We start from the raw sequence: 87,525 nt of genomic DNA, 5'->3' as shown, positions 1-87,525 counted from the left end.
ACGGCTTCAGCCAGGAAGCCGGCCGCATCGCCGAGGGCATCATCGACGCCGCCGACTACTTCCAGGGACGCCTGCCGGAGGCGTTCGGCGGCTACCACCGCCAGTTGACCCGGCATCCCGTCCAGTACCCCACCGCGAACAGCCCGCAGGCTCTGGCCACCGGTGCGCCGCTGCTGCTCGTGCGCACCCTGCTCGGCCTCGAGCCGTACGGGGAGGATCTGGTGGTGGCGCCGATGCTGCCGGACCGGTTCGGCCGGATCGAGCTGCTCGACATCCCCGGACGGTGGGGCCGCGTCGACGCCATCGGTAGCGTGGCTGGGTAGGGCTGAGCGGCCGAAGCACCTCCGGTCCCGGCCCGCCGACGGTCGTGGCGAAGGCCTATCTCACCGTCGGGGCCGCACCAGCCCCGACTCGTACGCCAGCACCACCGCCTGCACCCGGTCGCGCAGACCGAGCTTGGTCAGCACGTGACCGACGTGCGTCTTCACGGTGGTCTCGCTTACCGACAACGCCCGCGCGATCTCCCCGTTCGACAGGCCGCGGGCGACGTGCACCAGCACCTCCCGCTCCCGGTCGGTCAGCGTGTCCAGCAGCCGTGGCGGCGCCGCCGCCGGGTCGGGCAGCAGGTCGGCGAAGCGGTCGAGCAGCCGGTTGAGGATCCGTGGGGTCACCACCGCGTCCCCGGCGGCGACCGTGCGGATCGCGGCCACCAGATCCTCGGCCGGCACGTCCTTGGCCAGGAAGCCCCGCGCCCCGGCCCGCAACGCGCCCACCACGTACTCGTCGAGGTCGAACGTGGTGAGGATCAGCACCCGCACCGGCAGCCGCGACTCGACGATGGCCCGGGTCGCGGCCACCCCGTCCAGCCGGGGCATCCGCACGTCCATGAGCACCACGTCGGGCAGGAGCCGGCGGGACAGTTCCACCGCCTCGACGCCGTCGCCGGCCTCGGCCACCACGTCGAAGTCCGCCTCCGCGCCCAGCACCATCCGGAAGCCGGTGCGCAGCAGCGGCTGGTCGTCGACGACGAGGATGCGCACGGGGCGCCGCGCGGCCACCACCGGGGCCTGCCGACCCGGGTCGGTGCCGCCGGGCCCCGCGTCGTGCGTGGTCACTCGTCCGCGCCCGGCGGCGCCGGGCGGGCACGCGCGTCGCGCAGCGGATCGGCGGCCGCCGGCTGGACCGGGAACGGCGGGGGAGTGCCGCCGAAGCTGGGGCACCGGGCCTGGTGGCTGCACCAGTCGCAGAGCCGGCTCGGCCGGGGACGGAAGTCCTGCGCGGCGGTGGCCGCCTCGATCGCCCGCCACAGGGCCACCACGGTGCGCTCGAAACGCACCAGCTCGTCGGCGTCCGGCGCGTAGTCGCAGACCTCCGCGTCCTTCAGGTAGAGCAGCCTCAGCATGCGCGGCACCACCCCCCGGGTGCGCCACAGCACCAACGCGTAGAACTTGAGCTGGAACAGCGCCCGCGCCTCGAACGCCTCCCGCGGCGCCCCGCCGGTCTTGTAGTCGACCACCCGCAGCGCGCCGTCGGGCGCCACGTCGAGCCGGTCGAGATAGCCCCGGATTAGCAGCTCATCGTCGACCACCGCGGAGATCAGCGCCTCCCGCTCGGCCGGCTCCAGCCGGCGCGGATCCTCCACCGCGAAGTAGCCCTCCAGCAGCCCCGCAGCCGAGCGCAGGAACGCCGACCGGGCGGCCTCGTCGCCGTCGGCGAACAGGTCGGCCAGCTCCGGCTGCTCGGCGACCAGCCGCTCCCACTGCGGCGCCACCAGGTCGCCGGCGGCCGACGGGGTGCGCACCGCCGCCGGCAGGTCGAACAACCGCTCCAGCACCGCGTGGACCAGGGTGCCGCGGGCCTGCTCCACGGTGGGTCGCTCGGGCAGCCGGTCGATGCTGCGGAACCGGTAGAGCAGCGGGCAGGTCTTGAAATCCGCCGCCCGCGACGGGGACAGCGAGGCCCGCACCGTGGCCGGAACCTCCGCCGCGAGCGGGGGCTGCTGGGTCGTCACCGGTTCCGCCGTCATGTCCGGAAAGGGTAGGGCACCGGTGTGACAGCCCCGCCGTCGCCGCTCCGGCGCATGATCCGCGCCGCGTAGCATCGTTGCGATGGAGCAGACGAGGCGAGCCCCGCGCCGGCCCGAGCGGCGCACCGCCCTGACCGTCGGCCGGGTGTTCGGGGTGCCGCTGCACCTCAACGGGTCGATGCTGCTGCTCGCCCTGATCGTCACCGTGATCTACGCCGAGTTCGCCCGCGCCCGGCTGGAGCTGTCGCAGCTGGGCGGCTACCTCATCGGTCTCGGCTTCGTCGTGTCCCTGCTCGGGTCGGTGCTGCTGCACGAGCTCGGCCACGCACTCACCGCCCGCCGGTACGGCATCGGCGTCCGCGGCATCACCCTGGAGCTGCTCGGCGGCTACACGGAGATGGAACGCGACGCCCCGACGCCCCGCGTCGACCTGCTGGTCTCCCTCGCCGGGCCGGCCGTGTCCGCCGTGCTCGGCGCCGCGGCCGTCGCCGCCACCCTGGCGCTGCCCGACCGCACCCTGGTCAATCAGCTCGCGTTCCAGCTCGCGGTGAGCAACGTGATCGTCGCGGTGTTCAACGTCCTGCCCGGGCTGCCGCTGGACGGCGGCCGGGCCCTGCGCGCCGCGGTGTGGGCGGTCACCGGCGACCGGCACCGGGCCACCGAGGTGGCCGGCTGGATCGGCCGCGCCGTCGCCGTCGGCACCGCCGCGCTGGTCACCCTGCTCACCCTCACCCGCCACCTGGCCCCGTTGGCCCTGCCGCTGATGCTGCTGGTCGCGTTCACGCTCTGGCGCGGCGCCGGGCAGTCCATCCGGGTGGCCCGGGTCACCCGCCGTTTCCCGCTCATCGACCTGTCCCGGCTGGCCCGGCCGGTCCTCCCGGTGCTCAGCGGCACCCCGCTGGCCGAGGCGCAGCGCTGCCGCGACGCCGGCGCGGACCCGCGCGCCGCGCTGCTGGTCACCGACACCGCCGGTCGCCCGCTCGCCCTGGTCGACCCGACCGCCGAGGCGGCCGTACCCGTGGAGCGGCGCCCCTGGCTCGCGGTCGACGCCGTGTCCCGGTCGCTGACCGGCCTGCCGGCCATGCCGGTCGGTCTCGACGGCGACGCCGTGATGGAGGCCGTCCAGCACCACCCGGGCGCACAGTACGTGGTGACGTCAGGCGAAGATGTCGTCGGCATCCTGCACATCGCGGATCTGGCTCAGCTACTCGAACCTCACCGGAAGATGAACACGTGACCGCACCTCCCGCCGCCGTACCCACCGATCAGCACGCCGCGGCGCCGCCGCCCCCCGTGCACCGCGGGCCGTTCCGGCCCGGCGACCGGGTGCAGCTGACCGACCCCAAGGGGCGGATGCACACGGTCACCCTGGAACCCGGCAAGGAGTTCCACACCCACCGCGGCATCCTCAAGCACGACGCCCTGATCGGCCAGCCGGACGGCAGCGTCGTCACCACCGCCGGCGGCGGCACCGCGTTCCTCGCCCTGCGGCCCCTGCTCGCGGACTACGTGCTGTCCATGCCGCGCGGCGCCCAGGTGATCTACCCGAAGGACGCCGCCCAGATCGTCGCCATGGGCGACATCTTCCCCGGCGCGAAGGTCCTCGAGGCCGGCGCCGGCTCCGGCGCGCTGAGCTGCTCGCTGCTGCGCGCCGTCGGCCCCACCGGCGAGCTGCACTCCTGGGAGCAGCGCGACGACTTCGCCCAGATCGCCCGGCGCAACGTCGAGGCGTTCTTCAACGGCCCGCACCCGGCCTGGCGACTGCGCGTCGGCGACGTCGCGGCGAACCCGGAGACCGGGTTCGACCGGGTCATCCTGGACATGCTCACCCCCTGGGAGACCCTCGACATGGTCGAGCGGGCCATCGTCCCCGGCGGCGTGTTCATCGGGTACGTCGCCACCACCCCGCAGCTGTCCGAGCTTGTGGAGGCGCTGCGCGAGCGGGGCGGCTGGACCGAGCCGCGGGCCTGGGAGTCGCTGGTGCGCGACTGGCACGCCGAAGGGCTGGCCGTCCGACCCGACCACCGCATGATCGCCCACACCGCGTTCCTGGTGTCCGCGCGTAAGCTCGCCCCCGGGGTCACCGCCCCGCCCCGGCGCCGCAAGCCCAGCAAGGGCACCGAGGCGTACGTGGCGCGCCGGGCCGCGCTGCGCGAGGCGGAGGCCACCCGGCAGGCCGCGGCCGCCGGGCCGGAGCCCCACCCGGCGGGGGAGGCGGAGCGGCCGTGACGGCACAGCGGGACGGCCGGGGATGACCGGACGGAGGACGGCCGGCGCGGGCCGGCGGCACGATCGCGGGGAGGCGGGATGAACCGCCCGGGCTTCGGCGGCGGCGAGCTGCCGGCGGTGTTCCCGGACTGGTCGCCGTACCAGGACCTCGAGTCGGCGGCGCGGGCGTACCTGCGCGACCCGGACGTGGCCCTCGACGCGCTGGGCGGGGTGCTGCGCGGGGCGTCCGTGCTCGCCTTCACCCTGGAACGCTTCGTGAACGAGGTCAACGGCGTCTGGCAGGAGGTCGTCGTCTGCGACGGCAGCCGCCTCATCCTCTGGCACGGTGAGGACGTCCCGCCGGGCGAGGGCCCGCCCGGGTCGATGACCTCGTCGCTGCGGGTGGTGCCGGTCTCCTCGGTCACCGAGGTGGGCTGCCGGCGGCGGCTCACCCGCGACGACGACGGCACCGTCCGGGTCGACAGCATCGACGTCTACCTGCTGCTCACGTCGCTCGACGAGGCACCGGCCGGCGAGGAGGCGACCGGCGCGCCCCGGCACGACGCGCTGCGCTTCGGCAAGACCCTCGACGACGGCGGGGCCGGGCAGATCACCCGGCTGGAGGAGTTCGCCCGGCTGGTCGCCTCGGTGGTCGGCCGCCCGACGCTCTGACCGCGTACCACCGGGGTGGCCACCGCCCGACGGGCCGGCGCGGCGCGCGGACGCCGCCGGCCCCGGCCGGGCTCAGTCCTCGGCCTGCGGGCCGGCGACCGCCACGCCGTCGCTGCCGCGGACCACGTGGATGCACTCGCCCGGGCACTCCTTCGCCGAGTCGATCACCTCGAGACGCAGGTGCTCCGGCACGTCGACCCGGCCCCCCGGGGACTGCACCAGCTCACCGTCGGGACCCTTGACGTAGGCAAGGCCGTCGATGTCGAACTCGAAGACCTCCGGCGCGTACTGGACACACAGTCCGTCGCCCGTACACAGGTCCTGGTCGACCCAGACCTGCAGCTGGTCCGTCGCGACCTCGGCCACCGGCGCACCCCCCATGTTCTCCCGTCCCACGCCCCGACGGTACCCGAACGTGGCGGACCGCTCCCCGGGCCCACCCTTGGCGATCAAGGTTCGGTGACGAGGGCGTTGCGTGGGACCGAATCGGCCTCATAGCGGCTAGTGTTAGGGCAGAACGTTCAAGCCCCCCGGGGAGGTGGGACGTGGCACGCAGCGACGACGCGGACTCGCGCGCCGCACGGTGGGAGAAGGAGGCCCACGATCTCTCCACGCAGGTCGCGTTCCTTCAAGAGGAACTCGCTCTGGTGCGGCGCAAGTTGACCGAAAGCCCCCGACACGTCCGGCAGCTCGAGGAGCGGCTGGCGGCCACCCAGGCGCAGTTGGCGCGGCTGACCGAGAACAACGACCGGCTCGTGAGCACCCTCAAGGAGGCTCGCGCGCAGATTGTGACGCTCAAGGAGGAGATCGACCGGCTCGCCCAGCCGCCGAGCGGCTACGGCGTCTTCCTGGCGCGGCACGACGACGGCACGGTGGACGTGTTCACCGGCGGCCGCAAGCTCCGGGTGGCCGTCTCGCCGTCGCTCGACGTGAACGAGCTGCGCCGGGGGCAGGAGGTCCTGCTCAACGACGCCCTGAACATCGTCGACGCGTTCGGTTACGAGCGGGTCGGCGAGGTCGTGATGCTCAAGGAGGTGCTCGCCGGCCCCGGCGACACCGCCGGCGACCGGGCCCTCGTGGTCTCCCACTCCGACGAGGAGCGCATCGTGCACCTCGCGGAGACCCTGATCGGCACCCCGATAAGGGCCGGCGACTCGCTCATGATCGAGCCCCGCTCGGCGTACGCGTACGAGCGGATCCCCAAGAGCGAGGTCGAGGAACTGGTCCTCGAGGAGGTGCCGGACGTCGGCTACACCGACATCGGCGGCCTGCACGCTCAGATCGAGCAGATCCGCGACGCGGTCGAGCTGCCGTTCCTGCACGCCGACCTGTTCCGCGAGCACCAGCTCCGGCCGCCGAAGGGCATCCTGCTCTACGGCCCGCCCGGCTGCGGCAAGACGCTCATCGCCAAGGCGGTGGCCAACTCGCTTGCCAAGAAGATCGCCGAGCGGCGCGGCGAGGAGAAGCACACAAGCTTCTTCCTCAACATCAAGGGCCCCGAGCTGCTCAACAAGTACGTCGGCGAGACCGAGCGGCACATCCGGCTGATCTTCCAGCGGGCCCGCGAGAAGGCCGGTGAGGGCACGCCGGTCATCGTGTTCTTCGACGAGATGGACTCGGTGTTCCGCACCCGTGGCTCCGGTGTCTCCTCCGACGTGGAGAACACGATCGTTCCGCAGCTGCTCAGTGAGATCGACGGTGTCGAGGGCCTGGAGAACGTCATCGTCATCGGCGCCTCCAACCGCGAGGACATGATCGACCCGGCGATCCTGCGCCCCGGCCGGCTCGACGTGAAGATCAAGATCGAGCGGCCGGACGCCGAGGCGGCGAAGGACATCTTCTCCAAGTACATCCTGCCCGGGCTGCCCCTGCACCCGGACGACCTGGCCGAGCACGGCGGCGACCCTCAGGCCACCGTGGCGGCGATGATCGACGCGGTCGTCCTGCGGATGTACTCGGAGACCGAGGAGAACCGCTTCCTCGAGGTCACCTACGCCAACGGCGACAAGGAAGTCCTCTACTTCAAGGACTTCAACTCCGGCGCGATGATCCAGAACATCGTCGACCGGGGCAAGAAGATGGCCATCAAGGAGTTCCTCACCTCCGGTCGCAAGGGCCTGCGCCTGCAGCACCTCCTCGACGCCTGCGTCGACGAGTTCCGCGAGAACGAGGACCTGCCCAACACCACAAACCCCGACGACTGGGCGCGCATCTCCGGCAAGAAGGGCGAGCGGATCGTCTACATCCGCACACTCGTCTCCGGCGGCAAGGGCGCCGAGGCCGGCCGGTCCATCGAGACCGCCAGCAACACAGGTCAGTACCTCTGACGACGGCACGACGGGGGCCCGGGCCGCGCCAGCGACCCGGGCCCCCGGCCGTCACCGGGCGCCGCGCACCGGACGGCCGCGTCACCATCGGTCGTGGCGCCGACTACGCTCGACAGCGGGACCGGTCGGGCAAGCGAAGCGGGTAGGTCGATGAGCGTTAGACGGATCATGGGCACCGAGGTCGAGTACGGCATCTCCGTGCCCGGCCAGGCCGGGGCCAACCCGATGGTCACCTCCTCACAGGTGGTGAACGCCTACGGGGCACGCCCGGAGCTCAACCGCGGCGGCCGGGCCCGCTGGGACTACGAGGAGGAGTCGCCACTGCGCGACGCCCGCGGCTTCACCTACTCCGGCGCCGCGTACGACCCCGCCGAGGCCCTCGCCGACGAGGACCTGGGGCTGGCCAACGTGATACTCACCAACGGGGCGCGGCTGTACGTCGACCACGCGCACCCCGAGTACTCCACCCCCGAGGTCACCAACCCCCGGGACCTGGTGCGTTGGGACAAGGCGGGGGAGCGGGTGATGGCCGAGGCCGCCCGGCGGGCCGCCACCATCCCCGGCACCCACCCCATCCACCTGTACAAGAACAACACCGACAACAAGGGCGCCAGCTACGGCGCCCACGAGAACTACCTGATGCGGCGGCAGACCCCGTTCGCCGACATCGTGGCGTACCTGACCCCGTTCTTCGTCACCCGGCAGATCATCGCCGGGGCCGGCCGGGTCGGCATCGGCCAGGACGGCGGGCAGAACGGCTTCCAGATCTCCCAGCGCGCCGACTTCTTCGAGGTCGAGGTGGGCCTGGAGACCACCCTGAAGCGGCCCATCATCAACACCCGCGACGAGCCGCACGCCGACGCCGACAAGTACCGGCGGCTGCACGTCATCATCGGCGACGCCAACCTGTCGGAGATCTCGACGTACCTCAAGGTCGGCACGACCGCGCTGATCCTGACCATGATCGAGGAGAAGGCGCTCGGCCCGGACCTGGGCATCGCCGACCCGGTCAGCGAGCTGCGCGCGGTAAGCCACGACCCGTCGCTCAACCACCTCATGCGGCTGCGTGACGGCCGGCGGCTCACCGCCCTCGACGTGCAGTGGGCCTACTACGAGCGGGTGCGCTCCTTCGTGGACGACCGGTACGGCGCCGACATCGACGTGCAGACCGCCGACGTGCTGGACCGCTGGGAGAGCGTGCTGGACCGGCTCGGCCGCGACGTCATGCTCTGCGCCGACGAACTCGACTGGGTGGCCAAGTTGCGGCTGCTGGAGGGTTACCGGGAGCGGGAGAACCTCGGCTGGGGCTCGCACAAGCTGCAACTGGTCGACCTCCAGTACTCCGACGTCCGTCCGGAGAAGGGGCTCTACCACCGGCTGGTGTCGCGCGGCGCGATGAAGACCCTGCTGCCGGAGGAGGAGACCCGGACCGCGATGACCGAGCCGCCGGAGGACACCCGGGCGTACTTCCGGGGCCGCTGCCTCGCCCAGTACGCCTCCGAGGTGGTCGCCGCGAGCTGGGACTCGGTCATCTTCGACGTCGGCCGCGAGTCGCTGGTGCGGGTGCCGATGATGGAGCCGGAGCGGGGCACCCGCAAGCACGTGGGCGAGCTCTTCGACCGCTGCGAGAGCGCCAAGGACCTGCTGGAGACGCTGACCGGCGGCTGAGCCGGCACGCCGTCGCGAAAATGCCCGTCGGGTGCCGGGAGCCGGCGTGCGACGGGCTTTTCGTCGCCTGCGCGAGGTAAGTTTCTCGCAGACGATCGTGGAGGAGGCACCCCATGGCCACTCGTGACAGCGGCGGGCAGTCGCAGACCGGGAAGTCCCGGCAGGGCGAGGAGATCGAGGACGTCAGCACCGAGGCGAACCCGGAGGTCGCCGAGCGGCACGCCGAGATCACCGAGGACGTCGACGACCTGCTCGACGAGATCGACTCCGTCCTGGAGGAGAACGCAGAGGAGTTCGTCAGGGGCTATGTACAGAAAGGGGGCCAGTAGGGCATAAAGGCATTAAACGGACATGCCCTTTCCGCTTGATGATCGGGACGGAAATCGTCGTTGTCGAGACTGTGGCGAGTGGAAGCCTCTTGAGGAGTTCTGCGCAAACAGCAAGCGGCCGGACGGCCGCGGCAGCTATTGCAAGCCGTGCTTCAACCTGAGGTCAAGGGCGAGCTACGCCAAGCGCCTGAAGGAGGAGCGCGGCCGGGAGGCCCGCCAGCTGCCGGCCGTGCCGGAAGGCCAACGCCGTTGCCCGGACTGTGGCGAGATCAAGCAGTTGGCCGAATTCCCACGTAACCGCTCCGGCCGCGCCGGTTACGGCCGATACTGCAAACCCTGCCACAACGCGAGGGGCAACGAGACGCGGCTGCGGCTCTACGGCGGCAGCCGGGAGTACCACCTGCGGCGGCGGTACGCGGTCGGGCAGAAGGAGTTCGACGAGCTGCTCGCTGAGCAGGGCGGGGTCTGCGCCATCTGTGGCGGGGAAGATCCGCAACACCTGGACCACGATCATCGCACCGGATGGGTGCGCGGGATACTCTGCTTCAACTGTAACGGTGGTCTTGGTCAGTTCCGGGACAGTCCGGACCGGCTGGCCAGGGCGATCACGTACCTGAGAGGAACCACGTGGCAGCGGGTTTTGATCCATCCGGGCGTCTTCCAGATGTGTTCACCAACGCGGGGACGTCCTCCTTCACAGCGTTCCTGAGCAAGGTGGCCCCCGAGATGCTGCCCGGACGACGGCCGCTGCCGCCGGGCATGGCCGCCGACCTGGCGCCGCACGCCACCACCATCGTGGCGATCTCCGCCGTCGGCGGCGTGGTGATGGCCGGCGACCGCCGGGCCACGATGGGGAACCTGATCGCTCAGCGGGACATCGAGAAGGTGCACCCGGCGGACGCGTACTCGCTCGTCGGCATCGCGGGCACCGCGGGCATCGGCATCGAGCTGATGCGACTGTTCCAGGTGGAGCTGGAGCACTACGAGAAGATCGAGGGCGCGATGCTCTCGCTCGACGGCAAGGCCAACCGGTTGGCCTCGATGATCCGGGGCAACCTCGGCGCGGCGATGCAGGGCCTCGCGGTGATCCCGCTGTTCGCCGGGTTCGACCTGGCGGCGAAGGACCCGGCACGGGCCGGCCGGATCTTCAGCTTCGACGTGACCGGTGGCCCGTACGGGGAGACCGGCTACGACGCCATCGGCTCCGGTTCGCTGTTCGCGAAGTCGGCCCTGAAGAAGCGGTACCGGGCGGGGCTGTCGATGGACGACGCCGTCCGCCTGGCGGTGGAGGCGCTGTACGACGCGGCCGACGACGACACGGCGACCGGCGGGCCGGACCTGACGCGGCGCATCTTCCCGGTGGTGATGACCGCGACGGCGGAGGGCACGCACCGGCTCACCGACGCGGAGGCGGCGGCGATCGCCGAGAGCGTGGTCGCCGGCCGGATGGAGAACCCGGGCGGCTGAGCCGCCCACCCGTAAGCCAGTCCCCAAGCAGACCGCCGTAAGGAGAACCGCCGCAGTGGCCATGCAGTTCTACGCCTCGCCCGAGCAGATCATGCGCGACCGCTCCGAGCTGGCCCGCAAGGGCATCGCCCGGGGGCGCAGCGCGGTGGTCCTGAGTTACGCCGGCGGGGTGCTCTTCGTTGCGGAGAACCTGTCCAGCGCCCTGCACAAGGTCAGCGAGATCTACGACCGGATCGGCTTCGCCGCGGTGGGCCGGTACAACGAGTTCGAGAACCTGCGGCGCGCCGGTGTGCGGATGGCCGACCTGAACGGTCTGAGCTACGACCGGCGGGACGTGACCGGCCGTGGGCTCGCCAACGCGTTCGCCCAGACCCTGGGGGCGATCTTCACCGAGCAGTCGAAGCCGTTCGAGGTGGAGATCTGCGTCGCGCAGGTCGGCGCGACGCCCGGGGACGACGAGCTGTACCGGCTGACGTACGACGGGTCGGTCAACGACGAGCCGGGCCGGATGGCGATGGGCGGCCAGGCCGAGGCGATCACCGGGGTGTTGAAGTCCGACCACCGGGCCGACATGTCGCTGGGAGACGCGGTGAAGGTGGCGGTCAAGGCGCTGAGCAGCGTCGGCGGCGAGGGCGGGGCGGCCCGCACGATCGCGGCGGACCAGCTCGAGGTGGCGATCCTGGACCGCACCCGGGTGGGGCGGACGTTCCGGCGGATCACCGGTGCGGCGCTGACGGCCCTGCTCGACGGTGGGAAGGCCGAGGACGCCACGGCCCGCCCGGAGACGCCGACGGTGCCGACGGAGGAGGCGCACAAGCCGACCACGTCGGCGGGTTCGGCGGATCTGGAGGGTCAGGAGCCGGAGCGCCCGGAGTCCTGAGGCCGGGGTGGTGGCGGTCAGGCCTCGACGAGCGGCCGCCACCACGAGCGGTTGTCGCGGTACCAGTCGATCGTGGCGGCGAGGCCCGCGTCGAAGTCGACGGTGGGCGCCCAGCCGAGGTCGCGCCGGGTGGTGGTGGTGTCGAGGGCGTACCGGCGGTCGTGGCCCTTGCGGTCGGCGACCGGCCGCACGCGGTCCCAGCCGGCGCCGAACGCGGTGAGCAGCCGCCCGGTCAGGTCCCGGTTGGTGAGTGCGGTGCCGCCGCCGAGATGGTAGACGGCGCCGGCACGGCCGACCTGGTGGGCGAGCGTGATGCCGTGGCAGTGGTCGTCGACGTGCAGCCAGTCGCGGACGTTGCCGCCGTCGCCGTACAGCGGGAGGGCGCGCCCGTCGAGGAGGTTGGTGACGAAGCGCGGGATGACCTTCTCCGGGTGCTGGTACGGGCCGTAGGTGTTGGCGCCACGGGTGATCACCACGTCCAGTCCGTGGGTGCGGTGGTAGGCGAGGGTGAGCAGGTCGGCGGCGGCCTTCGAGGCCGAGTACGGGGAGCTGGGGTCCAGCGGGGCGGACGGCGGCCAGGCGCCGTGGTCGATGGAGCCGTACACCTCGTCGGTGGAGACGTGCACGAAGCGGCCGGTGCCGTGCCGCAGCGCGGCGTCGAGCAGGGCCTGGGTGCCGACCACGTTTGTGGTGACGAACGGGGCGGCGCCGGCGATGGAGCGGTCCACGTGGGACTCGGCGGCGAGGTGGACGATGACGTCGTGCCCGGCGACGGTGGCGTCGACGAGGTCGGCGTCGCGCACGTCGCCGCGGACGACCCGCAGGCGGGGATCCTCGCGGACGGTCCCGAGGCTGTCCTCGGTGCCGGCGTAGGTGAACGAGTCGAGCACGGTGACCCGGTCCGGGCGCAGGGTGGTTTCGGCGCCGGTGAGCAGGCGCCGCACGTACGCCGAGCCGATGAAGCCGGCACCGCCGGTGACGAGGATTCGCACGGCTCGCACCGTACCCCCCGGGGCGGCCGGCGTGGACGGCGCCGGCGGCGACCGGTGGGACGGGGGTGGCGAGCGCTGCCCATCTGTCGTCCCGGGCGGCTAATGTCTCATCATGGAGCGGCGAATCTTCGGCCTCGAGACCGAGTACGGCGTCACCTGCACCTATCGCGGGCAGCGCCGACTGTCCCCCGACGAGGTCGCGCGGTACCTGTTCCGGCGGGTGGTGTCGTGGGGCCGGTCGAGCAACGTGTTCCTTCGCAACGGGGCCCGGCTGTACCTGGACGTCGGGTCGCACCCGGAGTACGCGACGCCGGAGTGCGACTCGGTGGTGGATCTGGTGGCGCACGACCGGGCCGGTGAGCGGATCCTGGAGGGGCTGCTCGTCGACGCGGAGAAGCGGTTGCACGACGAGGGCATCGCGGGCGAGATCTACCTGTTCAAGAACAACACCGACTCGGCCGGCAACTCGTACGGCTGCCACGAGAACTACCTGGTCTCCCGGCACGGTGAGTTCGGCCGGCTGGCGGACGTGCTGATCCCGTTCCTGGTCACCCGGCAGTTGATCTGCGGGGCGGGGAAGGTGCTGCAGACGCCGCGCGGGGCGGTCTACTGCCTGTCGCAGCGGGCGGAGCACATCTGGGAGGGGGTGTCCTCGGCGACCACCCGCAGCCGTCCGATCATCAACACGCGCGACGAGCCGCACGCGGACGCCGAGCGGTACCGCCGGCTGCACGTGATTGTGGGCGACTCGAACATGAACGAGGTCACCACGCTGTTGAAGGTCGGCTCGGCGGACATCGTGCTGCGGATGATCGAGGCCGGCGTGGTGATGCGGGACCTGACGCTGGAGAATCCGATCCGGGCGATCCGCGAGGTGTCCCACGACATCACCGGGCGGCGGAAGGTGCGGCTGGCCTCCGGCAAGGAGGTCAGCGCGCTGGAGATCCAGCAGGAGTATCTGGCCAAGGCGACGGAGTTCGTCGAGCGGCGCGGCGGTGACCAGACGGCGAAGCGGGTGGTGGAGCTGTGGGGCCGGGTGCTGCGGGCGGTGGAGACCGGTGACCTGGAGCCGGTGGCCCGGGAGATCGACTGGGTGACGAAGCTGCGGCTGATCGAGCGCTACCAGCGCAAGCACGACCTGCCGCTGTCGCATCCGCGGGTGGCGCAGATGGATCTCGCGTACCACGACCTGCGTCGGGGGCGGGGCCTGTACGGGCTGCTGGAGCGGCGGGGTGAGGTGGACCGGGTGGCGACTGACCCGGAGATCTTCGAGGCGAAGGAGACGCCCCCGCAGACCACGCGGGCGCGGCTGCGGGGGGAGTTCATCCGGCACGCCCAGGAGAAGCGGCGGGACTTCACCGTGGACTGGGTGCACCTGAAGCTGAACGACCAGGCGCAGCGCACGGTGCTGTGCAAGGACCCGTTCCGGGCGTACGACGAGCGGGTGGAGCGGCTGATCGCCAGCATGTGACAGGAGCGGCCGGTCGGGTGGGTGGTGCTGGTCGCCCGCCGGCCGGCCGCCCGGTACGCTGGCGGCGCCATGATGCCTACTGACCCGGCCGGTCCCGGCTCCGAGAAGCAGAACTGGGTGGAGCGGCGCCGCCAGAAGATCCGCGATGAGATCGAGCGCAACCGTCGCGGCGAGTACACGGTGCCCACATGGGTGCTGGCGCTCGCCCTGATCCTGATCGTGGGCGGTTGGGTGGCGTTGGTGATCTTCGCCTGATCCGTCCTGCGTCCCACGTCACGTCACACGATAGAAGTTTGCGGGCTGTGCGAGATCGCCGAGCCGCTGATCGGCGGCGGCGGTCAGCCGGCCAGCCGCGCGGCGTGCCGGCCCGCCGCCGCGGCGGCGAGGAAGTAGGCGCGGTCGGCGTCCAGGCCGCGGCCCATCGTCGACAGCGGCACCGGGCTGGCCCGCAGCGCGGCGTCGAGGCCGTCGACCGGGACCCGGACCACGTCGTGCCGGGCGGCGAGGGGCGCCAGTGCAGCGTCGACCGCGCCGGCCAGCGCCGGGTCGAGCCCGTCCGGCACCACCAGCTGCGCGCGGGCCAGGGCCACCCGGCCGTACGCGGTGAGGCTGTGGTGGGACACCCCGCGGTGCCGGGGGCGGGGGTCGGCGTCGGAGATCCGCAGCGACCCGACCGGCCGCCCGCCCAGCGCGGCGACCGCGTTGACCGCCTCGCCGACCGCCACCCCGGAGAAGCCCCAGCGGGTGCCGGTGCCCAGGTTGCCGGGGCCCTGGGCGATGACGGCCACGTCGGCGCGCAGCACGTGCCGGGCGGCCAGCAGGCCGGTGTGCAGGGTGCTCGCCTCCAGGTCACCGCCGAAGGCCTGGCCGACGCTGACCGTGCCGGCGAGGTGTTCCCGCAGCCCGGCCAGGGTGCGGGAGAACCAGGCGGGCAGGGCGCCGCCGTCGGTGAGCAGGTACGCGACCCGGGCGTGGGGCGCGTCGGCGCGGATTCCGGCGAGGATCGCCGGCAGGGCGGAGTGCAGGTCCGCGGTCACCACCGGCAGCCCGGCCAGGTCGTCGGCGTCGGCGAGGACCGCCCGGTGCGGCGAGGCCTCCTCGTCGACGCCGAGCAGGATCGGCTGCAACGGGGTGTAGCGGGCCTTGACCAGGTGACCGGCGTCGCGGTTGTCCGCCGGGGCGGGCGGGTCCGGCGGCAACCGGTCGGGCAGGGCCACCACCAGGGCGTACCCGCCGGTGCCGAGGCCCATCAGCAGGGCGCCGGCGTTGAGCAGCACCCGGTCGCCGACCCGCGGCCGGCCGACCAGCTCGGGGTACGCGAGGGACCGCATCGCGGTGCCGTCGGCGAGGGTGACGTCCAGCTCGACCGCGCCGGTCCACTCCCGCCGTACCGCCGTCACGGTTCCCGACCGCCATCGCACCATGCGGTGGACGCTAACGGTCGAGGTCGGTGCGGGGTGAACCCGGGTGGCGGTGCCGGCGATCGTGGCCGGCCGTAGGGTGACCGCGTGACGCGCGGCGTGGGTACACGTGTTCGGGCCGGCGGCTGCTAGCGTCGTACCGTGTCGCGGACCCGCACCGAACGCCTGGTCAACCTGGTGATCTGCCTGCTGTCCACGCGACGGTTCCTGACCGCCGCGCAGATCGCCGCGACCGTGCCCGGTTACGAGCACGATCCGCAGGACGCGCGTGACCACGAGGCGTTCCAGCGCAAGTTCGAGCGGGACAAGGCCGAGTTGCGCGAGCTCGGCGTCCCGCTGGAGACGGGGACGGCCAGCGCGTTCGACGTCGAGCCCGGTTACCGGATCGCCCGCCGGGAGTACGCGCTGCCCGAGATCCCCCTGGAACCGGACGAGGCGGCCGCCGTGGGCATCGCCGCCCGGCTGTGGCAGCACGCCGGCCTGGCCGCCGCCGCCTCCTCCGGGCTGGCCAAGCTGCGCGCCGCCGGCGTGGACGTGGACCCGCAGGCCACCCTCGGGCTGGAGCCCATGGTGACGGTCGATCCCGCCTTCGCGCCGCTGACCGCCGCCGCCCGGGACCGCCGCGAGGTGACCTTCGACTACCGGGTGCCGGACCGGGACGAGCCGTCCCGCCGCCGGCTGCAGCCGTGGGGCGTGGTCTGCTGGCGGGGCCGGTGGTACGTGGTCGGCCACGACCTGGAGCGGGCGGCGACGCGCTGCTTCCGGCTGTCCCGGGTGGTGGGTGCGGTCCGGGCGACGGGCCGGCCGGGGGCGTACGAGCCGCCCGTCGGGGTCGACCTGATCAGCCACGTCGCCCGTTGGTCGGGGCCGGTGGAGCGCACCGGGCGGGCGACGGTGCTCGCCGCGCCCGGCCGGGCGGCCGGGTTGCGCCGCTGGGCGGTGGAGACCGGCGGTGGCCCGGACGGCGACCGGCTCGTCCTGCCGTACGCCGACCCGGAGTCGCTCGCCGGGCAGCTCGTCGGGTACGGCCCGGACGTGCGGGTGCTCGACCCGCCGGAGGTGCGGGAGGCGGTCATCCAGCGGCTCAAGGAGATCGCCGCCCGCCACGACGACCTGGCCGTCGCCGGGGGTGCCCGGTGACCCGGCCGGCCGCCCGCGGCGGCTCGCGCACCTCCGCCGACCGGTTGGCCCGGCTGCTCAACCTCGTGCCGTACCTGCTGGCCCGCCCCGGAATCGAGATCGCCGAGGCGGCCGCCGACCTGGGTGTCACCGAGCGGCAGCTCCGGGAGGACCTGGAACTGCTGTGGGTGTGCGGGCTGCCCGGGTACGGGCCGGGTGACCTCATCGACATGGCGTTCGACGGGGACCGGGTGACGATCACCTACGACGCCGGCATCGACCGGCCGTTGCGGCTCACCCCGGACGAGGCCCTCGCCCTGGTCGTGGCGCTGCGGATGCTCGCCGAGACGCCGGGGGTGGCCAACCGGGAGGCCGTGGAGCGGGCCCTTGCCAAGATCGAGAACGCGGCCGGTGACCTGGTGGCCGCCCCGGTCGAGGTGCGACTGCCGGCGGACACCCGCCGGGTCGCCGAGCTGCGGGCGGCGGTGGAGAGCGGCCGGGCGCTGCGGATCACCTACTACACGGCGGCCCGGGACGAGACCACCGAGCGGGTCGTCGACCCGCTGCGGATGCTGATGGTCGGCGGCCGGGCGTACGTGGAGGCGTGGTGCCGGCGGGCCGAGGGGATGCGGCTGTTCCGGGCCGACCGGATCGACGCGGTGACGCCGCTTGACGAGCCGGCCCGGGTGCCGCCGCAGGCCGTCCCGCACGACCTCAGCGACGGCGTGTTCCGGCCCTCGCCGGACCTGCCGCTGGTCACCCTGCGGATCGGCCGGAGCGAGCGGTGGATCACCGAGTACTACCCGTGCGAGCGGGTCGAGGAGGGCGGCGGCGACCAGTGGCTGGTGTCGCTGCGGGTCACCGACCTGGGGTGGGCGCGCCGGTTCGTGCTGGGGCTGGGACCGGACGTGACCGTGGTCGCCCCGGCCGAGCTGGCCGCGCAGGTGCACGCGGCGGCGGTCGCGGCCCTCGACGCGTACGCGACGCCGCCGCCCCCGCGTCCGGCGGCCGACCCGCCGGCGGCCGACCGGGCGGTGGCGACGCAGGGCCAGTAGGCTGGCCGCCGTGGTGACGTGGATCGTGGTCGCGTTGGTGGTCGTCCCGCTCGTGGCGCTCGCGCTGGCCGTCCGGCCGGTGCTGGTGCGGTTGCCCCGGCTGCGTCGCGCCGCCGTGGCGCTGCAGCGGCGCGCCGGCGAGGCGGAGGCCCTCCAGGAGGCCGCGGAGGCTCTCCAGGCAAGGGCCGAAGGGCTGCAGGAGCGGCTGGAGACCGCCCAGCAGCGGGTCGCCGTCATCAAGGCCAAGCGCGGCCGCTGATCGATCGCCGTCGCGTCGTGCGCGATCGGAGCCCGATCCGCGCAGCCAAGAACACCGGCGGGTGGTTGACGGGACATCGGGGATTGGTCGAGACTTCACCCGCCGGGACGATCTCCCACCCTCCCGGCGGGTGGCAACGACCCGCATCGCACGTACGATGGGCTGCGGTACCACCCCTGCCCCGACACAGAGCGACTGGAGCTTCCCATGGGTGCCCTCAAGCCGTGGCACATCGCCGTACTCGTGGTCGTGCTGATCCTGCTCTTCGGCGCGAAGCGGCTCCCCGACGCGGCCCGCTCGCTGGGCCGGTCGCTGCGGATCATCAAGGCCGAGACCAAGAGCCTGGCCGACGACGACCGCGACCTGGCCGAGAAGGCCGACGCGCAGGCCGGTTACCAGCCGCTGCCGCCGCAGCAGCAGGCGCCGTACGCCCAGCAGGCGCCCTACCAGGCCCCGCCGCAGCAGCAGCCGGTCGTCGACCCGGTGCAGCGCTCCCGCGACAACTGACCGAAGGGCCCGAGCACCGTGGCCTTCGCCCTGCGTAAACGCGGCCCGAGCAAATTCGAGCGGGCCGCCGACGGCTCGATGACGCTCGTCGAGCACTTCCGCGAGCTGCGTACCCGGCTGTTCCGCGCCTCCCTGGCGATCCTGGTCGGGCTGATCGGCGGCTTCATGCTCGCCCAGCCGGCGTTCGACCTGCTCAGCCAGCCGTACTGCCAACTGCCCGGGATGACGGTCAACGGCGAGTGCCAGAACTTCCTGATGCTCGCGCCCACCGACGGCTTCGTCCTCAAGCTCAAGCTGGCGCTCTGGATCGGGCTGATCCTCGGCGGGCCGGTCTGGCTCTACCAGTTGTGGGCGTTCGTCGCGCCGGGTCTGCACCGGCACGAACGCAAGTGGGCGTACGTCTTCGTCACGATCGCGGCGCCGCTGTTCGCCGCCGGCGCGGTGCTCGCGTTCCTCGTCGTCGACAAGGGGCTGGCGTTCCTGCTGGAGGCCGGCGTCACCGGCACCGACTCGCAGCTGGAGGTGACCCGGTACATCTCCTTCGTCACCACGATGATCCTGCTCTTCGGGGTGGCGTTCGAGTTCCCCCTCACGCTGCTGATGCTCAACTTCACCGGCGTGGTGAGCGCCCGGCGGCTGCTGAGCTGGTGGCGGGTCGTCGTCTTCATCTGCTTCGCGTTCGCGGCGGTGGCCACGCCGGATCCGGGCCCGTTCGGCATGACGCTGCTGGCGCTCTGCCTGTCCCTGCTCTACTTCATCGCGGTCGGGGTGGCGTTCCTCAACGACCGGCGCAAGGGGCGCGGCAAGGAGGTCTACGCCGGCGTCGCGGACGACGAGGTGTCGCCACTGGTTTTCGACAACCAGCCGGTGGAGGCCGGCGCGCCGGTCGAGGCGCCGACGCCGGTCGGCGGCCCCGAGCCGGTGGCGGCGCCCGCCCCGATCGAGCGCCGCTACGACGAGATGACCTGACGGGTCAGGCCGAGCGGGCCCGTTCCTCCGCCAGCCGGTGCGGCACCCGGACCATGCGTAGCATCGCGACCAGCCCCACGCCGCCGACCACGTTCCCGAAGGCGGACCACGCCAGCGCGCCCAGCCAGTCGAGGTAGCCGAATGGTGCCCGACCGGTGGTCAACGCGGTGAACATGAAGATCGAGTCCAGCACGCTGTGGAAGAGCTGGCCGGCGGCGAGCAACGCGCCGAACAGCACCGCCGCCGCCAGCCGCACGCCGAGACTCTCGGTGGCGTGCTGCGTCCGGGTCATCAGGGTGATCACCATGCCGGCGAGGACCGCGAGGGTGAACGACCGCGCGTTGACCCCCAGGTCGGCGTAGTAGGCGCCGACGGCGGTGGCGGTGTCCCGCAGTTCCGGGTAGGCGCGGGTGATGAGCCAGGCCACGAGCCAGCCCCCGACCAGGTTCCCGGCGAGGGTGACGACCCACAGCCGGATCAGCGCCCGCAGCCCGGCCCGCCGGGCCGCGACCGCTGTCACCGGTACCAGGAAGTCCTCCGTGAACAGCTCGCTGCGGGCCAGCAGCAGCGCCACGAAGCCGATGCTGAAGGCGAGCCCGGCCAGCAGGGTCTGACCGGTGCTGTGCTCCACCAGCAGGTACGCCAGCACGCCGGTCCCGACGTCGATTCCACCGAGCGTCCCGGTGGCCGCCAGGGACGGCCACGAACGGGCCAGCCGGACGGTGCCCTCCTCGAGGATCCGGTCGAAGGCCTCCTCGATCTCCCGCTCCCGCCGGCGGGGTTGCGGGAAGTCGGGGCCGGCACGTGCGCGCATGCCGCGGTTTCCCCGCTGCGCCGGCCGCTATGCCCGGGGACGGCGTCGGCACGTACGGCCGGCCAGGCCGGGCCCGACGGAAGGGGGTGCCCGCCGCCCGGTACGCCGGGTACGGTGCACGCCGTGACCGCAGACGATCACTCCTTCGCGGCCGACGGTCCGGTCGCCGTCCTGGCCAACCCCACCGCCGGCCGGGGACGCCACCGCGGGCTGCTGCCGCGGGTGCTGGACCGGCTCGCGGAGGGCGGGCGCCCGGTGCGGGTGCTGGACGCGCGTACCCCGGTGCAGGCGCAGGCCGCCTGCCACGAGGCCGTGGCCGACGGCGCCGCCGCGCTCGTCACGGTCGGCGGCGACGGCACCGTGCACCTGGCGCTGCAGGCGGTGGCGGGGACGTCGGTGCCGTTCGGTGCGGTGCCGGCGGGCACCGGCAACGACTTCGCAATCGACACCGGCTTTCCGGGCGACCCGCTGACCGCCGTCGACGCGATGGTCGCGGCCCTACGGGACGGCCGCTCCCGCCCCGTCGACCTGGCGCGGATCACCGCGGCGGACGGCACGCACCGCTGGTACGGGGCGGTGCTCGCGGCCGGCTTCGACGCGATCGTCAACGAGCGGGCCAACCGGATGCGCTGGCCGCGTGGCCCGCGCCGCTACGACCTGGCGATCCTGGTGGAGCTTGCCCGGCTGCGTCCCCGCCGCTACACGCTGCGCCTCGACGGGGAGATCCACGAGACGGACGCCGTGCTGGTGGCCGTCGGCAACTGCCCGTCCTACGGCGGCGGCATGCGGATCTGCCCGGACGCCGACCCGACCGACGGGCTGCTGGACGTGGTGGTGGGCGGGCGGTTCGACCGGCGCACGCTGATGCGGGTCAAGCCCCGCATCTACCGGGGCACCCACGTCGCCCATCCGCTCGTGCGCAGCTACCGGGCCCGGACGGTGGAGGTCGAGGCGGCCGGCATCACGACCTACGCCGACGGCGAGCGGGCGGTCGACCTGCCGGTGACGATCACCGCGGTCCCGGGGGCGGTGCGGCTGCTGCGGTGACCCGGACCGCGCCGATGCTGGCGGCGATCACCAGCCCGGTCGCGAGCACCTCCACGGCGGTCAGGGCCTGGCGCAGGACCAGCCAGCCGGCGAGGGCGGCGATGGCCGGGCCGAGGCTCATCAACACGGCGAAGGTGCCGGTGGGCAGCCGGCGCAGGGCGAGCAGCTCCATCGTGTACGGGACCACCGAGGACAGCACGGCGACGGCGCCGCCCAGCGCCAGCACGGCCGGGTCCAGCAGCGCGGCGCCGCCCCGCGCCAGGCCGGCCGGCAGGGTGAGCAGCGCGGCGACGGCCAGTGCCAGGGCGAGACCGTCGGCTCCCGGGAAGCTGCGGCCGACCCGCGCGCTGGTCACGATGTACGCCGCCCACATCGCTCCCGCGCCGAGGGCGAGTGCGGCGCCGGCCGGGTCGAGCCGGTCGAAACCGCCCTGGCCGAGCAGTGCCACGCCGGCGAGCGCGAGCCCGGCCCAGCACCAGCTGGCCGCCCGGCGGGCGGCGAGCACCGACAGCGCCAGCGGGCCGAGCACCTCGAGAGTGACCGCCGGGCCGAGCGGGATGCGCTCGATGGCCTGGTAGAACAGCGAGTTCATCCCGGCCAGTGCGACGCCGAACGCGCCGGCCGCCGCCCAGTCGCGCCGGCCGTACCCGCGCAGCCGGGGCCGGCACACCGCCAGCAGCAGCACGGCGGCGACGGTCAGCCGCAGGGTGACCGCCCCGGCGACCCCCGACCGGGGGAAGAGCAGGGCGGCCACGGCCGACCCGAACTGCACCGACAGCGCCCCGCCGAGCACCAGCCCGACCGGGCCGAGGCGGCCGCGCGGACGGCGGGCCGGCGCGGGGTCGGGCACCGGCCGGTCGGGCAGCAGGGTGTCGGTCACACCTCCGACCCTAGGTGCCGGCCCAGCCGCGGCTCAGTCCGGGACGGCCAGGTCCAGTACCGCGCCCAGGCCGCTCGGGCGACCCGCGTCGGCGGCCGGGAGCACGAGCACCGCGCAGCCGGCGGCCACCGCCCCCGCGTCGGCCGGGGTGTCCCCGACCATCAGCGAGCGCTCCGGGTCGACGCCCAGCATGCCGCAGGCACGCAGGAAGATCCCCGGGTCGGGCTTGCAGCGGCCCACCTCGTACGACAGCGTGTACGTGTCGACCAGGTCGGCGAGCCCCCAGGCGGCGAAGAGCGGCCGGATGTCGAAGCCGATGTTGCTCACCACGCCCACCCGTACCCCGGCGGCGTGCAGCGCGGCGAGGGTGGGAGCGGTGTCCGGGTACGGCACCCAGCCCTCGGGCACCAGCAGCCGCTCGTAGAGCGCGTCGGCGAGGCCGTCGATGCCGGTGTCGACCGTCGCCGCCAGGCCCGTGTACGCGCCGCGGTGGGCGTGCGGGTAGAGGTCGCGGTCGGCCCACAGTTCGGCAAGCGCGGGCGGGACCCGGGCCGGTAGTGGTCCGCCGGCCCGGCCGGCGGTGAGCAGCCGGTCGGCGAGCGAGGTCGCCCGGATCCGGTCCAGCGTGACCCCGCAGGCGGCGGCCGCCGCGGTCACCCACGCGGTGGCCTCCTCCACCTGGGCGAGGGTGCCGTGGAAGTCGAAGAGCACCGCCTCGACGGGCCGGCGGGACGCCACCGGGCCGGCGGGCGCGTCGGCGCTGCCCGGGGCGGGTGTCTGGGCGGGTTCGGTACGGTCCGGCACGCCGTGCACCCTACCGATCGCCGCGGCGGGGCCCGGACGGGACGGCCTTGTGGGGTGTCCCGGGGCGGCACGCACTAATCTTGGTCACATGTCGAGCCCCGCCGAGCGGTACGCCGCGGCGCGCCGCCGGGCCGCGCAGGCCTCCCAGTTCCCGGCGCTGGACGAGTTCGCCTTCGACCTGGGGTTCGACCTCGACGACTTCCAGCGGGAGGCGTGCCAGGCGCTGGAGCGGGGCAGCGGCGTGCTGGTGTGCGCCCCCACCGGGGCCGGCAAGACGGTGGTCGGCGAGTTCGCCGTCCACCTGGCGCTGCGCGGCGGGGCGCCGGCCGGCGCGGAGGGCGCGCCCGGCGGGCGGCGCAAGTGCTTCTACACCACCCCGATCAAGGCACTGTCGAACCAGAAGTACCACGACCTGGTCGACCGCTACGGCGCCGAACAGGTTGGGCTGCTCACCGGCGACAACGCGATCAACGGGGACGCGCCGGTGGTGGTGATGACCACCGAGGTGCTGCGCAACATGCTCTACGCCGGCTCGGCCACGCTTGAGGGCCTGGCGTACGTGGTGATGGACGAGGTGCACTATCTCGCCGACCGGTTCCGTGGCGGCGTGTGGGAAGAGGTGATCATCCACCTGCCCGCCTCGGTCACGCTTGTCTCGCTGTCCGCGACCGTGTCCAACGCGGAGGAGTTCGCCGACTGGCTGGTCACCGTGCGCGGCGAGACCGCGGTGGTGGTCAGCGAGCACCGGCCGGTGCCGCTGTGGCAGCACATGCTGGTCGGCCGGCGGATGTTCGACCTGTTCCACGACGCCGACGCCGCGCGCAAGCACGACGTGCACCCGGAGTTGCTGCGCTACACCCGGGACACGGTGCGCCGCCTGGAGCTGGGGGAGGGGCGCAGCGCCGGGCCCGGCGGGGGCCGGCGCGGGCCGCGCTGGCGGGGGCCGATGCGCCCGGACATCGTCGACCGGCTCGACCGGGAGGGGCTGCTGCCGGCGATCCTGTTCATCTTCAGCCGGGCCGGCTGCGACGCGGCGGTGCAGCAGTGCCTCGCCGCCGGGCTGCGGCTGACCAGCCCGGAGGAGCGGGCGGAGATCCGCCGGGTGGTCGAGAGCCGGGTGACCGCGATTCCCGGCGAGGACCTGTCGGTGCTGGGCTACTGGGAGTGGCTCGACGGGCTGGAGCGGGGTCTCGCCGCGCATCACGCGGGCATGCTGCCGGCGTTCAAGGAGGTCGTCGAGGAGCTTTTCGTCCGCGGGCTGGTCAAGGCCGTGTTCGCCACCGAGACGCTCGCGCTGGGCATCAACATGCCGGCGCGGTGTGTGGTTCTGGAGCGCCTGGTGAAGTACAACGGCGAGGCGCACGTCGACCTGACGCCGGGGGAGTACACGCAGCTGACCGGGCGCGCCGGCCGCCGCGGCATCGACGTGGAGGGGCACGCCGTCGTGGTGTGGTCCCCGGAGACGGACCCGCGGCACGTGGCCGGTCTCGCGTCGACCCGCACGTACCCGTTGCGGTCCAGCTTCCGGCCGTCGTACAACATGGCCGTCAACCTGGTCGGCACGGTCGGCGCGGAGCCGGCCCGGGCGCTGCTGGAGTCCTCGTTCGCGCAGTTCCAGGCGGACCGGTCGGTGGTCGGGCTGGCGCGGCAGGTCCAGCGCAACACCGAGACCATCGAGGCGTACGGCGCGGAGGCGGCCTGCCACCACGGCGACTTCGACGAGTACTTCGGGTTGCGGGTGGCCATCGCCGACCGGGAGCGGGCCATCGCGCGGCAGGGGCAGAGCCAGCGCAAGGCGGCGGCGGTCGCCTCGCTCGAGCGGTTGCGGGTGGGTGACGTGATCCGGGTGCCGTCCGGGCGGCGGGCCGGCCTCGCGGTCGTGCTGGACCCGGCGACCGGCGGCTTCGGGGAGCCGCGCCCGCTGGTGCTCACGCAGGACCGGTGGGCGGGCCGGGTCAGTCCCGGCGACTTCACCACACCCGCCGAGGTGCTCGCCCGGATCCGGGTCCCCAAGCACTTCAACCACCGCTCGCCGGCCGCCCGACGGGACCTGGCCGCCGAGGTCAGCGGCACCGGCCTGGACCGGCACGGCGGCCGGCGGGGTGGCCGGTCCCGGCAGGCCGCCGGGGAGGACCACCGGCTCAGCCAGCTCCGCACCGAGCTGCGCCGGCACCCCTGCCACGCCTGCCCGGAGCGGGAGGAGCACGCCCGTTGGGCGGAGCGCCGCCGCCGGCTGGAGAAGGACACCGAGGAGCTGCGGCAGCGGGTGGCCGGGCGCACCGGTTCGCTGGCGCGGACGTTCGACCGGATCGTCGCCCTGCTGACGGCCCGCGGCTACCTGGCGGCGGACGGGGCGGTCACCGACGCCGGGCGGATGCTCGGCCGGATCTGGACCGAGGCGGATCTGCTGGTCGCGGAGTGCCTGCGCCGGGGTGTCTGGGACGGGCTCAGCCCGGCCGAGCTGGCGGCGGCGGTGTCGGTGGTGGTCTTCGAGGCCCGCCGTGACGTCGACGAGCGGGCGTCGCTGCCGCGCGGTCCGGTGGCCGATGCGGTCGACGAGACGTTGAAGCTGTGGAGCGAGATCGAGGCCGACGAGGCGGCCCGGGGCCTGGCGGTCACCCGCGAGCCGGATCTCGGCTTCGCCTGGCCGATCTACCGCTGGGCGCGGGGTGAGGCCCTCGCGAAGGTCCTCTCCAGCGGCCACGAGATCGACGGGGAGATGCCGGCGGGTGACTTCGTCCGCTGGGCGCGGCAGGTCGTCGACCTGCTCGGCCAGCTCGCCGACTCCGGCGGCGCCTCGACTGAGCTGCGCAGCACCGCCCGGCAGGCGATCGCCGCCGTCAACCGGGGTGTGCTCGCCTATCACGCGACCGCCTGAGGTGCACGCAGAGTAGTCGCAGGCGGTCAAATCGACGCATCCCTACGTCACTGTGGCGACACCCTCCGAAGTGTCAGCTATCCGCTGTTGCGGCAGGTGAGGCGCTCCCCGATCATTGCTGGGGCGCAATGTTACGCGCCAGTATCTTCTCTGGGGGGATCACCGCGGTGGCGGAGATAAATCACTTCGAGTACGGGTGGATCACACCCGCGCTGAGCTACGCGCTGTCCGTGCTCGGCTCGTTCCTCGGCCTCATCTGTGCCGGGCGCATCCGCACCGCCCAGACCGGGGGGCAGCGGGCGTGGTGGGGGACGCTCGCCGCGTTCGCGATCGGCGGCACGGCCATCTGGACCATGCACTTCATGGCGATGCTCGGCTTCGCCGTCGAGGGCACCCGCATCCGGTACGACGTGCCGATCACCGCGGTCAGCGCGGCCGTCGCCGTGGCGGCGGTCGGCATCGGCCTGGCTGTCGCCGGCACCGGGCGGCTCTCCGTGTCCCGGATCCTCGCCGCCGGCCTGCTCACCGGCGCGGGGGTGGCGGCGATGCACTACACCGGCATGGCGGCGATGCGGCTCGGCGGCGACCTCCGGTACGACCGGCCGCGGGTGATCGCCTCGATCGTCATCGCGGTGGTCGCGGCCACCGTCGCGCTGTGGCTGGCGGTCACCGTGCGCCGCGTCCTGGCCGTCGCCGCCTCGGCGCTGGTGATGGGCGTCGCGGTCAACGGCATGCACTTCACCGGGATGAGCGCCCTCTCGGTGCACCTGCACGACACGCAGCGGGAGATCACCGGCGCCGAGGTGGGCACCCTGCTGGTGCCGATCGTGCTGGGGGTGATCCTGGTCGTGGTCGGGCTCGTGTACGCGCTGCTCGCCGCCCCGACCGACGAGGACCGGGCGGCGGCGGCGTACCTGGACGCCCGTCAGGTGCCCGAGCCGGCGCCGGTGGTGGCGCCGACGGATCCGGTGGGCCTGCGGGCCCGTTCGACGCTGGCCCGCCCGGGCACCCCGTTCCCCTCCCGCCGCAGCGACACGCCGCGGTGACGGCCGCGGCGGCGCTCCGGGCCGGGTGCCCCGGAGCGCCGGCGGCCGGCCGGTCAGGCCGGGCTCAGCCGGCGCGGGCGGCCAGGGCGTCGACCAGGCGGCGGGCGGACCCGGCGAGGTTCCACCGCTGCGCGAGGTCGAGCAGCCGCTCCGGGTCGGCCGGCGCGGTCGGCAGGTCGGTGGGGACCGCCGGCAGCGGCACGTCCAGGGCGACCCGTACCACCTTCGGGGCGACCGCCAGGTAGTCCCGCGCCCCGGCCAGCTTGGTCCGCAGTCCGGGCGCGAAACCCGAGCCGGGGTCGTCCAGGGCGGCGAGGATGCCGGCGAGGTCGCCGTACCGGTCGACGAGGCGGGCGGCGGTCTTCTCACCGACGCCCGGCACGCCGGGCAGGCCGTCGCTGGGGTCGCCGCGCAGGGCGGCGAAGTCGGCGTACCGGGCGGCGGGCACGCCGTACCGGGAGCGGACCGCGGTGTCGTCGCAGTCCTCCAGCTTGGCGACGCCCCGACCGACGTAGAGCAGGCGTACGCCCCGGTCGTCGTCGACCAACTGGAACAGGTCCCGGTCGCCGGAGACCACCTCGACCGGCCCGGGCTGGGTGACCGACAGGGTGCCGAGCACGTCGTCGGCCTCGTACCCGGCGGCGCCGAGGGTGGTGATGCCGAGGGCGTCGAGCACGTCGAGGATGACCGGCACCTGCGGGGTGAGCGTGTCGGGCACCACCTCACCGCCCTCCGGCGCCACCCGGTGCGCCTTGTACGACGGCAGCAGCGCCACCCGCCAGTCGGGTCGCCAGTCGTGGTCCATCGCGCAGACCATCCGGCCCGGCCGCCGGGTGCGGATCAGCGTGGCCAGCATGTCGAGGAAGCCGCGCACCGCGTTCACCGGTTGACCGTCGGAGGTGGTGGCGGCGGACTCCGGGATGCCGAAGTAGGCACGGAAGTAGAGGCTGGGGGCGTCGACGAGCATGATCGGGGCTGTCACGACCGACAGCGTGGCACACCGCACCGACGTCCGGGTGGACGCGGGCGCCGGTGTCGGCTCAGGGCCTGTCGCGGTACAGCGACCCGCGGCGGGCGACGCGCTGGAGGCCGTAGCTGACGAGCAGCAGGGCGATGGCCACCACCACCTCGATCCACGCGGTGGCGCCGTCGGCGACGGTCAGCCCGAGGACCAGCAGGACCAGGCCGACCAGGGCGAGGATCCCGGCCACCAGCAGCCGGCTGTCCCGCCGGGCGGCCCGGTCCGGATCCCTCGTCGCCACGGTCGTCGTCCCTTTCGTCCCGGCACAGTCTGTCCCGAGGCTACCGATCCGGGGCGGCCGGTGCTGCGGATCCGGCCGCCGGCGGCCAGAATCGACCGGGTGAGCGGACGACGGCCATCCGTTCTGCCTGTGGCTGATGACGTGAGCCGGCCGTCCCGCGCCTCCCGAACGACCGTTAAGCTGAGCGGGTGGGAACCGAGGAGCTGTACCCGCCGCGGCGGCTGGCCGCCGCGCAGCGCGCCACCGCCGCGGCCGGCCTGGACGCGCTGCTGCTCAGCCCCGGGTCGGACCTGCGTTACCTGACCGGCTACGACGCGCACGCCGGCGAACGGCTCACCCTGCTGGTGCTGCCCGCCGAGGGCGAGCCGACCCTGATCGTGCCCACCCTGGAGCGCCCGGCCGCCGAGGCGTCCCCGGCACCGGCGACCGGCGTGCGGATCGTCGAACACGCCGACGGCACCGACCCGTACCCGCTGGTCACGGCCGCCCTCGGCGGACCGGTCGGCGCGGTCGGCCTGGCCGACCGGATGTGGGCCGAGCAGGTCCTCGCGCTGCGCGCCGCGCTGCCCGGCGCGACCCAGCGGCTCGCCTCCGACGTGCTGCGCGAGTTGCGCATCCGCAAGTCACCGGCCGAGGTCGCGGCGCTGGCGGAGGCCGGCGCGGCCATCGACGCGGTACACGCCCGGATGGGGGAGTGGCTGCGACTCGGCCGCACCGAGAACGAGGTGGCCGCCGACATCGCCGCGGCGATCCGCGCCGCCGGGCACGTCACGGTGGACTTCGTCATCGTCGCCGCCGGCCCGAACGGCGCGAGCCCGCACCACGGCACCTCCGACCGCCCGATCGGCGCGGGCGAGCCGGTGGTGGTCGACATCGGCGGCACCATGCCGTCCGGCTACCGCTCCGACTGCACCCGCACCTACGTCGCCGGTGGCCCCGCGCCGGCGGAGTTCACCGACTACTACGCGGTGCTGCACGCCGCGCAGCACGCCGCCGTCGCCGCGGTGCGGCCCGGTGTCCGCGCCGAGGCCGTCGACGCCGCCGCCCGCGACGTGATCGCCGGCGCCGGCTTCGGCGGGGCGTTCCTGCACCGCACCGGTCACGGCATCGGCCTGGACGGCCACGAGGAGCCGTACGTGGTGGCCGGCAACACCCGCGCCCTGGAGCCGGGCATGGCCTTCTCGATCGAACCCGGGATCTACCTCGCCGGGCGGCACGGCGCCCGGATCGAGGACATCGTCGTCTGCACGACGGACGGCGTACGACGGCTCAACACCACCCCCACGGAGCTCATCGCGCTATGACTGTCGACCGGATCCTCCCCACCGACGAGGCCCGCGACCTGCTGGACCTCGTCACCGAACTCGCCGACCGGGAACTCGCGCCGAAGGCCGCCGGCTTCGAGGAGCGTGCCGAGTTCCCCCGCGAGGTGCTGCGCACCCTGGGCCGGGCGGGCCTGCTCGGCCTGCCATACCCGGAGGAGTACGGCGGCGCCGCCCAGCCGTACGAGGTGTACGTGCAGGTGCTGGAGATCCTGGCCAGCCGGTGGCTGGCGGTCGCCGAGGCGGTCAGCGTGCACACGCTGTCCTGCTACCCGCTGGCGCAGTACGGCACGGACGAGCAGCGCAAGCTGCTGCCCGACCTGATCGGCGGGGAGCTGCTGGGCGCGTACTGCCTGTCGGAGCCGCAGGGTGGTTCGGACGCCGCCGCGCTGACCACGAAGGCCGTGCGCGACGGTGACGCGTACGTGGTCACCGGCACCAAGGCGTGGATCACCCACGCCCGGGTGGCCGACTTCTACAACATCTTCTGCCGCACCGGCGGGCCCGGCCCGAAGGGCATCTCGTGCCTGCTCGCCGACCGGGGCACGCCCGGCATCCAGCCGCAGGCGGCGGAGCGCACGATGGGCCTGCACGCCTCGCCGGTGGCGCAGATCGCCTTCGACGACGCCCGGGTGCCCGCTGAGCGGCTGCTCGGCGGCGAGGGCATGGGGTTCACGATCGCCATGTCGGCGCTTGACTCGGGCCGGCTGGGCATCGCGGCGTGCGCGGTGGGCCTGGCGCAGGCGGCGCTGGACTACGCGGTCGGGTACGCGAAGGAGCGGCAGCAGTTCGGCCGGGCGATCATCGATTTCCAGGGGCTGGGGTTCCTGCTCGCCGACGCCGCCACGCGGATCTCGGCCGCGCGGGCGCTGACGCTGTCGGCGGCGCGGCTGCGCGACGCGGGCCGGCCGTACTCGATCGAGGCGGCGAAGGCGAAGCTGTTCGCCACCGATGTGGCGATGCGGGTGACCACCGACGCGGTGCAGGTGCTGGGCGGTTCGGGCTACGTCAGCGACCACCCCGTCGAGCGGTACATGCGCGAGGCGAAGGTGCTCCAGATCGTCGAGGGCACCAACCAGATCCAGCGTCTGGTGATCTCCCGTTCCCTCGCCCGGGACTGACGGTGTGCGACGGTGCGCCCGGCCGGGTGTGAGCGCCTCCGGGCCGGTCGTCGCACCGCCGGGCGTTTCCCGGTAGGTTGCTCGCCGTGGAGGAGATCGACCGGGCCATCGTCACCGCGCTGACCGCCGACGGCCGCCTGTCGTACACCGATCTGGCGGAGAAGGTGGGCCTGTCGGTGTCCGCCGTGCACCAGCGGGTCCGCCGGCTCGAGCAGCGCGGCGTCATCAAGGGGTACGGGGCGCGGGTGTCGTTCGAGGCGCTGGACCTGCCGTTGACGGCGTTCGTGGCGATCCGGCCGTTCGACCCGTCGCAGCCGGACGACGCGCCGGAGCGGCTGGCCCACCTGCCGGAGATCGACTCCTGTTACTCGGTGGCCGGGGAGGACTTCTACCTGCTGCTGGTGCGGGTGGCCGGCCCGGTCGACCTGGAACGGGTGCTGCAGGAGATCCGGACGGCGGCGAACGTGACCACGCGGACGACCGTGGTGTTGTCCACGCCGTACGAGGGTCGCCCGCCGAGGATCAGTGCCGAGCAGCCCGGTCGGCCGCGTCCGCGGGGGGCGGGGGAGCCGGCTGGTTCCAGCGCAGGATGACGCGGCGGCCGTGCTCGTGACCGAGCACGCTGACGGTCGCGGTCTCCAGCCGGAACAGCGCGCCGGCCGACGCCGGCAGGCCGATCCACCGGGCGGCCAGCACGCGGAGGCTGTGCGCATGGCCGACCAGGGCGACGGCGCCGTTGTCGAGTAGCGGTCCCACCCGGGTGAGGACGCGGTCGAGGCGTTCGCCGACCTGGCCGGGTGACTCGCCGCCGGGGCAGCCGTCGGTCCAGATGGTCCAGCCGGGGCGGTCCTCGCGGATGTCGGCGGTGGTGCGGCCCTCGTACTCGCCGTAGTGCCACTCGGCGAGGTCGTCGTCGGTCGCCGTGGGTGGCAGGCCGGCGAGCTGGGCGGTGCGCAGCGCGCGGGCGCGCGGGCTGGTCAGCACGGCGGCGAACCGCCGGCCGGCGAGCATCGCGCCGAGCGCGCGGGCCTGCCGCTCGCCGTCGGGGGTCAGCGCGAGGTCGGTGTACGAGGTGTGCCGGTGGCTGGCGCTCCAGGTGGTCTCGCCGTGCCGGATCAGGAGGAGCTCGCCCACCCGCCCAGTGAACCACCGGCCGGTGCCGTCCCGCACGGCGACGCCACCTGACTATCTTCCTAGGATGCCCTACGCGACGTGCCGGCCGCCACGCCGGAACGCATGGTCGCCGACCAGGCGGGAATCCGTCGGGGAACGCCGAAGGAGCCACCGAGGGGAGCGGAGATGAGCTTCGCCGACAAGGCCAGGAACAAGGTCGACGAGCTGACCGGCGCCGCCAAGGAGCGCATCGGCGACGTGAGCGGCGACGACCGGATGCGGGCGGAGGGCGCCGCGCAGCGCGGCGACGCCCGGGCCCGGCAGGCGGGCGAGCACGTCAAGCAGGCGGGCCGCGACGCGAAGGACGCCGTGACCCGCTGACGAGACCGAAGCGACCGGGCCCCGGAGGTGTCCTCCGGGGCCCGGTCGCTTCTCGCCCGATGTGGGTCAGTCGTCGCGGTGGGTGTGCCACCAGGCCTGGCCGGCCTCGGGGAGGGTGTCGATCGGGTCGTAGTAGGCGTACCGCTTGTTGAGGGCCTCCAGGTCGGCGGACTCGATGGAGGTGCGGTAGTTCTTGGTCCAGTAGGAGATGCCGCGCTCGCGGTCGTACTCGGTGAGCATGTGGACCCAGCGCTTGCCGACGAACGGGACGTCGCAGACGATCCGCGGGGTGGCGTAGCCGGGCAGGTAGCCCATGATGTCGTGCTGGAGCTGCTGGGCGTGCCAGACCGGGACCCGCCAGTGCTCGGCGTTGGGGATCATGTCGCACATGTAGAAGTAGTACGGCAGGATGCCCGCCTCGCCCTGCAGGGCGAAGCAGAGGTCGAGCAGGTCCGGGGCGGTGGCGTTCACGCCGCGCATGAGCACGCCCTGGTTGCGGACGTCGCGGACGCCGACGTCGAGGGCGGTCTGGGTGGCCTTGGCGACCAGCGGGGTGAGCGACTGGGCGTGGTTGACGTGGGTGTGGATGGCGAGGTTGACGCCGCGGCGGGCGGCGGTGCGGGCGACCCGTTCGAGGCCCTCGACGACGTCGGGCTGCAGCCAGTGCTGGGGCAGGCCCATGAGCGCCTTGGTGGCGAGGCGGATGTCGCGGACGGTCTCGATGTCGAGCAGGCGCATCAGGTACGACTCGAGGTTGCGCCACGGCACGTTGGCCACGTCACCGCCGGAGACGACGACGTCGCGGACGCCGGGGTGCGCCTTGAGGTAGGCGATGTGGGCGTCGTAGCGGTCGACGGGCTTGAGGGTGAGCTTGAGCTTGTCCACGGCCGGGGTGGAGTTGCCGACCAGGTCCATGCGGGTGCAGTGCCCGCAGTACTGCGGGCAGGTGGAGAGCAGTTCGGCGAGGACCTTGGTGGGGTAGCGGTGGGTGAGGCCCTCGGCGACCCACATGTCGTGTTCGTGCAGGGAGTCGCGGCTGGCGTACGGGTGTGAGGGCCAGTCGGTGCGTCGGTCGGAGGCCACCGGGATCATGTAGCGCCGGATGGGGTCGGCGTGGAAGGCCTCGGTGGTCATCTGCTCGAACGGCACCATGGTGTTGAGCATCTGGGGTGGCACCAGCATGGACATGGTGGCCAGTTGCTTCTGGTCGGCCTCGAGGTCGGCGTAGAAGCTCTCGTCGACGAGGTCGCCGAGGACGGCGCGGAGCTGCTTGAGGTTCTTGACGCAGTTGACGCGCTGCCACTGGGCGTTCTCCCACTGGTCGCGGGTGACGTGGCGCCAGCCGGGGAAGCGGGTCCAGTCGGGTTCGACGAGGGGGGCCCGCCGGTACTCGTAGGGCTGGCCGGCGGTGGGGACGGGGGCCGGCGCGGGCTGGGGCGCGGGGATGGTCTCCACCGGGTGGGTCTGGGTCACGGCCCCCTCCTCCTGGGTGTGGTGCGGTTGATCAGTGGTCCCGTAGGCTACTGGAAAATCTCCGGCGCAGAAATTAGTCTGCCGGAAGTTTTCCCGCGATGCGAGTCCTGGCCGGGGCTTCAAGCGGTCGGAAGGGGGAGGTCGGCGTGACGTCACCGGTGGGTCTGCACCGTGTCGTGGAGCCTGCGGGGGTGCTGCCGCAGGCGGCGTGGCGGCTGGACGCGAGCCCGCAGATCGCGCCGAACGAGGTGCGGATCCGGGTGGAGCGGCTGAACCTGGACGCGGCGAGCTTCCGGCAGCTCGCGGAGAAGCACGGCGGGGACGGCGCGAAGGTCCGCGCCGAGGTGCTGGAGATCGTCGCCGCGCGGGGCAAGATGCAGAACCCGGTGACCGGCTCCGGCGGGATGCTCATCGGCACGGTCGAGGAGACGGGCCGGCGGTCGCCGCTGGGGCTGCGGGCTGGCGATCGGGTGGCGACGCTGGTGTCGCTGACCCTGACACCGCTGACGATCACCGACGGGCTGGCCCGGTGGGACGGGTGCAGCGAGCAGGTGCCGTGCGACGGGTACGCGATCCTGTTCGCCCGGTCGATCGCGGCGGTGCTGCCGGAGGACCTGCACCCGGAGTTGTCGTTGGCGGTGCTGGACGTGTGCGGGGCGCCGGCGTTGACCGCCCGGGTGGTCGGGCGGTACGTGGCCGACCGGGCGCGCGAGGGGGACGCCCGGCCGGTGAGCGTGGCGGTGATCGGCGGGGCCGGCAAGAGTGGATCGTTGTCGCTGGCGGCGGCGCGGCGGGCGGGTGCCGCCCGTACGGTCGGTGTGGTGCCGGTGGCGGGGGAGCGGGACGCCCTCGAGGCGGCCGGGCTGGCGGGCGTGGTGGCGTTGGCCGACGCGCGGGATCCGGTGGCGTTGTCGACGGCGGTGACGTCGGCGCTGGGCGGCCCGGCGGACGTGACGGTGGTGTGCGTGGACGTGCCGGGTTGCGAGCACGGGGCGGTGCTGGCGACCGCCGACGGGGGCACTGTGGTGTTCTTCTCGATGGCGACGAGTTTCGCGGCGGCGGCGTTGGGTGCGGAGGGTCTGGCCGCGGACGTGTCGATGCTTGTGGGCAACGGTTACGTGCCGGGGCACGCGGAGTTCGCGCTGGATCTGCTGCGTGCGGAGCCGGGGGTCCGCCGCCTGTTCGAGGCGCGGTTGGCGGCAGACTGAGTGCCATGACGAACCCCTCGATTCTGTACCGCGGCGGTGCGCTGTACTGCCCCGCCGACCCGAACGCGACGGCTCTGCTGGTGTCCGGTGGCCGGATCGTCTGGTTGGGGTCGGACGGGGACGCGCCGGCCGCCGACCGGGTGGTGGACCTGGGCGGGGCGTTGGTGACGCCGGCGTTCGTGGACGCGCACGTGCACGCCACGGACACGGGTCTGGCGTTGTCGGGCCTGGATGTGTCGGGTGTGCGGTCGGGGCGGGAGCTGCTGGAGGCGGTGGCGGCGTTCGCCGGCGGTTTGCCGGCTGACGGTGTGGTGCTGGGGCACGGCTGGGACGAGTCGGGTTGGGCGGTGCCGGTGCCGCCGGACGCGGCCGAGTTGGACCGGGCGGCCGGTGGCCGGCGGGTCTACCTGTCGCAGGCGTCGATCCATTCGGCGCTGGCGTCGCGGGCGTTGCTGGCGGCGTGTCCGGAGGTGGTCGCGGCGGCGGGGTACGACGCGTCGGGGTGGCTGCGGCGGGACGCGCACCACGTGGTGCGGGCGGCGGCGTTCGCGTCGGTGAGCCGGGCGCAGCGGGTGGCGGCGCAGCGGGTGGCGTTGGCGCACGCGGCGTCGTTGGGGATCGCGGCGGTGCACGAGTGCGGTGGGCCGGAGATCTCCGACGAGGAGGACTTCACGGGTCTGCTGGCGGTCTCCGGTGCGGGGGTGCCGGAGGTGTACGGGTACTGGGGTGAGCTGGGTGGTGCGGCGCGGGCGCGGGAGTTGGGCGCGGTGGGCGCGGGTGGTGACCTGTTCGCCGACGGTGCGTTGGGGGCGCGGACGGCGCACGTGTCGGTGGCGTACCGGGACGGCGAGGGTTGCGGGCACGGGTACCTGACGGCGGAGCAGGTGCGGGATCACCTGTTGGACTGTGCGGCGCACGGGTTGCAGGGCGGGTTCCACGCGATCGGGGACGCGGCGATCGCGACGGTGCTGGCGGGGTTCGCCGGGGCGGCGGAGAAGCTCGGCACCGACCGGGTGCGGGCGGCCCGGCACCGGGTGGAGCACGCGGAGATCATGAACAAGCGGTTGATCGCGGGGTTCGTGGAGTACGGGATCGTGGCGTCGATGCAGCCGGCGTTCGACCGGTTGTGGGGTGGCGCGGGTCGGATGTACGAGTCGCGGCTGGGGTTGGACCGGTCGTTGGAGTCGAATCCGATGGGTGCGATGCATTCGGTGGGTGTGACGTTGGCGTTCGGGTCGGATTCGCCGGTGACGCCGCTTGATCCGTGGGGGTCGGTGCGGGCGGCGGTGGCGCACCACAATCCGGCGCAGCGGATGGGTGTGCGGTCGGCGTTCGCGGCGCACACCCGGGGCGGGTGGCGGGCGGTGCACCTGGACAACGAGGGGGTGCTGGCGTTGGGTGCGCCGGCGACGTTCGCGGTGTGGGAGACCCCGGCGGGTGTGCAGCGGGGGTTGCCGGTGTTGCAGGCCGAGGATCCGGAGGCGCGGGGTCCGCAGGACCCGACGCCGCTGCCGGTGTGCCGGCGCACGGTGTTGCGCGGCGAGGTGATCTATGAGGAAGGGTCCGCGTGACTGGGAAGCTTGATCTGGATCCGGCGTTGGTGGCCCGGGCGCGGGCGTTGGCTGCCCGGGCCGGGGGGCCGGTGGTGGAGCTGGCGCGTAGCCACACGACGGTGTCGGTGGAGCGGGCGGTGCTGCGGTTGGCCGGGGTGGTCGGCGCGGATCCGGACGGTATTCCGTGGGTGAACCGGCTGGTGGACGCGGTGGTCGCGGATGTGGGGTTGGGGCACGGTGTGGCGGTGCCGGTGTTCGACGCCCTGGCGCGGGAGCAGATCACGGATGTGACGTTGCTGGCGCAGAAGGCGGCGGCGGGTTCGGTGCGGTTCGCGGTGCCGGTGGGGCGGGCGGCGACGGCGGCGCGGCGGGCGGCCCGCAAGGCGGTCGCGGCGGGGATCCGGCGGATCGACCGGCGGCGTGCCGAGCGGGAGCGGCTGGTGCGGCGGTTCGGTGATCCGGCGCAGCGGCCGTGGATCTATCTGATCGTGGCGACCGGGGACATCTACGAGGACATTCCGCAGGCGCAGGCGGCGGCGCGGGCGGGCGCGGACGTGATCGCGGTGATCCGGTCGACGGGGCAGTCGTTGCTTGACTACGTGCCGGAGGGTGCGACGCGGGAGGGGTTCGCGGGCACGTACGCGACGCAGGAGAACTTCCGGTTGATGCGGGCGGCCCTCGACGAGTCGTCGCGGGAGCTGGGCCGGTACGTGCGGTTGACGAATTACGCGTCGGGGCTGTGCATGCCGGAGATGGCGACGCTTGCCGGTCTTGAGCGGCTGGACATGATGCTCAACGACTCGATGTACGGGATCCTGTTCCGGGACATCAATCCGATCCGGACGTTCGTCGACCAGCGGTTCTCGCGGCAGGTGCACGCGCGGGCGGGGATCATCATCAACACCGGTGAGGACAATTACCTGACCACCGCGGACGCGGTGGACGAGGCGCACACGGTGACGGTGTCGCAGTTGCTCAACGAGTACTTCGCGCATGAGGCGGGGTTGGCGGACTGGCAGTTGGGGCTGGGGCACGCGTTCGAGATCAACCCGGATCTGCCGGAGTCGTTGCGGTTGGAGTTGGCGCACGCGTTGCTGGCGCGGGAGTTGTTTCCGGACGCGCCGTTGAAGTGGATGCCGCCGACGAAGCACATGACCGGTGACGTGTTCCGGGGGAATCTGCTGGACGGGTTCTTCAACCTGGTGGGCACGTTGACGGGGCAGGGGATCCTGCTGGTCGGGATGATGACGGAGGCGGTGGTGACGCCGTGGTTGTCGGACCGGGACATCGCGCTGCAGAACGTGCGGTACGTGCTGGGTGCGGCGGGCGGGTTGGGTGAGGATTTCGTGCCGGCGCGTGGCGGGTTCATCCAGCAGCGCGCGCACCGGGTTCTCGCCGAGGCGGTGGACCTGCTGGAGCGGATCGGGGAGCAGTCGCTGTTGACGGCGATCGCCGAGGGCACGTTCGGGATCATGAAGCGGCCGGCGGACCGGGGCAAGGGCCTGGACGGGGTCGCGCGGCACGAGGCGGGTTACTACAACCCGGCGACGGAGATCCTGGAGGGGCCGGCGGCATGAGTGTGGCTGGGGAGAAGAGGATCGTCCGGCCGTACGGGGACACGACCGGTGACGGCATGGTGCAGGTGTCGTTCACGTTGCCGGTGCCGCACGACAAGCGGGCCGAGGGCGCGGCGGTGCAGCTCGCCAACAAGATGGGTCTCGACCCGGCGATGCTGGTGCACGCCAAGCAGATGGGCGACGGGTTCACCTTCTTCGTCGTGTACGGGCGGGTGAACCATCTGGTGGACCTGTCGGCGGTGCAGGTGGTGGAGCGGGATTACCCGTTGCTGTCGGCCAAGGAGGTCAACGCGGTCGTCAAGCGGAAGCTGCGGCGGAAGCTGTCGGTGGTGGGTGCGTGCATCGGCACCGACGCGCACACGGTGGGCATCGACGCGATTCTCAACGTGAAGGGCATCGCGGGGGAGAAGGGCCTGGAGTACTACCGGGAGCTGAAGGTCACCAATCTGGGCGCGCAGGTGAGCGTGCCGGAGTTGGTGGAGGCTGCCCGGGCCGAGCGGGCCGACGCGGTGCTGGTGTCGCAGGTGGTCACCCAGCGTGACGCGCATCTGCACAACACGCGGGAGATGTCGGCGGCGTTCCGGGAGGCGATGCCGGCCGGGCGGCGGCCGCTGCTGATCGTCGGCGGGCCGCGGTTCGACGAGACGATGGCCGGTGAGCTGGGGGTGGACCGGATCTTCGGTCGGGGGACGACGCCGGGTGAGGTGGCGTCCTATCTGGTGTACGCGTTGATCGAGAGCAGGAAGGTGCGGGCGGCATGAGCGACCCACGGCTGGGTGTGACGGTGACGCACCGGCGGTACGTGCCGTACTCCCACGCGCACTACGCGGGCAACCTGGTCGACGGCGCGTACGCGCTGGGTGTGTTCGGGGATGTGGCGACGGAGGTGTGTATCCGCACCGACGGCGACGAGGGGTTGTTCGCGTCGTACTCGGATGTGCAGTTCCGGGCGCCGATGCGGGCCGGTGACGTGCTGGAGGTGACGGGGACGGTCGCCCGGGTGGGTACGCGCAGCCGCACGATCGACTTCGTGGCGCGGGTGGTGTGCCGGGGCCGCCCCGACCGTGGGGAGTCCGCCGCCGAGGTGCTCGACCCGCCGATCGTGGCGGTCACCGCCACCGGCACGGTGGTCGTGCCGCCGCCGGCGTGAACGTCGCGGTCTGCGCGGACGTCGGCTCGACGTACACGAAGGTGGCGGTGGTCGACCTCGACGGCGGTGGCCTGGTCGCGGCGGCGGCCGCGCCGACCACGGTGGACAGCGATGTGCTGCGCGGCCTGGATGCGGCGGTGGCGGCGGCGACGGCGGGCCTGCCGGCGCGGGACGCCCCGTGGTACGTGTGCTCGTCGGCCGGCGGTGGCCTGCGGTTGGCGGTCATCGGCTACGAGCATCTGGTGACGGCGCAGGCGGGCCGGCGGGTGGGCCTGTCCGCCGGGGCGCATGTGGTGCACGTGGCCGCCGGGCTGGTCGGCGGGGCCGGCCTGGCGGCGTTGCGCGCGGCCCGCCCCGACGTGGTGCTGCTGGTCGGTGGCACCGACGGCGGTGACGCGGAGACGTTGACGCACAACGCGACGCGGCTGGCGCGGGCCCGCTGGCGGGTGCCGGTGGTGCTCGCCGGCAACGCCGACGTCCGCGACGACCTGCACGCGCTGCTGGCCGCCGCGGGGGTGCCGGTCACCGTCGCCGACAACGTGCTGCCCCGCATCGGCGTGCTGGCGCCGGGGTCGGCGCGGGCGGCGATCCGGGAGGTGTTCCTGCGGCACGTCATCGGCGGCAAGCGGCTGTCGCGGGGGCCGCGGTTCCCGCGGCTGGTGCGTGCCGCCACCCCGGACGCGGTGCTGACCGGCGTGGAGGTGCTCGCAGACGCGCTCGGCGGGGACCTGGCGGTGGTCGACGTCGGCGGCGCCACCACCGACGTGTACTCGGTGTTGACGCCGGATGAGCGGGAGACCGGGCCGGGTCGGGAGGTCGCCGGCAGTCTGTGGCGGGCCCGTACCGTCGAGGGGGACCTGGGCATGCGGTGGAGCGCCCCCGGTGTGGTGCGCGCCGCCGTCGAGGAGCGGCTGCTCACGCCCGACGGGTCCGGGGATCTGGCGGCGGCCGCCGCGCGGCGCGCCGCCGACCCGGGCTGGCTGCCGGGTGACGCGGCCGATCAGGCGGTGGACGCGCGGATCGCCGCGCTCGCCGCGACGGTGGCGCTGCGGCGGCACGCCCGGGGCGCCGCCACCGGGGAACGCGCCGGCCGGGATCTGCGGGACGTGCAGCTTCTGGTCGGCTCCGGCGGGGTGCTGCGCCACGCCCCGCCGGCGGACGCCGCGGCGGTGCTCGCCGCCGTCCTGGCCGATCACGCCGGTGGGTGGCCGCTGCCCCGCGCCGCCCGGCCCGTGGTGGACGTCGACTACGTGCTGGCCGCGGCGGGGCTGCTCGCCGCCGACCACCCCGACGCCGCCCGGGCCCTCGCGCTGCGGGTGCAAGGAGGGGCCCCTTCTTAACGCCTGGCGTGGTAGCGGGGCCCCTTGTTAACACACCGCCACCCCGCCGGGACTCGCCGGGGCGACACGCCGATGTGGGCGGTCGACTCGTCGGGGGTGGGTTGACAGCGCCCCGGGGGGAGCACGTACCGTCTTTGAGTCCTACTACGGGAAGCGGCTGTTGTTCGCTTCGTCCCTTCGTCCGCTGGCCGAGCGACACGAGCATGTGGTCGCGGCGGCCAGGTCCAGCGGGCGGGGGTCGGCGGGGCGGCGCGAACCGGCCGCGGTTACCGGTGTACGGGCAGGGTGAGGGGCACGGCCAGTAGACAACGGCCAGGCGGGGGCAGCCAGTCCACCGTCGGGTCGGTCCGAAGGTCGGCGCGCCGCATCCTCGCCCCACCGGCCGGGGAGGGCCTGGGAGCATCGGGGCGCGGCGTCAGCCGCGCCCCGATTTCGTTGCCGCGTCGTCGTCGGCGCGCAGCAGGTAGCCGAGGAACCAGTGGGGCATGCGCCGCACCAGCGCCGGGTCGCCGTGCACCCGTACCGAGGGCTGGCGCAGGAACCCCGCCCAGGTCAGCTCGCCCAGCCACCAGCGGGTGGCGGCCCGCAGCGGCGCGGCGAGCCACACGTCCACCGGGGCGCCGGTGTCCTCCCGGCACAGGTTCACGCCGGTACGCGCCAGGTGCAGCCAGTGGTGCCGGTCGACGGTGCGGTCGGTGAACTCCACCGCCACCACCACGGTCCGCTCGGGCAGCGCGGCGACGTCGACGCGTCGCTGGATGTCCCAGGTGAGGGCGGCGGTGTCGAGGTGCTCGTCGGCCAGCGGCAGCCGGCCTGCTCCGGTGGCCCAGGCGGCGAGGCCCTGCACGGTGGGTGCCAGCGCGGCGCCGGCCGCGGTGAGCCGGTAGCCGCCGCCGGTGGCCTCGACGACGCCGGCGCCGGTGAGGGCGCGCAGCCGGGCGGCGAGCGTCGCCCGGGGGATGCGGGGCAGGCCGCGGCGCAGGTCGGTGTAGGTCGCCGCGCCGAGCAGGAGTTCCCGCACGATCAGCAGCGTCCACCGCTCGCCGAGCACCTCGAGGGCGCGGGCCACCGCGCAGAACTGTCCGTACCCGGTCACGGTCGGCCACTCTACCGGCGCCGGTTCATTCTTTGAACTGTCCTGGTGGCGGGGCGGCGGCGAGGATCGGGGCATGACGGTGCTCGACACGATCGGCCGGACCCCGCTGGTGCCGCTGCGGCGGGTGGCGCCGCCGGGCTGCGCCCGGATCCTGGTCAAGGTGGAGGGTGCCAACCCTACCGGCAGCATGAAGGACCGCATGGCGCAGGCGATGATCGGCAGGGCCGCCGCCGACGGCCGGCTACCCGTAGGCGGCACCATCGTCGAGTACACCGGCGGCAGCACCGGAGCGTCGCTGGCGCTGGTGGCGGCGGTGCGCGGCTACCGGATGCGGATCGTCACCTCGGACGCGTTCAGCGGCGACAAGCTGGCCCAGATGCGGGCGTACGGGGCGCACCTGACGGTCCTCCCCGCCCCCGGGCGGTTGATCACCCGGGCGCTCATCGAGGACATGATCGCCGCCGCCCGGCAGATCCGCGACCGGACCGGCGCGTACTGGACCGACCAGTTGACGAACGAGGACAGCATCGCCGGCTACCGGCCGATGGGCGCCGAGATCGCCGCGGCGGCCGGCGGCCGGGTTGACGCGTTCGTCCAGGCCGTCGGCACCGCGGCGTCGCTGCGCGGCGCCGGCGGCGAGCTGCGCCGGCACCACCCGGGGGTACGGATCGTCGCCGTCGAGCCGGCCGAGTCGGCGGTGCTGTCCGGCGGCGCCCCGGGCGCCCACCGCATCGAGGGCATCGGGATCGGCTACCGCCCCCCGATGTGGGACCCCGACCTGGTCGACGAGGTCGTCGCCGTGCCCACCGGCCGGGCCGAGGCCATGGCCCGGCGGCTCGCCCGGGAGGAGGGCCTGTTCGCCGGCACCTCCTCCGGCGCCAACGTCGTCGCGGCGATCGCGGTGGGCCGTGCGCTCGGGCCGGCTGCGACCGTCGTCACGCTCCTGGTGGACTCCGGGCTGAAATACCTGGCCACCGGCGGGTACGGGACGCACGGTGACACGCCGGACGGGGGCGGGCCGCCCGCCGGCGGGTAGCCTTCGGCACGTGATCGTGGTGAGGCGCCGGTGACGGCCGTGGAGACGATGCAGGAGCCGGCCGCCCGGTCGCGGCCGGCCGCCACGCCGACCGCTGCGCTGCCGCTGCCCGTGGCCGTCGCGGCGGCGGCCGCCGGGGGCGCGGCGATGCTGTTCGCGTTCCCCCCGTACGGGGTGTGGCCGCTGGCGCCGGTGGGTGTGGCGCTGTTGGCCGCGGCGGCGCACCGGCGGCGGCTGCGCGCCGGCGCCGGCCTGGGGTTCGTCGCCGGGGTGGCGCTGTTCGCCCCGATGCTGAGCTGGACCAACCTGCACACCGGCTACCTGCCGTGGGTGCTGCTGTCGCTGCTGCAGGCCGGCTACCTGGCGCTGCTGGGCGCGGCGACCGCCTGGGTGTCGCCGCTCGTCGACCGGGCCCGCTGGGTGTGGCCGGCGCTGACCGGGGTGTTGTGGGTGGCGCAGGAGGCGCTGCGTGACCGCACCCCGTTCGGCGGGTTCCCGTGGGGGCGGCTGGCGTTCAGCCAGGACGACTCGCCGCTGCTGCGCGCGGCCGCCCTGGGCGGTGCGCCGCTGGTGACCTTCGCGGTAGCCCTGACCGGCGGGTTCCTGGTGGCCGCCGGGTGGGCCGGCTACGACGCGGGCCGGCGGGGCGGCGGGCCGCGCCGGTGGGCGCCGGTGGCCGCGCTGACCGCCGCCGCGCTGGCCGTGCCGGCCGCCGCGCTGGCGGTGCCGGTCGGTCCCGCCGGCGGCGGCGACGCGGTGACCGTGGCGATCGTGCAGGGCAACGTGCCGCGCCTCGGGCTGGACTTCAACGCGCAGCGGCAGGCGGTGCTCAACAACCACGTCGACGCCACCGTCGCGCTCGCCGCGCAGGTCGCCGCCGGTGCCCGGCCCCGCCCCGACCTGGTGGTGTGGCCGGAGAACTCCAGCGACATCGACCCGCTGCGCGACGCCGCCGCCGGCGGGCGGATCCAGACCGCGGCCGATGCGATCGGCGCGCCGATCCTCGTCGGGGCCGTGCTGCGCGGGCCCGGCCCGGGACAGGTGCGCAACGCGGGGCTGCTGTGGCGGCCGGGAAGCGGCCCCGACCTGGACCAGCTGTACACCAAGCGGCATCCGGTGCCGTTCGCCGAGTACGTGCCGCTGCGGGACGTGGCGCGCATGGTCAGCAAGCAGGTCGACCGGGTCCGGGCCGACTTCGTGCCCGGCACCGCACCGGGGGTGCTGCGTGCCGGTCCCGCGGTGCTCGGCGACGTCATCTGCTTCGAGGTCGCCTACGACGAGGTGGTCCGCGACACCGTCACCGGCGGCGCGCAGCTGCTGGTGGTGCAGACCAACAACGCCACCTTCGACGTGGCCGAGGCCCGCCAGCAGCTGGCCATGGTGCGGCTGCGGGCGGTCGAGCACGGCCGGCCGGCGTTGATGGCCTCCACGGTCGGTGTGTCCGGGTTCGTTTCCCCGCACGGGCGGGTAAGCGACGCCACCGGGTTCAACACCCGCGCGGTCGTGGTGCGGCAGCTGGACCTCGCCGACGGGCGCACGCTCGCCACCCGGGTCGGGCTGTGGCCGGAGGTGACGCTGACCGCCCTGGCGGTGGCGGCGCTGGCCGCCGCCGCGGTGCGGCGCCGGCGGGCCCGGCCCGCCGCAGCGCCGACCGCCGCCACGACAGCCTGACCGGGCCGCCCGGGGCCCGGTGACGGCCGGTACGCCGGCGGAGGGGGACGACGAGGAGTGGGCGACGAGACCGGTCACCCCGGGGTGGGACGGGTGCTCGTGGTGATCCCGACCTACAACGAGGCCGACAACCTGACCCAGATCGTGGACCGGGTACGCCGGGCCGCGCCGGCGGTGCACGTCCTGGTCGCCGACGACAACAGCCCGGACGGCACCGGGGCGCTCGCCGACGCCCTCGCCGGCGCCGACCCGCGCGTGCACGTACTGCACCGCGAGGGCAAGCAGGGCCTCGGCGCCGCGTACCTGGCCGGGTTCGGGTGGGCGCGCGAGCGCGGCTACGACGCCGTGGTGGAGATGGACGCCGACGGCTCCCACGCCCCGGAGGACCTGCCGGCGCTGCTGGCCGCCGCGCGTGACGCCGAGGTGGTGATCGGGTCGCGGTGGACCGGTGGGGCGCGGGTGCACAACTGGCCGCTGCGGCGGCTGCTGCTGTCGCGCTTCGGCAACCTGTACGCGCGGCTGGCGTTGGGGATGCCGGTGTCCGACGCCACCGGCGGCTACCGGGTGTACCGGCTCAGCGCCCTGGACGCCTTGGACCTGGAGTCGGTGTGCTCGCAGGGGTACTCGTTCCAGGTGGAGCTGTCCCGCCTCGCCCACCGGGCGGGTGTGCGGATCGTGGAGGTGCCGATCACGTTCGCCGAGCGGGAACGCGGCCACAGCAAGATGAGCCCGCTGATCGTGGCGGAGGCGCTGTGGCGGATCACCGGCTGGGCGGTCGCCGACCGGCGTACGGCGGTGCGGCGGGTCCTGCACGGCACCCCCACCGGACAGGTCCGCTGGCCGTAGCGCGGCCCGCGGGCGGGGGAGGGTGCGGCGGGGTCGTGTCATGCTGGACGGGCGGGACGGCGCCCCCGAGCCCCACCACCAGCGGTGAAAAAGGGCATGTCGGGGCGCCGCGACCGGCGGGTGAGGTGAGGAATGCGCCGAGGACTGAGATTCGTGCCGTTGGCTCTGCTGCTGGCGGTGGTGGCGGAACTGGCGGTGTTCGTGGTCGTGGGCCGGGCCGCCGGGTTCGGTGTGGCGGTGCTGGCCGTCTTCGCGGCGTCGCTGCTGGGCATGGTGCTGCTGCGCCGGGAGGGGATGCGCGCGTGGCGCGGCTTCCGCGCCGCCGCGGAGGCCGGGCAGCCGCCGGGCCCGCAGGTCACCGACGGCCTGGTCGGGCTTCTCGGCGCGCTGCTGCTGGCCACCCCGGGCCTGCTCAGCGGCGCGGTGGGCCTGCTGCTGCTGGTGCCGCCGGTGCGAGGTCTGGCCCGTTCCGGGGTGCGGCGGGCCGCGGAGCGGCGGGTGTCGTCGATGGTCGCCGGTGACCTGTTCGGGCCCCGCTGGGTGCGGGTGCGGCGGGGCACGCCGCAGCCGGCGCCGGCCGAGCCGGCCGAGCCGACGGTGGTCGACGGCGGGCGGGCCATCGAGGGGGAGATCGTCGAACCCCGGCAGGGCTGAGCCCTTCCCGCGCAGGAGACACGAAAACGCCCCCGGGGACTCCCGGGGGCGTTGCACGTCGGCGTCAGGCGCGGCCGCGGCGGGTGCGGACCTCCTGCAGCCGCTCGGCGAGGATGTCCTCCAGCTCGGCGATCGAGCGCCGCTCCAGCAGCATGTCCCAGTGGGTACGCGGCGGCTTGGCCTTCTTCTGCTCCGGCTCGCTGCCGTCGACCAGCCGGGCGACGCTGCCGTCGAACTTGCACTCCCAGGTCGTGGGGACCTCGGCGTCGACGGCGAACGGCACCTCGAACTGGTGGCCCTTGGCGCACAGGTACTCGCGGGTCTGACGCGGCGCGAGCTCCGTGTTGCGGTCGGATTCGTAGCTGACCGCCCCCAGACGGCTTCCGCGCAGCATACGCTCGCCCATGATCGTCTTCCCCTCGTTCGTGGTGCTGGTCTGTACGGTGTAACGGTCGGTGTCCGCCGGGCCATTCCCGCCGGCATACACCGGGCGGGCCGCAACAAGGGTAGCCGGCCATGACGAGCGCCCGGCGGGGTCGTCCCGGCCGGGCCGAAAGGGTGGAGTGTTTCCGCTGTCAACGGGGATGTTAGCGCCCCAGCGACAGCGGGAGGTTCACCATGGCCAGTGACGCGCCGGCCGCCCGGCCGCCGGCGGGGCGGACGTTCTTCGGTCACCCGCCGGCGCTGGCCACGCTGTTCCTCACCGAGATGTGGGAGCGGTTCAGCTTCTACGGCATGCGGGCGATCCTGGTGCTCTACCTGACCGCGTCGCTGGCCGAGGACGGGCAGGGGCTCGGCGAGTCCACCGCCAACGCCGTCTACGGCACGTACAACGCGATGGTCTATCTGATGGCGCTGCCCGGCGGCTGGGTCGCCGACCGGTTGCTCGGCGCGCGCCGCAGCGTCCTGTGGGGCGGCGTGGTGATCGCCGCCGGCCACTACGTGATGGCGATCCCGGTGCGGTGGAGCGTGTTCGCCGGCATGGCCCTCATCGTGGTCGGCACCGGCCTGCTCAAACCCAACATCTCCACCATGGTCGGCGACCTGTACGACCGGGACTCGCCGCGGCGCGACGCCGGCTTCGCCATCTTCTACATGGGCATCAACCTCGGCGCGTTCATCGCCCCGCTGGTCTGCGGCTTCCTCGGCGAGAAGATCAACTGGCATCTGGGTTTCGGTGCCGCCGCGGTCGGCATGACCCTCGGCGTCGCCCAGTACGTGCTGGGCCGGCGCAACCTCGGCGACGCCGGCGCCCGTCCCGCCGACCCGCTGCTGGGCGCGGACCGCCGCCGCGCCCTGACCCGCGCCGGCGTGGCCGCCGCCGTCGTGCTGCTGGCGGTGGCCGCGCTCGCGGTGGCCGACCTGTTCACCGTCGACACCGTCGTGAACGTGCTCACCGCCGTCACCGTGCTGGTCACCATCGGCTACTTCACGCGGATCATGACCGACCGGGAACTCAGCGCCACCGAACGCAGCCGGATGAAGGCGTACGTGTGGCTGTTCGTCTTCGCCGCCGCGTTCTGGCTCATCTACGACCAGGCCGGCTCGGTGCTCAACGTCTTCGCCGCCGACAACACCGACCGCGACGTCGGCGGGTTCACCTTCCCCGCCTCCTGGCTGCAGTCGGTGAACCCGATCCTCATCATCCTCGGCGCCCCGCTTGCCGCGCTGCTGTGGGTGCGCCTGGGCCACCGGGTCTCCACCCCGGCGAAGTTCGCCGTCGGCCTGATCCTCAACGGCCTGTCGTTCGTGCTGATGGCCGCCGCCGCGCAGGCCGCCGTCGGCGGCGACCTGGTGTCCCCGTGGTGGCTGGTGGCCGTGTACGCGCTGCAGGTCGCCGGTGAGCTGTCGCTGAGCCCGGTCGGCCTGTCCGCCACCACCAAGCTGGCCCCGGTCAAGTACGCCAGCCAGATGATGGGCCTGTGGTTCCTGGCCACCGCCGTCGGCGACGCGATCGGCGGCCAGGTCGCCCGCCTGGCCGACACCTGGGCCGAACCCACCTACTTCCTCACCTTCGGGCTGGCGTCGGTGGCGCTGGGCGTGGGCGCGGTCATGTTCACCCGCCACGTGCGGGCCCTGATGGCCGGCATCCACTGACCAGCGCCGGCCCGCCGCGTCACGCCGCCGGGGTCGGCGGCAGCGGCAGCGGCAGGCCCGGCAGGCCGTCGATGCTTGTCGCGACGTGCGGCTTGCCGGCGAAGTAGGCGTCCAGCGACGCGTCGTCCTCCCGGGCGAAGCGCCGGGCGTGCAGGTCCCGGTCGCCGTCGTAGGTCAGCAACGGCACGGCGTAGCCGCAGGTGTCGCGGATCAGCTCGGCCCGCACCACGACGATCGCCCGCAGCCCGTGCACGCTGGTGTCGACGTCCGGGAAGTGGCCGACCAGCTCCGGCCAGCGGGGATCGTCGCGGAACACCGGCTCGCCCCGGCCGTGCACCCGCACGATGTTCGGCGGGCCGGCGAACGCGCACCACATCAGCGTGATCCGGCCGTTCTCCCGCAGGTGCGCGACGGTCTCGGCGTTGCTGCCGGCGAAGTCCAGGTACGCAACGGTGAGCTCGTCGAGCACGGCCCACGACCCGCGCAGCCCCTTCGGGGACAGGTTGATCGTGCCGTCGGCGGCCAGCGGCGCGGTCGCGGTGAAGAACATCGGCTGGTCCTCGATGAAGGTGCGCAGCCGACCCTCGATGCGCTCGTACGTCTTTCCCATCCCGCCATCGTCCTCCCCGGCGGCCGGGCCGCGCCGCCCCGCCGGGGGTGAGCCCGGTCGCTATCGGCCCAGCAACCGGCGAGCCGGTCGTGGACCCGGCACAGGTGCGCGTACAGGGTGCCGCCGGGGTGCGGGACGCCCTCGGCGCCGAGACCGCGCAGCCACGCCCGTACGTCCGGGTCCACACCGTCGACCCTAGGGGCGGCGCCGGCGTCGCGGGGTGACTGATCGGTCACACCGCTGTCCCTGTCGGACGGCGCTCAGCCCGCCGGCGCCGCCGCCTCCCGGTTGGCCAGGGCGGCGGCCAGTTGACCGACCTGGTCGGCGAGCTGGGCGACCCGCCGGTGCGCCTCGTCGCGGTCGGTCTCGGCGGCGCGCAGGCGTACCGTCAGCTCCTCCAGCCGGCCCTCGGCGGCGGCCGCGGCCCGCCGGGCGGCGGCCAGCTCCGCGCGCAGCGCCTCCCGGGCCTCGGCCAGGGCCACCGCGTCCGCGCGGGCCCGTTCGGTCTCCGCCACCGCTTGCCGGCGGTCCGCGTCGGCCCGGTCCCGGTCGGCGACGGCCCGGTCACGGGCCTGCGCCGCCGCCTCGGCCTCGGCGCGGGCCCGCTCGGCCTCGGCGCGGTGGCGGTGCGCGGCCTCGACCGCCTCGGCGGCGGCCCGGGCGGCGTTGCCGGCCTCCGCGCCGGCCCGCTCGGCCTCCGCCCGGTGGCGCTGCGCGGTCTGGTCCGCCTCGGCCGCCGCCCGCGCCGCCCGGTCCGCGTCGGCGCGCGCGGCGTCCCGCTCGGCCGCCAGGTCGACGGCGCGGCGGCGCTGCGCGGTGAGCTCCGAACCGACGGTACGCAGCTCCGCGCGCGCGGCGTCGCGGTCCTGTTCGGCCTGCGCCCGCAGCGCCTCGGCGGCGCCGGCGGCGCGGCGGGCGGCGTCACGGGCCGCCTCGGCCGCCTCGGCCCGCCCGGCCGCCGCAGTGGACTCCTCGGCGGCACGGGCCGCGTCGGCGCGGGCGGCGTCCCGTTCGGCGAGCGCCAGCCGGGCCGCCTCCCGGGCGCGGGTGGCGGCCGCGGCGGCGTCCTCCGCGTCGCGGCGCGCCTCGTCGCGCGCGGCCTGCGCGGCCGCCACCTGCGTGGCGGCGTCGGCGCGGGCCTGGGCCAGCTGCCGCTCCACCCCGACCGGGGACAGCTCGGCGTGCAGGGCCTCGGTGAGGGTGTCCACGATCTGGTCGAGGCGGTCCACGGCCTCCCAGGTGCGGGCCACCTGCCCGGGTAGGCCGGGGGCGTTGCGGTGGCGCATCCGGCTGTTGCGGGCGGCCCGCTGGCAGGCGCCGTCGTTGTCCCGGCAGTAGCGGAACGGCCGCCCCGCGCCGGCGCGCTGCGGCACCTCGCGTCCACAGTGCGCGCACTCACGGGTGTCGGTGGGGGTGGCCTGCTCGTCCATGGGACGGGAAGTCTAGTGCCGGCCCGCCGGCCCGGCCCCGCCGCGGCCGGGCCGGCGGGTCGGGCTCACACCACCTCGAACTGGGCCATCATGCCGATCTGGGAGTGCTCCAGGAAGTGGCAGTGGTAGACGTAGCGGCCGGTGTAGCCGGTGAACGTGGCCTGCACGCGGACCGTCGAACCGGGCGGCACGGCGACCGTGTCCTTCAGGCCGGCCTCGCCCGGCTCCGGCGGTACGCCGTCGCGGTCGAGCACCCGGAACTGCACCAGATGCATGTGGAAGTTGTGGTCGATGTTGAACGCGGTGTCCCGGTTGGTGATCCGCCAGATCTCGGTGCTGCCCAGCGGGATCCGGGCGTCCACCCGGCCGGCGTCGAAGACCTGCCCGTTGATGGTGAACGTGGTGGAGCCCGGGTTGAAGCTCAGCGCCACGTCGCGGACCGTGGTGGCCGGCGGCAGCGCCGGCAGGGCCCGCAGCCGGTTCGGCAGCCGGCTGTCGTCGGCGGCCTCGGCGACCACGTCGAAGGCGAGCACCGGGCCGGTGGTGTCCTGCAGGACCACGCGGCTGCCGACCGGGAGCCGACCGAAGTCCACGACCACGTCGGCGCGTTCGGCCGGGGTGAGTTTCAGCTCGGCGCGCGGCACCGGTGCGGGCAGCAGGCCCCCGTCGGTGCCGATCTGCACCAGGTCCGCGCCGGGCAGCCGCAGCTCGAAGATGCGGTGCGCGGAGGCGTTGAGCAGCCGCAGCCGGTACCGGCGGGCGGCGACGGCCAGCACCGGCTGGGCCTTGCCGTTGGCCAGGATCGTCCGCCGGTCCATGTTCGGCGACGGGTCGAACACAAGCGTGCCGTCCTCGGCGAGCTGCGCGTCGCGCAGCAGAATCGGCACGTCGAAGCGGCCCGAGGGCAGCCGAAGGTCCCGCTCGGCCGGGTCGTCGATCAGGTAGAAGCCGTGCAGGCCCCGGTAGACGTGCTCGGCCTCCATGTGGTGGCTGTGGTCGTGGTACCACAACGTCGCCCCGCGCTGCCGGTTCGGGTAGTGGTAGGCACGCCGGCCGCCCGGCGCGACGACGTCCATCGGGTGCCCGTCGCTGGCCGCCGGCACGTACCCGCCGTGCAGGTGCACGTTCGTCGGGTGGTGCAGCTCGTTGCGTACCCGCACCAACGCCGGCCGGCCGTACCGGGCGCGGATGGTGGGTCCGACGAACTGGCCGTTGTAGCCCAGGACCGGCGTGGACACCCCGGGCAGGATCTCCGTCGTGGTGTGCCGAACCGACAGGTCGTACAGTTCGATGCCGCCGAGCACCGCCGTCGGCTTGAGTACCGGCGGCACCGGCAGCGCGACCGTGAACGGGTCGCCGGTCGCCGCGCCGCCGGCACCCGCGCCGGCGTGCCCGACGTGGTCGCCGTGTCCGGAGTGGCCGGATCGGCCGCCGGCGGTGGCGATCGCCGCGCAACCGGGCAGGAGCGCGCCTCCCGCCGCCAGCCCCCCGAGCGTGATGAGGCGTCGTCTGTCCATCTCTGCTCCTCCCCCTGCGGGCCGGTGGCCCCGCTGACCGGTGCCCATGCCGGTCGGGCCGGTGGCTCCCGGCCCGACTGGCCGCGGCGATGCAACCAGCGGGCGCTCGACGTTCGCTGGGGAGGCAGGTCGAGGGGGGATCGGAACCCACCCCAACCCCGAGGTGGGGTGGGGAAGGGGGTCAGGGTGTGGTGCGGGCGGTGCGGTCCAGGGTGTAGCGGCGCTGTACCAGCAGCGCCACGAGCATCAGGGCGGCCGGCAGCAGCCCGAAGCCCCACCTGATCGCGTCCAGCGCGGCGGCGGACTGGGTCACGGTCACACCGGCGGTGGAGGCCACGAACCCGCCGGCGGCCAGGCACAACGAGTACGCCCACGGGCCCAGCGCCGCGCCGGTGGCCTCGGTGGCGGTCCACACCCCGGTGTAGGTGCCCGCCCCGGCCGAACCGCCGGCGGCGCGGATGACGTCCGGGACCATCGAGAACGGCAGCAGCTGCATGCCGGCGAACGCCACCCCCAGCACCGCCACGGCGGCGACCAGGACCGGCAGGCCCGCCGGCGCCCCGACGGCGAGGACCAGCGAGCCGCCGGCGAAGGCGCCCTGCGCGGCCAGCAGCGCGCGCTGCTTGCCGACCCGCCGGGCCACGGCCAGCCAGGCCGGTGTCACCAGCAGCGCCGGCGCGACGAACGCCGCCACCAGGACCGTGGTCAGGCCGGGGCGGCCGAGCTCGTACTCGGCGTAGTAGGGCACCCCGGCCAGTACCAGGTGCGTGGTGGTGGACATCGCCAGGTAGGCGGCGACCAGGGCGCGGAACTGCCGGTCGCGCAGCGCCACCGCCAGGGCCCGCCACCCGCCGGCGTGGCTACCCGCCGCGGCGTCGGCGACCCGGCGCAGCCGGGTGATGCCGGCGACGCCGACCAGCATGGTCACCAGCATCCCGACCGCGAGCAGCAGTCCCATCCGCTGGTAGCCGCCCCGGGTGGCGTCGTCGCCGCCGGCCAGCAGTGGCGCCAGCAGCCCGGAGGCCAGGATGCCCAGGGTGAGCACCACCATCCGGAACGCCATCAGGCGGGTCCGCTCGTCGTAGCCGATCCGCAGGTCCGCGGGCGTGGCGAGGTAGGGAACCTGGTAGGCGGCGAACAGCAGGTTGCCGGCGACGAACGCGACCGCCACCCAGGCGGCGGCCGGAGCCCCGGTCAGGCCGCCGGGCACCGCGAACAGGGCGGCGAACGCGGCCGGCAGGGCACAGCCGAGCAGCAGCAGTCGGCGGCGGTGGCCGCGGCGGGCCTGCTCGAGGTCGCAGCGGTGCCCGATCCACGGGTGCAGCAGCACGTCGGCGATCTTGGGCAGCAGCAGCGCCAGGCCGGCCAGCCACGGGGTGACGGCCAGGACGTCGGTGAGGAAGTACAGCAGCAGCAGGCCGGGCACGGTCACCCAGACGCCCATGCCGACCGAGCCGGTGGCGAAGCCGACCAGCGGCCCGCGCGGCAGGGCGACGGCCGTGTCGGAGCGCTGCCCAGCCGCAGCGGTCATCGCGGGTCTCCCGTCCGGGCGCGTCGGCCCACCTGAATCCAACGGATGCTGGATTGTAGGGGCAGAATGGCGGACATGACCATGCCTCGCCGCAGACCGGGCCGGCCCCGGCGGGCCGACGCGACACCGACCCGCGAGCGGGTGCTCGCCGCGGCGACCGCGCTGTTCGCGCAGCGCGGCTTCGACGCCGTCGGGCTGCGGGAGGTCGCCGCCGTCGCCGGCGTCGACGTCGCCACGGTCGCCCACCACGCGGGTACGAAGGCGCAGCTCTACGACGCCTGCTTCGCGCGGGTGTTCACCGCCGAGCGGCAGGTGCTCGAGGAGGCGGCCGAGCGGGCCCGGCAGGCTCTGGCGGCCGGGCCGCAGAAGGCGCTGGGTGCCCTGCACGACCTGGTCGACGTGTTCGTGGACTTCCTGGAGGACCACCCGGAGACCACCGCGCTGTGGCTGCGGCGCTGGCTCGAGCCGCACCGGCACGCCGACCTCGACGCCCGTTACTCGGCGCCGCTGTACGCGCTGGTCGTTGACCTGTTGACCGTGGCGGCCGCGGCCGGGGCGCTGGCCGAGCCGACCCCGCACGTGACCGTGCGCAGCCTGGTGTGGGCGGTGCACGGGCACGTCACCGCGCTCGCCGCGGGGGTCGGCTCGGGCGCGCGGGAGCGGCGTGAGTTCCGCGCCTTCGTGCACCGGTTCCTCGACGCCCTCTACGGTCCGGCCGGCCCTTGACGCCCGGCCGGTGCCGGGGCATTATCCAACGAGCGTTGGATTAAGCGGAGGAGTCGGCCATGCAGCCCACCGTCGCGGTCGTCGGCGCGGGCGCGGCCGGACTGGCCACCCTCAAGGCGCTCGCCGACGCCGGAGTGCCCGCCGTGGCGTTCGAGGCCGGCGACCGGGTCGGCGGCCTGTGGGTGTACGGGTCGGCCGGCTCGCCCGCGTACCGCACGCTGCACCTGAACACCAGCCGCACCCGCACCGAGTTCGCCGACCATCCCATGCCGGCGCACTGGCCGGACTACCCCGACCACACCCGGATCGCCGACTGGCTGGCCGACTACGCCGACCGGTTCGGGCTGCACCCGCGGGTGCGGCTTCGGCACACCGTCGACCGGGTCGTGCCGGAGCCCGGTGGCCGGTGGACGGTGCACGCCGACGGCCCGGACGGGCCCACCCGGGTCAGCGTCGACGCGGTCGTCGTCGCCAACGGGCACAACCGGGTGCCGAACCCGCTGCCGGCGTACCCGGGTGACTGCACGGCACGGCAACTGCACAGCCACGCCTACCGCGGGCCCGAGCAACTCGCCGGCCGGCGGGTCCTCGTGGTCGGCGGCGGCAACTCCGCCATGGACATCGCCGTCGACGCCTCGTACGCCGCCGCGCGCACCCTGCTGTCGCTGCGCCGGGGCGTGTGGGTGGTGCCCAAGCACCTGCTCGGCCGCCCGTCGGACACGCTCAACGGTGCGCTGGCCCGGCGGCTGCCGTGGCGGCTGCGCCAGCGCGTCACCCAGGCGCTGCTCACCGCCACCGTGGGGCAGCCCAGCCGGTACGGGCTGCCCGCCCCGGCGCACGGCTTCCTGCAGGACCACCCCACCCTCTCCGACGGGCTGCTGTCCCGGCTCACCCACGGCGAGATCGAACCGCGCCCCGGCATCGCCGGCTTCGACGGCGACCGGGTGACGTTCACCGACGGGCGCACCGACGAGGTCGACCTGGTCGTCTGGTGCACCGGCTACCGGGTCGACCTGCCGTTCCTCGACCCGGCGCTGCTCGGCGACGGCGCCGAGACGCTGCCGCTGTACCGGCACGTGTTCCACCCCGACGCACCCGGCCTGGCGTTCGTCGGTCTCATGCAGTCCACCGGGGCGGCGTTCCCACTGGTCGAGGCGCAGGCCAAGCTTGTCGCCGCTCAGCTTTCCGGCGCGTACGCGCTGCCCCCGCTCCCGGTCCAGCGGGCCCACATCGCCGCCGAGCTGCGGGCCGCCCGTGACCGGTGGGGCGAGCGGCGGCCCGCCATGCGGGTCGACTTCGACGGCTACCTGGCGCAGCTGCGCCGGGAACTGGTCCAGGGCACCCGGCGGGCCGCCCGGGGGTCCGGCCGGACCCGGCCGGCGGAGACGGCGGCGGCCCGATGAGCGCGCCCGGCGAAAACCCGGCGGGCGCGCCCGGCGGCGACCCGGCGAGCGCGGCCGGCATCGACGCGACCGGCGGCAACCGCGCGAGCGGCGTCGTGCGGGGCCGCCGGTGGACGCGTGACCTCACCGGGCGGCGGGTGCTTGTCACCGGCGCGCGCGGCACCTTCGGCGGGCACCTGTGCGCGGCGCTGACCGGCGCCGGCGCCCGGGTCGTCGGCCTGGACCTGCGCCCGCTCGACGGCGTGGACGTGCCCGTGCTCGGCTGCGACCTGACCGACCCGCAGGCGGTGCCCGCCGCCGTCGCCGCCGCGGCCGACCGGCTCGGCGGGCTGGACCTGCTTGTCAACAACGCCGGCGTCGGCGGCCCCGCCCCGGCCGAACTGCCGCCCGACGAGGTCGTCCGCCAGCAGCTGGAGGTGAACCTGCTGGCCGCGTGGCGGACCACCGCCGCCGCGCTGCCCGCCCTGGAGGCCACCCGGGGCCGGGTCGTGTTCGTGGCCAGCCGGATGGCGCTGCTGCCGCTGCCGCTCGCCGCCGCGTACGGGGTCAGCAAACGGGCGTTGGTCGCGTACGCCGACGCGCTGCGCCACGAGGTCGGCACCCACGTCGGGGTCAGCGTCGTCTACCCGAGCATGGTCGCCTCGCCCATCCACGACAGCACCGCCGCGGCCGGCCTGTCCCTGAGCGGGGTGTCCCGGCTGGAACCGGTGCACGGGGTGGTCGCGGCGATCCTGAGGGCGGCCACCGCCCGGCGGGCGCCCCGGGACGTGGCCACCACCACCCGCGGACGGATCGAGCTGGCGCTGGCCCGGCACGCGCCGGCCCTCGCCGACCGGCTCGTCCGGCGAACCGTCGCGGGCCGGATCGCCGCCGGGGACCTCGACGGCGCGCCACTGGCCGCCGGCATGGTCCGCCGCCACCGCGACGCCGCCGGCTGACCCGCCCCGACGCCGCCGGCTGACCCGCCCCGACGCCGCCGGCTGACCCGCCGCGGCCTCAGCCGGCCGGACCGCCGACGCGCAACGGTCATGGCGGGTCCTCCTGCGGCAGCGTCACGACGGTCGGAACCCCCGGCGCCAGATCGACGGTGACGGTACCGCGCGGGGCGTGCACCCGTACCCGCCGCCGTACGGCGGCGACGAGGCGGACGGCCACCCGGTCGCCGGTCCAGGCCAGCTCCACCACCGTGAGCCGGCCCGGCAGCCGGACCCCGCGCAGCACGCCCCGCCCCAGTCCCGGCGGGAGCGCCGGCAGCAGCCGCAGCACGTCGCGCCGGGCGTGCACCAGCGCCTCGATGAGCACGGCGGGCAGCGCGTGCGCGGCGTCGGCGTTGTAGGTGACCCGGCCCGGGTTGTGTGCGCTCATCAGCGACCGGAAGAACATGTCGGCGCCCACGATCTTGCGCAGGTTCGCCGCGACCAGCGCGCCGTCGCGCAGCCGCGCCGCCGCGAGCGCCCGGTGCAGGCTGCCGTGCGCCGAGCGGTCCTCGTCGCCGCGCAGCGTGAGCGCCCGGTGCGCGGCCGCCGCCAGCGCGGGCGTGTCGTCCGGGTTGATCTCGTCGAGCGGCCACACCGGGTAGAGGTGACTCACGTGCCGGTGGTCGTCGTCGGGGCGGTACCCGGGCCAGGCCCACTCGGCCAGCGCTCCGCGCCCGTCGACCAGGTGCTCCGGCAGCCGCGCCGCCAGGGCCGCCCACCGCTGCTCGCCGGTCAGCTCGGCGGCGACGGTCAGGGCGTGCCGCGCGGCGGCGAGGTCCATCGTGGCGTTCACCGCCGCCGGCACCGGCCGGCCGTCGTCGTCCAGCGGCCCGGTCTCCGGCGAGTACGACGGCACGATCACCAGCCGCCCGTCGGCACCGGCGACGGTGAGGACGCCGGCGAAGAACTCCGCCACCTCGACCAGCCAGCCCGCCACCTCACCGAGCGGCTCGCCGGTGACCAGGTGGTGCTCGTACAGGGGGAACAGCAGCCAGTGCGCGCCGGGCAGCCACGCCGCGAACGGCCACCGCGGGTGCAGGTGGAACAGGTGCCCGTGCTCGCCGTCGGTGCGGCTGGGTGCCAGCAGGCCGGCCACCCCGTAGATCGCGCGGGCGTTGCGCCGCCAGTCGTCGACCTGGCCGCCGACCAGCCGGGCGTGCGCGGCGGTCACCTCCGGCAGCGCACCGAGGTTCGCGCCGGCCAACTGGAGGTTGAGGTTGGCGTCGGTGGTGAAGTCACCGGCCCAGGCGGCGTCCCAGGAGCCCAGCCACAGCCCGGTCAACCGGGGCGGCAGCACACCGGAGGCGGAGAACAGCAGGTACCGTCCGGCGTGGAACAGCCGCTCCAGCAGCGCCGGGTCGAGCCGGTCCGGCGCGGCGGCCTGCCGGGCGAGCAGCTCGCCGACCGGCAGCTCCCGGTCGGCGTCCGGCACGCCGAGGTCCAGGCTCACCCGCCGGTACGGGCCGGCGTGCCGGGACAGGTGCCGGTCGAGCAGGGCGGCGTACCCGGCCCCGGCGGTGACCAGCCGCCCGGCGAGCTGCCCGGTGCGCCAGGCGGGGGTGTCGACCCGGTCCAGCACCGTGGTCAGCAGCGCCCGCCCGCGCACCCGGACCCGGTCGCCGGCCGGTTCCGCGTCGCCGTGGACCAGGGTCAGGCCCTCGAAGCCGTACGCGCCACCGGCGTCCGGGTAGCGGCCGCGTACCCGCAGGAAGACCCGGCCGCCCGCGCGGTACGCGGCGACCTCGTAGCGCACCCCGTCGGGCCGTCCGGGCAGGTCACCGGTGGCGCCGACGGTGCACGCGCCAAGGTCCAGCTCGGTCACCACGAGCCGGTCGGCGCGGGAGACGAACGAGCGCCGCCGACCGCCGGACCAGGCGACGGTCACCTCGCCGGTGGCGAAGTCGGTCGACCGGCGGTAGTCGCGTACCGGCGGACCGCCGGCGTCGACGGTGAGCGCGAACCCCGGATGGTACGACTGCGTCCAGCGCAGCGTCCCGTCCCCGGCGAGCAGCCGCCCGGCCTCCGCCCGCCGGCCGGTGAGGATCAGCTCCCGGATCCGGGGCAGCACGGCGGCCAGTTCCGGCGGGCGGGCGTGCCGGGTGCCGTTGGGCAGCACGTACCGGTGGTGGTTGCAGATGATCCGTTCCGCGTACGGGTCGCCGTGCACCATGATCCCGTACTCGCCGTTGCCGGACAGGAACGCGTCCTCCCAGCTCGCGGCGGGGGCGGTGTCGACGATGCGGTGCGCGGCGGCCGGTGGCCGGGACCTCACCGCGGCGCACCGGCCGGGTCGGCGGTGCTGTGCCGCACCGTCAACCGGGGCGCCAGCAGCGTGGTCGCCGGCACGGCCTCGCCGGTCAGCTTGCGCATCAGCAGCGACACCGCCTGGCGGCCGATCTCCTCGGCCGGCACCGGCACGCTGGTCAGCATCGGAGTGGCCTGCACGGCGAACTGGTCCGGGCAGATCGCCACCACCGACACGTCGTCCGGGACCCGCCGCCCGAGACCGGCCAGGGCCGCCAGCGCCGGCCCGACCGCCGACTCGTTCTGCACCACCAGGCCGGTGACGCCGGGATGGCGCTCCAGCAGGCCGACCACGGTGCGCCGCACGTCGGCGTCGCCCTCCTCGCAGGGCACGCTTACCACCTCGACGCCGTGACCGGCCGCGGCGCGGGTGACCCCGGCGCGGGTGCGGTGCGCGAAGCCGGTGCCCCGTCGGTACACGGCGGCCGGCGCGCCGAGCAGCGCGACCCGCCGGTGACCCAGCCCGGCCAGGTGCTGCACGCACACCGCGCCGGCCCGGTCGAAGTCCAGGTCCACACAGGTCAGCCCGGCGGTGTCGGCCGGGACTCCGATCAGGACGCTGGGCCGGTCCAGCTCCCGCAGCAGCGGCACCCGGGGGTCGTCGAGTTCCACGTCCATCACCAGGATGCCGTCGACCAGGGCGCCGGCGGCGATGCGCCGCAGGCCGGCCGGTCCCTCGTCGGAGGTCAGCAGCAGCACGTCGTGGTCGTGGCGGCGGGCCGAGGTCACCACGGCGGTCGCGAACTGCATCACCACCGGCACCTGGATGCCCGAGCGCAGCGGCAGCACCAGGGCGATCACGTTGGCCCGGCGGCTGGCCAGGGCCCGGGCGCCGGCGTGCGGGTGGTAGCCGAGCAGCCGGATGCTCGCCAGCACCCGGTCCCGGGTGCCGGCGGAGATCGCCCGCTTGCCGCTGAGCACGTACGAGACGGTGCTGACCGCCACCCCGGCGTGGCGGGCCACGTCGGCGATGGTCGGCTGCGCGGGCCGGCGCCGGCCCCGGTCGACCGTCACCGCCGCCCGCCCGCGGCCAGGTCTCCCGGTGCGGGGGCGGCGGCCGGCCCGCCCTGTACCCGCAGGGCGCCGAGGAGGCGGATGTCCCGGGCGGAGCGCCCCACCAGCAGCGTGTGGGTGGCGTCCTCCACGACCGGACGGTTGCGGGTCTCGTCCCACCAGGCCAGGTCGTCGACGCGCAGCCGCAGCGTGACCGTGCGCCGCTGCCCCGCGGCCAGGGTCACCCGGGCGAAGTCGCGCAGCCGGCGCAGCGGCTGCTTGACCCGGCTGCGGCGTTGCCGTGTGTAGAGCTGCACGACCTCGACGCCGCTGCGGGCGCCGGTGTTGGTGACCTCGACGCTCACCTCGACCTCCTCGCCGGGTGCCGCGCTGTCCGTGCTCACCCGCAGGTCGGCGTACTTGAAGCGGGTGTAGCTCAGGCCGTGGCCGAACGGGTAGAGCGGGTCGCCCCGGTGGTACAGGTAGGTCGCGTCGGCGCCGATGATGTCGTAGTCGAGCAGCTCGGGCAGGTCGGCGGCGTCGGCGTACCAGGTCTGGGTGAGCCGCCCGGCCGGGTCGGTGTCACCCAGGAGCACGTCGGCGAGTGCGGCGCCGTGCTCCTGGCCGCCGTGCGCCGACCAGAGCACCGCCGGCAGGTGCTCGTGTGCCCAGCCCACCGCGTACGGGTAGCTGCTGGTGACCACCAGGACGGTACGCGGGTTGGCGGCGCGCACCGCCCGCAGCAGCTCCTCCTGCCCGCGCGGCAGGGCCAGGTCGACCCGGTCCTCGGTCTCCCGCCCGTTGACCATCGGATGGTTGCCGAGCGCGACCACGGCCACGTCCGCGTCGGCGGCCAGCGCGGCGGCCTCGGCCGGCCCGTCGACGACCAGTTCGACGGTGAAGGCGGTGGCGTTCCGGTCGCCGTCGACGCGTAGCCGCCCGTCGCCGTCGACGGTGACGTACCGCCCGCTGGCCAGATGGTGCAGCAGGACGGTCCCGTCGGGCCGGTGGTGGAAGCGGAACGTCTCGCGGACCACCCACCCGCCCGGGCCCGGCCGGTCGTTGACGAGCGTGCCGTCGTCGGTGGCGCCGACGTGCCGGCCGTTGCCGACGGCGCGCAGCGCCACGGTGTCGCGGCCCCAGTCGAACACGTCGAACCACGCGGCCGCGCCGCCGAGCGTCAGCGGGCCGCCGTCGGCGGTGTCGGGGCAGCCCACCACCCGGCCGTCGGCGTGCAGCGCGATCCGGTCGACGCCGGGGTGGGTGGTCACCGCCGGCAGCCGACCGGCCAGGGCAGCGCCCAGGGTCACCGCGTACGGCAGGGTGCCGCTGTACCAGTCGGTGTGCACGGTGTCGGCGAGCGGGCCGAGCACGGCCACCCGCAGCCGGGGGTCGAGGGGGAGCAGCGCGTCGTTGCGCAGCAGCACCACGGACTGGCGGGCCGCCTCCCGGGCCAGCTCGCGGTGGGCGGCGCAGTCGACGACCTCGGTGGAGGCGCGGGCGAACGGGTCGGTTCCGGCCGGGTCCAGGTCGCCGAGGCGCAGCCGGACGGCGAGGATGCGGCGGACCGCCCGGTCGACGTCTGCGACGTCGAGCAGCCCGCGGTCGAGGGCCTCGGTGAGCCGGGCCACGGTGGGTCCGCTGTCGGCGTCGTCCTCGGTGAAGCTGTCGACGCCGGCGCGCAGGGCGGCGGCGAAGCCGGTCACCTGGTCCGGCAGGTGGGCCTGCACGCCGGCGATGTTGGTGACCGCCCCGGCGTCGCCGACGACGAGGACGTCGGGTGCGACGCGGCGCAACTCGTCGGCGATCAGCGGGGACAGGTGCGCCGGCACCCCGTTGACGCGGTTGTACGAGGCCATAACGGCGACCGCCGCCCCGGCGGCCAGGGGAGCGTGGAAGGCCGGCAGTTCGTACTCGTGCAGCACCCTCGGCGGCAGGTCGCTGGAGGTGGTGGCACGGTCGGTCTCGTTGTTGTAGCCGAGGAAGTGCTTGAGCGTCGGTGCGGTGCGCAGCCGTTGCGGGTGGTCGCCGCGCAGCCCGTGGGCGTACGCCGTGGCCAGCCGGCCGGTCAGCCCGGGGTCCTCGGACCAGCCCTCCTCGTTGCGGCCCCAGCGCGGGTCGCGCAGCGGGTTGACCACCGGTGCCCACACGTTCAGGCCCACGGTCGGGTCGGCCTGGTGCTTGGCGCGTACCTCCGCACCGACGGCGGCGCCCACGGCGCGGACGAGGTCGGTGTTCCAGGTGCTGGCCAGGCCGATGGCCTGGGGGAAGACGGTGGCCCGTCCGAGCCAGGCGACGCCGTGCAGTGCTTCGGTGCCGGTGCGGAACGGGGGCAGGCCGAGCCGGGGAACGGGTGCCTGCCACTGGTGCAGCAGGCCGATCTTCTCCGGCAGGCTGAGCCGGCGTAGCAGGTCGTCGAGACGGGCCCGGGGCGGGGCGATGCTGTCGGTCATGGTGGGCCTTCCGTGGCTCGGCCACCGACGGAGAGTCGAAGCGCTTCGACAAGCGGTGGCGCGAGTGGCGTCGCATGGTGGGGTGGCGCGCGGTGTCGGCCCGGACGCTGGCGAAGCGCTTCGACGACCGTGCGAAGAATGGCCGCTCCGATTGCCCGGACGGAACGGCTCATCCGAGGTTGGCATCGTGCCCGGCTCCGGTCAAGGCCCCGGCGCAGTCGATGGTGGACGCTCCGGGCCGGCCGCCGTCACCGTGGTGGGTCCGGAGTGGCCGGCGGCTACCGCGGGTCAGGCGGCCGGGAGGCGGCCGGACTCCACTGTCGACAGGGCGGCGGTGGCGCCGCCGAGGGCGGCGGCCGTCGGGCCGAGGGTGGACGCGTCGAGCCGGCAGCCACCGGCGCCGGGGGCGTGGGTGCGGGCGGCCAGTTCGGAGCGGGCGGCCGGCAGCAGCCACGGCGCCAGCGGCGCGAAGTGCCCGCCCAGCACCACCGCCTCGGGGTTGAGCAGGTTGGCCAGCACGGCCACGCCCCGGCCCAGGTCGCGGCCGATCTCGGCGAGCCCGGCCAGGACGGTGGCGTCGCCGGCGCGGGCCATTACCTGGATGCGTTCCAGCTCGGGCAGGTAGTCGGTGACCGGCCCGTCGGCGTCGGGCAGCAGCCGGCGGACCACGGCCGGCAGCCCGGTGAGCGCGGTCAGGCACCCATGGCGGCCGCACTCGCAGGCCGGCCCGGCGTCGTCCAGACCGATGTGGCCGATCCCGCCGGCGAACCCGCGGCTGCCCCGCAGCAGGCGACCGCCGGCGACCACGCCGGCGCCGACCGCGGCACCCCCGGCGAGGTGCACCAGGTCGGCGGTGCCGGCGTAGCCGCCGTGGCGCTGCTCGGCCAGCACGGCGAGGTTGGCGTCGGTGTCCACCTCGACGGTGAAGCCGGGGTCGCGCAGGGCGGCACGCAGCTCGGCGGCCACCGGCACGTCGCGCCAGCCGAGTGCGGTGGCCAGCGGCGCGGTGCCGGCGGCGTCGACGAGCCCGGGCACCGCGACGGTGAGGCCGAGGACCGCGCGGCCCTGGGCGGTGACCCGCCCGACCGCCCGCCGGGCCAGCGCGGCGAGCGCATGGATGGTGTCGGTGGGGGAGCAGGTGCCGGCGGCGAAGGCCCGCCGCCAGGTCAGCAGGCGGTTCCCGCCCAGGTCCACGGCGAGCACGACCAGCTCGTCGGCCGCCACCTGGGCGCCGAGCGCGGCGTACGGCGCGCCGTCGAGGACGAGCATGGTCGCGGGCCGGCCGACGCGGTTCTCGGTGAGGCCGGTCTCGCGCAGCAGCCGGCGGTCGATCAGCTCGGTGACCAGACTGGACACGGTGGCCTTGTTCAGGCCGGTGCGGGCCGCGATGTCGGCCCGGGAGCAGGGGGCGTGCAGCCGGACGTGGCGCAGGACCACGGCCCGGTTGGCGACCCGCACGTCGCCGAGGTCGCTCGGCTGCGGTTCCGTGTGGATGCTGATCACTGTCTGTTCGCTCCCTGCGCCGACCGTGCGGGATCCCGACGGGTGTGGCGCGTCCATCTTCGCGTACCGACGCCCCGGTCGGTACGCCTGTCTTGTGGGACGCATGACCGTCGATTAGTTTGTTCGGCTAGAACCCCAACTAACTCTAGCCGAGGCGGGACGCCCGGCAAACCCGAGTACCGACCACGAAGGGAGTGCGCCGTGAAGCCGTCCCTGCCGGGCGCAGCCACCGACCGCCGGACCGTGCTGCGCCTGTTCGGGCTGGGCGCCGCCGCGAGCCTGGGCGGAACCGGCCTCGCCGCGTGCAGCAAGGAGGCGGGCAGCCGGGGCAGCGCCACCGGCGCCGACGCCATCCGCTCCGTGCTGCCCGCGTACCGGCCCGCCGAGGTCCTCAAACCGGACATTCCCGGGGAGGGGCCGATCCCCGACGGGTACCTGAGCTATCCGCGGCAGCTCGTCGACGCGGTGACCGAGCAGCCCGGGCGCGGTGGAGCGCCGATCCGCACCATGAGCCCCTGGTGGGGGCCGACCCCGCCGCCGGTGGGCCGCAACTCGTACCTCGCCGCGGTCAACGCGAAGCTCGGCGTCGAGGTGAACCCCAGCCTGCAGGACGGCAACACGTACGCCGACAAGCTCAACGCGATGCTCGGCGCCCGCGACGTGCCGGACCTGCTCTGCGTGCCCAACTGGGAGGTCGACAAGGTCGCCCGGTTCTCCGACGCGGTCAAGGCCCTGTTCACCGACCTCACCGACAGCCTCAAGGGCGACGCCGCCGCGAAGTACCCGTACCTGGCCTCGCTGCCGACCGGCGCGTGGGAGTACTCGGTCTGGGGCGGGCGCCTGTACGCGGTGCCGTTCCCCACCGACGGGCCGTTCGCGTTCGCCCTGTTCCACCGGCGGGACCTGTTCGCCGCCGCCGGGCTGACCGCCCCCACCAGCCCGGAGCAGCTCCACGAGATCGGCAAGCAGGTCACCGACCCGGCCCGCGGCGTGTGGGCCTTCGGCACCGTGTTCGACATGGTCCAGCAGTTCTACGGCTGCCACCAGACCTGGCGCAAGAAGCCCGACGGCGGCCTGGAGCACAAGTTCGAGAACCCGGCCTTCGCCGCCGCGCTGGAGTTCACCGCGCGGCTGTTCGCAGAAGGGCTGGTCCACCCGGACACCGTCGCCAGCAAGGGCGCCGACGAGAAGCAGCTGTTCAAGGCCGGCAAGATCCTGATGTACCAGGACGGTCTCGGCGCCTGGCAGGGCATGCAGAGCGAGCGGGTCAAGGAGCTGCCCAGCTTCGACATGCAGCCGCTGCCGGTCTTCGGTGTCGGCGGCGCGCCGCCGGTGATCTGGGGCAGCGAGAAGCCGGTCTTCTTCACCTTCCTCAAGAAGGACCTGCCCGCCGAGCGGGTCGACGAACTGCTCCGGGTGCTCGACTGGTGCGCCGCGCCGTTCGGCAGCCGCGAGTTCGAGCTGCGCGAGTACGGCGTCGAGGGGCAGCACTTCACCCGGTCGGCCGACGGCAGCCCCGTCCCCACCGAGCTGGGCCGCAAGGAGATGGGTGCCCAGTACACCCACGTCGGCGGCCGGGTGCCGGTCAAGGTCCGCAGCGGCGACACCCCGAACTACGTGCAGGACTACATCGGCTACTACCAGAAGAACATCGCCCAGATGGAGAAGGACCTGTTCGCCGGGATCAAGCTCGAACTGCCGGCGAACTGGTCGAAGCTGATCCAGCCCACCGAAGACAAGATCCGCGACATCCTCCGCGGTCGCCGCCCCATCGGTGACCTGGAGCAGGTCCGCAAGGAGTTCCTCGCCAACGGAGGCGAGGAGGGGCGCGCCTTCCACGAGAAGGCGCTCGCCGACAACGGCCGATGAGCGCTCCTCCCGGCACCGCCGGCGCGGTCGACGCGCCGGCGGGCGACCGCCCCGCCCCGCGCCCGCGTACGACGGCGCGGCCCGTCCCGCGCCGCCGGCGTACCCTGCGGGCCCGGCTGCGCCGCGACTGGCCGCTGCTGGCGATGGCCGCCCCGGCCGCGACCCTGCTGCTGGTCTTCCACTACGTGCCGACGCTTGGCAACGTCATCGCCTTCCAGGACTACAACCCCTTCGTCGGCGACGACCCGCTCGACGCGTTCCTGGGCAGCGAGTGGATCGGCGTCGGCAACTTCGAGGCGCTGTTCCGCGACCCCCTGTTCTGGGACGCGGTGCGCAACACCCTCAGCATCACCGCGTTCCAGCTGGTGTTCTTCTTCCCGCTGCCGATCATGCTGGCGCTGCTGCTCAACAGCGTCGTGTCCGGGCGGGTGCGCGGCTTCGTGCAGAGCGTCGTCTACCTGCCGCACTTCTTCAGCTGGGTGCTGGTGGTGACGTTCTTCGTGCAGACCCTCGGCGGCGCGGGGCTGCTGGCGCAGGAGCTGCGCCAGGCCGGCCTGCAGCCGTGGGGCGTGATGACAAACCCGGACACGTTCATCGTCCTGGTCACCGCCGAGGCGGTGTGGAAGGACCTGGGCTGGGGCGCGATCGTCTTTCTCGCCGCCCTGTCGGCGATCGACCCGAACCTGTACGAGGCCGCGGCCGCCGACGGCGCCGGGCGGTGGCGGCGGCTGTGGCACGTCACCCTGCCCGGCCTGCGACCGGTGATCGTGCTGCTGCTGATCATGCGGCTCGGCGACGCGCTGTCGGTGGGCTTCGAGCAGTTCATCCTGCAGCGCGACGCGGTCGGGCGCGACGCCGCCGAGGTGCTCGACACGTTCGTCTACTACCAGGCGATCGCCACCCAGCAGTGGGGCCTGGGCGCCGCCGCCGGGCTGTTCAAGGCGGTGGTCGGGCTGATCCTCATCCTGACCGCCAACCACGTCGCACACCGTCTCGGTGAGCAGGGGGTGTATTCCCGAGCATGACCACGTACGCGCCGCCACCCGTACCCGCTCCCGGCCCGTCCCGGCGCCGCCGCCGCTCCGACCGCCCGGTATGGGAGGAGCCGCCCTCGCCGCTGGGCCTGTTCGGCAAGGGCGTGGTGCTGGCCCTGCTGGTCGCCGCCGTGCTCGTGCCGCTGTGGACGGTGCTGGTGACCAGCCTGGCGTCCCGCGCCACCATCGACGAGGCCGGCGGCATGGTGCTGGTGCCCCGGGAGATCGACCCGTCGGCCTACCTCACCATCTTCAGCGGCGGCGACGTCACCCAGGCGGTGTGGATCAGCACCGTGGTCACGGTGCTCGGCACCGGGGTGAGCCTGCTGCTGACCGTCCTCGCCGCGTACGGGCTGTCCCGGCCCGGGTCGGTCGCGCACCGCGGGCTGCTCTTCTACTTCCTGCTGACCTTCCTGATCTTCCCCGGGCTGGTGCCCAGCTACCTGGTGGTCACCGGGCTCGGCCTCAAGGACAGCATCTGGTCGCTGATCCTGCCCAGCGCGATCAGCGTGTTCAACCTGGTGGTGATCCGGGCGTTCTTCATGAACGTGCCCGGCGAGCTGATCGACAGCGCCCGCATCGACGGTGCCGGCGAGCTGCGCATCCTCACCCGCATCGTGCTGCCGCTGTCCAGGGCCGTGGTGGCCGTGGTCGGCCTGTTCTACGCGGTGGGCTACTGGAACGCGTACTTCAACGCGGTGCTCTACATCGACTCCAACGACAAGTTCCCGATCCAACGGGTGCTGCAGAGCTACATCCTCGCCGGGCAGTCGCCAAACGTCTCCGGCACGCCGGTCAACCTGCCGGGCGTCACCGCGTACCCGCCCACGCTCGCGGTCAAGATGGCGGTGGTGGTGGTGACGGTCGTCCCGGCGGTGATCGTGTACCCGTTCGTGCAGCGGCACTTCACCAAGGGCGTCATCACCGGAGCGGTGAAGGGCTGACCCGGCGCGGTCCAGCCCCGCCGGGTGCGGCGCCCGTCCCGCCCGGTGCGGGCGCCGCACCCGGCGGTCAGCCCGCGTCGGGGACCAGCCCCGGCACGGACCGTACGGCCACCGCCTCCCCGTTGAGCAGTGACCGGGCCGGGAGGCCGGCGTCGCCGACCCCGGCGAGCACCAGCTGCCCCACCTGCAGCGGCCCTCGCGTCTGTACCCGCAGCTCGGTGCCGTCACGGACGGCCTCGATCTCGGTGTCGCCGTCGACGTCGTGCACCACCGTCCGCCCGCCGACCGCGCCGAAGCAGGCCAGGGTGACGTCGCGGAACGGCCCGTCGCCGACCGTGCCGGCCGGGTCCACAAGCGGCAGCAGCGCGCCGTGGCGCACGTACAGCGGCATCCGGTGCAGCGGTACGCGTATCCGCAGGTGCCGGCCACCGACGTGCCGTTCGCCGGTCGCCGCGTCGATCCAGTCGTCGCCGGCGGGCAGGTACACGTCGCGGACGCCGGACGGGTCGAGCACCGGGGCGACCAGCAGGTCCGGCCCGAGCCGGTACTGCAGGTCGGTGGCCCAGGCGGTCGGGTCGTCGGGGGTGTCGACGAGCAGAGCCCGCATCATCGGCACGCCGGTGCGGGCCGCGCGGGCGGCCGTCGACCACAGGTACGGCATGAGCCGGTACCGCAGCCGCAGCGCGGCCACCGCGTGCCGCTCCGCCTCGGCCGGGAAGTCCCACGGCAGCCGGCTGGTCGTCCCGTGCAGCCGCACCAGCGGCGACAGCGCCCCGAACTGCGCCCACCGCACGTACAGGTCCGGGTCGGGGGTGCCGTGGAAGCCGCCGGTGTCGTGGCTCCAGAACGGCACCCCGGACAGCCCGTGCGACAGCCCGCCGCGCAGCGTGGACGCCATTCCCGGCCAGGTCGCGTTGACGTCGCCGCTCCACTGCGCGCTGTGCCGCTGCCCGCCCAGGTACGACGAGCGGGCCCACACCGTACGGTGTCCGGCGACCTCCTCGGTGACCGCGGCGACGACGTCGTTGAACAGCAACGCGTACACGTTGTGCAGCTCGACGCCGGTCATGCCGTTGTGGGCGAGGGCGTCGGCCGGCACGCCCTCGGCGAAGTCGGTCTTGAACACCGCGACGCCCTGGGCCAGCAGTGGCCGCAGCAGGCCGGTGAACCACTCGACCGCCGCCGGGTTGGTGAAGTCCACGATGGCGCTGGCCGGGTAGCTGCCGTGCCACACGTCCGCGACGTACGTGCCGCCGTCGGGGTGGCGCAGGAAGTAGCCGGCCTCGGCGGCCTCGGCGTACAGCGGGCTGCCGGTCATCAGGTACGGGTTCATCCACAGGCAGACCCGGAAGCCCTGCTCGGCGAGGGTGCGCAGCATGCCGTCGGGGTCCGGGAACGCCTCGGCGTCCCAGCGCAGCTCCGACCACCGCCCGGCGACCTGCCAGTAGCAGTCCAGGTGCAGCACGTCGCAGGGGATGCCGCGCTCCCGGATGAGCCGGGCCCGCTCCAGCACCCGCTGCTGCGTGTCGGGGAAGAAGCCGGAGGAGATCCACGCGCCGAAGGCCCACCGGGGCGGCAGGTACGGGCGGCCGGTGAGCCCGTCGAACCGGTCGAGCACCTCGGCGGGGGTCGGGCCGGCGAGCACGTAGTAGTCCAGGAGTTCGTCGGGGACGAGGATCTGCACGCTGCTGTGGGTGGACTGGCAGACGTCGAACTGGACCGGCAGGCCGCTGTCGACGAGCACTCCGTATCCCCGGTTGGACAGGTAGAACGGCACGTTCTTGTGGGACCGGTCGGACTCGCCGCCGAAGGCGTCGAAGTTCCACATCAGCGCCCGCTGGCCGCGCTTGTCCAGCGGGGTGAACTTCTCGCCGAAGCCGACGAACCGTTCGTCGCCGGGTGCCGTGAAGCTCTCGTGCCAGGCCACGGTGGCGCCGTCGACGGTGGACCGCCCGAACGGCAGGGTGCGCCGGCGGCCGCTGATGTCCCGGACGCCCCGGTCCTGGGCGAGCAGCAGCCGACCGTCCGGAGCGCGGAACTCCAGGTGCCAGGGGTCGAGGCCCAGCTCGGCCACGAGCGCTCCGGCGTCCACCCGGACGCGGCCGTCGGCGACGGTGACCGTGGCGGGGTGGGCGCCGGGGTGGACAAGTGGCGCGGCGCGGGCGGCGCGGCCGCGGGCCTGGGGGTCGTCGGCGAGGCGGACCCGGATCACGCCGTCCCCGGCGGCGTCGACGCGGACCACCGTGGACGCCCCGTCGGAGAGCGTGGCCTTGACGGTCACCCCGTGCGGGTCGGCGGCGACGAGTTCGGCCCGGCCGACCAGCGCGGCACCGTCCTCGCCGGGCGCCCGTACGGGCAGGTCGGGCGGGTCGGCCACGAAGGTCTCGTACGGCACCAGCGGCGGGCGGTAGGGCATCGGCGTCTCCTCGGACGGCAGCGGCTCCGGCGGTTCCACCAGTTTCTTTAACTTCCCAACGAACTGTCAACGATCGGTGTCGATGATTTGACCGATTCAGCATGTTGACGTGCGCCAAGACCGTTCCGTAGTTTGGCCGGAGTGCAAACAAACACGTGGGGTGAGGGCCCGCTCCGGTACGGCGGCGACTACAACCCGGAGCAGTGGCCCGAGCGGGTCTGGCGCGAGGACGTGGCCCTGATGCGCCGGGCCCGGGTCAACCTGGTCACGGTCGGCGTCTTCGCCTGGTCCCGGCTGGAACCGGCACCCGGCCGGTACACCTTCGACTGGCTGGACCGGGCGCTGGACCTGCTGCACGACAACGGCGTCCGGGTCGCCCTGGCCACCCCCACCGCGTCCCCGCCGCCCTGGTTCTCCCTCGCGCACCCCGACGCGCTGCCGGTCACCGCCGACGGCGTGCGGCTGCACCACGGCAGCCGGGACACCTACTGCGCCGCCGCGCCCGCGTACCGCTCCGCCGCGCGGAACATCGCCGCCGCCCTCGCCGACCGGTACGCCCACCACCCGGCCCTAGCCCTGTGGCACGTGCACAACGAGTACGGCACCACATGCCACTGCGAGCACGCCGCTGCCGCCTTCCGGCGGTGGCTCGCCGACCGCCACGGCGACCTGGACGGCCTGAACGACGCCTGGGCCACGAGCTTCTGGAGCCAGCACTACACCGACTGGGCGCAGGTCACCACCCCCCGGGCCACCCAGTACCTGGCCAACCCCGGCCACCTGCTGGACTTCCGCCGGTTCTGGTCCCAGACCCTGCTCGCCGCGTACACCGAGCAGCGCGACCTGCTGCGCGCCGCCAACCCCGCCGTGCCGGTGACCACCAACTACGTGCTCGGCGACTGGGTGCCGGTCGACCACGCCCGGTGGGCCGCCGCGGTGGACCTCGTCGCGATCGACCACTACCCGTCCGCCGTGGACGGTGGTGCCGAGGAGCAGACGGCGCTCGCGGCCGACCTGGCCCGCGGCTGGGCGCGGCGCGGCACCGGTGGCGACGGCTGGCTGCTCATGGAGAGCGCGCCCAACCAGATCCACACCGCCGGCCGGATGCACACGAAGGAACCCGGCCGGATGCTGCGGCACAGCCTCGCCCACGTCGCCCGCGGCTCGCGTGGCGTCCTGTTCTTCCAGTGGCGGGCCCCGGCCGGCGGGGCCGAACGCTTCCACTCGGCCCTCGTCCCGCACGCCGGGCCGGACAGCCGGGTCTTCCGGGAGGCCGTCGAGCTGGGCGGGCTGCTGGAACGCCTCGACGAGGTCGAGGGCCGGGTCGAGGCGCCCGTGGCGGTGGTGCGCGACGCCGCCAGCGGGTGGGCGCTGCGCCACCCCGGCCTGCCGTCGGGGCGGGTCGACCACGACGCCGAGGTGGCCGCCACGCACCGGGCGCTGTGGCGGGCGGGGTACGGCTGCGACGTGCTCGCCCCAGGCGACCGGCTCGACGGGCACCGGCTGCTCGTCCTTCCCGCCGTCTACCTCGCCGACGCGGCCACGGTCGACTGGGTGCGCGAGCACGTCCAGGCCGGCGGGCACCTGCTGGTGACGTACCTCAGCGGCGTCGCCGACAGCCACGGCCGGGTGCGGCTCGGCGGCTACCCGGGCGCGTACCGGAACCTGCTCGGCGTCCGGGTGGAGGAGTTCCACCCGCTCGCCGACGGCGAACGGCTGCCGCTGACCGGTGGCGGCACCGCCACCGTCTGGTCCGAGACGGTGCACCTGACCGGTGCCCGCCCGGTGACCGCGTACGCCTCCGGGGTCCTCGCCGGCCGCCCGGCCGTCACCCGGCACGACGTCGGCGCCGCCACCGCCTGGTACGTCTCCACCCGGCCAGACGAGGACACCTACCGGCGGCTGCTGACCGAGGCGGCCCGGGCGGCGGGCGCCATGCCGACCTGCCCGGCGGCGCCACCCGGCGTGGAGGCCGTGCGCCGGCGAAGCGACCGGGGCAGTTGGCTGTTCCTGCTCAACCACACCGACCAGCCCCAGCAGATCCCCGTCAGCGGCGTCAACCTGCTGACCGGCGACCTCTTCGACAACCAGCCCCTAGCCCCCAACGCCGCAGCAATCCTCCGGGAACCATGACCGTGGCGGCGGGTAGCGTGGGGGCGGGGGTGAGGGACGCGTGGAGGCAGCACGGTGGGAGGCGACCGTCGAGGCGCAGATCCGCGCCGCTCAGGAGCGGGGGGAGTTCGACAACCTGCCCGGCATGGGCAAGCCGATCCCCGGCCGCGACCTGCCGTACGACGAGTCGTGGTGGATCAAGAGCTTCCTGGAGCGGGAGGCGCTGCCCAGCGACCTGCTCCTGCCCACCCCGCTGCAGCTGCGCCGCAAGATCGAGCAACTGCCCGCCGAGGTGCGTGACCTGCCCACCGAGGAGGCCGTCCGCGCGTACGTCGCCGCCCTCAACGCCGAGATCATGGCGTGGCTGCGCACGCCCACCGGCCCCCGGGTCGTGGTCCGCCCGGTCAACGTCGAGCAGGCGGTCCAACGGTGGCGTTCCGAGCGGCAGCAGGCCGGCGCCCACCACTGCGCGGTGACCGCGCCGCGCGCACCCGCCCGGCGGCCCACCCGGCGGTGGTGGCTACCGTGGCGCCGCCGCGCCGGTCAGCGGGCCGGCGGCGAGGAGCCCACCGCCGCCTGACCGCCACCCGGGGTCCCGGTGCGGGGCGGGCGGCGCCCACCCCGCACCGGAGGCACTCAGAGCTGCCGGTAGTAGACCGCGATCGGCAACTGCGTGCACCCGAGCCGTTCGTACAGCGCACGGGCGGGCGCGTGGAACGGATCGTTGCCGGTGCCGATCTCGACGACCTGCGCACCGGCGGCCCGCATCTCGGCGAACGCGTGCTCGCAGAGGGCGGTGCCCAGGTGGTGCCGGCGGTGCTCGCCGTCGACGGCGAGGTGGCTGATGGTGCCGTTTGCGGCGGGCCGGGTCGACGCTCCACGCCACGTAGCCGGCGATCGCGTCGCCGGTCTCCGCGACCGCGACATGGCGGTGCCGGTCCGGATCGTGCAGCCCGGCCACCTGCGAGCGGTAGTCGTCCCGCCAGGTGCCGTGCTGGTTGGCGAAGACGACCTCGCCCACCAGCGGACGGAAGTAGTCCTCGTAGAACGGCCGGAACGTGTCGATGGTCAGGTCGGTCAGGGCCGCCAGGTCCTCCTGGCGGAACGCGCGGATGAGCATGAGAAGTGCACCTCGTCACTGAGAGGGTGAAGCCGGACAGAAGGCGTCATCCGGGCCTCACGCGCGGCCGGTCACGGCGGCGCGGTGGCCCTCAGCGGCGGGTACGCCAGGCGGCGAAGCACTCCATGCCGGCCAGGTTAGCGCGTCCCGGGCAGGACGGCCCGCACCGTACCCGCGACGGCCTCACTCGACCGCGGCGCGCCAGGTCCAGGAGGTACGCCGGGGGTGGCCCGGCAACTCGCCGCGTCCGGTCGCCCAGAGCAGCACCTGCGGTGCCGGCCCGTCCGGGGCGTCCGGGAACAGGCGGCGCAGCACACCGATGCTCAGCTCCTCCGGCGGTGCCCACGCAACGCCGAGGCCGCGCGTGATGTCGTGGGTGTGCAGCACCGTCTCGGCCACCCCCATGGCCGCGAAGCCGCCCGGGTCGCACGGTCCCCAGTGCCAGGCCCGGACCTGCGGCGCGGCCGAGTCCACCGCGGCGGCCAGCAGGCCCGCGCAGGCGCCGACCACCCGTAGCACCTCGGCGGGCGCGGCGGTGGGGGAGACCACCAGGTCGTACGGCAGGTAGCCGGAATCCGGCCGGCCCACGACCTGACCGGCGTACGCCATCAGGTCGTGGGCCACGTGCGCGGCTGTCGTCCAGCAGTTCCAATCCAGGTCGCCGGCCGGCACCGACCAGTCCCGATCGGTGTGCGGGCCGAGCACCCCGGTCATGGCGTCCACCGCGCGGGTGACGTCGGCCCCGGTCATCTCGCTCACCTCACGACCCTGTCAGCACGGCGCGTGCCGGGCAACCACAACGTTTTCGTCGGTGCCGGACGCCATGATCCGAGGCGGACCACACCGGCGCCGCCGGGATCGACCCGCCGAACGAGGGGAACCTGCCATGTCGCGCAACACCGAGACCGTCGAGACCTACCTGGACGGCTTCCGCGCCGGCGACCACGCCAAGATCCTGTCCTGCCTGACCGACGACATCGAGTGGACCGTGTTCGGCGCGTTTCACCTGGCCGGCAAGGCGGCCTACGACGCCGCGATCGACGGGGTGGGGTTCGTCGGCCCGCCGCGCCTGGCGGTGGTGCGGATGGTCGAGCAGGACGACGTGGTGATGGCGGAGCTGACCGGGTCGGCCACCCGGGACACCGGCGAGGAGATGCGCATGTCGATGGCCGAGGTGTTCGTCATGCGGGACGGGAAGATCGCCGAGCGGCGTGCCTGGGTGATCGAGCTGACGGAGAACGACTTCCGTTGACCGGCGGATCGGCGCGTCGGTAGGGTCGGTGCCGTGACTGCCGGGTCGGCCATGGGCCACGAGCGGACAGGGCACCCGGCCATTCGATGAGGCCGGCGGGGGCCCGCGCCCCGCCCTGCAGCCCCTGCCCACCGCGTACCCCTTGATCGTCTGGACGCCGCCACCGGCGGCGCCGTCCTCCGTGCCCGCCGGTCACCCGGCGGCCGCGCCCTTGTGCCCAGTCACCGAAAGCAGCGCATGCCCGACGACTTCAACCAGCAGATCATCGACGAGTTCCGGACCAACGACGGCCGGGTGGGCGAGCCCTTCGAAGGCGCCCGCCTGATCCTGCTCACCACCACCGGGGCGCGGTCCGGCGCCCCGCACACCACCCCGGTCGGCTACCTTCCCGACGGCGGCGAGCGCATCCTGGTGATCGCGTCCGCCGGTGGCGCGGACCGGCACCCCGACTGGTTCCACAACCTGGTCGCCGACCCGGCCGTCACCGTCGAGGACGGTGTCTTCACCTACCCGGCGCGGGCCGAGGTGCTTACCGGCGCCGAGCGGGACGCGGTCTTCGCCCGGGCGGTGGAGGCCGACCCCGGCTGGGCCGACTACCAGGCGAAGACCGACCGGCTCATCCCGGTGGTGGCCCTGTACGCACAGCACGCCGGCCCGCCGCACGGGGTCTCCTTCGGCGAGGCCCTGCGGCGCATCCACGACGCGTTCCGGCGGGAGCTGGCACTGATCCGCGACGAGGTGAACCGCTCCGGGCCGACCCTCGGCGCGCAGCTGCGGGTCAACTGCCTGACCGTCTGCGGCGGCCTGCACGCGCACCACACCCGCGAGGACGCCGGCATGTTCGCCGGCCTCGCCGCGCAGCGCCCCGACCTGGCCGACGTGCTCGATCGGCTCCGGGCCGAGCACCGGCGGGTGGCCGAGCTGGTGGACGAGATCCAGCAGGCGGTCACCGCCGCCGACGCCGACCGCGACGAGGTCCGCGAGCACGTCGCGCGCCTCGTCGCCGACCTGGAGGCCCACCTGGCGTACGAGGAGGAGCAACTCATCCCCGTCCTGGACGCCCCGGCCGGCTGATCCAGGTCGGGGAGGCCGCGGCGGTCGCTGCCTCCCCAACCTCCGGTGAATATCCGGCCGCCTCGTTCGGCGGTGCAGCCGGGCGGGCCACACGGCCCGCCCGGCTACCTCACCGGTCGAGGGCCGGTGGCAGCCCGGTCCCGCATCCGGCGTCCGATCGGACCGGTGGCTGGTCCCCGCTCAGCACGGTGAACCAGAATGCGGCCCTCGTCGGACGGCGCAGCGGGATGTCGCACTTGATCCGGCGTAGCACCTCGTTCCTGCTGAGGCCGAGCCCCTGCGCGATGAGCCGGTCCGGGCGCACCGGCACCGGATCCTCGAAGACGACCTCCACCTGGATCGGCCACGTCGCGTCGAGGCACGCCGGCGGGGTGTCCAGCCGCCATGCCCCCGTCCAGTCCAGCGTGAAGCCGTTGCGCCGGGCCAGCGACGGATCCAACAACCGGGACGCCACCAGGTCCGGATCGTTGACGTGGTAGCCGTGCAGCTCGGCCGGATCGAGGGAGCTGACCGGGACTCGCTCGTGCACGGTGAGCTTGCTCGTCCGGTCGCAGGACACGCAGCGGACCAGCAGCCACACGTCGAGCAGTTTGCCGTTGGCGTTGACGCGGAACCTGCCGCCGCCGGTGGTGGCCGACCCCGAGCGGCAGTCCACGCACCGCATCGCCAGCAGCGGCAGCCTGGTCCGGCGAACGACCCAGGGCAGCACGATATGAGGTGGTGCAGACATGATCTCTAGACCTGATCTCTAGACCTGACACGAGACCGATTGCGCGCGGCCTCGAACGCGTGTGACCGGGCGGCGCGAGGGCAGCCCGGCGGAACCGACGGGAGCGTCGGCTACCGGTGCGCGGGAGAAGGTGTCAGGTCTGGAGAGCAGGCGGGGTCACGCGTTCTGTCCTCTGTCTTCACTGGGACGACGGGCCGCAGGCAACCTACGGGAGCCCGGAGGGCGGCTCAAACCGTTTACGGCCGAGCGAGGCTCCACACACGTAAGAACCACGTCACCCGGGGGGCCAAATAGTTGATCTTTCATTGAGGGGTGTTGTCGAGCTTATGATGCCCCGGTGCGGGTTCTCGAGATCGCCGGGAAGCTGGCTCTCTTCTTGGCCGGGTTGAGCGCGATCGTCGATCTCATCGATCCAGCGAAGCTGCAACACTGGAGTCGACGCGCCGACGAGTACGCACAACGCAGATCCGAATACCGGACGATCGCCCGAATCGCTCAGCTGCGGGATGAGGTCCATCGCTTCTTCGTCGAGAACACCTCTGTTGCGACCGTGGGCGGCGTGGTGCCGCACTCCAGCCTGGTCCGTACCCCGCCGCAGACCACCCCATCCGGCTTGGACGAGGCTGCCTTCATCACCTTCTGGCATACCGTGACGGATGAGCTCCGGGACACCTACGACCTGCGCGATGGTGAAAGTCGCGAGAAGGTTTTGGCGGCGTCCGCGCTGGTGGAACGTCGCATCGACGAGTTCCTGTCACGCGAGCTACCCGAGAGCGGACGGCGGCTGGTCAGCAGGGCCGCCGACACGAAGGAACGAAGCTACGGCCTCGGCTGGATGCTGCTGATGCTGGCCACGATCGCGGTGGTGGTCGCCGTCAACACTCTCGATCTCACCGGATTGGCGACCCAATCACAGGCGGTGCGGCTCCTCGCATATGTCGGTCTCGTGGCGTTGACCTTGATGGTCTTTACGCTGGCCGCCATGCCGCTCGCCATGCCCGGCGCGGTGGAGGGAACACTGCTCGGCACAGCAGCGCGCTTCCTCAGGTTCCTCGCCAGACCCGTACGCCCGGTCCGCATCACCGCGCTGTTCCTCTTTGTCGGGGGCTCGCTGGTAGAGCTTGTGGTCCTGCTCCTCGAATAGGCTCGGGACAGCGCCGCCCGGACGCACTAGCTGGATGCTCCTCGCTGGCCAGGCCCGGATTGGCGCCCGGTGACACATCCTCTACCAACGCCCCTCCTGACGAGGAAGGTCCGCAGCACCGGTATCGGCCGGGCGCTGCGGTTCTCGTGGCGTGACGGGAAGCTGCTGACACGGATGTTCCTCAGCCCCCGATCAGGGCATCATTACCGAAATACCGGTAACGAAAATCCGATAATCACGGCGAGCCGGCACTCGGAAGCCGTACATCATAATGACTGTTCTTGTGCGTAATGCTTCAAGCTGGTGTAACCGGGAGACGAGGATCCGAGTGGACCGGTGCCGGCGGGCGGGGTGGCCCGCCGGTCGCTAGAACGACGCCCGGCCGCGAGCGACCTCGGCCGCCTGGCGTTCGCGCCAGCGCTTCTGCGCGTCCCGGCTGCAGGTCCGGCAGACCCGTCGGTAGCGGCCCGTCCCGGGATCGATCTCCCGTTCGTGCCCGTTGCGGCACTGCGGGCGTTGGACCCGCCGCCGGCTGACCTCGGCGCGGCTCACCTGACGCAGGTGGGTGGGTTCGATGCAGTCGCGTGCCCCGCACACCTGCGTCACCTCCAGCGCGGGGTCGCGGACGCCGACGAACACCACGTACGCGGCGATGTGCGCCCAGGCCCGGCCGGCGACCTTCTGGTGGGTGCCGCGCCGACCGCCGTAGCCGCGCACGATCAGGCAGCCGTTGTCGAGACGGGTCGAACGGCTCAGCAGGTGACCCCGCAGTGTCTCGGTGGTGAAGTGCCGGGACAGCCCGGTGATCTGCTCCAGCACGACGATCCTCAGGTGCGGGCGCCGCCGAGGCCGAGCAGCACGGCCAGCCCCAGGGCGGAGCGCGGCGCGTACGGCACCCGCCACAGGCCGCCGTGCGCGGCGGCGTACGCCTCGTCCTGCCAGGGATGCTCGTGCGCCGGGCCGCCGCCGGTACGCAGGTCGTGCACGAGCAGCGCGGCCATCAGGGTGTTGCTGGTGGCCGGATCGAACACCTCGATGCCGAAGCGGTGGGCGCCGGCGTACGCGGCCGCGAGCGCGCGGTTGCGCAGCACCGAGCGGGTCCGGGTCGGCGGCGCGACGTGGAACGACACGGTCGCGCCGGCGGCGCGGGCCGCCCCGGCGCGCCAGCGTTGCAGCCGCTTGGCCAGCGCGTAGTTCGGCCCCTGCTGCGGCACCAGGCTGTCGTTGATCCCCGGGTCGGCGTCCGGCGGGTAGTTGCGGTGCAGCAGGCGCCCGCCGGAGGCGACCCGCAGCGCGCGGCGGGCCATCCCGCGCCGCGCGAAGCCACGGTCGGCGTGTGCGACGGCGTCACCCGGCACGGCGAACACGTCGGTCGGGGTCGCGAGGAACGCCAGCGCGACGTCGGGGCGGTGCCGCCCGAGGTGGTCGGTGAGGGCGTCGACGGCCATGGCGACCCGGACGTTGGTGGCCCCGTCGGCGTAGACGTAGTTGCCGAGCACGAGCCGGCCCTCGACGCCGTCGAGCCACCGCGTGACCTGCGGCAGATGGTGCAGCAGGTCGACTCCGGCGCCGCGGGCGAGGGCGTCGTCGTCGCCCGTCGCGGTGTCGGGGTGGACCGGCAGGTGCAGCCGACCGCCGTACCGGCGGGCCGCGGCCAGCACCCGCCGCCAGAGCTCGGGCCGGGGCAGGTCGACCGCGACGACATCGCCGCCCCAGCGCAGCACCGACGGCAGCGGGCCCATCTCGGCGCCCGCGCCGAGCACCACGATGCGCTGGTCGCGCAGGTCCAGCCAGTCCGGGTTGGCGAGTACCGCGCTCACGGCCTGCGCGCAGGACGGTTCGACGACACCGGCCGCCACCCAGTCGTCGAGGCGGCGGCGCAGCTCGTCACCACGCAACCGCCGGCCCCGGTACGGCACCGAGAACTCCCGCTCGACCGCCCCCTGGCCGGTGACGGTCGCGGTTCGTGGCGGTTCCGGATCGTCGGGGCCGGTAACGGCGTCGGCGAGGCCGGTCTCGCGTCCCTCGGCGTCGACGTACCGCATCCGGGCATGCAGGGACGCGAGACCGTCGCGGGCGATGGTGAGCGCGGCGTCGCGGCTGAGCAGACCGGCCTCGACCAGCCGGCGGAAGTGGACCAGGTAGCCGTGCCGCCAGTCGGTCTCGTGTGCGGCGGCGCGGGCGCCCACCGGGTCGACGCCGCGCAGCGCGTCGGCGACGACCGCCCGGCCCAGCGCCGACGTGCTGCGCCGCTCGCCGGTACGGGGGAACACCACCCCGGTCGGATCCGCCACCGCCACCGCCTCCCTCGTCGCCGTACCCGGTCACTCTGCCGCATGCCCCGGGCGAGTGTTAAGAAGGGGCCCTTCCTCTACCGCAGGCGTTAAGAAGGGGCCCTTCCTTCCTCGGAGGCGGACAATGGCGCGGTGACGACTGCGTTCCCCTCGCCGACCGGGCCGGCCACCGACCGCGCCGACGTGTTCCTGCGGTACCTGGACTACTTCCGGGAGAGCTTGATCGGGAAAGTCGACGCGCTGCCCGAAGCGGAGCTGCGCAGCAGCCGCCTGCCGTCCGGGTGGACGCCGCTGGAGCTGGTCAAGCACCTGCGGTTCGTGGAGTTGCGCTGGATCGCCTGGGGGTTCGAGGGCCGCGACATCGGGCAACCGTGGGGGGATTGGCGGGACGGGCGCTGGTACGTCGCGCCGGAGGAGGACCGTGCCGGGCTGGTCGCGGCGCTTCGGGCGCAGGGCGCACACACCCGCGCGGTGGTCGAGGCCTCCGACCTGGATGCCGTCGGCGCGCCGGGCCCGCGGTGGGACGGCGCGGCGCCGGCGACGCTGGAGCGCGTGCTGTTTCACCTCGTGCAGGAGTACGCCCGCCACCTCGGCCACCTCGACATCGTCACCGAGCTGGCCGGCGGGCCGACCGGGGAGTAGCCGGCCGGTCACCCGGCGTGTGCCGGGCAGTACCCGGTGGCAGGACTCGACGCCGCACAATGGAGCGATGGGCAGTGAACCGATCGACCTGACGACCGCACTGGCGGGCTTCGAGCAGTTGTGGAGTCCGCGCATCGTCACCCGGGTCAACGACTACGACGTGCGGATCGCGAAGGTGGCCGGCGAGCACGTGTGGCACGCGCACGACCATACCGACGAGTTCTTCCTCGTTCTCGACGGCGAGCTGCGGATCGCGCTGCGGGACGGGGCGGCCGGCGGGGAGCGTGAGGTGGTGCTGGGCCGGGGCGAGGTGTACGTGGTGCCGCGGGGGGGTGGAGCACCGCCCGTCGTCGCCGGCCGGTGCGTCGATCCTGATGTTCGAGCCGTCTGGCACCTCCAGCGTCGGCGACCGGCACGACCCGGTGCCCGGGCACGTGGACGCCACCACCGGTCACCCGCTCTGACCGCGAAAACGCCTGGCGACGCGCGCGCACCGGCTGGCAGGGTGGCCGCCATGACAGCGCAGGCTCTGGCGGGGGCGCTCGCCGACGACGTACGACGGAAGGTCTTCGCGGCGGTCGTGCTGGGCGCGGGGGACGCGGGTGCGGTGGCCGACCGCACGGGGCTCACGGCCCGGCAGGTGGTCACCGCCCTGCGCCGGCTCCGCGACGCCGGCCTGCTCGACGGCGCCGACGCCGGGTTGCGGGTGGACGCCGACCGGCTGCGGGAGGCGGCCCGGACGGCCCCCGCGGTGCGCACTGTCGAGGACGGACCGGACGGGGCGCTGCGACCGTTCCTGCGCGACGGGACGGTGCTGTCGCTGCCGGCGCAGCACGGCCGGCGGCGGCTGCTGCTCGCGCAGGTGGCCACCTCGTTCGAGCCGGAGGTGCACTACCCGGAGCGGGACGTCGACGACGTGCTGCGCGGATGGTGCGCGGGCGGCCGCGCGGATCACGTGTCGTTGCGGCGGTACCTGGTCGACGAGGGGTTCCTGGCGCGGGAGCGGGGCGTGTACCGGCGGGCCGGCTGACGGCCCGAGCGCCGCGGACGGCCCGAGTTGACGCCGCGCCGGTTGCGAGCTATCACAGAAGAGGAAGTTGAGTCACCTGGACTCAACCTGAACCTTCGGACCGAGGAACCGAGGAGGCACGACCATGCTGATGCGCACCGACCCGTTCCGCGAGATCGACCGGCTCGCCGAGCAGTTCTTCGGCACGGCGGCGCGACCGGCGATGATGCACCTGGACGCCTACCGCGACGGGGACTACTTCTACGCGGCGTTCGACCTGCCGGGCATCGACCCGGACAGCATCGACTGCACTGTCGAGCGCAACGTGCTGACCGTCCGCGCGGAGCGCCGCCGACCCGGCAGCGACAACGTCGAACTCGTGGCCGCCGAGCGGCCGATGGGGACCTTCACCCGGCAGCTCTTCCTGGGCGACACCCTCGACACCGACAAGCTGGAGGCCGGTTACGACAACGGCGTCCTCACGCTGCGCATCCCGATCGCCGAACGGGCCAAGCCCCGCCGGGTGACGATCACCGCCAACGGCGGCGGCCGTAGGCAGATCAACGCCTGATCCGGGCGGCCCGCACGCGGGACGGCCACGCCGGCCGTCCCGCGCTCGTTTTCCGGCAACCGGGCGCGCCTCCGACCGTTCCGCCGGTCGTCCTGAGAACCTTTCGCACATGCTCTCCTCCGAGGCGCCGGTGCGGCGCCCGTCGCCGCGCCCGGCGTTGTCCGCCGGCCCCGCCGACTTCACCGAGGCGTGGCTGCGCAACCGGCGGCTGAGCGAGCACACACGCGACGCGTACCGGCGGGACGTCGCCGGCTGGCTCACCTGGTGCGCCGGGCGGGAGCTCGACCCGCTGGGCGCGACGTTCCTGCACGTCAACGAGTACGCCCGGACGCTGGAGTCGACGCTCGCCGCCCGCAGCGGCCGTCCGCTGACCCCGGCCACCGTCGCCCGCAAGCTGTCCGCCCTGTCCAGCTGGTACGACTTCCTCGTCAAGCTCCGCGCCATCGACGCCAACCCGGTGGCCGGGGCCGACCGCCCCCGCATCGACCGGGACCACTCGGCCACGGTCGGCCTCACCCCCGAGGAGGTCGACGCGCTGCTCGCCGCCGCCGCGGCGGCCACCGGCCCGACCGCCGCCCGCAACCGGGCCGCGATCGCCCTCCTCGCCGACCTGGGGCTGCGCGTCGGCGAGCTGGTCTCGCTGGACATCGCCGATCTGGGCGCCGAACGCGGCCACCGCAGCATCCGCTTCGTCGGCAAGGGCGGCCGGGCCCGCCGCCGGGCGCTGACCCCGGGCACCGCGTACGCGGTCGACGCGTACCTGGCGCAGCGGGCGGCCGCCACCGGTGTGCCGGTGCCGCAGTTGACCGGCCCGCTGCTGGTCACCGCGACCGGCGCCCGACTGGACCGGCACTCCGTGTTCCGACTGGTTCGCCGCCTGGCCCGCCAGGCCGGCATCCCGGCGTGGGCGCGGCTGTCACCGCACTCGCTGCGGCACTCCTTCGCCACCACGGCCCGAGCCGAGGGCGTGCCGCTGGAGGACGTGCAGGACGCGATGGGGCACGCCGACCCGCGCACCACCCGCCGCTACGACCGCGACCGCCACAACCTCGACCGCGACCCCGCGTACGTGATCTGGGCGGCCCGGTCCCGCCGCCGCGGCTGACCTGCCGCGCTCGACCGCGACCGGCCGAGTGCCTGCGCGTGGCCCCGCCGGTTGCCTACGGTCGACGGGTGGGCGCTGAGCAGCCGTGGAGCCGGCCGGTACGGCCACGCCGACCGGTGCGCACGGGGCTGGTGTTCACCGCCGTCGGTGTCGGGCTGTGCTTCGTGGGCGTCGCCGGCCTCGGCGCGTGGAACCTGCAGGTGGTCACGCAGGCCAGCGGCCCGGTCCGGGAGACCGCCGACGGTTTCCTGCGGTCGGTGGCGGCCGGCGACACCGACGGCGCGTACGACCGGCTGTGCGCCGACGCGCGGACGCGGTGGAGCGCGCTCGGCTTCACCAGCTGGGTGCGCACCCCGCCGACGGTCACCGGCTACGAGATCCTCGACGTGTCGGTGTCCACCGACCGCGGTCGCCCCAAGGGCACGGTCAGCGTGCGGCTCACCCGCGACGGCGGCGTGAGCGAGCAGCGCGAACTGACCGTGGTGCGCGAGGGCGACGGGTGGCGGGTGTGCGGGGACCCCTACTGACCTCAGGCCGGCACGGGTTCGCCCGCCGCCACCAGGCGGCCGTCGCGTAGCACAAGCACCCGGTCGGCCAGCTCCATCAGCCCCGGGTCGTGGGTGGCCACCAGGGCGGTCATCCCGCGGGCGTGCACCAGCGCGCGCAGCAGGTCCATCACCGCCCGGCCGGTCTCCGAGTCGAGCTGGCCGGTCGGCTCGTCGGCGATCAGCAGCGGCGGGTCGTTGGCCAGCGCCCGGGCGATCGCCACCCGCTGCTGCTGCCCGCCGGACATCTCGTACGGCCGCTGCGCCGCGTGCCCGCCTAGGCCGACCATCTCCAGCAGCACCGCCACCCGCTGCTCACGCTCGGCGGCCGGCACCTTCGCCAGCCGCATCGGCACGCCGACGTTCTCGGCCGCGGACAGGATCGGAATCAGCCCGAAGGACTGGAACACGAAGCCGATGGTGTCGCGGCGCAGCGCCAGGAGTTCGCGCTCGCCGGCGGCGGTCACGTCGTGCCCGGCCACGTGGATCCGTCCGGCCGTCGGCTTGTCCAGGCCGCCGATGAGGTTCAGCAGGGTCGTCTTGCCGGCGCCGGAGCGGCCCCGGATGGCGACCAGCTCGCCGCGTCCGGCGGTGAAGGACACGTCCCGGACGGCGTGCACCACCCGGTCGCCGCTGCCGTAGTCGCGGCCGACCCGCTCCACCCGGACCAACTCGTCGCTCATCAGGACTCCTCCTTCGGGTCCACGCCTGGGCGTACCTGCACGTGGTCGGGCTCCAGGGTCAGCTTCACCCGGTCCCGCAGGGCCAGCGCGTCGACGAACGCCGCCGGCAGCTGCATCCGGCCGGCGCGGTCCAGCACCGCGTACTCCTCGGTGACCAGCTCCTCGACGCCGTCGGCGCCGATGCGCGCCGAGCGGCGCACCTCCGAGGCGGTACGCCCGTCGCGGATCGCGACGGTCCGGCGCACCTGGGAGGCGACCTGGTGGTCGTGGGTGACCACCACGATCGTCACGCCCAGCTCGGCGTTGATGGTGCGCAGCGCGGCGAACACCTCCGCCGCTGTCGCCTCGTCCAGCTCGCCGGTCGGCTCGTCGGCGAACAGCACCTCCGGGTCGTTGGCGACGGCCACCGCGATCGCGCAGCGCTGCTGCTCCCCGCCGCTCATCTGCCCCGGCCGGCGGTCCGCGCAGTAGCCCACCCCGACCATCTCCAGCAGCTCGACGGCCCGTCGGCGCAGCCCCCGGCCGCGCCGACCGGCCAGCCGCATCGGCAGCTCGACGTTCTCCCGCGCGGTCAGGTACGGCAGCAGGTTGCGGCCGGTCTGCTGCCACACGAACCCGACGGTGTGCCGGCGGTAGGCCAGTCGCTTCTTCGCCGACATGGTGAGCAGGTCGTAGCCGGCGACGCGGGCGATGCCGGCGGTCGGCACGTCCAGGCCGGACAGGATGTTCAGCACGGTGGACTTGCCCGACCCGGAGGCGCCGACGATGGCCAGCAGCTCACCGCGGTCGACGACCAGGTCCAGCCCCTGCAACGCGACGACCTCGACGCCCTCGGTGGTGAAGATGCGCACCAGCCCGTCGCAGACGATGTGCCCGCGCAGCCGGTCGGCGCCGCCGGCGCGGGCGGCCGCGCGTTCCGCCGCCCGTCGTTGCAGGGTGGCCAGGTCGGGTGCGTCGTCGACGACGGTCATGCGTTCTCCTCTCCCACGCGGAGCACCTCACCGAGACGCATCCGGCGGTTCGCCAGGTTCTCCACGGCCAGCCCGGCGAGCAGGCCGACCACCACCAGGGCCAGGACCCCGCCGACGACAAGCGGATCCAGGTGGGCCCGCGCCGCCACCCCGGGGGTGAACGAGTCCAGGCCCAGGGTCTGCCCGAGCAGCCACGGCAGCGCCACCCCGACCGCGCCGCCGGCCAGCGCCGCCACCCCGACCAGCGGCACCAGCTCGTACACCAGCAGCCGGCGGCCCTGCCGGACGGACAGGCCCATCGTGCGCAGCCGCGACAGCACGCGGCCGCGGCCGCGTACGTCGGCGACCGCCGCGAAGCCGACCGCGAGGACCGCCAGAGCGGTGCCGCCGGCGCCGCCGAGCACGAACGCCAGCGCCAGGACACCGTTCGCGCCGGAGCGCTCCAACCCCTCCCGGTACGCCGACCAGGTGTTCAACGCGGCCGGGATCTCCGGCTGCGCGACCGGCCGGCCGAGCACCGCGGCCTGCCGCTGCCGTTGCGTCTCGTCGGCCACCGTCAGCAGCTCCGCCTCCGCGACGTCGTCCCCGGCCAGCAGGAACCGGTTGGGAATCACCGGGGTCTGCGCGTACTCCGGCAGCGCCTGCCACGGCAGCACGACGAACCGCTCGACGCCGGTGCCCAGGCCGGGGAAGGTTTCGGCGACCTGCGCCACCGTGAACGCGTACAGGCGGCCCTGCACGTCGGCGGCCGCGCCCGCGTCCACGTCGGCGGCGACGGCCGGCGACACCACGGCCGGCACCGGCCCGTCGCTCCGGCCGGCGTCGCGCAGCACGGCCGGCACGTCGACCTCGACGCCGCTGCGCCGCGCCACCTCGGCGAACGCGGGCCCGTCGACCACCAGCACCCGCGCCTGGCCCAGCGTCTCGGCGTCGGCCGTGGTGCCCGACAGGAGCCGCCGGTTGGCCTCGGTCCACACCCGGGCGACCGCGTCCACCCCGTCGACGCCGGCCAGCCGGTCGCCCGCGTCCGGCGTGTACGCGTACCCGGTCAGCCACGCGTCAGCGGGAACGGCCAGGTCGGCGGCCCGGTCCCGGGCCGAGTCGACGGTGGTCGCGACCACCGCGCTGAACACGCCGGTGCTGACCGCGACGATCAGCACGGCGAGCGGGCCGACCGTCACCGGCGCGCCCCGCCCGGCCCGCGCGGCACCGAGGAACACGAGCGCTCCGCGGGCGCGGGCGGCGAACCGGTCGACCAGCCGCAGCGGCCACGGCAGCAGGCGCAGCGCGACCAGCGCCACCGCGACGGCCAGCAGCACCGGCACCGACACCAGGAACACGTCGACACCGGCGTCGGTGTCCAGGCCACGGCGGCGCAGCAGCAGCACCCCGGCGACGGCGGTGGCGAGCACGGCCGCCTCGGCGGTGAGCCGCCGCGCCGACGGCCGGGCCCGGGTGAGGTCCTGCCGTCGGGCGACGAACGTGACCCGCCGCTGGCCGAGCATCGCCAGCACCGGGACCACGGCGGTGGCCAGCACGCCCAGCGCCAGCACCGGCCACGGCACCTGTGCGGCGCGGCCCGGGGCGCGGGTGCCGACCAGCCAGCCGACGGCCACCGCGACGGGCTGCACGAGCATCGCTTCGGCGGCGAGGCGACGGCCGACGGCACCGAGCGACGCGCCGCGGGAGCGCAGCAGCGCCAGTTCCTCCCGGCGGCGCTGCACGGTCAGCGCGGCGGCGAGCAGGATCAGCCCGAGCAGGCTGGCCACCAGCCCCGCCTGCACGACGGCGACCAGCGCGCGGACCGCGGCGAGCTGCTCGGCGAAGCGCACCCCGGCGGTGTCCAGGCCGGTCTGCACGACGGAGCCGGGCAGCCACCGGGTGCGGCGGGTCTCGGCGACGGCGGTGGTCACCGCGCCGAGGTTCGACGTGTCGAGCCGGTCGGGATCCAACCGGTACCGCCAGCTGAACGTCAGCGGGGTGGCGGTGCCGACGGACAGCGCGGCGGCCCCCGCGGGGTCGGTGACGACGACCGCGATGTACGGCTCGCCGTCGTCGGCGGGCACGAACGGGTCCAGGGCGTAGCGCAGGTCGTCCCACACCGGGTCGGTGGAGCGGTGCGGCGCGAACACCCCGCTGACCACCGCCTCGGCCGGCCGCGGGCCGCGGCCGCTGAACCGCAGCCGGTCGCCGGGTGACAGCGCGAGCACCTCGGCGACCCGCTCGGAGACGGCCACCTGGGCCGGCTGCCCGTCGGTGCTGCGCGGCCACGCTCCGGCCCGCAGGTCGGCCGCGTCGGTCACGCCGGTCTGCGCGGTGACGCCGACCTGCTTGACCGCGCCGCCGTTCATCGGCGGGGCGTCACCGCGGGCGGTGAACGAATCCGGGTCGATGGTGCTGGCCTGCCACCGCTTGTCGACCAGGCCGGGCAGGGGCGCGGGCAGCGCCGCGGCGAGCCGGTCGAGCTGGGCCGGCGCGGCGCCGACCCCGCCGGTCAGCTGCTGGGTGCTGACGGTGACGTCGCGGATCAGGTGCGGCAGCGCCGCCACCTCGTTGCGCAGCCCGCGGTCGGCGTACTCGGTGGTGAGCTGGGGCCCGGCGGTGAGCAGCACGGCTGCGACCAGGCTGAGCGCCGCCAGCAGGCCGGCCTGCGCGGCGAAGGCCCGCACCCGGCGGACCGGCCCCGCGCTGCGCCGCCGCGACCGCCTGTCGTTGCCGTCACGCATGGCGGCGCTCACCGGTCCTCTCCGATCCGCAGCTGGGAGGCGGCCAGGCGCCGCCGCAGGGTCGCCGACACGCTGACGCTGAACGCCAACGCCAGCAG

General features: G+C 74.3%; 81 protein-coding genes and 2 pseudogenes (1 of these 83 only partly in view). 51 read left to right on the top strand and 32 right to left on the bottom strand.

Annotated features, from left to right (window positions below; all coding sequences use genetic code 11):
• Positions 1-323, top strand: a pseudogene (locus ABTW87_RS12535) (glycogen debranching N-terminal domain-containing protein); the annotation flags it as partial.
• Positions 324-383: 60 nt separating this feature from the next.
• Here the strand turns inward: ABTW87_RS12535 and ABTW87_RS12530 are convergent.
• The gene (locus ABTW87_RS12530) at positions 384-1,061 is read right to left on the bottom strand and encodes a response regulator (RefSeq protein ID WP_350650927.1); all 678 of its coding nucleotides are present in this window, start codon (positions 1,059-1,061) and stop codon (positions 384-386) included.
• 50 nt (positions 1,062-1,111) lie between these two features.
• Positions 1,112-2,026, bottom strand: coding sequence for a RecB family exonuclease (locus ABTW87_RS12525; RefSeq protein WP_350650919.1), 915 nt, complete (start codon positions 2,024-2,026; stop codon positions 1,112-1,114).
• Between the two features lie 82 nt (positions 2,027-2,108).
• Between ABTW87_RS12525 and ABTW87_RS12520 the strand changes: the two genes are divergently transcribed.
• From ABTW87_RS12520 to ABTW87_RS12510, 3 genes are all read left to right on the top strand, one after another.
• Positions 2,109-3,263 carry a site-2 protease family protein gene (locus tag ABTW87_RS12520; protein WP_350650918.1) on the top strand — a complete coding sequence of 385 codons (1,155 nt, stop codon included), beginning with the start codon at positions 2,109-2,111 and terminating at the stop codon, positions 3,261-3,263.
• On the top strand, positions 3,260-4,255 hold the full coding sequence (locus ABTW87_RS12515) for a tRNA (adenine-N1)-methyltransferase (RefSeq protein WP_350650917.1): 996 nt from the start codon (positions 3,260-3,262) through the stop codon (positions 4,253-4,255). Before ABTW87_RS12520 ends, ABTW87_RS12515 begins: the two co-directional genes overlap by 4 nt.
• Before the next feature lie 78 nt (positions 4,256-4,333).
• Entirely contained in the window at positions 4,334-4,906 is a 573-nt protein-coding gene (locus ABTW87_RS12510; protein WP_350650916.1) for a hypothetical protein, read from the top strand.
• Positions 4,907-4,978: 72 nt separating this feature from the next.
• Here ABTW87_RS12510 and ABTW87_RS12505 read toward each other — a convergent pair whose 3' ends face one another.
• Positions 4,979-5,272, bottom strand: a complete 294-nt coding sequence (locus ABTW87_RS12505; protein WP_350650926.1) for a ferredoxin — start codon at positions 5,270-5,272, stop codon at positions 4,979-4,981.
• Positions 5,273-5,451: 179 nt separating this feature from the next.
• On the opposite strand from ABTW87_RS12505, the gene arc reads away from it, so the two are divergent.
• From arc to prcA, 6 genes are all read left to right on the top strand, one after another.
• Positions 5,452-7,233 (top strand): proteasome ATPase, encoded by a 1,782-nt coding sequence (gene arc, locus ABTW87_RS12500; protein ID WP_350650915.1) that lies wholly within the window; start codon positions 5,452-5,454, stop codon positions 7,231-7,233.
• Positions 7,234-7,383: 150 nt separating this feature from the next.
• Complete coding sequence (dop, locus tag ABTW87_RS12495; protein WP_350650914.1) at positions 7,384-8,901, top strand: depupylase/deamidase Dop; 1,518 nt, start codon at positions 7,384-7,386, stop codon at positions 8,899-8,901.
• A gap of 113 nt (positions 8,902-9,014) precedes the next feature.
• Positions 9,015-9,230, top strand: coding sequence for a ubiquitin-like protein Pup (locus ABTW87_RS12490; RefSeq protein WP_350650913.1), 216 nt, complete (start codon positions 9,015-9,017; stop codon positions 9,228-9,230).
• Positions 9,231-9,252: 22 nt separating this feature from the next.
• Positions 9,253-9,939: an endonuclease VII domain-containing protein gene (locus ABTW87_RS12485; protein ID WP_350650912.1), complete on the top strand. Its 687-nt coding sequence runs from the start codon at positions 9,253-9,255 to the stop codon at positions 9,937-9,939.
• Entirely contained in the window at positions 9,858-10,697 is an 840-nt protein-coding gene (gene prcB / locus ABTW87_RS12480) for a proteasome subunit beta (protein WP_350650911.1), read from the top strand. Before ABTW87_RS12485 ends, prcB begins: the two co-directional genes overlap by 82 nt.
• Positions 10,698-10,752: 55 nt before the next feature.
• Entirely contained in the window at positions 10,753-11,577 is an 825-nt protein-coding gene (prcA, locus tag ABTW87_RS12475) for a proteasome subunit alpha (protein WP_350650910.1), read from the top strand.
• Between the two features lie 17 nt (positions 11,578-11,594).
• Here the strand turns inward: prcA and rfbB are convergent, their stop codons facing one another.
• Positions 11,595-12,569: a dTDP-glucose 4,6-dehydratase gene (rfbB, locus tag ABTW87_RS12470; RefSeq protein WP_350650909.1), complete on the bottom strand. Its 975-nt coding sequence runs from the start codon at positions 12,567-12,569 to the stop codon at positions 11,595-11,597.
• A gap of 112 nt (positions 12,570-12,681) precedes the next feature.
• On the opposite strand from rfbB, the gene pafA reads away from it, so the two are divergent.
• Together pafA and ABTW87_RS12460 are read left to right on the top strand one after the other, a co-directional pair.
• Entirely contained in the window at positions 12,682-14,040 is a 1,359-nt protein-coding gene (gene pafA, locus ABTW87_RS12465) for a Pup--protein ligase (protein ID WP_130324809.1), read from the top strand.
• A 69-nt stretch (positions 14,041-14,109) separates the two neighbouring features.
• Positions 14,110-14,295, top strand: coding sequence for a hypothetical protein (locus tag ABTW87_RS12460; RefSeq protein WP_350650908.1), 186 nt, complete (start codon positions 14,110-14,112; stop codon positions 14,293-14,295).
• Positions 14,296-14,378: 83 nt separating this feature from the next.
• Here the strand turns inward: ABTW87_RS12460 and ABTW87_RS12455 are convergent, their stop codons facing one another.
• Complete coding sequence (locus ABTW87_RS12455) at positions 14,379-15,464, bottom strand: DUF3866 family protein (protein WP_350650907.1); 1,086 nt, start codon at positions 15,462-15,464, stop codon at positions 14,379-14,381.
• A gap of 138 nt (positions 15,465-15,602) precedes the next feature.
• Here ABTW87_RS12455 and ABTW87_RS12450 point away from each other — a divergent pair, with 138 nt between their 5' ends.
• From ABTW87_RS12450 to tatC, 5 genes are all read left to right on the top strand, one after another.
• Entirely contained in the window at positions 15,603-16,601 is a 999-nt protein-coding gene (locus ABTW87_RS12450; protein ID WP_350650906.1) for a helix-turn-helix transcriptional regulator, read from the top strand.
• Positions 16,598-17,635, top strand: coding sequence for a helix-turn-helix transcriptional regulator (locus ABTW87_RS12445; protein WP_350650905.1), 1,038 nt, complete (start codon positions 16,598-16,600; stop codon positions 17,633-17,635). Before ABTW87_RS12450 ends, ABTW87_RS12445 begins: the two co-directional genes overlap by 4 nt.
• A 10-nt stretch (positions 17,636-17,645) precedes the next feature.
• Positions 17,646-17,894 (top strand): hypothetical protein, encoded by a 249-nt coding sequence (locus tag ABTW87_RS12440; protein WP_350650904.1) that lies wholly within the window; start codon positions 17,646-17,648, stop codon positions 17,892-17,894.
• 207 nt (positions 17,895-18,101) lie between these two features.
• On the top strand, positions 18,102-18,401 hold the full coding sequence (tatA, locus tag ABTW87_RS12435; protein ID WP_350650903.1) for a Sec-independent protein translocase subunit TatA: 300 nt from the start codon (positions 18,102-18,104) through the stop codon (positions 18,399-18,401).
• Between the two features lie 18 nt (positions 18,402-18,419).
• Positions 18,420-19,370: a twin-arginine translocase subunit TatC gene (tatC, locus tag ABTW87_RS12430; RefSeq protein WP_350650902.1), complete on the top strand. Its 951-nt coding sequence runs from the start codon at positions 18,420-18,422 to the stop codon at positions 19,368-19,370.
• A gap of 4 nt (positions 19,371-19,374) precedes the next feature.
• Here tatC and ABTW87_RS12425 read toward each other — a convergent pair whose 3' ends face one another.
• The gene (locus tag ABTW87_RS12425) at positions 19,375-20,184 is read right to left on the bottom strand and encodes a formate/nitrite transporter family protein (protein WP_350650901.1); all 810 of its coding nucleotides are present in this window, start codon (positions 20,182-20,184) and stop codon (positions 19,375-19,377) included.
• A 114-nt stretch (positions 20,185-20,298) separates the two neighbouring features.
• On the opposite strand from ABTW87_RS12425, the gene ABTW87_RS12420 reads away from it, so the two are divergent.
• On the top strand, positions 20,299-21,231 hold the full coding sequence (locus ABTW87_RS12420) for a diacylglycerol kinase (RefSeq protein WP_350650900.1): 933 nt from the start codon (positions 20,299-20,301) through the stop codon (positions 21,229-21,231).
• Here ABTW87_RS12420 and ABTW87_RS12415 read toward each other — a convergent pair.
• Positions 21,194-22,111, bottom strand: coding sequence for an EamA family transporter (locus ABTW87_RS12415; protein WP_502891571.1), 918 nt, complete (start codon positions 22,109-22,111; stop codon positions 21,194-21,196). The two genes, ABTW87_RS12420 and ABTW87_RS12415, sit on opposite strands and share 38 nt — an antisense overlap.
• Before the next feature lie 33 nt (positions 22,112-22,144).
• Complete coding sequence (locus ABTW87_RS12410; RefSeq protein WP_350650899.1) at positions 22,145-22,915, bottom strand: HAD family hydrolase; 771 nt, start codon at positions 22,913-22,915, stop codon at positions 22,145-22,147.
• 88 nt (positions 22,916-23,003) lie between these two features.
• On the opposite strand from ABTW87_RS12410, the gene ABTW87_RS12405 reads away from it, so the two are divergent.
• A complete protein-coding gene (locus ABTW87_RS12405; protein WP_350650898.1) occupies positions 23,004-25,793 on the top strand; it encodes a DEAD/DEAH box helicase in 2,790 nt (929 codons plus the stop codon).
• 167 nt (positions 25,794-25,960) lie between these two features.
• The gene (locus ABTW87_RS12400; protein WP_350650897.1) at positions 25,961-26,839 is read left to right on the top strand and encodes an MHYT domain-containing protein; all 879 of its coding nucleotides are present in this window, start codon (positions 25,961-25,963) and stop codon (positions 26,837-26,839) included.
• A 64-nt stretch (positions 26,840-26,903) separates the two neighbouring features.
• Here the strand turns inward: ABTW87_RS12400 and ABTW87_RS12395 are convergent, their stop codons facing one another.
• Entirely contained in the window at positions 26,904-27,821 is a 918-nt protein-coding gene (locus tag ABTW87_RS12395; protein WP_350650896.1) for a 5'-3' exonuclease, read from the bottom strand.
• 58 nt (positions 27,822-27,879) lie between these two features.
• Entirely contained in the window at positions 27,880-28,101 is a 222-nt protein-coding gene (locus ABTW87_RS12390; RefSeq protein ID WP_350650895.1) for a hypothetical protein, read from the bottom strand.
• A gap of 188 nt (positions 28,102-28,289) precedes the next feature.
• Here ABTW87_RS12390 and ABTW87_RS12385 point away from each other — a divergent pair, with 188 nt between their 5' ends.
• The 3 genes from ABTW87_RS12385 (at position 28,290) to ABTW87_RS12375 (ending at position 31,137) form a co-directional block, all read left to right on the top strand.
• Positions 28,290-29,405, top strand: coding sequence for a M24 family metallopeptidase (locus tag ABTW87_RS12385; RefSeq protein ID WP_350650894.1), 1,116 nt, complete (start codon positions 28,290-28,292; stop codon positions 29,403-29,405).
• Complete coding sequence (locus ABTW87_RS12380) at positions 29,402-30,544, top strand: acyl-CoA dehydrogenase family protein (RefSeq protein WP_350650893.1); 1,143 nt, start codon at positions 29,402-29,404, stop codon at positions 30,542-30,544. Before ABTW87_RS12385 ends, ABTW87_RS12380 begins: the two co-directional genes overlap by 4 nt.
• Before the next feature lie 86 nt (positions 30,545-30,630).
• A complete protein-coding gene (locus ABTW87_RS12375; protein ID WP_350650892.1) occupies positions 30,631-31,137 on the top strand; it encodes an Lrp/AsnC family transcriptional regulator in 507 nt (168 codons plus the stop codon).
• Here the strand turns inward: ABTW87_RS12375 and ABTW87_RS12370 are convergent.
• On the bottom strand, positions 31,067-31,678 hold the full coding sequence (locus ABTW87_RS12370; RefSeq protein ID WP_350650891.1) for a histidine phosphatase family protein: 612 nt from the start codon (positions 31,676-31,678) through the stop codon (positions 31,067-31,069). The genes ABTW87_RS12375 and ABTW87_RS12370 overlap by 71 nt on opposite strands.
• A gap of 165 nt (positions 31,679-31,843) precedes the next feature.
• Here ABTW87_RS12370 and ABTW87_RS12365 point away from each other — a divergent pair, with 165 nt between their 5' ends.
• On the top strand, positions 31,844-32,038 hold the full coding sequence (locus ABTW87_RS12365; RefSeq protein WP_350650890.1) for a CsbD family protein: 195 nt from the start codon (positions 31,844-31,846) through the stop codon (positions 32,036-32,038).
• Between the two features lie 66 nt (positions 32,039-32,104).
• On the opposite strand, the gene ABTW87_RS12360 is transcribed toward ABTW87_RS12365, so the two are convergent.
• The gene (locus ABTW87_RS12360; protein WP_350650889.1) at positions 32,105-33,511 is read right to left on the bottom strand and encodes a KamA family radical SAM protein; all 1,407 of its coding nucleotides are present in this window, start codon (positions 33,509-33,511) and stop codon (positions 32,105-32,107) included.
• 146 nt (positions 33,512-33,657) lie between these two features.
• Here ABTW87_RS12360 and kdd point away from each other — a divergent pair, with 146 nt between their 5' ends.
• From kdd to ABTW87_RS12330, 6 genes are read left to right on the top strand one after another with little or no spacing between them, the layout of a single operon-like run.
• On the top strand, positions 33,658-34,719 hold the full coding sequence (gene kdd, locus ABTW87_RS12355) for an L-erythro-3,5-diaminohexanoate dehydrogenase (protein ID WP_502891570.1): 1,062 nt from the start codon (positions 33,658-33,660) through the stop codon (positions 34,717-34,719).
• 5 nt (positions 34,720-34,724) lie between these two features.
• A complete protein-coding gene (locus tag ABTW87_RS12350; RefSeq protein ID WP_350650888.1) occupies positions 34,725-36,290 on the top strand; it encodes an amidohydrolase in 1,566 nt (521 codons plus the stop codon).
• The gene (gene kamD / locus ABTW87_RS12345; RefSeq protein ID WP_350650887.1) at positions 36,287-37,849 is read left to right on the top strand and encodes a lysine 5,6-aminomutase subunit alpha; all 1,563 of its coding nucleotides are present in this window, start codon (positions 36,287-36,289) and stop codon (positions 37,847-37,849) included. Before ABTW87_RS12350 ends, kamD begins: the two co-directional genes overlap by 4 nt.
• On the top strand, positions 37,846-38,610 hold the full coding sequence (gene kamE, locus ABTW87_RS12340; RefSeq protein WP_350650886.1) for a lysine 5,6-aminomutase subunit beta: 765 nt from the start codon (positions 37,846-37,848) through the stop codon (positions 38,608-38,610). Before kamD ends, kamE begins: the two co-directional genes overlap by 4 nt.
• Positions 38,607-38,999 (top strand): 3-aminobutyryl-CoA ammonia lyase, encoded by a 393-nt coding sequence (gene kal / locus ABTW87_RS12335; protein WP_350650885.1) that lies wholly within the window; start codon positions 38,607-38,609, stop codon positions 38,997-38,999. The genes kamE and kal overlap by 4 nt, the downstream gene beginning before the upstream one ends.
• Positions 38,996-40,339 carry a glutamate mutase L gene (locus ABTW87_RS12330; RefSeq protein ID WP_350650884.1) on the top strand — a complete coding sequence of 448 codons (1,344 nt, stop codon included), beginning with the start codon at positions 38,996-38,998 and terminating at the stop codon, positions 40,337-40,339. The genes kal and ABTW87_RS12330 overlap by 4 nt, the downstream gene beginning before the upstream one ends.
• A 415-nt stretch (positions 40,340-40,754) precedes the next feature.
• On the opposite strand, the gene ABTW87_RS12325 is transcribed toward ABTW87_RS12330, so the two are convergent.
• Entirely contained in the window at positions 40,755-41,435 is a 681-nt protein-coding gene (locus tag ABTW87_RS12325) for a winged helix-turn-helix transcriptional regulator (protein WP_350650883.1), read from the bottom strand.
• A gap of 73 nt (positions 41,436-41,508) precedes the next feature.
• On the opposite strand from ABTW87_RS12325, the gene ABTW87_RS12320 reads away from it, so the two are divergent.
• The 4 genes and pseudogenes from ABTW87_RS12320 to ABTW87_RS12305 all read left to right on the top strand — a co-directional run bounded on the left by ABTW87_RS12320 (position 41,509) and on the right by ABTW87_RS12305 (position 45,642).
• Positions 41,509-42,471 (top strand): PLP-dependent cysteine synthase family protein, encoded by a 963-nt coding sequence (locus tag ABTW87_RS12320; RefSeq protein WP_350650882.1) that lies wholly within the window; start codon positions 41,509-41,511, stop codon positions 42,469-42,471.
• Positions 42,431-44,142: pseudogene (lnt, locus tag ABTW87_RS12315) on the top strand (apolipoprotein N-acyltransferase). The gene ABTW87_RS12320 and the pseudogene lnt overlap by 41 nt, the downstream one beginning before the upstream one ends.
• A gap of 57 nt (positions 44,143-44,199) precedes the next feature.
• Entirely contained in the window at positions 44,200-44,988 is a 789-nt protein-coding gene (locus tag ABTW87_RS12310; protein ID WP_350650881.1) for a polyprenol monophosphomannose synthase, read from the top strand.
• Between the two features lie 132 nt (positions 44,989-45,120).
• On the top strand, positions 45,121-45,642 hold the full coding sequence (locus ABTW87_RS12305) for an FxsA family protein (protein ID WP_350650880.1): 522 nt from the start codon (positions 45,121-45,123) through the stop codon (positions 45,640-45,642).
• Positions 45,643-45,706: 64 nt separating this feature from the next.
• On the opposite strand, the gene ABTW87_RS12300 is transcribed toward ABTW87_RS12305, so the two are convergent.
• The gene (locus ABTW87_RS12300) at positions 45,707-46,048 is read right to left on the bottom strand and encodes an RNA polymerase-binding protein RbpA (RefSeq protein ID WP_046564157.1); all 342 of its coding nucleotides are present in this window, start codon (positions 46,046-46,048) and stop codon (positions 45,707-45,709) included.
• A gap of 212 nt (positions 46,049-46,260) precedes the next feature.
• On the opposite strand from ABTW87_RS12300, the gene ABTW87_RS12295 reads away from it, so the two are divergent.
• Entirely contained in the window at positions 46,261-47,739 is a 1,479-nt protein-coding gene (locus ABTW87_RS12295; protein ID WP_350650879.1) for a peptide MFS transporter, read from the top strand.
• Between the two features lie 19 nt (positions 47,740-47,758).
• Here the strand turns inward: ABTW87_RS12295 and ABTW87_RS12290 are convergent, their stop codons facing one another.
• From ABTW87_RS12290 to ABTW87_RS12275, 4 genes are all read right to left on the bottom strand, one after another.
• A complete protein-coding gene (locus ABTW87_RS12290) occupies positions 47,759-48,349 on the bottom strand; it encodes a pyridoxamine 5'-phosphate oxidase family protein (protein WP_350650878.1) in 591 nt (196 codons plus the stop codon).
• Between the two features lie 260 nt (positions 48,350-48,609).
• On the bottom strand, positions 48,610-49,779 hold the full coding sequence (locus tag ABTW87_RS12285) for a hypothetical protein (protein WP_350650877.1): 1,170 nt from the start codon (positions 49,777-49,779) through the stop codon (positions 48,610-48,612).
• Positions 49,780-49,844: 65 nt separating this feature from the next.
• A complete protein-coding gene (locus ABTW87_RS12280; protein ID WP_350650876.1) occupies positions 49,845-51,296 on the bottom strand; it encodes a multicopper oxidase family protein in 1,452 nt (483 codons plus the stop codon).
• Between the two features lie 181 nt (positions 51,297-51,477).
• Positions 51,478-52,827: an MFS transporter gene (locus ABTW87_RS12275; RefSeq protein ID WP_350650875.1), complete on the bottom strand. Its 1,350-nt coding sequence runs from the start codon at positions 52,825-52,827 to the stop codon at positions 51,478-51,480.
• 75 nt (positions 52,828-52,902) lie between these two features.
• Here ABTW87_RS12275 and ABTW87_RS12270 point away from each other — a divergent pair, with 75 nt between their 5' ends.
• From ABTW87_RS12270 to ABTW87_RS12260, 3 genes are read left to right on the top strand one after another with little or no spacing between them, the layout of a single operon-like run.
• Entirely contained in the window at positions 52,903-53,553 is a 651-nt protein-coding gene (locus ABTW87_RS12270) for a TetR/AcrR family transcriptional regulator (RefSeq protein ID WP_350650874.1), read from the top strand.
• A gap of 59 nt (positions 53,554-53,612) precedes the next feature.
• Entirely contained in the window at positions 53,613-54,956 is a 1,344-nt protein-coding gene (locus ABTW87_RS12265) for a flavin-containing monooxygenase (RefSeq protein ID WP_350650873.1), read from the top strand.
• Positions 54,953-55,894, top strand: coding sequence for an SDR family NAD(P)-dependent oxidoreductase (locus ABTW87_RS12260; protein WP_350650872.1), 942 nt, complete (start codon positions 54,953-54,955; stop codon positions 55,892-55,894). The genes ABTW87_RS12265 and ABTW87_RS12260 overlap by 4 nt, the downstream gene beginning before the upstream one ends.
• An 88-nt stretch (positions 55,895-55,982) precedes the next feature.
• On the opposite strand, the gene ABTW87_RS12255 is transcribed toward ABTW87_RS12260, so the two are convergent.
• The 4 genes from ABTW87_RS12255 to ABTW87_RS12240 all read right to left on the bottom strand — a co-directional run bounded on the left by ABTW87_RS12255 (position 55,983) and on the right by ABTW87_RS12240 (position 63,186).
• On the bottom strand, positions 55,983-58,205 hold the full coding sequence (locus ABTW87_RS12255; RefSeq protein WP_350650871.1) for a glycosyl hydrolase family 95 catalytic domain-containing protein: 2,223 nt from the start codon (positions 58,203-58,205) through the stop codon (positions 55,983-55,985).
• Complete coding sequence (locus ABTW87_RS12250; protein WP_350650870.1) at positions 58,202-59,251, bottom strand: LacI family DNA-binding transcriptional regulator; 1,050 nt, start codon at positions 59,249-59,251, stop codon at positions 58,202-58,204. The genes ABTW87_RS12255 and ABTW87_RS12250 overlap by 4 nt, the downstream gene beginning before the upstream one ends.
• Positions 59,248-61,683 (bottom strand): glycoside hydrolase family 3 C-terminal domain-containing protein, encoded by a 2,436-nt coding sequence (locus ABTW87_RS12245; protein WP_350650869.1) that lies wholly within the window; start codon positions 61,681-61,683, stop codon positions 59,248-59,250. Before ABTW87_RS12245 ends, ABTW87_RS12250 begins: the two co-directional genes overlap by 4 nt.
• A 288-nt stretch (positions 61,684-61,971) precedes the next feature.
• Positions 61,972-63,186: an ROK family transcriptional regulator gene (locus tag ABTW87_RS12240; RefSeq protein ID WP_350650868.1), complete on the bottom strand. Its 1,215-nt coding sequence runs from the start codon at positions 63,184-63,186 to the stop codon at positions 61,972-61,974.
• Positions 63,187-63,387: 201 nt separating this feature from the next.
• Between ABTW87_RS12240 and ABTW87_RS12235 the strand changes: the two genes are divergently transcribed.
• Genes ABTW87_RS12235 through ABTW87_RS12225 form a run of 3 tightly spaced genes read left to right on the top strand, consistent with a single transcriptional unit; the run spans position 63,388 to position 67,033 of the window.
• Positions 63,388-65,055: an extracellular solute-binding protein gene (locus ABTW87_RS12235; RefSeq protein ID WP_350650867.1), complete on the top strand. Its 1,668-nt coding sequence runs from the start codon at positions 63,388-63,390 to the stop codon at positions 65,053-65,055.
• Positions 65,052-66,080, top strand: coding sequence for an ABC transporter permease (locus tag ABTW87_RS12230; protein ID WP_350650866.1), 1,029 nt, complete (start codon positions 65,052-65,054; stop codon positions 66,078-66,080). The genes ABTW87_RS12235 and ABTW87_RS12230 overlap by 4 nt, the downstream gene beginning before the upstream one ends.
• Positions 66,077-67,033 carry a carbohydrate ABC transporter permease gene (locus tag ABTW87_RS12225; protein ID WP_350650865.1) on the top strand — a complete coding sequence of 319 codons (957 nt, stop codon included), beginning with the start codon at positions 66,077-66,079 and terminating at the stop codon, positions 67,031-67,033. The genes ABTW87_RS12230 and ABTW87_RS12225 overlap by 4 nt, the downstream gene beginning before the upstream one ends.
• A 67-nt stretch (positions 67,034-67,100) precedes the next feature.
• On the opposite strand, the gene ABTW87_RS12220 is transcribed toward ABTW87_RS12225, so the two are convergent.
• A complete protein-coding gene (locus ABTW87_RS12220) occupies positions 67,101-69,449 on the bottom strand; it encodes a TIM-barrel domain-containing protein (RefSeq protein WP_350650864.1) in 2,349 nt (782 codons plus the stop codon).
• 141 nt (positions 69,450-69,590) lie between these two features.
• Between ABTW87_RS12220 and ABTW87_RS12215 the strand changes: the two genes are divergently transcribed.
• Both ABTW87_RS12215 and ABTW87_RS12210 read left to right on the top strand, forming a co-directional pair.
• A complete protein-coding gene (locus tag ABTW87_RS12215; RefSeq protein WP_350650863.1) occupies positions 69,591-71,582 on the top strand; it encodes a beta-galactosidase in 1,992 nt (663 codons plus the stop codon).
• A gap of 40 nt (positions 71,583-71,622) precedes the next feature.
• Complete coding sequence (locus tag ABTW87_RS12210; protein WP_350650862.1) at positions 71,623-72,141, top strand: DnaJ family domain-containing protein; 519 nt, start codon at positions 71,623-71,625, stop codon at positions 72,139-72,141.
• A gap of 56 nt (positions 72,142-72,197) precedes the next feature.
• Here the strand turns inward: ABTW87_RS12210 and ABTW87_RS12205 are convergent, their stop codons facing one another.
• Together ABTW87_RS12205 and ABTW87_RS12200 are read right to left on the bottom strand one after the other, a co-directional pair.
• Positions 72,198-72,488 carry a GNAT family N-acetyltransferase gene (locus tag ABTW87_RS12205; RefSeq protein ID WP_350650861.1) on the bottom strand — a complete coding sequence of 97 codons (291 nt, stop codon included), beginning with the start codon at positions 72,486-72,488 and terminating at the stop codon, positions 72,198-72,200.
• A 376-nt stretch (positions 72,489-72,864) separates the two neighbouring features.
• Complete coding sequence (locus tag ABTW87_RS12200; RefSeq protein WP_350650923.1) at positions 72,865-73,431, bottom strand: maleylpyruvate isomerase N-terminal domain-containing protein; 567 nt, start codon at positions 73,429-73,431, stop codon at positions 72,865-72,867.
• A 136-nt stretch (positions 73,432-73,567) separates the two neighbouring features.
• On the opposite strand from ABTW87_RS12200, the gene ABTW87_RS12195 reads away from it, so the two are divergent.
• Entirely contained in the window at positions 73,568-73,933 is a 366-nt protein-coding gene (locus ABTW87_RS12195) for a nuclear transport factor 2 family protein (RefSeq protein ID WP_350650860.1), read from the top strand.
• A 237-nt stretch (positions 73,934-74,170) separates the two neighbouring features.
• Positions 74,171-75,007 carry a nitroreductase/quinone reductase family protein gene (locus tag ABTW87_RS12190; protein WP_350650859.1) on the top strand — a complete coding sequence of 279 codons (837 nt, stop codon included), beginning with the start codon at positions 74,171-74,173 and terminating at the stop codon, positions 75,005-75,007.
• Positions 75,008-75,116: 109 nt separating this feature from the next.
• On the opposite strand, the gene ABTW87_RS12185 is transcribed toward ABTW87_RS12190, so the two are convergent.
• Positions 75,117-75,737, bottom strand: a complete 621-nt coding sequence (locus ABTW87_RS12185) for a DUF1062 domain-containing protein (RefSeq protein ID WP_350650858.1) — start codon at positions 75,735-75,737, stop codon at positions 75,117-75,119.
• A 337-nt stretch (positions 75,738-76,074) separates the two neighbouring features.
• Here ABTW87_RS12185 and ABTW87_RS12180 point away from each other — a divergent pair, with 337 nt between their 5' ends.
• Positions 76,075-76,881: a hypothetical protein gene (locus tag ABTW87_RS12180; RefSeq protein WP_350650857.1), complete on the top strand. Its 807-nt coding sequence runs from the start codon at positions 76,075-76,077 to the stop codon at positions 76,879-76,881.
• Between the two features lie 366 nt (positions 76,882-77,247).
• On the opposite strand, the gene ABTW87_RS12175 is transcribed toward ABTW87_RS12180, so the two are convergent.
• Together ABTW87_RS12175 and ABTW87_RS12170 are read right to left on the bottom strand one after the other, a co-directional pair.
• A complete protein-coding gene (locus tag ABTW87_RS12175) occupies positions 77,248-77,700 on the bottom strand; it encodes an HNH endonuclease family protein (RefSeq protein WP_350650856.1) in 453 nt (150 codons plus the stop codon).
• A gap of 8 nt (positions 77,701-77,708) precedes the next feature.
• Positions 77,709-79,175: a hypothetical protein gene (locus tag ABTW87_RS12170; RefSeq protein ID WP_350650855.1), complete on the bottom strand. Its 1,467-nt coding sequence runs from the start codon at positions 79,173-79,175 to the stop codon at positions 77,709-77,711.
• Between the two features lie 132 nt (positions 79,176-79,307).
• Between ABTW87_RS12170 and ABTW87_RS12165 the strand changes: the two genes are divergently transcribed.
• The 5 genes from ABTW87_RS12165 (at position 79,308) to ABTW87_RS12145 (ending at position 83,029) form a co-directional block, all read left to right on the top strand.
• On the top strand, positions 79,308-79,817 hold the full coding sequence (locus ABTW87_RS12165; protein ID WP_350650854.1) for a DinB family protein: 510 nt from the start codon (positions 79,308-79,310) through the stop codon (positions 79,815-79,817).
• Positions 79,818-79,884: 67 nt separating this feature from the next.
• Positions 79,885-80,847 carry a DUF2087 domain-containing protein gene (locus tag ABTW87_RS12160; RefSeq protein ID WP_350650853.1) on the top strand — a complete coding sequence of 321 codons (963 nt, stop codon included), beginning with the start codon at positions 79,885-79,887 and terminating at the stop codon, positions 80,845-80,847.
• 124 nt (positions 80,848-80,971) lie between these two features.
• Positions 80,972-81,397, top strand: coding sequence for an Hsp20/alpha crystallin family protein (locus ABTW87_RS12155; RefSeq protein ID WP_350650852.1), 426 nt, complete (start codon positions 80,972-80,974; stop codon positions 81,395-81,397).
• Positions 81,398-81,506: 109 nt separating this feature from the next.
• On the top strand, positions 81,507-82,502 hold the full coding sequence (locus tag ABTW87_RS12150; RefSeq protein WP_350650851.1) for a tyrosine-type recombinase/integrase: 996 nt from the start codon (positions 81,507-81,509) through the stop codon (positions 82,500-82,502).
• A gap of 68 nt (positions 82,503-82,570) precedes the next feature.
• Positions 82,571-83,029, top strand: coding sequence for an Rv0361 family membrane protein (locus ABTW87_RS12145; protein ID WP_350650850.1), 459 nt, complete (start codon positions 82,571-82,573; stop codon positions 83,027-83,029).
• A 2-nt stretch (positions 83,030-83,031) separates the two neighbouring features.
• Here the strand turns inward: ABTW87_RS12145 and ABTW87_RS12140 are convergent, their stop codons facing one another.
• The 4 genes in view from ABTW87_RS12140 to ABTW87_RS12125 are tightly spaced (each overlapping or abutting the next) and all read right to left on the bottom strand, a layout consistent with a single transcriptional unit that may run on beyond the window.
• Positions 83,032-83,730, bottom strand: a complete 699-nt coding sequence (locus tag ABTW87_RS12140) for an ABC transporter ATP-binding protein (protein WP_350650849.1) — start codon at positions 83,728-83,730, stop codon at positions 83,032-83,034.
• A complete protein-coding gene (locus ABTW87_RS12135) occupies positions 83,730-84,701 on the bottom strand; it encodes an ABC transporter ATP-binding protein (protein WP_350650848.1) in 972 nt (323 codons plus the stop codon). The genes ABTW87_RS12140 and ABTW87_RS12135 overlap by 1 nt, the downstream gene beginning before the upstream one ends.
• Positions 84,698-87,439, bottom strand: coding sequence for an FtsX-like permease family protein (locus ABTW87_RS12130; protein ID WP_350650847.1), 2,742 nt, complete (start codon positions 87,437-87,439; stop codon positions 84,698-84,700). Before ABTW87_RS12130 ends, ABTW87_RS12135 begins: the two co-directional genes overlap by 4 nt.
• Positions 87,436-87,525, bottom strand: partial view of an FtsX-like permease family protein gene (locus ABTW87_RS12125; RefSeq protein WP_350650846.1) — the 3' portion only. Its footprint extends 3,117 nt past the window's final position; only the last 90 of its 3,207 coding nucleotides appear in the window; its start codon lies off the right edge, out of view; its stop codon occupies positions 87,436-87,438. The genes ABTW87_RS12130 and ABTW87_RS12125 overlap by 4 nt, the downstream gene beginning before the upstream one ends.

Source organism: Micromonospora sp. NPDC126480, from assembly GCF_040302465.1.
GTDB lineage: Bacteria > Actinomycetota > Actinomycetes > Mycobacteriales > Micromonosporaceae > Micromonospora.
This window is presented reverse-complemented; position numbering and strand designations above follow the sequence as displayed.

Bases quoted from the DNA above. Each gene is read 5' to 3' on its own strand.
- dop (WP_350650914.1), top strand. From the start codon at position 7,384: ATGAGCGTTAGACGGATCATGGGCACCGAGGTCGAGTACGGCATCTCC.
- ABTW87_RS12205 (WP_350650861.1), bottom strand. From the start codon at position 72,488: ATGTCGCGGTCGCGGAGACCGGCGACGCGATCGCCGGCTACGTGGCGT.
- ABTW87_RS12490 (WP_350650913.1), top strand. From the start codon at position 9,015: ATGGCCACTCGTGACAGCGGCGGGCAGTCGCAGACCGGGAAGTCCCGG.
- ABTW87_RS12185 (WP_350650858.1), bottom strand. From the start codon at position 75,737: ATGTCTGCACCACCTCATATCGTGCTGCCCTGGGTCGTTCGCCGGACC.
- ABTW87_RS12405 (WP_350650898.1), top strand. From the start codon at position 23,004: ATGTCGAGCCCCGCCGAGCGGTACGCCGCGGCGCGCCGCCGGGCCGCG.
- kamE (WP_350650886.1), top strand. From the start codon at position 37,846: ATGAGTGTGGCTGGGGAGAAGAGGATCGTCCGGCCGTACGGGGACACG.
- ABTW87_RS12150 (WP_350650851.1), top strand. From the start codon at position 81,507: ATGCTCTCCTCCGAGGCGCCGGTGCGGCGCCCGTCGCCGCGCCCGGCG.
- ABTW87_RS12305 (WP_350650880.1), top strand. From the start codon at position 45,121: ATGCGCCGAGGACTGAGATTCGTGCCGTTGGCTCTGCTGCTGGCGGTG.
- ABTW87_RS12510 (WP_350650916.1), top strand. From the start codon at position 4,334: ATGAACCGCCCGGGCTTCGGCGGCGGCGAGCTGCCGGCGGTGTTCCCG.
- ABTW87_RS12190 (WP_350650859.1), top strand. From the start codon at position 74,171: ATGCCCGACGACTTCAACCAGCAGATCATCGACGAGTTCCGGACCAAC.
- ABTW87_RS12300 (WP_046564157.1), bottom strand. From the start codon at position 46,048: ATGGGCGAGCGTATGCTGCGCGGAAGCCGTCTGGGGGCGGTCAGCTAC.
- ABTW87_RS12290 (WP_350650878.1), bottom strand. From the start codon at position 48,349: ATGGGAAAGACGTACGAGCGCATCGAGGGTCGGCTGCGCACCTTCATC.
- ABTW87_RS12285 (WP_350650877.1), bottom strand. From the start codon at position 49,779: ATGGACGAGCAGGCCACCCCCACCGACACCCGTGAGTGCGCGCACTGT.
- kal (WP_350650885.1), top strand. From the start codon at position 38,607: ATGAGCGACCCACGGCTGGGTGTGACGGTGACGCACCGGCGGTACGTG.
- ABTW87_RS12230 (WP_350650866.1), top strand. From the start codon at position 65,052: ATGAGCGCTCCTCCCGGCACCGCCGGCGCGGTCGACGCGCCGGCGGGC.
- ABTW87_RS12365 (WP_350650890.1), top strand. From the start codon at position 31,844: ATGAGCTTCGCCGACAAGGCCAGGAACAAGGTCGACGAGCTGACCGGC.
- tatA (WP_350650903.1), top strand. From the start codon at position 18,102: ATGGGTGCCCTCAAGCCGTGGCACATCGCCGTACTCGTGGTCGTGCTG.
- ABTW87_RS12460 (WP_350650908.1), top strand. From the start codon at position 14,110: ATGATGCCTACTGACCCGGCCGGTCCCGGCTCCGAGAAGCAGAACTGG.
- ABTW87_RS12260 (WP_350650872.1), top strand. From the start codon at position 54,953: ATGAGCGCGCCCGGCGAAAACCCGGCGGGCGCGCCCGGCGGCGACCCG.
- ABTW87_RS12245 (WP_350650869.1), bottom strand. From the start codon at position 61,683: ATGACCGACAGCATCGCCCCGCCCCGGGCCCGTCTCGACGACCTGCTA.
- pafA (WP_130324809.1), top strand. From the start codon at position 12,682: ATGGAGCGGCGAATCTTCGGCCTCGAGACCGAGTACGGCGTCACCTGC.
- ABTW87_RS12380 (WP_350650893.1), top strand. From the start codon at position 29,402: ATGACTGTCGACCGGATCCTCCCCACCGACGAGGCCCGCGACCTGCTG.
- ABTW87_RS12270 (WP_350650874.1), top strand. From the start codon at position 52,903: ATGACCATGCCTCGCCGCAGACCGGGCCGGCCCCGGCGGGCCGACGCG.
- ABTW87_RS12425 (WP_350650901.1), bottom strand. From the start codon at position 20,184: ATGCGCGCACGTGCCGGCCCCGACTTCCCGCAACCCCGCCGGCGGGAG.
- ABTW87_RS12350 (WP_350650888.1), top strand. From the start codon at position 34,725: ATGACGAACCCCTCGATTCTGTACCGCGGCGGTGCGCTGTACTGCCCC.
- ABTW87_RS12485 (WP_350650912.1), top strand. From the start codon at position 9,253: ATGCCCTTTCCGCTTGATGATCGGGACGGAAATCGTCGTTGTCGAGAC.
- ABTW87_RS12275 (WP_350650875.1), bottom strand. From the start codon at position 52,827: ATGACCGCTGCGGCTGGGCAGCGCTCCGACACGGCCGTCGCCCTGCCG.
- ABTW87_RS12520 (WP_350650918.1), top strand. From the start codon at position 2,109: ATGGAGCAGACGAGGCGAGCCCCGCGCCGGCCCGAGCGGCGCACCGCC.
- ABTW87_RS12320 (WP_350650882.1), top strand. From the start codon at position 41,509: ATGACGGTGCTCGACACGATCGGCCGGACCCCGCTGGTGCCGCTGCGG.
- ABTW87_RS12135 (WP_350650848.1), bottom strand. From the start codon at position 84,701: ATGACCGTCGTCGACGACGCACCCGACCTGGCCACCCTGCAACGACGG.
- ABTW87_RS12280 (WP_350650876.1), bottom strand. From the start codon at position 51,296: ATGGACAGACGACGCCTCATCACGCTCGGGGGGCTGGCGGCGGGAGGC.
- ABTW87_RS12455 (WP_350650907.1), bottom strand. From the start codon at position 15,464: ATGGTGCGATGGCGGTCGGGAACCGTGACGGCGGTACGGCGGGAGTGG.
- ABTW87_RS12225 (WP_350650865.1), top strand. From the start codon at position 66,077: ATGACCACGTACGCGCCGCCACCCGTACCCGCTCCCGGCCCGTCCCGG.
- ABTW87_RS12265 (WP_350650873.1), top strand. From the start codon at position 53,613: ATGCAGCCCACCGTCGCGGTCGTCGGCGCGGGCGCGGCCGGACTGGCC.
- ABTW87_RS12525 (WP_350650919.1), bottom strand. From the start codon at position 2,026: ATGACGGCGGAACCGGTGACGACCCAGCAGCCCCCGCTCGCGGCGGAG.
- ABTW87_RS12220 (WP_350650864.1), bottom strand. From the start codon at position 69,449: ATGCCCTACCGCCCGCCGCTGGTGCCGTACGAGACCTTCGTGGCCGAC.
- ABTW87_RS12195 (WP_350650860.1), top strand. From the start codon at position 73,568: ATGTCGCGCAACACCGAGACCGTCGAGACCTACCTGGACGGCTTCCGC.
- ABTW87_RS12295 (WP_350650879.1), top strand. From the start codon at position 46,261: ATGGCCAGTGACGCGCCGGCCGCCCGGCCGCCGGCGGGGCGGACGTTC.
- ABTW87_RS12200 (WP_350650923.1), bottom strand. From the start codon at position 73,431: ATGACCGGGGCCGACGTCACCCGCGCGGTGGACGCCATGACCGGGGTG.
- ABTW87_RS12140 (WP_350650849.1), bottom strand. From the start codon at position 83,730: ATGAGCGACGAGTTGGTCCGGGTGGAGCGGGTCGGCCGCGACTACGGC.
- ABTW87_RS12155 (WP_350650852.1), top strand. From the start codon at position 80,972: ATGCTGATGCGCACCGACCCGTTCCGCGAGATCGACCGGCTCGCCGAG.
- ABTW87_RS12160 (WP_350650853.1), top strand. From the start codon at position 79,885: ATGGGCAGTGAACCGATCGACCTGACGACCGCACTGGCGGGCTTCGAG.